104 protein-coding genes (1 of these 104 only partly in view) are annotated in these 113,801 nt (G+C 70.8%); 30 read left to right on the top strand and 74 right to left on the bottom strand.

Features of this window, described 5'->3' with window-relative positions:
* The 6 genes from AB0N82_RS14910 to dapA all read right to left on the bottom strand — a co-directional run.
* Positions 1-198 carry the start of a CinA family protein gene (locus AB0N82_RS14910; protein ID WP_315993087.1) on the bottom strand. The gene continues 330 nt to the left of window position 1, outside the view, so only the first 198 of its 528 coding nucleotides appear in the window; it begins with the start codon at positions 196-198; its stop codon lies beyond the left edge, outside the window.
* The gene (gene pgsA, locus AB0N82_RS14915) at positions 195-782 is read right to left on the bottom strand and encodes a CDP-diacylglycerol--glycerol-3-phosphate 3-phosphatidyltransferase (protein WP_363392583.1); all 588 of its coding nucleotides are present in this window, start codon (positions 780-782) and stop codon (positions 195-197) included. The genes AB0N82_RS14910 and pgsA overlap by 4 nt, the downstream gene beginning before the upstream one ends.
* Positions 782-3,496 (bottom strand): DNA translocase FtsK 4TM domain-containing protein, encoded by a 2,715-nt coding sequence (locus AB0N82_RS14920; RefSeq protein ID WP_315993089.1) that lies wholly within the window; start codon positions 3,494-3,496, stop codon positions 782-784. The genes pgsA and AB0N82_RS14920 overlap by 1 nt, the downstream gene beginning before the upstream one ends.
* A gap of 50 nt (positions 3,497-3,546) precedes the next feature.
* Positions 3,547-4,038, bottom strand: coding sequence for a GNAT family N-acetyltransferase (locus AB0N82_RS14925; protein WP_315993090.1), 492 nt, complete (start codon positions 4,036-4,038; stop codon positions 3,547-3,549).
* A 160-nt stretch (positions 4,039-4,198) separates the two neighbouring features.
* Entirely contained in the window at positions 4,199-5,875 is a 1,677-nt protein-coding gene (locus tag AB0N82_RS14930; protein WP_315993091.1) for a ribonuclease J, read from the bottom strand.
* 76 nt (positions 5,876-5,951) lie between these two features.
* A complete protein-coding gene (gene dapA, locus AB0N82_RS14935) occupies positions 5,952-6,929 on the bottom strand; it encodes a 4-hydroxy-tetrahydrodipicolinate synthase (protein ID WP_058232286.1) in 978 nt (325 codons plus the stop codon).
* Positions 6,930-7,024: 95 nt separating this feature from the next.
* Here dapA and AB0N82_RS14940 point away from each other — a divergent pair, with 95 nt between their 5' ends.
* Positions 7,025-7,561, top strand: coding sequence for an NUDIX hydrolase (locus tag AB0N82_RS14940; protein ID WP_315993093.1), 537 nt, complete (start codon positions 7,025-7,027; stop codon positions 7,559-7,561).
* Between the two features lie 13 nt (positions 7,562-7,574).
* On the opposite strand, the gene AB0N82_RS14945 is transcribed toward AB0N82_RS14940, so the two are convergent.
* The 3 genes from AB0N82_RS14945 to AB0N82_RS14955 are packed head-to-tail and all read right to left on the bottom strand — an operon-like array spanning position 7,575 to position 9,638.
* On the bottom strand, positions 7,575-8,333 hold the full coding sequence (locus AB0N82_RS14945) for an SDR family NAD(P)-dependent oxidoreductase (RefSeq protein WP_363392589.1): 759 nt from the start codon (positions 8,331-8,333) through the stop codon (positions 7,575-7,577).
* Position 8,334: 1 nt separating this feature from the next.
* Positions 8,335-8,832, bottom strand: a complete 498-nt coding sequence (locus tag AB0N82_RS14950; protein ID WP_363392592.1) for a dihydrofolate reductase — start codon at positions 8,830-8,832, stop codon at positions 8,335-8,337.
* Positions 8,829-9,638: a thymidylate synthase gene (locus AB0N82_RS14955; RefSeq protein ID WP_363392595.1), complete on the bottom strand. Its 810-nt coding sequence runs from the start codon at positions 9,636-9,638 to the stop codon at positions 8,829-8,831. Before AB0N82_RS14955 ends, AB0N82_RS14950 begins: the two co-directional genes overlap by 4 nt.
* A gap of 179 nt (positions 9,639-9,817) precedes the next feature.
* On the opposite strand from AB0N82_RS14955, the gene AB0N82_RS14960 reads away from it, so the two are divergent.
* From AB0N82_RS14960 to AB0N82_RS14975, 4 genes are all read left to right on the top strand, one after another.
* The gene (locus AB0N82_RS14960) at positions 9,818-10,255 is read left to right on the top strand and encodes a thioredoxin family protein (protein ID WP_363392598.1); all 438 of its coding nucleotides are present in this window, start codon (positions 9,818-9,820) and stop codon (positions 10,253-10,255) included.
* A complete protein-coding gene (locus tag AB0N82_RS14965; RefSeq protein ID WP_363392601.1) occupies positions 10,248-10,817 on the top strand; it encodes a DUF4395 domain-containing protein in 570 nt (189 codons plus the stop codon). The genes AB0N82_RS14960 and AB0N82_RS14965 overlap by 8 nt, the downstream gene beginning before the upstream one ends.
* Before the next feature lie 107 nt (positions 10,818-10,924).
* A complete protein-coding gene (locus AB0N82_RS14970; RefSeq protein WP_315993099.1) occupies positions 10,925-11,350 on the top strand; it encodes an OsmC family peroxiredoxin in 426 nt (141 codons plus the stop codon).
* The gene (locus tag AB0N82_RS14975) at positions 11,343-12,257 is read left to right on the top strand and encodes a TIGR01777 family oxidoreductase (protein WP_363392604.1); all 915 of its coding nucleotides are present in this window, start codon (positions 11,343-11,345) and stop codon (positions 12,255-12,257) included. Before AB0N82_RS14970 ends, AB0N82_RS14975 begins: the two co-directional genes overlap by 8 nt.
* Positions 12,258-12,288: 31 nt before the next feature.
* On the opposite strand, the gene AB0N82_RS14980 is transcribed toward AB0N82_RS14975, so the two are convergent.
* From AB0N82_RS14980 to AB0N82_RS15000, 5 genes are all read right to left on the bottom strand, one after another.
* On the bottom strand, positions 12,289-12,741 hold the full coding sequence (locus tag AB0N82_RS14980; protein WP_315993101.1) for a hypothetical protein: 453 nt from the start codon (positions 12,739-12,741) through the stop codon (positions 12,289-12,291).
* On the bottom strand, positions 12,738-13,550 hold the full coding sequence (gene dapB / locus AB0N82_RS14985; protein ID WP_363392607.1) for a 4-hydroxy-tetrahydrodipicolinate reductase: 813 nt from the start codon (positions 13,548-13,550) through the stop codon (positions 12,738-12,740). Before dapB ends, AB0N82_RS14980 begins: the two co-directional genes overlap by 4 nt.
* Positions 13,551-13,740: 190 nt before the next feature.
* Positions 13,741-14,343, bottom strand: coding sequence for a histidine phosphatase family protein (locus AB0N82_RS14990; protein WP_315993103.1), 603 nt, complete (start codon positions 14,341-14,343; stop codon positions 13,741-13,743).
* A gap of 78 nt (positions 14,344-14,421) precedes the next feature.
* Positions 14,422-15,447, bottom strand: a complete 1,026-nt coding sequence (locus AB0N82_RS14995; protein WP_315993104.1) for an aldo/keto reductase — start codon at positions 15,445-15,447, stop codon at positions 14,422-14,424.
* A 235-nt stretch (positions 15,448-15,682) separates the two neighbouring features.
* Positions 15,683-17,980 carry a polyribonucleotide nucleotidyltransferase gene (locus tag AB0N82_RS15000; protein ID WP_315993105.1) on the bottom strand — a complete coding sequence of 766 codons (2,298 nt, stop codon included), beginning with the start codon at positions 17,978-17,980 and terminating at the stop codon, positions 15,683-15,685.
* Positions 17,981-18,285: 305 nt separating this feature from the next.
* On the opposite strand from AB0N82_RS15000, the gene AB0N82_RS15005 reads away from it, so the two are divergent.
* Positions 18,286-19,608, top strand: coding sequence for a hypothetical protein (locus tag AB0N82_RS15005; RefSeq protein ID WP_363392612.1), 1,323 nt, complete (start codon positions 18,286-18,288; stop codon positions 19,606-19,608).
* A 148-nt stretch (positions 19,609-19,756) separates the two neighbouring features.
* Here AB0N82_RS15005 and AB0N82_RS15010 read toward each other — a convergent pair whose 3' ends face one another.
* Entirely contained in the window at positions 19,757-21,721 is a 1,965-nt protein-coding gene (locus AB0N82_RS15010) for a glycosyltransferase (protein WP_315993107.1), read from the bottom strand.
* A gap of 133 nt (positions 21,722-21,854) precedes the next feature.
* Between AB0N82_RS15010 and AB0N82_RS15015 the strand changes: the two genes are divergently transcribed.
* Complete coding sequence (locus AB0N82_RS15015; RefSeq protein ID WP_363392615.1) at positions 21,855-22,466, top strand: VTT domain-containing protein; 612 nt, start codon at positions 21,855-21,857, stop codon at positions 22,464-22,466.
* Between the two features lie 108 nt (positions 22,467-22,574).
* Here the strand turns inward: AB0N82_RS15015 and AB0N82_RS15020 are convergent, their stop codons facing one another.
* Positions 22,575-23,336, bottom strand: coding sequence for a fructosamine kinase family protein (locus AB0N82_RS15020; protein ID WP_363392618.1), 762 nt, complete (start codon positions 23,334-23,336; stop codon positions 22,575-22,577).
* Between the two features lie 46 nt (positions 23,337-23,382).
* Here AB0N82_RS15020 and AB0N82_RS15025 point away from each other — a divergent pair, with 46 nt between their 5' ends.
* Positions 23,383-24,165 carry a DNA/RNA non-specific endonuclease gene (locus tag AB0N82_RS15025; RefSeq protein ID WP_363392621.1) on the top strand — a complete coding sequence of 261 codons (783 nt, stop codon included), beginning with the start codon at positions 23,383-23,385 and terminating at the stop codon, positions 24,163-24,165.
* A gap of 82 nt (positions 24,166-24,247) precedes the next feature.
* Here the strand turns inward: AB0N82_RS15025 and AB0N82_RS15030 are convergent, their stop codons facing one another.
* From AB0N82_RS15030 to AB0N82_RS15040, 3 genes are all read right to left on the bottom strand, one after another.
* Positions 24,248-24,850 carry a methyltransferase domain-containing protein gene (locus tag AB0N82_RS15030; protein WP_363392624.1) on the bottom strand — a complete coding sequence of 201 codons (603 nt, stop codon included), beginning with the start codon at positions 24,848-24,850 and terminating at the stop codon, positions 24,248-24,250.
* A gap of 276 nt (positions 24,851-25,126) precedes the next feature.
* The gene (locus AB0N82_RS15035; RefSeq protein WP_363393339.1) at positions 25,127-25,771 is read right to left on the bottom strand and encodes an FMN reductase; all 645 of its coding nucleotides are present in this window, start codon (positions 25,769-25,771) and stop codon (positions 25,127-25,129) included.
* Position 25,772: 1 nt separating this feature from the next.
* Positions 25,773-27,005 carry an LLM class flavin-dependent oxidoreductase gene (locus AB0N82_RS15040; protein ID WP_315993113.1) on the bottom strand — a complete coding sequence of 411 codons (1,233 nt, stop codon included), beginning with the start codon at positions 27,003-27,005 and terminating at the stop codon, positions 25,773-25,775.
* A gap of 138 nt (positions 27,006-27,143) precedes the next feature.
* On the opposite strand from AB0N82_RS15040, the gene AB0N82_RS15045 reads away from it, so the two are divergent.
* The gene (locus AB0N82_RS15045) at positions 27,144-28,211 is read left to right on the top strand and encodes an acyltransferase family protein (protein ID WP_315993114.1); all 1,068 of its coding nucleotides are present in this window, start codon (positions 27,144-27,146) and stop codon (positions 28,209-28,211) included.
* 153 nt (positions 28,212-28,364) lie between these two features.
* On the opposite strand, the gene efeB is transcribed toward AB0N82_RS15045, so the two are convergent.
* The 3 genes from efeB to efeU form a co-directional block, all read right to left on the bottom strand.
* Complete coding sequence (efeB, locus tag AB0N82_RS15050) at positions 28,365-29,699, bottom strand: iron uptake transporter deferrochelatase/peroxidase subunit (protein WP_363393342.1); 1,335 nt, start codon at positions 29,697-29,699, stop codon at positions 28,365-28,367.
* Between the two features lie 2 nt (positions 29,700-29,701).
* Positions 29,702-30,931 (bottom strand): iron uptake system protein EfeO, encoded by a 1,230-nt coding sequence (gene efeO, locus AB0N82_RS15055; RefSeq protein ID WP_363392628.1) that lies wholly within the window; start codon positions 30,929-30,931, stop codon positions 29,702-29,704.
* A gap of 64 nt (positions 30,932-30,995) precedes the next feature.
* Entirely contained in the window at positions 30,996-31,970 is a 975-nt protein-coding gene (efeU, locus tag AB0N82_RS15060) for an iron uptake transporter permease EfeU (RefSeq protein WP_363392631.1), read from the bottom strand.
* Between the two features lie 203 nt (positions 31,971-32,173).
* On the opposite strand from efeU, the gene AB0N82_RS15065 reads away from it, so the two are divergent.
* A complete protein-coding gene (locus tag AB0N82_RS15065) occupies positions 32,174-33,190 on the top strand; it encodes a 2-oxoglutarate and iron-dependent oxygenase domain-containing protein (RefSeq protein ID WP_363392634.1) in 1,017 nt (338 codons plus the stop codon).
* Positions 33,191-33,473: 283 nt separating this feature from the next.
* On the opposite strand, the gene rpsO is transcribed toward AB0N82_RS15065, so the two are convergent.
* Positions 33,474-33,743, bottom strand: coding sequence for a 30S ribosomal protein S15 (gene rpsO, locus AB0N82_RS15070; RefSeq protein WP_013583433.1), 270 nt, complete (start codon positions 33,741-33,743; stop codon positions 33,474-33,476).
* 195 nt (positions 33,744-33,938) lie between these two features.
* On the opposite strand from rpsO, the gene AB0N82_RS15075 reads away from it, so the two are divergent.
* The 3 genes from AB0N82_RS15075 to AB0N82_RS15085 all read left to right on the top strand — a co-directional run bounded on the left by AB0N82_RS15075 (position 33,939) and on the right by AB0N82_RS15085 (position 36,543).
* A complete protein-coding gene (locus AB0N82_RS15075) occupies positions 33,939-34,160 on the top strand; it encodes a DUF167 domain-containing protein (RefSeq protein ID WP_363392637.1) in 222 nt (73 codons plus the stop codon).
* Complete coding sequence (locus tag AB0N82_RS15080) at positions 34,157-35,461, top strand: MFS transporter (protein ID WP_363392640.1); 1,305 nt, start codon at positions 34,157-34,159, stop codon at positions 35,459-35,461. The genes AB0N82_RS15075 and AB0N82_RS15080 overlap by 4 nt, the downstream gene beginning before the upstream one ends.
* Positions 35,462-35,625: 164 nt before the next feature.
* On the top strand, positions 35,626-36,543 hold the full coding sequence (locus AB0N82_RS15085; RefSeq protein ID WP_363392643.1) for a DMT family transporter: 918 nt from the start codon (positions 35,626-35,628) through the stop codon (positions 36,541-36,543).
* A 112-nt stretch (positions 36,544-36,655) separates the two neighbouring features.
* On the opposite strand, the gene AB0N82_RS15090 is transcribed toward AB0N82_RS15085, so the two are convergent.
* The 3 genes from AB0N82_RS15090 to AB0N82_RS15100 form a co-directional block, all read right to left on the bottom strand.
* Complete coding sequence (locus AB0N82_RS15090; RefSeq protein ID WP_315993121.1) at positions 36,656-37,216, bottom strand: YceI family protein; 561 nt, start codon at positions 37,214-37,216, stop codon at positions 36,656-36,658.
* Positions 37,217-37,357: 141 nt separating this feature from the next.
* On the bottom strand, positions 37,358-37,723 hold the full coding sequence (locus tag AB0N82_RS15095) for an FKBP-type peptidyl-prolyl cis-trans isomerase (protein ID WP_013583439.1): 366 nt from the start codon (positions 37,721-37,723) through the stop codon (positions 37,358-37,360).
* Between the two features lie 259 nt (positions 37,724-37,982).
* Positions 37,983-39,143, bottom strand: coding sequence for a PrsW family intramembrane metalloprotease (locus AB0N82_RS15100; RefSeq protein ID WP_363392646.1), 1,161 nt, complete (start codon positions 39,141-39,143; stop codon positions 37,983-37,985).
* 83 nt (positions 39,144-39,226) lie between these two features.
* Between AB0N82_RS15100 and AB0N82_RS15105 the strand changes: the two genes are divergently transcribed.
* The gene (locus AB0N82_RS15105) at positions 39,227-40,093 is read left to right on the top strand and encodes a fumarylacetoacetate hydrolase family protein (protein WP_363392649.1); all 867 of its coding nucleotides are present in this window, start codon (positions 39,227-39,229) and stop codon (positions 40,091-40,093) included.
* A 58-nt stretch (positions 40,094-40,151) separates the two neighbouring features.
* Here the strand turns inward: AB0N82_RS15105 and AB0N82_RS15110 are convergent, their stop codons facing one another.
* From AB0N82_RS15110 to AB0N82_RS15125, 4 genes are all read right to left on the bottom strand, one after another.
* A complete protein-coding gene (locus tag AB0N82_RS15110; RefSeq protein ID WP_315993124.1) occupies positions 40,152-41,615 on the bottom strand; it encodes an aspartate ammonia-lyase in 1,464 nt (487 codons plus the stop codon).
* A gap of 114 nt (positions 41,616-41,729) precedes the next feature.
* Positions 41,730-42,641, bottom strand: coding sequence for a phosphodiesterase (locus tag AB0N82_RS15115; protein WP_363392652.1), 912 nt, complete (start codon positions 42,639-42,641; stop codon positions 41,730-41,732).
* A gap of 166 nt (positions 42,642-42,807) precedes the next feature.
* Positions 42,808-43,137: a peptidase gene (locus AB0N82_RS15120; RefSeq protein ID WP_315993126.1), complete on the bottom strand. Its 330-nt coding sequence runs from the start codon at positions 43,135-43,137 to the stop codon at positions 42,808-42,810.
* Positions 43,137-44,354: an anion permease gene (locus AB0N82_RS15125; protein WP_315993127.1), complete on the bottom strand. Its 1,218-nt coding sequence runs from the start codon at positions 44,352-44,354 to the stop codon at positions 43,137-43,139. The genes AB0N82_RS15120 and AB0N82_RS15125 overlap by 1 nt, the downstream gene beginning before the upstream one ends.
* A gap of 209 nt (positions 44,355-44,563) precedes the next feature.
* Here AB0N82_RS15125 and AB0N82_RS15130 point away from each other — a divergent pair, with 209 nt between their 5' ends.
* Positions 44,564-46,678, top strand: coding sequence for a S9 family peptidase (locus tag AB0N82_RS15130; protein WP_315993128.1), 2,115 nt, complete (start codon positions 44,564-44,566; stop codon positions 46,676-46,678).
* Positions 46,679-46,854: 176 nt separating this feature from the next.
* On the opposite strand, the gene AB0N82_RS15135 is transcribed toward AB0N82_RS15130, so the two are convergent.
* The 4 genes from AB0N82_RS15135 to AB0N82_RS15150 form a co-directional block, all read right to left on the bottom strand.
* Positions 46,855-47,769 (bottom strand): hypothetical protein, encoded by a 915-nt coding sequence (locus AB0N82_RS15135; protein WP_363392657.1) that lies wholly within the window; start codon positions 47,767-47,769, stop codon positions 46,855-46,857.
* A 347-nt stretch (positions 47,770-48,116) separates the two neighbouring features.
* The gene (locus AB0N82_RS15140) at positions 48,117-49,145 is read right to left on the bottom strand and encodes a 6-phosphofructokinase (RefSeq protein ID WP_298875050.1); all 1,029 of its coding nucleotides are present in this window, start codon (positions 49,143-49,145) and stop codon (positions 48,117-48,119) included.
* 341 nt (positions 49,146-49,486) lie between these two features.
* The gene (locus tag AB0N82_RS15145; protein WP_363392660.1) at positions 49,487-51,646 is read right to left on the bottom strand and encodes a DEAD/DEAH box helicase; all 2,160 of its coding nucleotides are present in this window, start codon (positions 51,644-51,646) and stop codon (positions 49,487-49,489) included.
* A gap of 254 nt (positions 51,647-51,900) precedes the next feature.
* The gene (locus tag AB0N82_RS15150; protein ID WP_363392663.1) at positions 51,901-54,366 is read right to left on the bottom strand and encodes a heavy metal translocating P-type ATPase; all 2,466 of its coding nucleotides are present in this window, start codon (positions 54,364-54,366) and stop codon (positions 51,901-51,903) included.
* 180 nt (positions 54,367-54,546) lie between these two features.
* Between AB0N82_RS15150 and AB0N82_RS15155 the strand changes: the two genes are divergently transcribed.
* Positions 54,547-55,914 (top strand): MFS transporter, encoded by a 1,368-nt coding sequence (locus tag AB0N82_RS15155; protein WP_363392666.1) that lies wholly within the window; start codon positions 54,547-54,549, stop codon positions 55,912-55,914.
* 153 nt (positions 55,915-56,067) lie between these two features.
* Here the strand turns inward: AB0N82_RS15155 and AB0N82_RS15160 are convergent, their stop codons facing one another.
* The 5 genes from AB0N82_RS15160 to AB0N82_RS15180 form a co-directional block, all read right to left on the bottom strand.
* The gene (locus AB0N82_RS15160) at positions 56,068-57,012 is read right to left on the bottom strand and encodes a bifunctional riboflavin kinase/FAD synthetase (RefSeq protein ID WP_363392669.1); all 945 of its coding nucleotides are present in this window, start codon (positions 57,010-57,012) and stop codon (positions 56,068-56,070) included.
* Entirely contained in the window at positions 57,009-57,428 is a 420-nt protein-coding gene (locus AB0N82_RS15165; RefSeq protein ID WP_315993134.1) for a hypothetical protein, read from the bottom strand. Before AB0N82_RS15165 ends, AB0N82_RS15160 begins: the two co-directional genes overlap by 4 nt.
* Before the next feature lie 197 nt (positions 57,429-57,625).
* Complete coding sequence (locus tag AB0N82_RS15170; protein WP_363392673.1) at positions 57,626-57,994, bottom strand: hypothetical protein; 369 nt, start codon at positions 57,992-57,994, stop codon at positions 57,626-57,628.
* Positions 57,991-58,884: a tRNA pseudouridine(55) synthase TruB gene (truB, locus tag AB0N82_RS15175; RefSeq protein WP_363392676.1), complete on the bottom strand. Its 894-nt coding sequence runs from the start codon at positions 58,882-58,884 to the stop codon at positions 57,991-57,993. The genes AB0N82_RS15170 and truB overlap by 4 nt, the downstream gene beginning before the upstream one ends.
* Complete coding sequence (locus tag AB0N82_RS15180; RefSeq protein WP_363392680.1) at positions 58,884-59,390, bottom strand: hypothetical protein; 507 nt, start codon at positions 59,388-59,390, stop codon at positions 58,884-58,886. The genes truB and AB0N82_RS15180 overlap by 1 nt, the downstream gene beginning before the upstream one ends.
* A 148-nt stretch (positions 59,391-59,538) precedes the next feature.
* Between AB0N82_RS15180 and AB0N82_RS15185 the strand changes: the two genes are divergently transcribed.
* Positions 59,539-60,417, top strand: coding sequence for an A/G-specific adenine glycosylase (locus AB0N82_RS15185; protein WP_363392683.1), 879 nt, complete (start codon positions 59,539-59,541; stop codon positions 60,415-60,417).
* A gap of 84 nt (positions 60,418-60,501) precedes the next feature.
* Here the strand turns inward: AB0N82_RS15185 and rbfA are convergent, their stop codons facing one another.
* The 7 genes from rbfA to AB0N82_RS15220 form a co-directional block, all read right to left on the bottom strand.
* Positions 60,502-60,999 carry a 30S ribosome-binding factor RbfA gene (gene rbfA / locus AB0N82_RS15190; protein WP_363392686.1) on the bottom strand — a complete coding sequence of 166 codons (498 nt, stop codon included), beginning with the start codon at positions 60,997-60,999 and terminating at the stop codon, positions 60,502-60,504.
* Between the two features lie 217 nt (positions 61,000-61,216).
* The gene (gene infB, locus AB0N82_RS15195) at positions 61,217-64,024 is read right to left on the bottom strand and encodes a translation initiation factor IF-2 (protein WP_315993140.1); all 2,808 of its coding nucleotides are present in this window, start codon (positions 64,022-64,024) and stop codon (positions 61,217-61,219) included.
* Positions 64,025-64,117: 93 nt separating this feature from the next.
* Positions 64,118-64,369, bottom strand: a complete 252-nt coding sequence (locus tag AB0N82_RS15200; RefSeq protein ID WP_363392689.1) for a YlxR family protein — start codon at positions 64,367-64,369, stop codon at positions 64,118-64,120.
* A gap of 34 nt (positions 64,370-64,403) precedes the next feature.
* On the bottom strand, positions 64,404-65,393 hold the full coding sequence (gene nusA / locus AB0N82_RS15205) for a transcription termination factor NusA (RefSeq protein ID WP_363392692.1): 990 nt from the start codon (positions 65,391-65,393) through the stop codon (positions 64,404-64,406).
* A gap of 120 nt (positions 65,394-65,513) precedes the next feature.
* A complete protein-coding gene (locus tag AB0N82_RS15210) occupies positions 65,514-66,116 on the bottom strand; it encodes an HD domain-containing protein (protein ID WP_363392695.1) in 603 nt (200 codons plus the stop codon).
* Between the two features lie 136 nt (positions 66,117-66,252).
* Complete coding sequence (locus tag AB0N82_RS15215) at positions 66,253-68,748, bottom strand: glycogen/starch/alpha-glucan phosphorylase (protein ID WP_363392698.1); 2,496 nt, start codon at positions 68,746-68,748, stop codon at positions 66,253-66,255.
* A gap of 110 nt (positions 68,749-68,858) precedes the next feature.
* Positions 68,859-70,697, bottom strand: a complete 1,839-nt coding sequence (locus AB0N82_RS15220; RefSeq protein WP_363392701.1) for an alpha/beta fold hydrolase — start codon at positions 70,695-70,697, stop codon at positions 68,859-68,861.
* A 97-nt stretch (positions 70,698-70,794) separates the two neighbouring features.
* Here AB0N82_RS15220 and AB0N82_RS15225 point away from each other — a divergent pair, with 97 nt between their 5' ends.
* A complete protein-coding gene (locus AB0N82_RS15225) occupies positions 70,795-71,604 on the top strand; it encodes a DUF1206 domain-containing protein (protein ID WP_363392704.1) in 810 nt (269 codons plus the stop codon).
* Between the two features lie 21 nt (positions 71,605-71,625).
* On the opposite strand, the gene AB0N82_RS15230 is transcribed toward AB0N82_RS15225, so the two are convergent.
* From AB0N82_RS15230 to ispG, 4 genes are all read right to left on the bottom strand, one after another.
* Positions 71,626-72,447 carry an aldo/keto reductase gene (locus AB0N82_RS15230; protein WP_363392707.1) on the bottom strand — a complete coding sequence of 274 codons (822 nt, stop codon included), beginning with the start codon at positions 72,445-72,447 and terminating at the stop codon, positions 71,626-71,628.
* Positions 72,448-72,612: 165 nt separating this feature from the next.
* Entirely contained in the window at positions 72,613-74,409 is a 1,797-nt protein-coding gene (locus AB0N82_RS15235; RefSeq protein ID WP_363392710.1) for a proline--tRNA ligase, read from the bottom strand.
* 49 nt (positions 74,410-74,458) lie between these two features.
* Positions 74,459-75,643, bottom strand: coding sequence for a benzoate/H(+) symporter BenE family transporter (locus AB0N82_RS15240; RefSeq protein WP_363392713.1), 1,185 nt, complete (start codon positions 75,641-75,643; stop codon positions 74,459-74,461).
* Between the two features lie 153 nt (positions 75,644-75,796).
* Positions 75,797-76,948, bottom strand: coding sequence for a flavodoxin-dependent (E)-4-hydroxy-3-methylbut-2-enyl-diphosphate synthase (gene ispG, locus AB0N82_RS15245; RefSeq protein ID WP_176776587.1), 1,152 nt, complete (start codon positions 76,946-76,948; stop codon positions 75,797-75,799).
* Between the two features lie 214 nt (positions 76,949-77,162).
* Here ispG and AB0N82_RS15250 point away from each other — a divergent pair, with 214 nt between their 5' ends.
* Positions 77,163-79,124 (top strand): chorismate-binding protein, encoded by a 1,962-nt coding sequence (locus tag AB0N82_RS15250; RefSeq protein WP_363392716.1) that lies wholly within the window; start codon positions 77,163-77,165, stop codon positions 79,122-79,124.
* Between the two features lie 16 nt (positions 79,125-79,140).
* Here AB0N82_RS15250 and AB0N82_RS15255 read toward each other — a convergent pair whose 3' ends face one another.
* A complete protein-coding gene (locus AB0N82_RS15255) occupies positions 79,141-79,986 on the bottom strand; it encodes an endo alpha-1,4 polygalactosaminidase (protein ID WP_363392719.1) in 846 nt (281 codons plus the stop codon).
* Positions 79,983-81,299: a site-2 protease family protein gene (locus AB0N82_RS15260; protein ID WP_363392722.1), complete on the bottom strand. Its 1,317-nt coding sequence runs from the start codon at positions 81,297-81,299 to the stop codon at positions 79,983-79,985. Before AB0N82_RS15260 ends, AB0N82_RS15255 begins: the two co-directional genes overlap by 4 nt.
* An 88-nt stretch (positions 81,300-81,387) precedes the next feature.
* On the opposite strand from AB0N82_RS15260, the gene AB0N82_RS15265 reads away from it, so the two are divergent.
* The gene (locus AB0N82_RS15265; RefSeq protein WP_315993155.1) at positions 81,388-83,052 is read left to right on the top strand and encodes a UDP-N-acetylmuramoyl-L-alanyl-D-glutamate--2,6-diaminopimelate ligase; all 1,665 of its coding nucleotides are present in this window, start codon (positions 81,388-81,390) and stop codon (positions 83,050-83,052) included.
* A 281-nt stretch (positions 83,053-83,333) separates the two neighbouring features.
* Here the strand turns inward: AB0N82_RS15265 and dxr are convergent, their stop codons facing one another.
* On the bottom strand, positions 83,334-84,416 hold the full coding sequence (dxr, locus tag AB0N82_RS15270) for a 1-deoxy-D-xylulose-5-phosphate reductoisomerase (protein ID WP_363392725.1): 1,083 nt from the start codon (positions 84,414-84,416) through the stop codon (positions 83,334-83,336).
* Positions 84,417-84,496: 80 nt separating this feature from the next.
* Entirely contained in the window at positions 84,497-85,456 is a 960-nt protein-coding gene (locus AB0N82_RS15275; protein ID WP_363392727.1) for an FKBP-type peptidyl-prolyl cis-trans isomerase, read from the bottom strand.
* Between the two features lie 209 nt (positions 85,457-85,665).
* Between AB0N82_RS15275 and AB0N82_RS15280 the strand changes: the two genes are divergently transcribed.
* The 4 genes from AB0N82_RS15280 (at position 85,666) to dhaM (ending at position 88,851) form a co-directional block, all read left to right on the top strand.
* Positions 85,666-86,367, top strand: a complete 702-nt coding sequence (locus AB0N82_RS15280; protein ID WP_315994577.1) for a lysophospholipid acyltransferase family protein — start codon at positions 85,666-85,668, stop codon at positions 86,365-86,367.
* A gap of 89 nt (positions 86,368-86,456) precedes the next feature.
* The gene (dhaK, locus tag AB0N82_RS15285; protein ID WP_315993158.1) at positions 86,457-87,452 is read left to right on the top strand and encodes a dihydroxyacetone kinase subunit DhaK; all 996 of its coding nucleotides are present in this window, start codon (positions 86,457-86,459) and stop codon (positions 87,450-87,452) included.
* Complete coding sequence (gene dhaL, locus AB0N82_RS15290; protein WP_363392731.1) at positions 87,449-88,093, top strand: dihydroxyacetone kinase subunit DhaL; 645 nt, start codon at positions 87,449-87,451, stop codon at positions 88,091-88,093. Before dhaK ends, dhaL begins: the two co-directional genes overlap by 4 nt.
* Positions 88,090-88,851 (top strand): dihydroxyacetone kinase phosphoryl donor subunit DhaM, encoded by a 762-nt coding sequence (dhaM, locus tag AB0N82_RS15295; protein WP_363392734.1) that lies wholly within the window; start codon positions 88,090-88,092, stop codon positions 88,849-88,851. Before dhaL ends, dhaM begins: the two co-directional genes overlap by 4 nt.
* Before the next feature lie 39 nt (positions 88,852-88,890).
* Here the strand turns inward: dhaM and AB0N82_RS15300 are convergent, their stop codons facing one another.
* Complete coding sequence (locus AB0N82_RS15300; RefSeq protein ID WP_315993161.1) at positions 88,891-89,856, bottom strand: sugar-binding domain-containing protein; 966 nt, start codon at positions 89,854-89,856, stop codon at positions 88,891-88,893.
* 112 nt (positions 89,857-89,968) lie between these two features.
* Here AB0N82_RS15300 and AB0N82_RS15305 point away from each other — a divergent pair, with 112 nt between their 5' ends.
* The 3 genes from AB0N82_RS15305 to glpK all read left to right on the top strand — a co-directional run bounded on the left by AB0N82_RS15305 (position 89,969) and on the right by glpK (position 94,182).
* Entirely contained in the window at positions 89,969-91,708 is a 1,740-nt protein-coding gene (locus tag AB0N82_RS15305) for a glycerol-3-phosphate dehydrogenase/oxidase (protein WP_315993162.1), read from the top strand.
* Positions 91,709-91,829: 121 nt separating this feature from the next.
* Positions 91,830-92,585: an MIP/aquaporin family protein gene (locus AB0N82_RS15310; RefSeq protein WP_315993163.1), complete on the top strand. Its 756-nt coding sequence runs from the start codon at positions 91,830-91,832 to the stop codon at positions 92,583-92,585.
* Between the two features lie 85 nt (positions 92,586-92,670).
* Complete coding sequence (gene glpK / locus AB0N82_RS15315; RefSeq protein WP_363392738.1) at positions 92,671-94,182, top strand: glycerol kinase GlpK; 1,512 nt, start codon at positions 92,671-92,673, stop codon at positions 94,180-94,182.
* Between the two features lie 189 nt (positions 94,183-94,371).
* Here the strand turns inward: glpK and AB0N82_RS15320 are convergent, their stop codons facing one another.
* Together AB0N82_RS15320 and AB0N82_RS15325 are read right to left on the bottom strand one after the other, a co-directional pair.
* Positions 94,372-94,851 (bottom strand): hypothetical protein, encoded by a 480-nt coding sequence (locus AB0N82_RS15320; RefSeq protein ID WP_315993165.1) that lies wholly within the window; start codon positions 94,849-94,851, stop codon positions 94,372-94,374.
* Between the two features lie 46 nt (positions 94,852-94,897).
* Positions 94,898-95,368: an OsmC family protein gene (locus AB0N82_RS15325; protein ID WP_363392741.1), complete on the bottom strand. Its 471-nt coding sequence runs from the start codon at positions 95,366-95,368 to the stop codon at positions 94,898-94,900.
* 136 nt (positions 95,369-95,504) lie between these two features.
* On the opposite strand from AB0N82_RS15325, the gene AB0N82_RS15330 reads away from it, so the two are divergent.
* Positions 95,505-96,488: an asparaginase gene (locus AB0N82_RS15330; protein WP_363392744.1), complete on the top strand. Its 984-nt coding sequence runs from the start codon at positions 95,505-95,507 to the stop codon at positions 96,486-96,488.
* Between the two features lie 70 nt (positions 96,489-96,558).
* Here AB0N82_RS15330 and AB0N82_RS15335 read toward each other — a convergent pair whose 3' ends face one another.
* From AB0N82_RS15335 to prmC, 17 genes are all read right to left on the bottom strand, one after another.
* The gene (locus AB0N82_RS15335; RefSeq protein ID WP_363392747.1) at positions 96,559-98,091 is read right to left on the bottom strand and encodes an APC family permease; all 1,533 of its coding nucleotides are present in this window, start codon (positions 98,089-98,091) and stop codon (positions 96,559-96,561) included.
* A 45-nt stretch (positions 98,092-98,136) separates the two neighbouring features.
* Positions 98,137-98,910: a protein phosphatase 2C domain-containing protein gene (locus AB0N82_RS15340; RefSeq protein ID WP_315993169.1), complete on the bottom strand. Its 774-nt coding sequence runs from the start codon at positions 98,908-98,910 to the stop codon at positions 98,137-98,139.
* A 118-nt stretch (positions 98,911-99,028) separates the two neighbouring features.
* Positions 99,029-100,009 (bottom strand): aldo/keto reductase, encoded by a 981-nt coding sequence (locus AB0N82_RS15345; protein WP_363392751.1) that lies wholly within the window; start codon positions 100,007-100,009, stop codon positions 99,029-99,031.
* A gap of 77 nt (positions 100,010-100,086) precedes the next feature.
* Positions 100,087-100,776, bottom strand: coding sequence for a DUF5684 domain-containing protein (locus AB0N82_RS15350; RefSeq protein WP_363392754.1), 690 nt, complete (start codon positions 100,774-100,776; stop codon positions 100,087-100,089).
* A 110-nt stretch (positions 100,777-100,886) separates the two neighbouring features.
* Entirely contained in the window at positions 100,887-101,636 is a 750-nt protein-coding gene (locus AB0N82_RS15355; RefSeq protein ID WP_363392757.1) for a peroxide stress protein YaaA, read from the bottom strand.
* A 68-nt stretch (positions 101,637-101,704) separates the two neighbouring features.
* A complete protein-coding gene (locus AB0N82_RS15360) occupies positions 101,705-101,965 on the bottom strand; it encodes a F0F1 ATP synthase subunit epsilon (protein ID WP_315993173.1) in 261 nt (86 codons plus the stop codon).
* Position 101,966: 1 nt separating this feature from the next.
* Complete coding sequence (atpD, locus tag AB0N82_RS15365; protein WP_315993174.1) at positions 101,967-103,415, bottom strand: F0F1 ATP synthase subunit beta; 1,449 nt, start codon at positions 103,413-103,415, stop codon at positions 101,967-101,969.
* Between the two features lie 22 nt (positions 103,416-103,437).
* On the bottom strand, positions 103,438-104,340 hold the full coding sequence (locus tag AB0N82_RS15370; RefSeq protein WP_298874924.1) for a F0F1 ATP synthase subunit gamma: 903 nt from the start codon (positions 104,338-104,340) through the stop codon (positions 103,438-103,440).
* Between the two features lie 24 nt (positions 104,341-104,364).
* Positions 104,365-105,996 (bottom strand): F0F1 ATP synthase subunit alpha, encoded by a 1,632-nt coding sequence (gene atpA / locus AB0N82_RS15375; protein ID WP_315993175.1) that lies wholly within the window; start codon positions 105,994-105,996, stop codon positions 104,365-104,367.
* 62 nt (positions 105,997-106,058) lie between these two features.
* Positions 106,059-106,847, bottom strand: a complete 789-nt coding sequence (locus AB0N82_RS15380) for a F0F1 ATP synthase subunit delta (RefSeq protein WP_315993176.1) — start codon at positions 106,845-106,847, stop codon at positions 106,059-106,061.
* Positions 106,847-107,404, bottom strand: coding sequence for a F0F1 ATP synthase subunit B (locus AB0N82_RS15385; protein WP_315993177.1), 558 nt, complete (start codon positions 107,402-107,404; stop codon positions 106,847-106,849). The genes AB0N82_RS15380 and AB0N82_RS15385 overlap by 1 nt, the downstream gene beginning before the upstream one ends.
* A 34-nt stretch (positions 107,405-107,438) precedes the next feature.
* Positions 107,439-107,672: a F0F1 ATP synthase subunit C gene (gene atpE, locus AB0N82_RS15390; protein WP_043360904.1), complete on the bottom strand. Its 234-nt coding sequence runs from the start codon at positions 107,670-107,672 to the stop codon at positions 107,439-107,441.
* Positions 107,673-107,715: 43 nt separating this feature from the next.
* Positions 107,716-108,507, bottom strand: a complete 792-nt coding sequence (gene atpB / locus AB0N82_RS15395; protein ID WP_315994578.1) for a F0F1 ATP synthase subunit A — start codon at positions 108,505-108,507, stop codon at positions 107,716-107,718.
* A gap of 233 nt (positions 108,508-108,740) precedes the next feature.
* On the bottom strand, positions 108,741-109,229 hold the full coding sequence (locus tag AB0N82_RS15400) for a hypothetical protein (RefSeq protein WP_315993178.1): 489 nt from the start codon (positions 109,227-109,229) through the stop codon (positions 108,741-108,743).
* On the bottom strand, positions 109,226-110,401 hold the full coding sequence (locus tag AB0N82_RS15405) for an MraY family glycosyltransferase (protein WP_315993179.1): 1,176 nt from the start codon (positions 110,399-110,401) through the stop codon (positions 109,226-109,228). Before AB0N82_RS15405 ends, AB0N82_RS15400 begins: the two co-directional genes overlap by 4 nt.
* The gene (locus AB0N82_RS15410; protein ID WP_315993180.1) at positions 110,398-111,156 is read right to left on the bottom strand and encodes an L-threonylcarbamoyladenylate synthase; all 759 of its coding nucleotides are present in this window, start codon (positions 111,154-111,156) and stop codon (positions 110,398-110,400) included. Before AB0N82_RS15410 ends, AB0N82_RS15405 begins: the two co-directional genes overlap by 4 nt.
* Before the next feature lie 51 nt (positions 111,157-111,207).
* Complete coding sequence (gene prmC / locus AB0N82_RS15415; RefSeq protein ID WP_363392765.1) at positions 111,208-112,101, bottom strand: peptide chain release factor N(5)-glutamine methyltransferase; 894 nt, start codon at positions 112,099-112,101, stop codon at positions 111,208-111,210.
* A 162-nt stretch (positions 112,102-112,263) separates the two neighbouring features.
* Here prmC and cysK point away from each other — a divergent pair, with 162 nt between their 5' ends.
* Positions 112,264-113,202: a cysteine synthase A gene (gene cysK, locus AB0N82_RS15420; RefSeq protein WP_315993182.1), complete on the top strand. Its 939-nt coding sequence runs from the start codon at positions 112,264-112,266 to the stop codon at positions 113,200-113,202.
* 1 nt (position 113,203) lies between these two features.
* On the top strand, positions 113,204-113,773 hold the full coding sequence (epsC, locus tag AB0N82_RS15425; protein WP_315993183.1) for a serine O-acetyltransferase EpsC: 570 nt from the start codon (positions 113,204-113,206) through the stop codon (positions 113,771-113,773).
* The last annotated feature ends 28 nt before the right edge of the window (positions 113,774-113,801 follow it).

Consider the following 113,801-nt stretch of genomic DNA (forward strand, 5'->3'; position numbering starts at 1 on the left):
AGCGACCACTCCCCCGCGCACCACCCGCGAAGCGCCCGGCACATCGACGAGAGATGCGACGACGAGACCTCCGGTGAGGGATTCCGCAACGGCGATCGTCCACCCGAGCTCGGCGAGACGGTCCAGCAGCACCGCCGCGCTCTCGCGCGGGTCGCGGACGAGCGTCTCGTCGAGGTCGTCGGGAACGCCGTCGATCACCGGCGCCCTCGGCTCCGCCGTGCAGCACGGACCTCGGTCACGACGTAGTCGATGCCCGAGGCGATGGTCAGGATGACGGCGATCGTCATGGTCACGACCGAGACCCACCACACGCTGCTCTGCCATGCTCCCGCGTCGGAGAGGCCGGCGAACGGGATGAGGGCGATCGAGAGCGCGACGGCCTGGAAGACGGTCTTGAGCTTGCCCATCCACGCCGCGGCGAGCACGTGGTTGCTGACGACGATGAACCGGTAGATCGTGATGCCGATCTCACGGACGAGCACGATGATGGTCACCCACCACGGCAGCTCGCCGAGGATGGACAGCCCGACGAAGGCCACTCCGGTGAGGGCCTTGTCGGCGATCGGGTCGAGCAGCTTGCCGAGATCGCTCACGATCTCGTATCGCCGGGCGATGTACCCGTCGACCCCGTCCGTCGCGATGGCGACGATGAACAGGATGGCGGCGGCCCAGCGGAGTGCACCGCCCTCCCCCGCGTCGGCCAGAAGCAGCCAGAGGAAGACCGGTGCGCACAGGATGCGCACGATCGTGATCGCGTTGGGGAGCTGCGGGTGCACGGCCATCAGTCGCGTCCCGTCAGCTGCCAGGCGTCTTCGGAGCCCTCGTCGTCTTCCACGACAGGCAGCCCTTCGTATTGCGCCTCGATCGGGTCCTCGCCGTACCGGTCGTCGTCGCCGACGGCCGCGGGGGCCTCGGGCGCCTCATCGCCGCGCAGACGCGCGAGGACGGCAGGAAGCTGCTCGTTGGTGACGAGCACGTCGCGGGCCTTCGATCCCTCAGAGGGACCGACGATCTCGCGCGACTCGAGCAGGTCCATCAGGCGCCCCGCTTTCGCGAAACCGACGCGCAGCTTGCGCTGGAGCATCGAGGTCGACCCGAACTGCGTCGAGACCACCAGCTCCGCGGCCGCGAGCAGGAGCTCGAGATCGTCACCGATGTCGGCGTCGATCTCCTTCTTCTCGGCGGCCGCCTGCACGTCGGCGCGGTACTCGGGCCGAGCCTGCTGCGTGACGTGAGCGACGACCTTCTCGATCTCCTGCTCGCTCACCCACGCTCCCTGCACGCGGACGGCCTTGGACGCCCCCATGGGCAGGAAGAGACCGTCGCCCTGACCGATCAACCGGTCGGCACCGGGCTGATCCAGGATGACGCGGGAGTCGGTGACGCTCGTCACGGCGAAGGCGAGGCGCGAGGGCACGTTCGCCTTGATGAGGCCGGTCACGACATCGACCGACGGACGCTGCGTCGCCAGGACGAGGTGGATGCCGCTCGCGCGGGCGAGCTGGGTGATGCGGACGATCGAGTCCTCGACGTCGCGGGGGGCGACCATCATGAGGTCGGCCAGCTCGTCGACGACGACCAGAAGATACGGATAGGGCTTGAGCACCCGCTCGCTCCCGGCCGGCAGCTGGATCTCCCCCGCGACGACCGCCTTGTTGAAGTCGTCGATGTGACGGAAGCCGAACGACGCGAGGTCGTCGTACCGCATGTCCATCTCCTTCACGACCCACTGCAGCGCTTCGGCGGCCTTCTTGGGGTTCGTGATGATCGGCGTGATGAGGTGGGGCACCCCCGCGTAGGACGTCAACTCGACGCGCTTGGGGTCGATGAGCACCATGCGCACGTCGGACGGCTTGGCGCGCATCAGGAGGCTGGTGATCATCGAGTTGACGAAGCTCGACTTGCCCGAACCCGTCGATCCGGCGACCAGAAGGTGGGGCATCTTGGCCAGGTTGGCCACGACGAAGCCGCCGCCGACGTCTTTGCCCACGCCGATGGTCATGGGATGCGTCGACGAGGTCGCGGCATCCGATCGGAGGATGTCGCCGAGCGTCACGATCTCGCGGTCGGCGTTTGGGATCTCGACGCCGATCGCGCTCTTGCCGGGGATCGGGGCGAGGATGCGGACCTCGTTGGAGGCGACGGCGTAGGCGATGTTGTTGGTCAGCGCGGTGATGCGCTCGACCTTCACCCCGGGCCCGACCTCGATCTCGTACTGCGTGACGGTCGGACCGCGCGAGAACCCGGTCACCCGCGCGTCGACCTTGAACTGCTCCATCACGCTTTCGATGGCGGCGACCACCGCGTCGTTCGCCGCGGAGCGGGCCTTGGGGGGCGTCCCGGTCGCGAGCGCCGTCACGGCGGGCAGACGGTAGTTCGCGGCGGGCGGCGCACCGGCACTGTCGCCGCCGAGCCCCGAGATGCCCGGCAGATCGTCGTCGTCGCCCAGATCGATCGACGAGTCGTCGTGCAGACCGCGGCCGGATACGGCACCGGCGAGAGCGCTCGCGTCGAAGACCTCGGTGAGGGCATCGGGCGCGGGCGGGACCGGCGGCGGGGTCGGCGCCTTCGCACGGGGCGCGACGGGCTCCGGCTCGACCATCGCCGACTCGAAACCACCCTGCGTCGTTCCGGGCGAGAGCAGGGTCGTGAGGTCGTCGGAGCCGAGGGAACCGTCGGCGTCCTCTTCGCGGCCAGACCTGTTGCGTCGCCACCAGGGCAGCGACTTCTCGGCGGGCTCGTCGTCGGCGTCGTCGACGGCGAGGACCTTCGTGGTGGCATCGCTCTGCTCGGAGCGCTCGACCCCGAACATCCAGGCGTAGAGATCGCCGAGCCGACGTCCGATGCGGTTGGGGGGCGTCTTGGTGAGGATCAGCACGCTGAGCACTGCCACCAGGGAGAGCGCGATGTAGGCGCCCACGTCGGTGAGCGCGAAGGCCAGGGGCTCCCCCACGATCCAGCCCGCGATGCCGCCCGCCGGGCTGAGGGCGGGCAGTCCGCCTTCGCTCGGCACGGGACGACCACCGGCGACGTGACAGAAGCCGGCGAGCGTGACGATGAACAGCCCGAATCCGATGCCGACGCGGCCGTTGTCGTGGACGGATGCGGGATGCCGGAAGAGCCAGCCCGCCAGCAGCAGGAGCAGGACGGGGAGCACGAACGCGACGCGGCCGAAGAGCGCGCCGAAGCTGTAGGCGCTGATGAGGGCAGCGGCCTCCGTGCCGATGAAGAACCACTCGACGACCGCACCGAGGACGGCGAGCACGACCAGGAAGAACGGGAAGCCGTCGCGTCGCTGATCGCGCTCCAGGTTCTCGGGGCCGAACGCCCGGAACATCCCGCCGACGCCGTGGGCGACCGCCATCCACGCGCGGGCGGCGACGGGAGGCTTCTCGGGCTCGTCGACGTAGCGCTTCGGCGCGGGCGCCGAGGCTTTCGATCGCGACGACCCCTTCGCGGGGGCGCGACCGCCGGACGGGGACGAGGTACGAGCCATGCCTCCACGGTAGGCGCGACCCCTGACATTCGCAGGTACCGACGCGGGGTTCAGCGCAGGCGCTTGACCATGACGTCGCGGCCGATCCCCCGCCGCACGACGGCGAACGCCTCCGAGCGGTACAGCGACACGGCGAAGTTGTCGCGCTCCACGCTGAGGCTGAGGCGCGCATACCCCTCGCCGCGAGCGTGGTCCACGAGGTGCTGCAGCAGGGCTCGTCCCGTTCCGTGAGACCGCCAGACGGGCCGCACGCCGATGATCAGCTCGGGCACGCCCGTTCCGATCCAGGCGAATCCGGGCTCGTCGCGCGGGAACATCCGATACCAGGCGGCGCCGATCGGCTCCCCCGTCGGCGATTCGGCGACGAAGCCCGCGTCGCCCGGCCGCAGCCACCCGGCGATGTATCGGCGATGGTCCGGACTGCTCAGCACCTCGTGACGGGGGCGGGCACCACCGGCGCGCCAGTTGGCGGCCTCGACGGTCATATCGGCGAGGAAGGCGCCGTCGGAACGGACAGCCGCACGGATCGGGAGACCGGGCATGCCCGCATGATAGCGAGCGAGGGCATACCCGCGTGACCACGCCGACCGCCCGGGCGCCCCGAACAGGCCCGCCTCGCCTCACGGAGTGATCGCAGACGGAACCCGGGAACGACGGAGCGCCGCGGGGGGATCCCCGCGGCGCTCCGCTCTGCTCGGCTGCTCAGGCCTCGATGACCATCGGTACGATCATGGGCCGACGACGAAGCGACTGGTTGACCCAGCGTCCGATCGTGCGACGCACGACCTGGGACAACGCGTGGTTGTCGCGGACCCCCGACTTCGCCGCCTCGGCCAGTGCCGCCGCGATCTTCGGCTTCACGCTGTCGAAGACCTTGTCGTCCTCCGCGACGCCGCGGGCATGGATCTCGGGTCCCGACACGATCTTGCCGGTCGCGGAATCGACGACGACGATGACCGAGATGAAGCCCTCCTCGCCGAGGATGCGTCGGTCCTTCAGGTCGGCATCCGTGATCTCGCCCACCGATGACCCGTCGACGTACACGAAGCCGATGTCGACCTGGCCCACGACCTCGGCCACGCCGTCGCGCAGATCGACGACCGTGCCGTTCTCGCCGAGGATGGTGTTCTTCTCGGGGATGCCGGTCTCGCGAGCGAGCTTGGCGTTCGCCATCAGGTGGCGGTACTCGCCGTGCACGGGGAGGACGTTCTTGGGCTTGAGGATGTTGTAGCAGTACAGCAGCTCGCCCGCCGCGGCGTGACCCGAGACGTGCACCTTGGCATTGCCCTTGTGCACCACGGTCGCACCGAGCTTCGTCAGCCCGTCGATGACGCGGTAGATCGCGTTCTCGTTCCCGGGGATCTGGCTGGATGCCAGGATGATCGTGTCGCCCTCGCCGGGTTCGATCGCGTGATCCAGGTTGGCCATGCGGCTGAGGACGGCCATCGGCTCGCCCTGCGACCCGGTCGACATGTAGACGATCTTGTCGTCGGGCAGGTCGCGCGCCTTCTTGTAGTCGATGAGCACGCCGTCCGGCACGTTCAGGTAGCCGAGGTCGGCCGCGATCCCCATGTTGCGCACCATGCTACGCCCGAGCAGCGCCACACGGCGACCGTTCGCGTGGGCGGCGTCGAGCACCTGCTGCACCCGGTGCACGTGGCTGGAGAAGCTCGCGACGACGACACGGCGAGGCGCCTTGGCGATCACCTGGTCGAGCACGGGGCCGATGCCGCGCTCCGTGGGCGTGAACCCGGGCACGTCGGCGTTGGTGGAGTCGACGAGGAACAGGTCGACGCCCTCCTCGCCGAGACGCGCGAACGCACGGAGATCGGTGATGCGACCGTCGAGCGGCAGCTGATCCATCTTGAAGTCGCCCGTGGCGAGAACGAGACCCGCAGGGGTGCGGATCGCGACGGCGAGGGCGTCGGGGATCGAGTGGTTGACCGCGACGAACTCGAGATCGAACGGACCGACCTGCTCGCGCTGCCCCTCCGCCACCGTGAGGGTGTACGGGCGGATGCGGTGCTCTTTCAACTTCGCCTCGATGAGAGCGAGGGTGAGCCCCGAGCCGATGAGGGGGATGTCGCCCTTGAGCTTGAGCAGGTAGGGGACGGCGCCGATGTGGTCCTCGTGGCCGTGGGTCAGCACGACGCCGACGATGTCGTCGAGACGGTGCCGGATGGGCTCGAAATCGGGCAGGATCAGGTCGACGCCGGGCTGGTGCTCCTCGGGGAAGAGCACGCCGCAGTCGACGACGAGCAGCTTGCCGTCGTACTCGAAAACGGTCATGTTGCGACCGACTTCGCCGAGGCCGCCGAGCGGGATGACGCGGAGGGTGCCCGCGGCGAGCGCGGGCGGATCGAACGGGGTAGTGGGCATATGTGCCTCCTCGGATGCCGCCGTGCGGCATCCCTCTGTGTGGCGTCCCTGGCCGCGGTTCGGCGGACGCCGATGCTTATCTCGTGGTGCCGTGCACCTTCGGCAGCGCGCCGCCGGCGGCCGCGTTGCGGTCGGGGCGGAAGTTGGAGAAGTCGGCGCCGGCCACGTTCTTCACGAGGGCCAACTCGTCTTCGATGACGGCGGCTTCCCACTCCTCCGGCCCGACGAGGGGCAGGCGGACCCGGGGGCTGCCGATGCGGCCGAGGCCGTGCAGGATGTACTTCGCCGCGACCGTGCCCGGTACGTGCGTCATGACGGCGCGGACGAGCGGTTCGAGGCCTTTGTGCGCAGCGGTGGCGGACGCCAGATCGCCCGCGTTCACGGCATCCACGATCGTCCGGTAGGGCGCGGCGGCGATGTTCGCCGTGACACCGATGAGGCCGGACGCGCCGATCGAGAGGTGCGGGAGGACGTTGGCGTCGTCGCCCGAGAAGTACATCAGGTCGGTCTGGTTCAGCACCCGGCTGACCTCGCTGAAGTCGCCCTTGGCGTCTTTGATCGCGAGGATGTTGGGGTGCTTCGCGAGGCGCAGGATCGTCTCGTACTTGATGGGCACACCCGTGCGGCCGGGGATGTCGTAGAGGATGACCGGCAGGTCGGTCGCGTCGGCGACGAGACGGAAGTGCGTCAGGATGCCGGCCTGCGTGGGCTTGTTGTAGTACGGCGTGACGATCATGATGCCGTCGGCGCCGGCCTTCTCGCTGGCCTTGTAGAGCTCGATCGCGTGCGCGGTCTCGTTCGAGCCGCCGCCCGTGATGATCTTGGCGCGACCGGCCGACACGCTCTTGCCGACCTCGACCAGACGCAGCTTCTCAGGGTCGGTGAGCGTCGAGGTCTCGCCCGTGGTGCCGGTGACGACGATGCCGTCGGCCCCGGCGGTGATGACGTCGTCGATGTGCTTCTCGGTGGCGGGCCAATCGACTTCGCCGTCGGCGGTCATCGGAGTGATGAGCGCGACGAGCACCTGACCGAAGGGATTGCCGGAGTGCGTCATGATCCCAGGTTATCGGTTCGGCGGCGTCCTCCCCCGGCCTCCCCCGCAGTCGGTGTGAACAATGCGTGACGGCGAGGGCGTCCTAGGGTGAGCGCATGGCCTGGACGACCCGCGCGACGCGCACCGTGTACGAGAATCCCTGGATCAACGTCCGCGAGGATGACGTGACCGGCCCGCACGGCGACGGCATCTACGGGGTGGTGCGTATGCAGAACCCCGCGGTGTTCGTCGTCGCGCTCGATGACGACGAGCGCGTCTGCTTCGTCGAGCTCGAGAGGTACACGACGGGTCGTTCGCTCGAGATCCCCGCGGGCGGGTCCGACGGAGAGGATCCGCTCCTCGCGGCGCGACGTGAGCTGCTCGAGGAGGCCGGGGTGACGGCATCCGAGTGGCACGATCTGGGAGCGATGAACGCCCTGAACGGCATCGCCGAGGCCCCCGAGCACGTCTTCCTCGCGCGCGGCCTGTCGATGACGGATGCCACGGCCTCGCAGAGCGAGGAGGGCATCGACGCCGTGCGGTGGATCCCGTTCGCCGAGGCGCTCGCGCTGATCGCGGGCGGCGGCATCACCGACGGGGAGACGATCGCCGCCCTCGCCTTCGCCGGGATCCGGTTGGGTCGGTTCCGCTGAGACGCGAAGGGGATCAGCGCCCGCGTGACGCCGCGCGCACGACCACCGCGTCGGGCAGCAGGCGCGACCCGGCGACCAGGAGCTTGTACCGCCACGACGGCACCGACACCGAGCGCCCCCGTGCGGCGTCGCGCAGTCCCTCGCGCACCACGGTGGCCGCGTCGAGCCACATGCGATCGGGCACGCCCTCCTGCCCCGGAGGGAGGCCGAGGCGCTCGTGGAAGTTCGTGTGCACGAAGCCCGGACAGACCGCCGTCACCGTCACGCCCCGTGGACGGTAGACGACGTTCGCCCAGCGGCTGAACGAGATGAGCCACCCTTTCGCGGCGCCATAGGTTCCGCGCGGCACGAACCCGGCGACGGAGGCCACGTTGACGATGCGGCCGCTCCCCCGCGAGAGCATCGGGGGCAGCGCTGCGTGCGTGAGCCGCATGGCGGCCTCCACGTGCAGTCGCAGGTGGCGCACCTCGGCGTCGACGTCGTTCTCTTCGAAGGCGAGGTCGAGCCCGAATCCCGCGTTGTTCACGAGCACGGCCACGTCGCCGACCAGGAGGCGCTCCTCGACGCGCGAAAGAGCGTCGGGCTCGAGGAGGTCGGCGCTGAGGACCTCGACCGCGACGCCGTGACGATCGCGCACCTCGGCGGCGACGGCCTCCAGGGCGGCTGCGTCGCGGGCGACGAGAACCAGGTCGGCGCCGCGCGCGGCGAGCTGCCGGGCGAACTCGGCGCCGAGGCCCGAACTCGCCCCCGTGATCACCGCGGTGCGCGTCATCTCAGTCTCCCCGGTGGTACGTCTCGAAGCGATACCGGATGCCGCTGCGCGAGGTGTGCCATCCCTCGGCGGGGTCGGCGGCGACCCGCGACCACCCCCGCGTCGACGGAGCGCGGGTGTCGCCGTCGGCCGCGAGGTCGAGACGCGTCACCTCGAGGACGTCGGCGCGGTCGACGGCTTCGGCGTACAGCATGCCTCCGCCGATCACCCAGACCTCGGCTCCGCGGGCCGCCGCGAGGGCCTCGTCGAGCGATCCTGCTCGCTCGGCCCCCTCAGCGGTCCACGCGTCGGAGCGGGTCACCACGATGTTGCGCCGCCCCGGGAGGGGGCGGAATCGCGGCGGGAGGGACTCCCACGTGCGACGCCCCATGATCACATCGTGCGAGCCCGTGACCTCGCGGAAGTGCGCCATGTCTTCGGGGACGTGCCACGGCATCCCGCCCTCGGCGCCGATGATGCCGTCATGGGCTTCGGCCCAGACGAGACCGACCGAGGTCATACGGCGACGGCCGCGCGGATGGCGGGGTGGTGCTGATACCCCTCGACGACGATGTCGTCGTAGGAGTAGTCGAAGATCGAGTCGGGGGTGCGCGCGAAGCGCAGCGTCGGGGCGGGGTACGCCTCGCGCGTGAGCTGCTCGGCGACCTGCGCGCGGTGGTTGTCGTAGACGTGGCAGTCACCGCCGGTCCACACGAACTCGCCCGGCTCGAGGCCCGTCTGCTGCGCGATCATCAGCGTCAGCAGCGCGTAGGACGCGATGTTGAAGGGGACACCGAGGAACATGTCGGCGCTGCGCTGGTACAGCTGACACGACAGCTTGCCGTCGGCCACGTAGAACTGGAAGAGCGCGTGGCACGGCGCGAGCGCCATGTCGGGGATGTCGGCGGGGTTCCACGCCGACACGATCAGGCGACGCGAGTCGGGATCGCGACGGATCTGCTCGACGACCTGGGCGATCTGGTCGATGGTGCCGCCGTCGGCGGTCGGCCAGGAGCGCCACTGCACGCCGTAGACGGGCCCCAGCTCGCCGTCGGCGTCGGCCCACTCGTCCCAGATCGTGACGCCGTTCTCCCGCAGCCACGACACGTTCGACTCACCACGGAGGAACCACAGCAGCTCGTAGACGATCGACTTGAGATGCACGCGCTTGGTCGTCACCAGAGGGAACCCCTCGGCGAGGTCGAACCGGATCTGCCGGCCGAACACGCTCGTGGTGCCCGTACCGGTGCGATCGGACTTGTGCACGCCCTGCTCGAGGACGTCGCGGAGCAGGTCTTCGTAGGGCGTCGAGGTGTCGGCGGTCACGCGCTTCACGATACCCGCGTGCGCCCCCGTCACGCCGATCGTCCACACCCGCCCCGCGGCGGCCGGGCCTGGGGAGGAGGGGGATGCCGCAGAGTCCCGGCCGTGAGAACGCTGAGCGGGTGCGTCATGCGAGGACTCATCGGCCCGCGGCCCGTCACGGCGCACTACCGTTGTGCGTCGTGGACCTGACCATCGCCCTGATCTCTGTCGCGGCTCTCGTCGTCGTGGCGACGGCCGCGGGACTCCTCTGGCGCCGCCGCGACGGCCGCGCACGCGCCATCGACTCGGCCGAGGTCGTCGACCCGCGCCGTCTCGGCGCCGACGGCCTGGGCGAGGAGGCGACCCTCCTGCAGTTCAGCACCGAGATGTGCGCGCGCTGCCCCGGGGTCCACCGGATGCTCAGCGAGGTCGCCGATGCCCGCGACGGCGTCCGTCATCTCGACGTCGACCTCACGCACCGCCCCGACATCGCGCAGCACTTCCGGGTGCTGCAGACGCCCACGACGCTCGTGCTCGATCGTCGCGGGGTCGTGCGCACGCGCTTCGGCGGAACGCCCGGCCGGTCGGTCGTCGAGCTCGAACTCGACACCCTGAAGAAGGAGACGGCCCGTGCCTGACATCTCGCGCATCGATGCCCGCGGCCCGCGGTTCGCGGCATCCGTCACCGCCGTTCTGCTGCTGGTCGCGACGCTGCTGAGCCTCGTCGGTATCTCCACGCGCGCCGCCCCGGGGTTCACCGCGTATCAGCCCCTGACGGGAGACAGCTTCTCCCCCTCGTACCCCGCGGTTGGGCAGGCGTCGGTGCTCGAGCGTGCGTCCGACCCCGGCTTCCTGCTCCTGCTCGTGGTCGCCCTCCTGTTCGTGTGGGGCGTCGCCGCTCCGCGCACGGCGCCGTGGAGCGTGCTGTACCGCCGGGTCGTTCAGCCGCGCCTCGCTCCCCCCACCGAGTTCGAGGACCCGCGCCCGCCGCGCTTCGCGCAGGGCGTGGGACTGTTCGTGACGGCCGTGGGTCTGCTGCTGCACCTGGCCGGAGTGCCCTGGGCGCTGCCGGTCGCGGCGGCGATGGCCTTCGTCGCCGCGTTCCTGAACGCCGTCTTCGGACTGTGCCTCGGCTGTCAGCTCTACCTCGTCCTGCAGCGCGCGGGACTGCTCGGCCGCCGCGGACCCACCACTGCCTGAGCGGTCCGTGAGACGGGGCTGTCAAGTCCCGCGCAGCGTCGGAACCCCTCGTTAGGCTGGCCGCGTCGCGGTCACCCCCGATCGCGCCGGATCAACGGAGGTTCCCCATGGCCGTCACGAGCGAAGCCACCACCGCCTGGAAAGGCAGCCTGTTCGAGGGATCGGGCGAGGTCACGTTCACCTCGTCAGGCATCGGTACGTTCGACGTGAACTGGAAGGCGCGCAGCGAAGGCTCGAGCTCGGTCACCACGCCCGAGGAGCTGCTCGCGGGCGCCCACTCGGCATGCTTCAGCATGGCGTTGTCCAACGCCCTCGCCGACAACGGCACCCCGCCGACGTCGGTCGACACCACGGCATCCATCACCTTCAAGCCCGGCACCGGTATCACCGGCAGCCACCTCAACGTCAACGCCGTCGTGCCCGACCTCGACGACGCCACGTTCCAGAAGATCGCGGCCGACGCGAAGGCGAACTGCCCCGTGTCGCAGGCCCTCGCCGGTATCGACATCACCCTCGAGGCGACGCTTGCCTGAGACCCCGGCCCGACGCGTCGTCATCGCCGGCGCGTCGGGCCTCATCGGCTCGGCGCTTCTCGACTCCCTGCGAAGCGACGGCGTCGAGGTCACCTCGCTGGTGCGCCACGCCCCCTCGGCCCCGCACGAGCGGCAGTGGCTTCACGATGCCACTCCTCTCGACCCCGAGGTCATCGCCGGGGCCGACGCGGTGGTGTGTCTGAACGGTGCCTCGATCGGCCGTTTCCCGTGGACCCCGTCGTACAAGTCGACGCTGCTGTGGTCGCGGGTGACGCCGACGCGCACGCTGGCCGCCGCCGTCCGCGCTCTCGGCGATGATGCCCCGGCGCTCGTGAACGCGAGCGCGACCGGCTTCTACGGCTCGCAGCCGCGCGTCGAGCTCACCGAGGGCTCGCCCCGCGGCACGGGCCTTCTCGCCGACATCTGCGTGGAGTGGGAGTCCGCCGCCCGGGACGCGGGTGACAAGGCGCGCGTCGCCCTGCTGCGCACGGCCCCCGTCGTGCACGAGCAGGGCGTCCTGAAGCCCCTGCTGCTCCTCACCAAGCTCGGCATCTCAGGGCCCATCGGACGCGGGACCCAGGTGTGGCCGTGGATCTCGCTCGACGACGAGGTGCGCGCCATCCGTCACGTGATCGACTCCGAGATCGACGGCCCCGTCAACCTGACGGGCCCGACCCGGGCGACGGCGAACGACCTCGGCTTCGCCCTGGCGCGGCGCATGAACCGCCCGTACGTGCTGCGCGCGCCGATCTGGGGCGTCAAGCTCGCTCTCGGGACGGATGCCACCGAGGCCCTCCTCACCTCCGACGCCGACGTGAAGCCGACGGTCCTGAACGACACGGCCTTCTCTTTCACGCACCGAACGGTCGAGGACGCGGTCGCCTCCGCCGTCCCCGCGGCCGACTGAGGAGCGACGGCGGAGCGGCGACCGCGCGGACTCAGCGCCCGCGTCGCTCCGCCGCCTCGAGACGGATCGCGGTGCGCACGGCTTCGCGCGCACGCCGACGGTCGCCCGCGGCGTCGTAAGCCAGAGCGAGACGGTAGCGCGCGCGCCAGTCGGCGGGATCAGCCTCGACCTCGGCGCGATAGCGGGGAAACAGGGCGTCGCCGTCGGCGCGTTCGACGCGCCCGCTCGGCCGCACGGGCAGGTCTTCGTCGGGGAGTCCGCCCTCGGCGTCGAGCCTCTCGCCGATCTGCTGCGCGCGCACACCGAACCACAGCTCGCGCCCGATGGCCCAGAGGGCGAGCAACGGCAGGACGAGAAGGGCGATGCCCATGACCACGCCGACCGTCTCGCCGCTGGCGAGCAGGACGAGCGCCCGTTGCCCCGCCAGGACGACGTAGAGCAGGAGCAGCACCGTCATGACGGCGACGGCGATGCGGACCCTCATGCGCTCGTCGCGCTCGCGACCTGACCCGACACGTCGCCGTCCGACACCGGGGCGCCGGTCTCGACCGGCCGCGTGCGCACGCCGATGTCGATGAAGCTGTCGAGACCGATGGTCACGCCGCGCGCCTCGCGAGCCGCCGCGAGGGCGATGCGGACCCCCGGCCCGTATGCCGTGGTCGGGTCGATCGTGTCGTGCACGATGGTGAGCGACTCTCCCGCGCCCGAGAGCACAGTCTCCTGGCGGGCGATCACGCCGGGACGTCGAAGCGAGTGGATCGGAACGGATGCCACGCGCTGGCCCCGAGCACGCTGGTCGACGTGCGGTGACTCGACGGGACCGACGTCGGCGCGGGCCGCGGCGATGAGCTCGGCCGTGCGCACCGCGGTGCCGCTGGGCGAATCGACCTTCGTGTCACGGTGGGCCTCGACGATCTCGATCGACGGGAAGAACGGGGCCGCGGCGGCCGCCAGGGCACTGCCGATGACCGACCCGAGCGAGAAGTTGGGGATGAAGACGACACCCGTCCCGGCCGCCTCCGCGAGGGGGCGGACGAGGGCGATGCGCTCGTTCGACCACCCCGAGGTGCCCACGAGCACGTTGAGTCCGCGGTCGATGGCGGCGCGGACGACGTCGATGGACACCGCGGGCGTCGAAGCGTCGACCACGAGGTCGGCTCCGTCGAGCTCGGCGAGATCGGACTGGGAGCCGAGCACGGCGGCGACCTCGTATCCGTCCTCGGCCTCGACGACCTCGCGGATGACTCCGCCGAGCTTGCCGGTTCCGCCCACGATGGCAACGCGTGTGGTCATGCCACCAGCCTAGGCGTCGGCGCCGTCGCGGGTCGGGCACTGTCCACAGACGCGCCGCGCGAGCGGCATCCGGAGCGGAGTGCCGCCGGCAGCGCACCGGCGGCGGGGTGGACCGACAGCCGGATCAGACCGGCCGTCTGGTCCGCGGCAGCCCGATCCGATGGGCGGCCCGATCGGACTGGCAGCCTGGTCAGACCGGCAGCGGGTCGACCAGTCCCGTGCGCAGTTCGACCGGCAGGTGCGCCAGGTCGTTGTGCGACAGCAGCGTCCAGGGGCGGCCCTTCTTCTGCGCGATGACCGTGAGTCCGCAGTACGCCTGGTTGATCGTCATCCAACGCCAATCGGGAGCCTGCAGCACCTCGCGGACGAACCACGAGATGACGAAGTTGTGGGTGATCACCAGCTCGTGCACCTCCCCCGCCTTGCGGGCGAGGAACTCGGCGGTCGCGTCGGCCATCTGCGCGCGTCCCGCGTCGATCTCGGCCTCGGTCACCGAGCCGAAGAACGGCTCGTACGCGGCCGGGGTCTCGGGCGTCATTCCGGTGGGGACGCAGTCGAACAGCAGCGCCGACGACTCCGGCGAGACCGACGGGAGGCGGTCGGCGACGGCGCGCGCGGTCTGCGCGGCGCGCTCGAGGGGCGAGTGCCACACCGCGTCGAGGGGAAGACCCGACAGCCGATCGGCGAGCAACGCCGCCTGACGCTGGCCGCGCGGCGACAGGGGGCCGTCGGAGAGGCCATGCTCGGCATCCTGGTGCTCGCCATGGCGCACCAGGTAGATGTAGTGCGTCACGTCAGCTCACCCCGTTGTCGATCTGCCGTCCCCCGGCCGGTCCTCCCAGCCTACGTCACGCCCCGGTGGGGGCGGCCCTCACTCGGCGGCGCGCGCGATGTCCGACAGCTGGGAGCGGCTGAGCCGCACGCCCACGGCGCGCATGCATTCCACCACGTGGCGCGGAGCGAAGGCGTTGACGATGGGCGCGGTGATGATCTTCTGCGCGAGCAGCCATGCCACCGCCACCGCCGCATCCGGGATGCCGAGTTCGTTGCCGACGGTGTCGAGCGCGCGCAGGACCCGCGAGCCGCGCCGGTTCAGGTGGGCCGCGACCTGGGAGCCGCGCACCGACTGCGTCGACTGACCGCGCGTGCGCGTCTCGCCCGCGAGGAAACCGTGAGCGAGAGGATGCGACGGGGTCACCGCCATGTTCTGGGCGGACGCGATCAGACGCACATCTCCGTCGAATTCCGAGCGCCGCAGCACGTTGTACGGCACGTCGAGCACCGTGATGCGGGGATACCCCGCCGACGACAGGATGCGCGCCTCCACGAGCTGGGCGGCGGTGTATCCGTGGGCGCCGATCGCGCGCACCTTGCCGGAGTCGACCAGCCACTCGCTCGTGGCGAGGGTGTCCTCCAGCATCGCCGTGTCGCCACGGGCGGCGTCGAGCGAGAGGACGTCGATGCGATCGGTGCCCAGGCGCGTGAGCGACGCCTCGACCGCCCGCACGAGGTTCACGGAGTCGAGACCGGGGTTGTCGGGATGACCGCCCACCCGCACGGTCAGGACGGTGTCATCGCGAAGGCGGCGCGACCGCATCCACGCGCCGATGATGTACTCGCTGCGGCCGGCCGCGTAGCTGTCGGCGGTGTGCACGGCGTTGCCACCGAGCTCGACGTAGGCGTCGAGGATCTCGTGGCTGGCGCCGGCGTCGACGTTCCAGCCGAACTCCCCGCCGCCGAGGAAGAGCGGGAAGACGTCGAAGCCGGTCTCGCCGAGGGGGACGCGCACGTGGGAGCCGAGGCCCGGCCCCTGCAGGGTGATGGGGGCGGACGGGTGCGGAGCGCGATCCCGACGCAGGCGCGGCGAGGCCGTCTCGTCGACGCCCGAGCCGCTCATGGTGAGATCCCCTCTCGCGCCGGGAACCGGTGCGGATATGCCGCACGCCCTCGCCCCCCGACGTTCTTCGAGCGTATGCGTTCGCCCTGACGAGGCTGCGGTTTCACCCGGCCCGGCGATAAACATTGCGTAACGCTTGCGCGCGGCGCTGTCACATGAGCCCCGCTGACCACTTGCGTCACACGACGGATGCCCGCCCCGCATCGAGCGGGACGGGCATCCGGTGATCGCGCGATCAGCCTTCGGCGGGAGCCTCGGGGCCCTCGCTCGCGGCGGCCGAGCTCTGCGTGTCGGCGGGCTCGGGCGTGGTGGCCTCCTCGTCGAGCACGGGCTCGAGCGAGAGCTTGCCGCGGTCGTCGATCTTCGTGATGCGCACGAGGATCTTGCGGCCGACCGAGAGCACGTCTTCGACGTTCTCGACGCGCTTGCCACCGGCGAGCTTGCGGACCTCGCTGACGTGCAGCAGGCCGTCCTTGCCGGGGAGCAGCGAGACGAACGCACCGAAGGTCGCGATCTTCACGACCGTTCCGAGGAACTGCTCGCCCACCTCGGGGTTGGTCGGGTTGGCGATCGCGTTCACCTGGGCACGGGCAGCCTCGGCCGAGGGGCCGTCGGTCGCGCCGATGTAGACGGTGCCGTCCTCCTCGATGGAGATCTGCGCGCCGGTCTCATCCTGGATGGCGTTGATCGTCTTGCCCTTGGGGCCGATGAGCTCACCGATCTTGTCGACCGGGATCTGCACGCTGATGACGCGGGGCGCGGTGGGCGCCATCTCGTCGGGAGCGTCGATCGCGGCGTTCAGGACGTTGAGGATCGTCAGACGAGCCTCCTTCGCCTGGGTGAGGGCGGCGGCCAGCACCGACGACGGGATGCCGTCGAGCTTGGTGTCGAGCTGGATAGCGGTGATGAACTCGGAGGTACCTGCGACCTTGAAGTCCATGTCGCCGAGGGCGTCTTCGGCGCCGAGGATGTCGGTCAGCGCGGCGTAGCGGGTCTGTCCGTCGACCTCGTCGGTCACCAGACCCATGGCGATACCGGCGACGGGAGCGCGAAGGGGCACACCCGCGTTCAGCAGCGACAGGGTCGAGGCGCAGACAGAGCCCATCGACGTCGAACCGTTCGAGCCGAGGGCCTCGGACACCTGACGGATCGCGTAGGGGAACTCCTCGCGGCTGGGCAGCACCGGCACGAGCGCGCGCTCGGCCAGGAAGCCGTGGCCGATCTCGCGACGCTTCGGCGACCCCACGCGACCGGTCTCACCGGTCGAGTACGGCGGGAAGTTGTAGTGGTGCAGGTAGCGCTTGCTCGTGATGGGCGAGAGCGAGTCGATCTGCTGCTCCATCTTGAGCATGTTCAGCGTGGTGACGCCCAGGATCTGGGTCTCGCCGCGCTGGAAGATCGCCGAGCCGTGGACGCGCGGGATGACCTGCACCTCGGCGTCGAGCGGGCGGATGTCGGCCAGGCCACGGCCGTCCATACGGACGCCCTCGGCGAGGATGCGACCGCGGACGATCGTCTTGGTGACCGACTTGTACGCGGCGTTGAACTCCAGCGTCGCGACAGCGGGCAGCTCGCCCGACTCGACGGCGGCGAGCAGCTGCTCCTTGACCGAGGTCTTGACCTCGTCGTCGGCGTTCTGACGCTCCTGCTTGTCGGCGATCTGGTACACCGGCACCAGACGGTCGTAGGCGCGACCGGCGACGAAGTCGTAGGTCTCCTGGCTGTAGGCCGGGAAGACGGGGAACGACTGGATCTCCTTCGACGCGGTGCGAGCGACCTCGTTCTGCGCGTCGACGAGCTGGCGCAGGAACGGCTTCGCGGCCTCGAGACCCTCGGCGACGACCTGCTCGTTGGGCTTGGTCGCACCGCCCTTGATCATGTTCCAGCTGCCCTCGGTGGCCTCGGCCTCCACCATCATGATGGCGACGTCGCCGTCGTCGAGCACGCGGCCCGCGACGATGAGGTCGAACACGGCGTCCTCGAGCTGGGTGACGGTGGGGAATGCGACCCACTGGTCGGCGTGCTCGCCCTGGCCCGGGATGAGCGCCAGGCGCACACCCGCGATGGGGCCCGAGAACGGCAGACCCGAGATCTGGGTCGACATGGATGCCGCGTTGATGGCGAGGGCGTCGTAGAACTCGCCGGGTGCGATCGACAGCACGGTGACGACGATCTGGACCTCGTTGCGCAGGCCGTCGACGAACGACGGGCGCAGCGGGCGGTCGATGAGGCGGCACACGAGGATGGCCTCGGTCGAGGGGCGACCCTCGCGACGGAAGAACGAGCCGGGGATCTTTCCTGCGGCGTACGAACGCTCTTCGACGTCGACGGTCAGCGGGAAGAAGTCGAAGCCCTCACGGGGGTGCTTGCCGGCACTGGTGGCCGACAGGAGCATCGTCTCCTCGTCGAGGTAGGCGGCGACGGCGCCCTGGGCCTGCTGGGCGAGGCGTCCGGTCTCGAAACGGATGGTACGGGTGCCGAAGCGGCCGTTGTCGAGAACGGCCTCGGCGGCGGTGATTTCTGGACCTTCCAAGAGGTCCCTCCTTCTTTGTTTAGGCTCGCCGCCCCGTGTGGGCGACGAGCTGACATGCGAAGGAGCAGGAACAGGCAGAAAGGGCGCGCCGACGAATCGACCCGGAAGTCCCGGCGACTGGCCACCAGTAGACGACCACCCGGCGTTCCGACGGGGAGTCCACCACAGGGGACCAGCGTCTGCCGGCCTGCTCCGTGAGCTCATATGTAGTTGAGCGGATGCCAAGACGGCATTCGGGCTTCACCCTACCAGCGACGACCGCCCCGGGGTGGCCGCGCCACGCCTTCGTGCTCTAGCGTGACCTCATGGGTCTCACGCGTCTCACCAGTCACACGCTCGCCGCGTGCCTGGTCGTCGGCGCGACCTTCCTGCCGATTTCCGCCTCCGCCTCGGTCGCGTCGACCGCGACGAGCACACGTCCCGCCGCTGTCGACGAGTCGGCCGTGGCGGCGCTGAAGGACCAGCTGGATGCCGCGGAGGCGGCGGCAGCGTCCGCCTCCCGTCGCGCGCTGGACGCGTCCGCCGCCGCCGAGCGCACGCGCCGTCTCGCGGACACGACGTCCGCGCGCGCTCAGACCCTGACCGAGCAGAGTACGGCGGCCGATGCCGCCCTGTCGCAGGCGAGCAGCCGCGCGGGGGCCAGCGCCGCCCGCCTCTATCGGACGGTCGGCGCCGGGCCTCTGGTCGCTCAGCTGCTCACCGAGGCGGATCCCGATTCGCTGCTGCAGCGGCTCGGTCTCCTCGACCACGTCACCTCCGTCAGCGCGCGCACCGCGGGCGACGCCCGATCGGCCGCCGACGTCGCGACGTCACTCCGCACGCAGGCCGAGGCGGCGCGCACCGAAGCGGCTCGGCTCGCGGCCGAAGCGGAGACCACGGCGGCCGCGGCCCGCGGGGAAGCGGATGCCGAAGCGGCCGGTGTCGCGGCGGCGCAGTCGCGACTGGACGAGCTGTACGCGCAACTCGCCGCCCTGAAAGAGACCACCGCAGCCCAGGAGCGCGCAGCCCGTGAACGCGAGAAGGCCGCACGCGACGCCGCCGAGGCCGGCGGCGCGACCGGTGGCGGCTCCGGATCGAGCGGATCCGGCGGCTCGGGAGCGGGCGGCTCCGGCGGCAGCGGGTCCGGTGGCGGGTCGGGAGGAGCAGGCGGCGGGTCCGGCAACTCCGGCGGGGGCGGGTCGGGCGGCAGCGGCTCGGGCGGCGGGTCCGGCGGCAGCGGCGGAGGCTCGGGCGGCGGGAGCGGCTCCGGCGGAGGCGGTTCGAACGGCGGCGGGTCGGGCGGCTCCGGCGGCGGCTCGACGGCACCCGCGGGCCCGATCATGAGCCCGGGCGAGGCCCGCGACCATGCGCGCGGCGCGATCCGTTCCTACGGGTGGGGCGACGATCAGTTCTCCTGCCTCGTCTCGCTGTGGAATCGCGAGTCGGGCTGGCGCGCCGACGCCCTCAATCCGTGGAGCGGCGCGTACGGCATCCCCCAGGCGCTCCCGGGCGAGAAGATGGCATCCGCCGGTCTGGATTGGCGCACGAACGCGGCGACGCAGATCTCGTGGGGACTGTCGTACATCAGCGCGCGTTACGGCTCTCCCTGCGGAGCATGGGCGCACTCGGAGCAGACCGGCTGGTACTGAGCGCCGGCTCGGCGCGGGGCGCCGATCACGGACCCTTCGACGAGCTCAGAGTCCTCCGCGCGCGAGGTGGTTGAACCTGTCGAAGCCACCGGACCCCTCGACGAACCCAGGGTCCTTCCCGGGCAGCCGCCCCGGGCATCGGCGTGCGTCACGACGCGGGGGTGCGCTCCCGATCGCCGCGGGTGGGGAGCTCGACGTATCCCTCGTGCTTCGCGTGGATGCCGTCACCCGCGGTGCGACCGCGGACTCGGCGCCACACCCAGGGCAGCGCGTCACGGGTCAGCCATCCGCCGCGCGGGGCATCGTCGTCGGCGTGGAGCGCCTCATCGAGGCCCAGCAGGGCTCGTGCGTCGGGAACGCCGAGCGCCTCCGCCGCGCGGTAGGCGACGAGCCGGTGCCCCGACGAGCGTAGGTGCACCAGATCGTCGGCCCACAGCGGCAGCTCCCCGATCTCGGCGGCGGCCTCCAGGTCGAGCAGGATCGCGCCCTGGTCCGCGGCGATGCGGCGCAGATGCACGTTGTAGGCCGCGAAGCGGCGGGCGAAGATGCGAGCCGCCGGCCGTCGAGGGAGGAACGTCGTGACGAGCAGGACGTCGGCGCCCGTGCGACGTACCGCGCGCACCGCCGACTCGACCTCCGCCACGAGGGCGGGAATCACCGGGGCCGGCCCGACGAGGTCGTTGGCACCGATGAGGATCGACACGAGGTCGGGCTGCAGGGCCAGGGCCGCGGGGATCTGCTCGTCGATCAGGTGCCGCACGCGGCGGCTGCGCACGGCGAGGTTCGCGTAACGGAAAGGCCCCTCGTCGCTCGTGTGCGCGAGGAGCTCCGCGAGGCGGTCCGCCCACCCGCGGAACTGGCCCGAGGGCATGCGCGACGCGTCGCACAGCCCCTCGGTCAACGAGTCGCCGAGGGCGACGAAGCGGGTCCAGCGACCCCGTGTGCGCGTGGCCTCGACGGCCGCCGGGCGCGGCCCGCCGCGCAGGAGGAGGTTGTCGTCGATGCGGCGGAGGGCGATGGCATCCGCGTAGTGTCCGACGAGGTCGCCCGTCAGGGCCGCCCACGTGCGCCCCTGCACGGCGCCGCGCGCGGCGCGCGCGAAGGCGCGGCGCTTCGCCTCGTCGCCGACGAGATCGGCGACGCGCGCGCGCAGGTCGCCGAGGTCGCCGGGCTTGTAGAGCCAGCCGTCGACGCTCGAGCGCACGAGATCCAGCGGACCGCCGACTCCCGTCGCGACCACCGGGACGCCGCTGGCCAGGGCCTCCTGGATGGTCTGCCCGAAGGTCTCGCTCTCGCCCGGGTGCACGAAGACGTCGAACCCGGCCATGACCGATGACAGGGCCGTTCCGGACAGGTGGCCCGTGAAGACGGCATCCGGGAGGGCTTTCTCGAGCGCGGGGCGCGAGGGACCATCGCCGACGATCACCACGCGGGTGTCCGGCAGGCCGGCGAGGACGCGGAGGTCGTCGACCTGCTTCTCGGGCGCGAGGCGACCGACGTACCCGATGATGCGCTCGCCGTGCGGCGCCACCTCGGCGCGCCACGCGTCGTCGCGGTGCTCGGGGGCGAAGCGCACGGCATCCACTCCCCGACTCCAGCGGCGGATGCGATCCACGCCGAGCTCCTCGAGCTGACGTGTCGACGCCGACGAGGGAGCGAGGGTGAGCGTGGCCCGACGGTGCAGGCGGGCGACGTGAGCGGCGACGAGGGCCGTGGCGTGCGGCAGGCCGTACTTCTGCGAGTAGGCGACCACGTCGGTCTGGTAGACGGCGACGGAGGGGATCTTCAGGGCGTCCGCCGCGGCGAGCCCCTGCCACCCGAGGACGAACGGGGATGCCAGGTGCACGACATCGGGGTCGAAGTCGCGCAGCAGGGCGCCCAGGCGTGCCGCTCGGGCGAACACCACCCGCACCTCGGGGTAGGACGGCAGCGGCACCGAGCGCAGGAGCTCGGTGCGGGCGCCGTGCAGGTCGGCGGTGACGTCTCCCGACCTGGGGGCGATGACCAGCGTCTCGTGCCCCGCGTCGGCCAGGTGGCGCAGGACGTGGAGGACGGAACCGGTGACCCCGTTCATGTGCGGGAGGAAGGATTCGGCCAGCAGCGCGACTCTCACGACACCAGGGTGCGACCTCGGCGGCCCTCGCGGGGCGCGTGATGGGTCGACGTTCGCGATGTTCACCGGATGCTCCGCGGGGCGTCACCGCCGCGTGGGCGGGGCGTCTCGATCGGCGGCGGAGAGTGACGGGATGGACGGGGTCGACGCGTGGCTGCAGGCGATCGCGGCGAGCCCGTGGGCCCTGCCGGCGATGGCGATACTGGTGTTCGCGGACGCGTTCCTCGTCGTCGTTCCGGGCGAGGCGGCGGTCACGGCCTTCGGCGCCCTCGCCGTCGCGCACGGCACCCCGCCGCTGGGCGGTGTGATCCTCGTCGCCGGGGCCGCCGCGTTCGCCGGCGACCTGTGCTGCTACCTCGTGGGGCGCGCGGTGGGGGTCGAACGGTGGCCGTGGATGCGCGGGCCTCGCGTGTCGGCCGCGTTGGAGTGGGCACGCCGGCGCCTCGACCGAAACGCCGCACTCGTGCTGTTCACGGCGCGGTTCGTCCCGTTCGCGCGTCTCGCGGTGAACCTCGCCGCCGGGGCTGCGCGCGTGAATCCGGCGCGGTACCTGGGCGTCGCCGCTCTGGCGGCGCTGGCCTGGGCGGCGTATCAGGCGGTCATCGGCGCGGTGGTGGCCGCCGTCGTGCCCGGCGATCCGGTGGTGGCGGTGGTGGTCTCGATCCTCGTCGCGGTGGGGATCGGCGTGGGCGTCGACCTCGTCCTCGCCCGCCGGGCGAAGCGGCGGACGGCCGCGCGGGGCTGACGCGGGGCCGCGACGGCGCCCTCGCGTGGACCCGCCGATGCGCGCGCCTCGGGCTTCTCCGTCCGATCCTTTCGAGGGTCCCGAGATTCCAGATGCCGAGACCGGCGCTCAGACCAGCGCGAGCGTCTCCTCCGCCGCCTCGACCAGCGCTCGACCGTACGATGGACCGTGACCCGCGGCGTGCACCGCAAGCGGGTGCAGCTGATGGACCGGCACGCGGTCGCGCCATCCCCCGCGAAGCGGATGCGCGCGGTCGTAGGCGGCGATGATGCGGTCGAGGAACGGAGCGCCGAAGAGGGCGAGCATCGCGAGGTCGGTTTCGCGGTGGCCGCCGTGCGCCGCGGGATCGATGAGCACCACGCCGTCGGCGGCCCACAGCACGTTCCCGGCCCAGAGGTCGCCGTGCAGGCGCGCGGGCGTCTCCTCGTCGTCGAAGGCCCCCTCCGCGACGAGGGCGCACGCGCGCCGGACGGCCTCGGCTCCGGATGACGACAGAGCCCCCGCGGCGAGCGCGACCGGCAGGAAGGGCTCGACGCGCTGCGCGGCGTAGAACGCGCCCCACGTCGCCGTCGGGCGGGCGGGTTGGGAGCGGCGTCCGATGAAGATGTCGCCCTCCCACCCGGGCGGCGGCGAGCCGAAGGCCGGGGCGCCGGCGTCGTGGGTCGCGGCGAGCGCGGCACCGAAGGCTTCCGCGGCCTCGGCCGTCGCGCCCGTCTCGGCGATGCGCTCGATGCAGATGCGATCGTCGGCGACCTCGGCGACACGCGCGATGCGCGCTCCCCGCGCCTCCGCGAGCCAGCGGAGTCCGGCCGCCTCCGCGGCGAAGAAGCCCGCGGGCGCGTCGGAACGGGTCTTCACGTGCTGTTCCATCGCCTCAGTCTGTCGCGATGTCGGAAGGCCCGGGCACCATGGGCGTATGAGCGACGGCTACGACCCGGACTTCCTCGGCATCCCCCTGCCCCTCCCCTCGCCCGCACGGGCGACCACGCGGCTCGACTACCCGCGCTTCTCGGTGCTGCTCGACGAGGGGCGACGGTTCGCGGCCGTCACCGCCGTGGTGATCGACGGCGCGACGCTGCGCGACCTCCCCCGCACCGGCGAATGGCGTCTCGACCCGCGCGTCGATGCCGACGCGCAGGCGGGGGCCGAGATCTACAGCCGCAACGACCTCGACCGCGGGCACCTCGTGCGACGCCGGGACCCGGGCTGGGGCACGACCGACCAGGCGCAGGATGCCACCGAGGCCACGTTCTTCTACACGAACGCCGCACCGCAGGCGGCCGGCTTCAATCAGTCGAAGGAGCTCTGGCTCGGGCTCGAGGACCATGTGCTCGCGTACGCGGAGACGACCGATCAGCGCATGGCGGTGTTCACCGCGCCGGTGCTCGCCGACGACGATCCGCCGTACCGCGGCATCCGGGTGCCGCTTCGCTTCTGGAAGATCGCGGCGTGGCGCGAGGGCGACGCCCTGGCGGCCGCCGGTTTCGTGCTCGATCAGACCGACCTGGTCGATACGCAGCAGGGGCTGGTGGTGCCCCCGCTGGGGGCGTTCCGCACGTTCCAGGTGCCGATCGCCGAGATCGCGGCCGAGACGGGGATAGACGTGGGGCCGCTCGTCGCGGCGGATACCCTCGTCCGCCGCGGACTCCGCCCGGTCGCCGCGCGCGAGCTCCGCGGCGCGGACGACATCGTGCTCTGAGGCATCCGCTTCCCGGGCGGGTCGCTCCGTGCGCCGCTGCGGTCGCGGATCGCCGTGCGCTCACCGCCGCGGGCCGCGCGCGTCAGCGCACGCGCACCGCGTGCAGGAGCGAGTCGACCGCCGCCGCGGGGTGCCCCTCGCGGAGTTCCGCATCGGCGCTCGTTCGCACGATCCGTTCGCACCGCGCGATGCGGAACCGGTCGTCGAGCGCGCCGCGCAGCATCTCCGGGGTGTAGAGGATCGCGGGGTCGGAGGGCCCGTGACCTCCCGCGGCGATGTTCTCGACGTCGTGTCCGACGACGACGAGCGTGCCGCCGGGCGTCACCCATTGCGCGATTCTCGCGATCGCCGCCGCGCTGTCGGGAAGGTGGAGGTAGCACGACACGACGAGATCCACGGGGGCGTCGGGCTCCCATTCGTGCACGTCGGCCTGGACCCACTCGACGGCGTCACCACCGGGCCGAGCCGCGGCGAGCGCGAGTCCTGCGCTCGAGAAGTCGAGACCGGTACACGCCCAGCCCCGCTCCGCGAGCCACAGCGCGGTGCGTCCGTCGCCGGTGGCCACGTCGATCGCGGTTCCCGACGGCAGCGGGGTCACGATCTCCCGCACGACCGCGGGCGGTTGGGTGGCCCACACTCCCCCGGCCGAGGCGCGGTATCGCTCGTCCCACTGCGCGGCATCCATCCCGACTCCTTCTGCTCGCCCCCACCCTAGGCGGAGCGTTGCTTCGTCGCCCGCGCACGAGCTCTCCGTGGTGCGTACACCTTCCGCTCGGACGCCCCAGAAACGACGGAGGTCACGCGCATCACCGAGTTCGCGCCCCCGCACCCTTGAACCGGCCCGTGCACACCCTCCGCGACGCGCATACCCGCACCCCGAATCCCGCAGAGATCACGCCCATCACGCCCCACGCACGACGACGCCCCGCCACCCACGAGGGCGACGGGGCGTCGAGACGGGTCACTCCCCCGACAAGCCGCCGAGGAGGTGACCGAACGAGCGGCCCTCGCCGAGGTACGAGGAGGGGTCGAACGGGTCGGCGTCGCGCACGGGCTCGCGGGCTGCGATCGCGTCGGCGAACTCGCGGGCGCCGCGGTCGACGCGCGAGCCCAGCGGGGCGACCTCGTCGGCGTTGGAGCCCCAGTCACTGGATGCCGCGAACACCCCGGTCGGTACGGGATTCGCGTGCAGGTAGGTGAACAGCGGACGGATCGCGTAGTCGATCGCGAGCGAGTGACGGGCCGTGCCGGCGTTGGCGCCGATCAGCACGGGCGTGCCGGTGAGCGCCTGCGGGTCGAGCACGTCGATGAACGACTTGAACAGGCCCGAGTAGCTCGTCGAGAAGATCGGCGTGACCGCGATCAGGCCGTCGGCCGAGACAACCGTGTTGATCATCTGCTCGAGCGCCGGCGGGGCGAAGCCCGTCAGCAGGTTGTCGGTGAGGTCGTGCGCGTAGTCGCGCAGTTCGAAGACGTCGGCCGTGGCCGCGATCCCCCGCTCGCGCAGTTCGGCGAGCGCCGCGTGGGCGAGGCGGTCACCGAGCATCCGCGTCGACGAGGGCGTCGACAGTCCCGCGGTCACGACCGCGATACGACGGGCGGCCATCTCAGGCACCCACCTTCGTCGCCGCGGCGCCGAACGCGCTGCCCGAGCGCGGCGCGGCATCCTGGTAGGGGCTTCCCGAGACCATGTTGTCGCCGCGGTTCGCGCCGGGGACGGCCTGGCGCGGGGCGGCACCGGCGTAGATCTTCTCGACGAGGTTGGCGTGCGTGGGCGCGTCGGGCACCTCTGCCGGGCGGTTCTTCTGCAGCTCCTTGCGCAGCACCGGCACGACCTCACCGCCCAGGATGTCGAGCTGCTCGAGCACCGTCTTGGTGGGCAGCCCTGCGTGATCGATGAGGAAGAGCTGACGCTGGTAGTCGCCGAAGGTCTCGCGCATCGCGGCGTAGCGGTCGATGATCTGCTGCGGCGATCCGACGGTCAGCGGGGTCATCTCGCTGAAGTCCTCGAGGCTCGGGCCGTGGCCGTAGACGGGGGCGTTGTCGAAGTAGGGGCGGAACTCCCGCACCGCGTCCTGCGAGTTGGCGCGCATGAAGACCTGACCGCCGAGACCGACGATCGCCTGCTGGGGCGTGCCGTGGCCGTAGTGGGCGAAGCGCTCGCGGTAGAGGGTGATGAGGCGCTGGTAGTGCTCCTTGGGCCAGAAGATGTTGTTCGCGAAGAAACCGTTGCCGTAGTACGCGGCCTGCTCGGCGATCTCGGGCGTGCGGATCGAGCCGTGCCAGACGAACGGGGGCACGCCGTCGAGGGGACGCGGGGTCGAGGTGAAGCCCTGCAGGGGCGTGCGGAACTTCCCCTCCCAATCGACGACGTCCTCGCGCCACAACTTGTGCAGCAGGTCGTAGTTCTCGATCGTCAGCGGCAGGCCCTGACGGATGTCCTTCCCGAACCAGGGGTACACCGGACCGGTGTTGCCGCGGCCGAGCATGAGGTCGGCGCGGCCGCCCGACACGTGCTGCAGCATCGCGAAGTCCTCGGCGATCTTCACCGGGTCGTTCGTGGTGATCAGCGTCGTCGACGTCGTGAGGATGAGGCGCTCGGTCTGCGCGGCGATGTACGCCAGCGTCGTCGTGGGCGACGACGACCAGAACGGCGGGTTGTGGTGCTCGCCGAGGGCGAAGACGTCGAGGCCCACCTCTTCGGTGTGCTTCGCGATCGTCAGGGTGTCCGTGATGCGCTGAGCTTCGCTGGGCGTCTTGCCCGTGGTCGGGTCCTGGGTGATGTCGCTCACCGTCATGACACCGAACTGCATGCCCGGCCAGTTGTTCGTCTCACCCATGATGCGCCTCCTGTTTTGTATGCATCTGAATATACATGGTGGAACGCACCACGCCGGGGTTTATTCCGCCGTACCCCATCGGCATCCGGAATCCACCCCCGTGGCCCCCTCTCCCCGACGCGATTATCGTCGCCGGGGATGACGGATGCCTCGACCTCGCCCCCGAAGACACGCACGGCGTTCTGGGACAACGCCCGGTTCGCCGCGATCGTCCTGGTCGTGTTCGGCCACGCGATCCAGCGCTTGACCTACGACTCGGATGCCGCCGAGGCGCTGTACCTGCTCGTGTACGCGTTCCATATGCCGCTGTTCGCGCTGGTCGCGGGGTTCTTCTCATCGTCCGCCGAGCCGACGCGGCGCCGGATGGCTCGCCTGTTCACCGACCTCATCGCGCCCTACCTGATCTTCGAGACCCTGTGGACGATCACGCAGTTCCTCGTCACGGGGAGGACGAACCTCGACCCCGCGCAACCGTCATGGACGCTGTGGTTCCTGCTCGCCCTCGCGCTGTTCCGGCTCGTGCTGCCGTATCTCGCGCTGCTGCGCGCGCCCGTGGTGTGGGCCCTCGCGATCTCGATCGTGGCCGGATACCTGCCGAGCATCGACTCGACGTTCTCGCTCTCGCGCTTCCTCGGCCTGCTGCCCTTCTTCACCCTCGGATGGTGGCTGCGCGAGCACGACGTCGTCGCGCGCGCGGGGCTGCTCGCGGCGCGGCCCGTGTGGCTCCGGGCGGCCGCCGCGACCGTTCTGGTCACCGCCGCGGCGCTCGCCTTCGTCTTCGTCGACACCTGGCGCGACGTGCGGCTGGGAACCTGGTTCTTCTTCGTCGATGCCTATGCCGACCTCGACGCGCCGCAGTGGTGGGCGGGCGGGGTGCGGCTCGCGATCATCGCGCTCGCGCTCGTGCTGATGGCCGCGTTCCTGGTGCTGATCCCCCGCCGCGAAACCCGCTGGACGCACCTCGGTCGGTACACGATGTACGTCTACCTGCTGCACACGTTCGTGCTCTACCCGTTCCGCCAGTCGGGAGTGCTGCGGGGCCTCGAGCCGATGGGGCTGTGGATCCCTGTCGTCGTCGTCGCGAGCGTCGGCATCGCCGTGGCGCTGTCGAGCCGCCCGGTCCGGCGTCTGACGCGCCCGCTGGTGGAGCCCCGGATGCCGTGGCTCTTCCGCGACCGCGAGCTCGGCGCGGGTCGCGGGAGCTGACGCACCCCCGCGGCCCGCGACCCGCGACCCGCGACATCACACGATCGGCCCGAGAGCGCAGCTTCGACGACGCCGCACGTCGTGATCTCGCGCGGAACGTGTGACCTCGCGCCCGCACGGGCCCACGCCGCGCAGGCCCACACCGCCCGCTCCCTACGCGCCCAACAGCCCCGCCCCGATCGACGCGCCCGGGGCGGCAGCCGGGGGCACCGCCCACAGCCCCGAGCCGACGTGGCGGATGTACTCGCCCATGGCATCCGTCGACAGCGCCTTCTGCAGCGTGATGAAACGGTCAGGACTCTTCTGGAATGACAGGAAGAACAGCCCGGCGTTCAGCCGACCGAGGTCGGTCGTGCCGTCGACGAAGTTGTAGCCGCGTCGCAGAAGACGGATCCCCCCGTTGTTGTCGGGGTGCGCGAGGCTCACGTGGCTGCGCCGGTCGATGCGGGGCTTGCCCGTGGCATCCGTCGCCCCGAAGTCGGGCGCGGTGAACTCGTCGCCGCCCGACAGCGGCGCCCCCGCGCCCTTGTCGCGACCGACGACGCGGTCCTGCTCGGCGAGGCGGGTGCGATCCCACGTCTCGATGAGCATCGCGATGCGCCGCGCCACGAGATACGACCCTCCCGCGAGCCACGCCGGACCCTCGGATGCCGAGACCCACACGTTCTCGTCGAGCGCGGCCGTGTCGTCGGCCAGGATGTTGGCCGTTCCGTCCTTGTACCCGAAGAGGTTGCGCGGCGTCGTCTGCGCGGCGGTGGTCTTGGAGGTCCGGCCGAAACCGAGCTGCGACCAGCGGATCGTCGCACGGCCGAAGGCGATCCGGCTGAGGTTGCGGATCGCGTGGACGGCCACCTGCGGATCGTCGGCGCAGGCCTGGATGCACAGGTCGCCGTCGGAGCGCAGCGGGTCGAGGTCGTCGCCCAGGAACGCCGGCAGCCGTTCGAGGCCCGGCGGGCGCTGCCCCTCGAGCCCGAAGCGGGCGTCGAAGAGCGACGGCCCGAAGCCGAACGTGATCGTGAGGTTGCTCGCCGGAAGACCCACGGCCTCCCCCGTGTCGTCCGGCGGGGCCTCGGGCGAACCACCCAGGGCACCCGTCGCGCTGACGTCGAGGCCCTGCATCAGGCGGTTCGCGGCGTAGGTCCAGTCCGCGAGCAGCTCCGCGAGGTCGTCGCGGGTCGTCCGCGCCATCATGTCGTACGCGGCGAAATGCAGGTGCTCCTGCACCGGGGTCGTGATGCCGGGCTGATGGATGCCGGATGCCGGGGCCACGGCATCCATCACCCGTCGCGCCTGATCCTGGCCATACGCCGCTCCCCCCACGAGACCCGCGCCCGCGCCGACGACGAGGCTGGTCGCGCTCGCGCCGATGGCCAGGCCCATCAGGTCGCGGCGGGACACTCCCGCCGACGCGTCGCGGCCGGACGGCGACGCGGCTGCCGCCGAACCCGAGGGTCCGGCGGCAGCGGAGGTCTGTTCGTCGTGGCTCACGCTCACTCCAGCACCGTGACCGTCAGCTGCGACAGCGGCTCGGCGAGGGCGTTGATGAGGTCGGTCAGCTGACGCTTGTCCGCCTCGGTGAGCTGCGAGTACGGCACGAAGCCGGCGTCCGCGGAGCCGTGCGCGGCGAGGGCCGCCTCGAGGTCGGCGTAGCCCTTGTCGATGCGCGTCACCAGCTCGGCGCCCTTGTCGCCCTTCGATTCGGCGAAGTCGCGGACGAGCGAGAAGGCCATCTTGGAGCCCTCGACGTTCGCCGCGAAGTCGTACAGATCGGTCCCCGACCACCAGTCCTCTTCGCCGCTGATCTTGCCCGTGGCGACCTCGTCGAGCAGCGCGATGGCGCCGTTCGAGATGCCGGCCACGCCCTGCGCGTCGAGCGCCTGGGTGAAGGCGTCGGAGTGGACGTAGTCGTACAGCTCCTGCGTGTCGGCGATGAGCTTGTCGCCGTAGGTGGCGCGCTCGGCGGGGGTGGAGGGCGCCCAGTCCTTCCAGGCGGGCGTCTCGCCGTCCGCGTTCAGCGCGTCCTGTGCGGGGACCCAGAGGTCCTTCTCGATGCGGTGGAACCCGGTCCAGTCCAGGCCCTCGGCCACGGCGTCGACCTCGCGGTAGTCGATGCGGGGGTCGAGGTCGCCGAGCGCCTCGGCGATGGGCTCGATGCGCTCGTAGTACGCGCGGACGCGCGGGAACTGCTCGCGCGCCGTCGCGTCGTCGCCGCTCTCATAGGCGGCGGCGAGGGTCTGCACCGCGGGGATGAGCTGCCCGACCTGATCCTTCACGAAGGCCGCGTACAGATCGACGGCCTGCTGCTTCTGCTCGGCATCCGGTCCCTCGACGGCCACGGCGTCACCGGTCACCGTGAAGGCGGCTTTTCCGACGCCGTCGCCGACCATCCCCGGCTTGCACAGGGTGAAGTAGTCACCCGGCTGCGCGACGACGGTGAGATCGCGCGAGGCGCCCGGGGCGATGTTCTCGACCTCGCCCACGATGCGCAGGCCGTCGGATGCCAGCAGGTAGAACTCCGTGGTCTGGTCGCTCTTGTTGTCGACCGTGAAAGCCACGGTGCCGCTCGGGGCGCTCCCGGCCGAGACGGCGCAGCCGTCGACGGTCGAGGTCACGGTGAGGGCGCCGGAGGCCGCCGCGTCGGTCTTGGCGACGCAGCCCGAGAGGACGAGGACGGCGGCGCCGGCCGCGGCACCGGCCGCGAGGAGGCGTGTCGGATTCATGGTGCTGTGCTCCGTTCGAGGAAGGGATGCCGCGGCGTCGGGTGCGCGCGGAAGGAAAGGGGTCTCAGGGGGCGGTGGAGGTGGCGACCGTGGCCGGCGCGGCGTCGGGCCGGGACTCCGCCAGAGGAGTGAGCGGCGACGACGAAGGGCGCGGACGGCGGCCCGCACGCACCCCGCGCACGAAGAGCGGAGCGACGACGGCGACGTAGACGACCCATGCGATGACCTGGATCCAGGTCATCTGGGGCATGAAGCCCACGGTCGCCTGCAGGAGCACCGCCAGGGCGCTGTCGGGGGCGACGGTGGCCGACACGTCGAACGCCCAGCCGAAGGGGAAGCCCGCCCAGCCGGTGGCGACCAGACCGGTCGCGGCGTCGATCGGCGCGCCGGCGCCGAACGGACCGGGGAGCACGCCCGCCTCCTGCAGATCGTGGAAGGCGTAGGCCAGCACGCCCGCGGCGACGACGACGAGGAACCCGCCCGTCCAGGTGAAGAAGCGGCCGAGGTTCAGGCGCAGCATGCCGCGCGCGATGAACCAGCCGAGGACGACGGCGGTGGCGAGCCCCAGGAGCGCGCCGAGCAGCGCCACGGGCGACTCGCCGAACGACTGCACCATCGACCAGAGCAGCAGGGTCGTCTCCACACCCTCGCGGGCCACCGATACGAACCCGATCGCGACGAGCGCCCACACGCCGCCGCGCAGTGCCTTGTCGATGCCGCCCTCGAGGCCCGCCTTCAGGGTGCGGCCGGCCTTCTGCATCCAGAAGATCATCCACGTGACCATCGCGACCGCGAGCAGGGAGAGTCCCCCGCCCAGCAGTTCCTGCGCCTCGAACGTGAGCATGTAGGCCCCGAACGTGAAGATCGCCCCGACGCCGAGCGCCAGGGCCACGGCGAGCCCCACGCCGGTCCACAGCTTCGGCAGGGCGTCGCGGCGATCGAGGCGCGTGAGATAGGCGACGAGGATGCCGACGACGAGTGCGGCCTCGAGGCCTTCGCGAAGGCCGATGAGGAAGGTGGCGAAGAAGCTGGCAAGCACGGGCGGGAGTTCCGACTTTCACGAGGAGGAAGGACCGCGACGCTGCGGATCAGGTAAGGACAGCCTCACCTGACTGTGACAGATTACGCACTTTCGCCGGTTCGCGCATCCCCGATGTCGACCGGATGCGGACGCCGCGGGCATCCCCGGTAACGCTCGGCAACATTCGCCCACCAGCGCGCGCCCCGACCTAGCCTCGATCCATGTCCGAGTTGAACCTCCCGATCCTCGACCTCTCGCTCCTCGATCAGGGGCCCGAGGCCGCGTCCCGCTTCCGCGACGACCTGCGCTCCGCCACTCACGACGTCGGCTTCTTCTACCTCACCGGCACGGGCGTCACGCCCGCGCTCGAAGAGCGCCTGCTGCAGGCCGCCCACGACTTCTTCGCCCTCCCCGAGGCCGAGAAGCTCGCGATCGAGAACGTCACCAGCCCCCACTTCCGGGGCTACACCCGTGTCGGCGGCGAGCGCACGCAGGGGCGCGTGGACTGGCGCGAGCAGATCGACATCGGGCCCGAGCGCGACGCGATCCCGGATGCCGACGGCCCCGGTTACAACCGGCTCATCGGGCCGAACCTCTGGCCGGCCGCCCAGCCCGAGCTGCGCGAGGTCGTGACCGAGTGGCACGACCACCTCACCGGTGTCGCCCGGAAGCTGCTGCGCGCGTGGGCTCTCGCCCTCGGCGCCGAGGAGCAGTACTTCGACCGGCACTTCGGCGACCCGCAGACGCTCATCAAGATCGTCCGCTACCCCGGCAAAGAGGACCCGACGCCTCAACAGGGGGTCGGGGCGCACAAGGACTCCGGCGTCCTCACGCTCCTGTGGGTCGAGCCCGGCAAGGGCGGCCTGCAGGTCGAGCGCGACGGCGAGTGGGTCGATGCTCCCCCGGTGCCCGGCGCGTTCGTGGTGAACATCGGCGAGCTGCTCGAGTACGCCACTCAGGGCTACCTGACCGCGACGAACCACCGCGTGATCTCGCCGAGGTACCCCGACGAGCGCATCTCGGTGCCGTTCTTCTTCAACCCGGCGCTCGACGCGCGCCTGCCGATCATCGACCTGCCCGCCGATCTCGCCGCCGAGGCACGCGGCGTCTCGCAGGACCCGACCAACCCTATCCACGCCACCTACGGCGAGAACGCGTTGAAGTCCCGCCTGCGGGCCCACCCCGACGTCGCGGAGCGGTGGCACTCCGACCTGCTGGCCGCGCGCACGGCGTCCTGACCCGCTCGACGAACGCCCGCTGGCCGGCCGACCCGGCGGCGGGCGTTCGCCATTCGCCGCTCGCCGTTCGCACGCCGGAGGTGGCCGGTTCTCGGCGCCGAGGCGGCCGGTTCTCGGCGCCAAGGTGGCTGAGCTTGTCGAAGCCACCGGGGTGCGCGTGGGCTCCGGTCCCTTCGACAGGCTCAGGGACCTCCGACGACGATGCACGTGGGAACGCCGAAGGCCGCCCCACACCGTGGGGCGGCCTTCCAAGAATGTTTTGCGCGATAGAACGCTGGTGCGATTAGCGACGCAGACCGAGACGCTCGATGAGCGAGCGGTAACGGTTGATGTCGACGTCCTGCAGGTAACCCAGCAGGCGACGGCGCTGACCGACGAGCAGGAAGAGTCCACGGCGCGAGTGGTGGTCGTGCTTGTGGATCTTGAGGTGCTCGGTGAGGTCCTTGATGCGCTGCGTCATCATCGCGACCTGCACCTCGGGGGATCCGGTGTCACCGGGGTGCGTCGCGTACTCTTCGATGATCGCCTTCTTGACGTCTGCTTCGAGTGCCATAGATGGGATCCCCTTCCTTCTCATTGCGCGGCGCCCGTCACACGATGTGCGAGCTCTCTTTATCCGCGGCCGATCGAACGGCAACCGCATGAGTCTACCAGCATCCGGATGCCGCGAACGAACCGCTGCGCCCTGGCGCGGCCCCCGCGCGCTCCGGCGAGCGGGGGCGTCGGAGGGCTGGCGTAGCCTCGATCCGTGCAGCTCACCGTCCGCGTCAAGCCCGGCAGCCGCCGCGGCCCCCTCGTCGAAGACACCGCCGACGGCCTCGTCGTGCACGTGCGCGAACGCGCCGTCGACGGCGCAGCGAACAGCGGCGTGGTCCGCGCCCTCGCCGCGCACTTCGGCGTGGCCCCGCGCGACGTCGACATCGTCCGCGGCCACACGGCCCGCGTGAAGCGCGTGGACGTCGACGCATGAGCACACGGCAGAGCGCCCTGATCGACGTGCGCCCCCTCACCACCTCCCCCGCCTTCGCGCGCCTGTGGATCGGGTCGACCCTCGCGGGCCTCGGCGGCCAGCTCACGGTCGTGGCGGTCATGCTGCACGTCTTCGAGCTCACGCAGAGCACCTTCGCGGTGTCGATGATCGCCGTGGCGGGCCTCCTGCCGATGGTGGCTGCGGGGCTCTACGGCGGCATGCTCGCCGACGCATTCGACCGCCGCACGGTCGCCCTCCTGGCGGCGGTGGTGACCTTCGCCTCCACCGCCCTGCTCGCGACCCTCGCGTGGACGGGCCTCGAGACGGTCGGGTGGCTCTTCGTCCTCAGCGTCGTGAACTCGGCGGCGAACTCCATCGTGATGGCCACGAAGTCCGCCATCACTCCGCGCCTGCTTCCCCGCGACCTGCTCCCCGCGGCGGCCGCCCTCCAGGGGGTCACCGTCGGCATCATGGTCATGGCCGGCCCCGCCCTCGCGGGCGTGCTCGTCGCCTTCGCCGGATACGCCTGGACCTACTCGCTCGACGTGCTGCTGATGACCTCGCTGTTCCTCGGCCTGTGGTCGTTGCCGCGGCTGCGGCCCGAGGGCGAGGTCGTGCGCCCCGGCCTCGCGTCGCTGCGCGACGGCGCACGGTTCCTGCGCCGCGCCCCGAACATCCGTTTGCAGTACATCCTCGACATCATCGCGATGACCTTCGGCCAGCCGGTCGCCCTGTTCCCCGCGATCGGTGCGGTGCTCCTCGGCGGCGGCGCGATCACGACCGGCGTTCTCACGGCGGCGGTGGCGGCGGGAGCGTTCCTGTCGAGTCTGTTCTCCGGTCCGGTCGGGCGGGTGCGCCGCCAGGGGCTGGGCATCGAGCGGTCGATCCAGGTCTACGGCCTGTCCATCGGGCTCTTCGGCCTCGTGCTGCTCGCGGCCGCGGTGGGGTGGGGCCGCCCCACCGACACGGGCGAAGACCGGGGCGCCGTGCTCCTCATCGTTCTCGCAGCCCTCGTCCTGGCCGTCTCGGGCGCCGCCGACAACGTCAGCGCCATCTACCGCTCGACCATGATGCAGGCGGCGGTCCCGGATGCCATGCGCGGGCGTCTGCAGGGGATCTTCATCGTCGTGGTGGCCGGCGGCCCCCGCGTGGGGGCGCTCTACGCCGGTACCCTCGCCACCTTCGCGGCCCTGTGGGTCCCGCCCCTGCTCGGTGGCATCGTCATCCTGGCCCTGGTCGGCACCCTCGTGCGTCTGTCCCCGCGCTTCCGCGACTACGACGCACTCGACCCGCAGCCCTGAGTCCCGCGGCACCTCGCGGGGGCGCGTCGCCCCCGTCGGGCAGCACGGCAGCCCTCCCGAGCGGAACGGGCCGAACACGACCGGACTGCCGATCGTCGGCGTATTCCGGACGTCGCATTCCGGCGACACGATCGATGTCGGAACATCGCCCTATCGTCGGGAGCGTGGCATCCGCTCCCTCCCCCTCCCCCGTCTCGATCGCCGTGCAATTCGTGCTCACCGGCATCGTGTGGGGGTCGAGCTTCCTCTTCATCGCGATCGCCCTCACCGGCATGACGCCCGCGCAGGTCGCGGGCGGCCGGTTGCTGTTCGGCGCTCTCGCCCTCGGTGCCATCGTCGCGATCCGGCGGGAGCGCCTGCCCCGCGACCGGCGCGTCTGGGCCCACCTGTGCGTGCTGGCCTTCAGCTTCTGCGTCGTGCCGTTCCTGCTGTTCGCGTGGGCCGAGCAGCACGTGTCGTCGGGACTGGCGAGCATCTTCAACGCCACCACGCCGATCATGACAGCGATCATGGCGTGGGCGGTGTTCCGCGTCGAGCGCCTCGAGCTCGGTCAACTGCTCGGCGTCGCCGTGGGTATCGCCGGTGTCGTCGTGATCATCGCCCCCGGCGCCGTGTCCGAGGTCGGCGACAGCATCGTCGCCCAGCTCGCCCTGCTCGGCGCGACGGCCTGCTACGGCTTCAGCCTCGCCTACATGCGCCGCTTCCTCGGCGACACGGGCCTGTCGGGGATCGCGTTCGCGTTCGGCTACATCGGTCCGGCTGCGGCCTTCATGGTCGTGCTCTCCCCGCTGATCCTCGCGGAGCCGATGGACCTCTCGCTCCCCGTCGTCGGCAGCATCTTCGCCTTGGGCGTGCTCGGCACGGGCATCGCCTACGTCTGGAACCAGAACACCCTGCGCGCCTGGGGCCCCACCCGCGCGTCCACCGTGACGTACATCACCCCCGTCGTCGGGGTGGCCCTCGGCATCCTCGTCCTCGGCGAACGAATCTCCTGGAATGAGCCGGTGGGGGCCGCCGTCGTCTTCCTCGGCATCCTGCTCGTGCAGCAGCGCCTGCGCCTGCCGCGCCGCACGCGGGCCTGAGTCGACGCGGCGGACCCCGCGTCGCGCCCGGACGGACGAAGACCCCGCATGCCAGGGTGTGGCATCCGGGGTCTTCGTGGGGATCACGACCGCAGCGAGCGCTGCGGAGCGATCACGCCTGGTGCGCGAACTGCAGGTCGAGCTCGATGGTGACGTCCTTGCCGACGAGGACACCGCCGGTCTCGAGGGCGGCGTTCCAGGTGAGGCCGTAGTCCTCGCGGTTGATGACGGTCTTCGCGGTGGCGCCGACCTTGTAGTTGCCCCACGGGTCGGTGCCGAAGCCGCCGAAGTCGATCGAGAAGGTGGCGGGCTTGCTGACGCCGCGGATGGTCAGCTCGCCGTCGACGAGGTAGTCGCCGTCCTCGACACGGACGCCGGTCGAACGGAAGTCCATCGTGGGGTAGGTCTCGACGTCGAAGAACTCGGCCGAGCGGAGGTGCTGGTCGCGGCCCTCGTCCTTGGTGTCGACCGAGGTGACGTCGACGGACGCTTCGACGGTGGCCGCGAGGGGGTTCTCGGGCGCGACGAGCGTGGCGCTCTTCATGCCGAAGGTGCCGCGCACCTTCGAGATCATCATGTGACGGACGGTGAAGGTCACCTCGCTGTGCGAGGGGTCCAGGACCCAGGTGCCCGCCTTGTAGCCGGGGATGTCGAGGGTGGTGGTGTCGGTCATGTCACTCCTAGAGGTCTGGGGAGCCGCGTCGGCGTCCTGGGGAGGTCTAACTCCCATTCACACGAATGTATTCCAGGTTCGTGGAAAAAAACGAACCCGAGGGTGCCGCAGCCTCCTCGGGTTCGTGAACATCGGGTGTCGTCAGCCGACCTTGAGCAGATCGATGATGAAGATGAGGGTCTTGCCGCCGAGGAAGTGACCACCGGCGGGGCCGTAGGCGAGGTGCGGCGGGATCACGAGCTCGCGGCGTCCGCCGACCTTCATGCCCGGGATGCCGTCCTGCCAGCCCTGGATGAGGCCGCGCAGGGGGAACTGGATGCTCTCGCCGCGACCCCACGACGAGTCGAACTCTTCGCCCGACTCGTACTCGACACCGGCGTAGTGCACGGTGACCGTGTCGCCGGGCTTGGCCTCGTCGCCGTCGCCGACGATGATGTCGCGGATGACGAGGTCGGAGGGGGCGGGGCCGCTGGGAGCGTCGAACTCCGGCTTGGTGCGATCAGTCATGCATCCATCCAAGCACGCCCGCGCGTGCGCGGCAGCCTCTGGACACCGCCGGAGGAAAGACTCAGCGCCCGGTGCCGCGGCGATGCCTGCGTGTCTCCCGGGCGCTGAGTTGGCCTGTACCGATGGTGCTCCCACCCCACGGCGGTGTCAAGACCCCCGTCGACGAGGACCAGTGGCGCCGGCCCGTGACGAAGGGACGGCGGCGGCGCGCAGGTGCTTGCGGCGATGCGCCCGCCCGGGCACACGCAGCCGCGGTCCGTCACCGCGACAGCAGGGCCGCCCGCGCCGCCGTCGTGCGCTCGAGCAGGTAGCGCTCGGTCGCCGGAGCCTGGGGATCGCGCCCCGACAGCGTGCGCTGGCGCGCGGCGGCGAGCGCCGTGGCATCCATGATGAACGTCCTCATCACCGGCGAGCGGTCGCCCGGCAGCGTGCGCGCCCAGGCGATGGCGGACCGCCGCCCCGGCCCCGTGGCGAGCATGTCGACCTCCTGCGGGGTGAACCATCCGGCGGCGGCGTATTCGCCCAGGCGGGCGCGGGTGAGGCGCGACTCCTCACGGCGCAGGGCCAGGATGCCGAGGATGAACAGCACGAACAGCGGAACCTGCAGCGCCGCGTAGACCTCGAAGAAGTTCGCGAACGTGGCCGACCCGTTCCAGAGGCCGTGCAGCACGATCGCCCCGACGAGGCCCGGGATGCCGTAGGCGAGGGCCGCGCCCGTGCGCAGGCCGCGACGCGCGGCGAGGCCGAACGCGAACCCGGTGAGACTGGTGAACATCACGTGGGCGAAGGGCGAGAGGACGGCCCTCAGGAAGAAGGTGCTCGCCACTTGAGCCGGGCCGCCCTCGAGGTAGCTGATCGCGAAGTACTGCACGTTCTCGGTGAGCGCGAAGCCCGCTCCGATGAGCGCTCCATACACGATGCCGTCGACGGGGCCGTCGAACGCCCGGCGGGCGAAAGCGAAGATGAGCAGGACGCCGAGACCCTTCGCGATCTCCTCGACGATGGGCGCCTGGACGACGGCGCTGAACGCCTCCGGCAGTCGGCCGACCACGAGCGTGAGCAGCAGGTCGACGCCCAGGGCGATGACGACCGCGGCGATCGCCCCCCAGGCCACCGCGAACACGAGCAGGCGGCGCGGCTCCGGCTCCCACCGGTCGATGTAGCGCACGGCGAACCACACGATCACGAAGGGGATCGCGGCGAGCACGAGCCCGAGGAACGTCGCCGCCGTGCCCAGGAACCCGGTGAAGTACCGCACGAGCAGCGCCAGGAGCGGAACGAGCAGCACGGCCACCACCCACAGCGGCACGCCCCCGCCGCGCGACCGCGGCGGGGCGGCCGATGCCGTTACCTGCGGAGCCGTCGTGATGCGAGTCGGTTCCACCGAACCGGGCCGGGACAACGGCGAGGGGGAGCTCATGGGCTCAGCCTAGAGCGGGCCGGGGACGGCGCATCCGGGGCTTGCGGCCTCCGCTGCGGGGCGCGGGCCGGTAGCGTGGAGGCATGCGTTTCGCCCACGTCCGGTCTCAGGAAGGGGCGGAAGCCCCCCGTCTCGTCAGCGTCCACGGTGAGGAGTTCTCGTTCGTCGACGAGCTCTTCGACGGCGCCCCTGCCACGCTCGAGCAGCTGATCGCCGGCGGTAACGCCCTCCTCGATCGCGTGCGCGAGGCCGGTGCGACCGCCCCGCGGCAGCCCCTCGCCGGCATCCGCTTCGCCTCGGCCGTGCTCGCTCCCCCGTCGATCCTCGCGGTGGGACTGAACTACGCCGCGCACTCGGGCGAGTTGGGACTGAAGACCGACGCGGGCCCGACGGTGTTCGTCCTGTGGCCGAACTCGCTCACCGCGCACGAGGCGACCACGTCGTGGCCCCGGGCGCTCAGCGAAGCCGTCGACTACGAGGCCGAACTCGGGGTCATCATCGGCCGGCCCGGCCGCGACATCCCCGAGTCCGACGCCCTCGACCACGTGTGGGGCTACACGGTCGTCAACGACATCACCGCGCGCAACATCCAGTTCTCCGAGGCCCAGTGGTCGCGGTGCAAGTCGTTCGACGGCTTCACCCCGACCGGTCCGTTCGTGGTCACGGCCGACGAGATCCCCGACCCGCAGGACCTGCACATTTGGACCGTGGTCGATGGACACACCGTGCAGGATGCCAGCACCGGCCAGATGGTGCGCTCGGTGAAGACGCTGATCAACAAGCTGTCGGAGTCGGTGACCCTGCTGCCGGGCACCCTCATCTCCACCGGGAGCCCGGGCGGTGCCGGCTACTCCCGCGACCCGCAGATCTTCCTGCGCGACCGCTCCACGGTGACCGTCGGCATCGACGGCATCGGCGAGCTGACCACGCACTGCCGCATCCTCGACTGACGCGGCATCCGGAAGCTCCTCCGGATGCCGCGACCCGGCGCGGGCGCCGTACCCGGCCTCAGTCCTCCACGACGCTGTCGGCGGCGCGCACGATCGGGATCGCCGCGGTCACGGCCTGCAGGCCCGACAGACGGGCCGGCGAGATCTGTTTCGTGACCTCTTCGCGGGTCATCAGGCCCGCCTCCACCACGAGGTCGGCGACGTTGCGGTGCGTCAGCAGCGCGGTCTTGGCCAGAGCCGCGGCCGCCGCATACCCGATGAAGGGCGTCAGGGCGGTCACGACGCCGACCGACGAGCCGACCATCGCGCCCAGGCGTTCGCGGTTGGCCGTGATGCCGTCGACGCAGTTCACGCGCAGGGTCCACATCGCCTGGCGCATCCAGGTGATCGACTGGTAGATCGAGTGGGCGATGACCGGTTCGAAGGCGTTGAGCTGCAGCTGGCCGCCCTCCACCGCCATGGTGACCGTCATGTCGGCCCCCACGACCGAGAAGGCGACCTGGTTCACGACCTCCGGGATGACCGGGTTGACCTTGCCGGGCATGATGCTCGAGCCCGCCTGGCGCGGCGGGAGGTTGATCTCCCCGAGGCCCGCCTGCGGACCCGACGAGAGCAGGCGCAGGTCGTTGCAGATCTTCGATAGCTTCACGGCGTTGCGCTTGAGCGACGACGAGAACGACATGAAGGCGCCCGTGTCGCTCGTGGACTCCACGAGGTCGGTGGCGGTCTCGAGGTCGAGGCCGGTGATCTCCCGCAGGTGCCGCAGCACCGCCCCCGCGTAGCCGGAGTGGGCGGTGATGCCCGTGCCGATCGCGGTGGCGCCCATGTTGATCTCGAAGAGCAGGTAGGCGTTCTCGGTGAGGCGGTTGTAGTCCTCGCCGAGCGTGGTGGCGAACCCGTGGAACTCCTGCCCGAGCGTCATGGGCACGGCATCCTGCAGCTGGGTGCGGCCGACCTTGAGCACGTCGTGGAACTCCTCCGACTTCGCCAGGAACGACTGGCGCAGCAGCGCGAGCTCCTCGAGCAGGCTCTGGAGTGTGAGCGACAGGCCGATCTTGATCGCGGTCGGGTAGACGTCGTTCGTCGACTGGCTGCGGTTGGTGTCGTCGATGGGCGAGAGGAACGCGTAGTCGCCCTTCTCGCGACCGGCCATCTCGAGCGCGATGTTGGTGATGACCTCGTTCGCGTTCATGTTCGTCGACGTGCCCGCGCCGCCCTGGATGACGCCGACGGTGAACTCGTCGTGGAACTCGCCGTCGATGACGCGCTGCGCCGCGCGGTCGATGAGGTCGGCCTTCGCGTGATCGAGCACGCCGATCTCACGGTTGGCCCGGGCCGAGGCCTGCTTGACCATCGCGAGGGCCCTCACGAGGTCGGGGTAGACCGAGATCGGGCGCTTCGCGATGGGGAAGTTCTCGAGGGCCCGAGCCGTGTGGATCCCCCAATACGCGTCGGCGGGGATCTCCATCGATCCCAGGGAGTCGGTCTCGATACGGGTGCGCGTCATTGCGTCCAAAGCCATGTGGGGGTCCTCGTGGGTGTCACGGCGAGCAGGGATGCCACGAGCCTAACCACGGCGGGCGGAGCGGTCGCTGGACACGGCGGCCGGTCGTCGGATCAGTACCGTCCGCCGCGTCTATTGCCCGGTCGCACGCTTGCGCGAGAACGCCTCGAGTCGCTCCTCCGGACTGAGCGCCGCCATCTCGGCCGTCCACTCGGGCGTGAAGTACCCCGTCGCCTCCGCGTCGACCACCGGGACGACGGCGTGGGTGATCGTGTCGTCCCACACGTGGACGAGATGTAACGAACGCCCGGCATCCATCCCGTTGACGGCGTCGGCCGGTCGGGCGAGGTCCATCGTGTAGCAGGATGCCGCGGCGACGCTCACGGGCACCCCCGCGAACGTGCCCGACGTGGAGTAGTGCAGATGGCCCGCGAGGATCGCGCGCACATCGCTGCCCGCAATCGCCTCGGCCAAGCCCGCCTGATCGCGCAGCTCGAGGATGTCGAAGAAGGGGATGTGGGTGGGAAGCGGCGGATGGTGCAGCGCGAGGATCGTCCCCCGCGGGGCGGGCGTTGCCAGTTCGGCCCGCAGCCATGCGAGCTGCGCCGGGTCGAGGTCGCCGTGGTGCCAGCCGGGCACGGTGGAATCCAGCGCGATCAGCCGCAAGCCGTCGAGGTCGTGCACGCTCGTGATCGGATCCTCGGTGGCCTCGGCGTCGAGGAGCTCGGCGCGCATCGCGGGCCGCTCGTCGTGATTGCCCGCCACCCACACCACCGGCGCCCCCAAGCGCTCCGCCCAGGGCTCCACCGCCTCCCGCAGGGCACGGTACGCCTCGGGCTCGCCGAGGTCGGTGAGGTCGCCGGTGAAGACCACGGCATCCGGTCGGACCCCCGTCGCCTCGGCCGCCGCGAGCGTGCGACGGAGGTGCACGGCCGTGTCGTAACGGCCGCCGAGGAGGCGCTCCCCACCGAGCAGGTGCGTATCGCTGAGGTGGAGGATGACGCGCGCGGCGGGCGCATGCTGACCGAACTGCACGGATGCCATGCCCACAGCCTAGGAGGGGGTTCCGACATCGGCAGGCCGGGCGGGGTGTCCCGTCCGCCACCGCGCGGGACGACCGGCGACCCCGGCGTACGGGATCGCGTCCTACCGCGCCGAGGGTCCGGCATCCGGAACCGACCCCCCGCGGAGTCGGACCGGGTTGCGGGCGTCAGTGGTTGAAGAGGATCAGCAGCAGCGCACCCAGCACGGCCGCCGCGCACACGGCGAAGCACACGTAGGCGCCCACGAGCGACAGGCGCTTCTGCCCGTCGCTGAGCGGGTTCTTCTTCGCGGCCTTGGCGACGGCCTTCTCGGCGCGGCGACGCTGCTTGTCGGTGAGCACCGTGATGGCGTCGGTGAACTCCGCGGGCGCGACGAGCGGCGGTCGACCGCCGCGCACGAGCAGGCGCAGCCCGAGGGCGTAGAAGGTGACGACGACCGACGCCCCGATGAGGGCGGCGGCGAAGACCTGCAGGAAGGCTCCCCAGTTGATGAGCATCAGGCGTCCTTCCCGGCCTTCTCGCGCTCGAGGCGGCGCTGGCGGCGCGTGGGTCCGGGCTTGCGCGGCACCTTCACGGCGGCGCCGGAATCGGCGACCTCGCTCATCGCGTTCGCGGAGGTGACGGAGTCACGGCGCGAGCGCAGGAACAGGCCCAGCACGATCACGACGGCGATGACGGCGTCAACGGCGACGCCCCACCCACCGAGCCACACGACGATGAGGGCGGCGGCGGCGCCCACTGCGCCGGCCGCGGGCAGCGTCAGCACCCAGCCGATCATGATGCGGCCGACGGTGTTCCAGCGCACGGTCGAGCCGCGGCGTCCCAGGCCCGACCCGATGACCGACCCGGATGCCACCTGCGTCGTCGACAGGGCGAAACCGAGGGCGCTCGAGGCGAGGATCGTCGCCGCCGTCGAGGTCTCGGCCGAGAAGCCCTGGGCGGGCTTGACGTCGGTGAGGCCCTTGCCGAGCGTGCGGATGATGCGCCACCCGCCCATGTAGGTGCCCAGGGCGATCGTGATCGCGCAGGCGAAGACGACCCACAGCTGCGGGTCGGGGTTGGCGGTGGACTGCCACCCGACGGTGATGAGGGCGAGGGTGATGACGCCCATCGTCTTCTGCGCGTCGTTCGTGCCGTGGGCCAGGGCCACGAGCGACGACGTGAAGATCTGGCCCCAGCGGAAGCCGTCGCGGCCGTCGGCCTTCGCGTCGTAGCGACGCGTGACGCCGTAGGCGATCTTCGTCACGACGAAGGCGATCAGGCCGGCCGTGAGCGGGGCGATGAGGGCCGGGAGGATCACCTTGCTCAGCACGACCCCGGTGTCGATGGCCGAGGCGCCGACGCCGACGAGCGTCGCGCCGATCAGGCCGCCGAAGAGCGCGTGCGAGGAGCTGGAGGGGAGGCCCAGCAGCCACGTGAGCATGTTCCACGTGATCGCGCCGATGAGACCCGCGAAGATGATGGGCGGGAAGATGTCGGGACTCAGCTGATCCTCGCGGATCATGCCGCCCGAGATCGTCTTGGCGACCTCGGTCGACAGGAACGCGCCCACCAGATTGAGGCTGGCGGCGAGAAGGACGGCCACCTTCGGCTTCAGCGCACCGGTGGCGATGGGCGTGGCCATCGCGTTCGCGGTGTCGTGGAACCCGTTGGTGAAATCGAAGAACAGTGCCAGCGCGATGACCAGCACGATGATGAGGGCTGCGCTCTCCACCGTTCGCTTTCCGTGAGAAGGAGGAAGGGATGCCGACGGGATCGGCGTGACGAACGAAGAGTTCACCTGGCGTTGATCTTTCGTTCACCGAAAGACGCGACGACATCCTTTCATTCGGACCTGTGAGGGTCAAACGCGCAGCGGCGCGGGAGGTCGGCATCCGTCGGCGTCTTCGGCCGGATGCCGCGGCGGCGCACTAGCGTGGAACGGTGACCGACCTCGACCCGCAGCCCACCCCTCCCGTCGCCGACCGCCGTCCGATCGCCCGCACCCACCACGGCGACACCTTCGACGATCCCTACGAATGGCTGCGCGCGAAGGACGACGCCGAGGTCGTCGCCCACCTCGAGGCCGAGAACGCGTATACCTCCGCGCGCACCGCTCACCTCTCGCGTCTGCGCGACACGATCTTCGGCGAGATCAAGGGCCGCACGCTCGAGACCGACCTCTCGGTCCCCGCCCGCCGCGGTGACTGGTGGTACTACGGACGCACCGTCGCGGGCGCGCAGTACGGCATCCAGTGCCGCGCCCCGCTGGACTCCCCCGATGACTGGACGCCGCCCACCCTCTCCCCCGACCGCCCTGTCCCGGGCGAGCAGGTGCTGTTCGACGGCAACGTCGAGGCCGAGGGCACCGACTTCTTCTCGCTCGGGAGCTTCGAGATCTCGAACGACGGCACGCGCATGCTGTACGGCATCGACGTCGCCGGAGACGAGCGCTACACGGTCCGCGTGCGCGACCTGACGACCGGCGAGACGCTCGCCGACGAGATCCCCGGCACCTTCTCGGGCGCGACCTTCTCGCCCGACGGCCGTTTCATCGTCTACACCACCGTCGACGACGCGTGGCGCCCCGACACCGTGTGGCTGCACGAGATCGGGACGGGTGTGGATGCCGATGTGAAGCTGTTCCACGAGCCGGACGACCGCTACTGGGTCGGCGCCGACTTCACCCGCAGCGACAAATACCTCGTCATCGAGATGGGCTCCTCCATCACGAGCGAGGAGTGGCTGGTGGACGCCGACGACCTCCGTGGCGAGCCGCGCGTGGTGTGGCCGCGCACGGAAGGCGTGGAGTACTCCAGCTCGCACGCCGTGGTCGACGGCGAGGACGTGCTCTACATCCTCCACAACGACGGCGCCCTCGACTTCGAACTGGTGCGGGTGCCGGCATCCGCACCGCAGGGGCCGCGCGAGACGGTCATCGCGCACCGCACGGGGCAGCGTCTGCTGGGCGTCGACACGTTCCGCGACTGGGGTGTCGTGGCGTACCGCCGCGACGGGCTCGCGCGCCTGGGCATGCTGTCGTACGCCGACGGGGCCGTCACCGAGATCGCGTTCGACGAGCCGCTCTACAGCGTCGGCACGGGTGGCAACCCGGAGTGGGCGCCGCCGATGCTGCGCCTCGGGTACGGCTCGTTCGTGACGCCCGGGACCGTCTTCGACTACGTGATCGACACGGGCGAACTGCTCCTGCGCAAGCGCCAGCCCGTGCTCGGCGGCTTCGACCCCTCCGACTACGGACAGGCGCGCGTCTGGGCACCCGCCGAGGACGGGACGCAGGTGCCCGTGTCGCTCGTCTGGAAGCGCTCGTTCGGCGAGCCCGGTACGGCGGCGCGCCCTGTGCACCTGTACGGCTACGGCTCCTACGAGCACTCGATCGAACCCGGCTTCTCGGTTCCGCGACTGTCGCTGCTCGACCGTGGAGTCGTCTTCGCCGTGGCGCACGTGCGCGGCGGTGGCGAGATGGGTCGCCAGTGGTACGAGGACGGCAAGCTGCAGGCCAAGCGCAACACGTTCACCGACTTCGTCGCCGCCGCCCGCCACCTCGTGGCGGAGGGCTACACGACACCCGACCGCATCGTCGCCGAGGGCGGGAGCGCCGGCGGCCTGCTCATGGGCGCGGTGGCCAACCTCGCACCCGAGATGTTCGCCGGCATCCTGGCCGACGTGCCCTTCGTCGATGCGCTGACCACGATCCTCGACCCGTCGCTGCCGCTCACGGTGATCGAGTGGGACGAGTGGGGCGACCCGCTGCACGACGCCGACGTGTACGCCTACATGAAGTCGTACTCGCCGTACGAGAACGTGCGCGACGGCGTCGCCTACCCCCGCATCCTTGCGGTCACGTCCTTGAACGACACGCGCGTGCTCTACGTCGAGCCGGCCAAGTGGGTGCAGCGCCTGCGCGAGGTCGGAGCCGACGCGATGCTGAAGTGCGAGATGGTCGCCGGCCACGGCGGCGTCAGCGGCCGCTACAACGCCTGGCGCGAGCGCGCGTTCGAGCTCGCGTGGCTGCTGGATGTGCTGGGACTGGCGGAGTAGGAGCGGCGGCGCGGCCACGGTAGGCGAGCGGTCGTGGCGGCTGTGCGGTCGCGGCGGCTGCGCGGTCGCGGCGGCTGCGCGGTTGCGGCGGCTGCGGCATGTCCCACTCGTGACGGTGCTCGTCCCACTTGTGGCCGGTTGCGAGCCCCTCAACCAGCGGTGAGTGGGACAAGGGGTCACTGACCGGGCCGCCAGCCCGCTCTGAGCAGCGCGGCGCGCACGAGGGATGCCGCGGCTGCGCCGTCTCCGCGGAGGTGGTGGCTCAGGATGCGGACGTGATCCCACCCCGCGTCGCGAATTGCGGCCCAGCGATCCGCGTCGTGAGCAAACTGCCGCGGATCCTCCGCGTGCACGCGGCCGTCATACTCGACGGCGACGCGCCACGCCTCGAAGGTGAGGTCGATCTCCGCGACGAATTCTCCCCGAGTCGAGAAGATGTCCTCGTTGACGCCGGGCTCCGGAAGTCCGTGGCGCGCGAGGAGGAGCCGCAGGTGGGTCTCGCGTGGTGACCTCACGCCCGGGCGGGCGAGAGCGAGCGCCCTCCGGAGGATGCCGCCCCGGACATCCCCCATGCGGGCGATCTCGACATCCAGGTCGGCGGCGGTGGCGAGCGGCCTTCGCCCGGCGAGGAGCGCGTCGGCGCCCGCGACCAGGTCGTCGAGACGCCACAGCCGGCCGCACTGCCGCCATGCGCGAACGGCGTTTTCGATCGGCATCCCCTCGGGTCCGGTTTCGATGGCCGGTTCTCGGGTCTGCAATCGATGACCGACGACACCACGGGTGCGGGGCTCGCGCGCGGGGCGGTGCGCCGACACGTGCAGGCGCGGCGTGTAGGGCCAATCCGGTGTGCTGAGACCGCGCAGGACGAACACCGTCTCGTGACTGAAGAACTGCCCGTCGGCGAGGCGGGGCGCATAGGCCCGGCACCTCTCGAGGATGCTCTGGTCGCCGGTCGGGCGAGACCGCACGCCATGAAAGGGCGTGACGAGGTCGGATGCGCGGAGGCGGGTCCTGCTCGCACCCCGTTCCAGGGCCTCCGCTACGTGGAATCGGTCGGGCAGGTCGTCCGGCAGGGGCTGGCGGCGGGTCATGCTCCAGGATCCCGACCGCTGACCCGTGCGTCAGCCTTCTCCACAGCCCTTCCGCCTGCTCTGCACCTGTGGAGGACGCCTCTCAGCCGCCACCGCCCCGACCATGTCGCACTTATGGCCGGTTCAGCGCACCTGGACCGGCCATAAGTGGGACACGCACCGCCATATGTGGGACGAGGCCGCGGGGACACGGCGCACGCTCGCCACGCCTGCTCGCGCATCCCACGCTGCGCGTGCGTCCCTCACACTGCCCGCCTCATACGCTGCACACGCTCACCGCGCCCACTCGCCGCGCACGCGAACGCCCCGCCCCGCGCGAGGCGGGACGGGGCGTCGGAGCGACGAACTCAGCCGAACAGCGCCGCGGCCTCTTCGTAGCGGTACAGCGGAACGCTGTTCAACTCGCCGAGGGCGTCGGCGAAGGGCACGCGCACGATGTCGGTGCCGCGCATCGCGACCATCTGACCCCAGGCGCCCTCGTTCAGGGCGTCGGCGGCGTGCAGACCGAGGCGCGTCGCGAGCACGCGGTCGAACGCCGACGGCGAACCACCGCGCTGGATGTGACCGAGCACGGTGGCGCGGGTCTCGATGCCGGTGAGGCGCTCGATCTCGGGGGCGAGCAGCTCGCCGATGCCGCCGAGGCGGGGACGGTTGAAGGCGTCGAGACCCTTGTCGCTGAACGCCTCGTCCATGCCCTTGAGCTTGAAACCCTCGGAAACGACGACGAGCGGGGCACGACCGCGGTCGTGGGCGCGAGTGACCTGCTCGACGATCTCGTCGATCGACATCGGCACCTCGGGGATGCAGATGACGTGAGCGCCCGCCGCGATACCCGCGTGCAGCGCGATCCAGCCCACGTGGCGGCCCATGACCTCGGCCACCATGCAGCGCTGGTGCGAGTCGCCGGTGGTGCGGAGGCGGTCCATGGCATCCGTCGCGATGTTGACGGCGGTGTCGAAGCCGAACGAGTAATCGGTCGCGCGCAGGTCGTTGTCGATCGTCTTCGGCACGCCAAGGACGTTGATGCCGTCCTTCGACAGACGGTCGGCTGCGGCCAGGGTACCTTCGCCGCCGATGGCCAGGATGCCGTCGAGCCGGTGCCCGTACATCGTCTTGGAGATGTTCTCGGCGCCGCCGCGCACGCCCTCGTACGGGTTGGTGCGGCTCGTGCCGAGGATGGTGCCGCCGACCTTGGACAGTCCCTTCACCTCGTGACGCGTCAGGGGGAAGAAGTCGCCGTCGACGACTCCGCGCCACCCGTCGCGGATGCCGACGAACTCGATGTCGTAGTTGGTCGTGCCCTTCAGCACGACGCCACGGATGACCGCGTTGAGACCGGGGCAGTCGCCGCCGCTGGTCAGGATGCCGATCTTCATGGGCAGAGTCCTCTGGTGCTGTGATTCGGGTGGAGGGTCGGCGCCGTTGCCGTCTTCGACCCTATCGCCGCGGGCGGGAACGCTGCCACACGGTGACGGAGGGGCGAAGGATGCCGGAACCCCGACGCCGTGGTCCGCCTGACGGTCCGCCATGCCCGGCGAGACGAGCACACCGGACGCCGCGGGCCCGACCCGTTCCGCGGAGCCGGCGTCACGGAAGCAGGGCGTGCGACGGGAACAGGCTGCTACAGCCGGTGACGGCCTGTTCTCGTCGAACTGCCTGTTCTCGTGACGACACGCGAACGCCCCGGCACAGGGCCGGGGCGTTCGAGGGCGACGGATCAGGCCGTGCCGAGCGCCTGACGCAGCAGGTGCATGAGCGCCGAGAGCTGCACGGAGTCGCTCGAACCCGGCTCGACCGACTGTCCGTCGAGGGCGCGCTGGGCGAGGCCCTCCTTGGAGTCGATGAGCTCCGCGATCTTCGTGTCGATCGTGTGCGCGGCGATGATGCGCCACGCGGTCACTGGCTCCTCCTGGCCGATGCGGTGCACGCGGTCGATCGCCTGCGTCTGCTCGGCCGCGGTCCACGACAGCTCGGCGAGCACGACGTTGGAGGCGGCCTGCATGTTGAGGCCGACACCGGCGGCGGTGAGCGAACACACCGCGATGCCGACGTCGGGGTCGCTGTTGAAGGCGTCGATGGCCGCCTGACGGGCGGTCGAGGTCTGCTCCCCGCGCACCGAGACGGCCTTGAGACCGGAGGCCTTGAAGTGGGCCTCGGCGGCATCCATCACGTCGATGTGCTTGGCGAAGAACACGACCTTGCCCACCGAGCGCTGCAGCTGAACGGCGTAGTCGGCGGCGAGGTGGGCCTTGGCCTGACCGATGCGGCGCACCATCGTGAAGACGTTCTCGCTGCCCGATCCCGCGGCCTTCGACTCCTCGAGCTCGCCGTGCGCGACCAGACGTACGATGTCGTCGTCGATCTCGCCGGCGGCGAGGCCGCGGTCGCCGCGCGCCTCGATGATGCGGCGGTACTTCGCGGCCAGTCGGGCGCCGAGCTCGCGCTCGGCCTGACGGATCGACCGGCCGTACTCGTCGTCCAGCTCGACGGGCAGGTCGGCGACCAGCTTGTCGGGCAGATCGGCGGCGACGTCCTTCTTCTTGCGTCGCACGATGCCCATCGAGATGACGGCCTCGCGCGCCTCGGGGTAGAACGCCTTGTCGGCGGGCGTCAGGCCCGTGGCATCCAGCTTCTCCATCAGCTCGGGGCCGGGCTTCTCGCCGTTGGTCCAGCCGAGGAACCGCCAGATCGCGTCGAAGTCCTCGACGTCGTTGATCAGCGGGGTCCCGGTCAGGGCGAGCATGAGCGGGTCGCGCGTCTGCTCGCGCACCCGGGATGCCAGGGCCAGCACGTTCTGCGAACGCTGCGACGTGAGGTTCTTGATGAAGTGCGCCTCGTCGACGACGACGCCCTTGAGACCGATCGACGACAGCCACGAGAGGTGGCGGTCGAGGATCTCGTAGTTGACGATGAATACGTCGGCGAAAGCGTCGATGTCGGCGCCGCCGCCGGAGATGACGGTCGCGCGGCGCTGCGGGGTCCACCGCTGCACCTCGCGCGCCCAGTTCATCTTCACGACGTTGGGGACGACGACCAGCAGGGGGTAGGCGTCGGCGACGGATGCCGCCAGCACCGACTCCGCGGTCTTGCCCAGGCCGGGCTCGTCGGCGAGGAGGAACTCGCGGTGGCCGAGGCGCACGGCCTCGAGGAAGCGCGACTGATGCGGCATGACCTCGAGCCCGCGCGGCGAGAGCCGGTCGAACTCGGGCACGGGCGGCAGCTCCATGCTCGCGGCCGACCCGCCGGCGCCGGTCTCGAACGCCTTGTAGAGCGGGCCCATGAGCTCCCACCCGTCGAGGCGGCGGCGCGGGGCGTCTCCGCTGGGGCGCGGCGTGAGGTCGGGGGCGCGGAACGGGTTCGCCATCTGGCGCGCTTCGATGGATGCCGGCACGACCTGCTTGTCGGCGAGAGCCGCGGAGACGACCGGGGTGATCTTCGGCGTGTTGTCGGTGATGATCAGCTCGTCGGGCGGCAGCTCGGCGCCGGACTCCAGCAGCCAGTCGCGACGCATGCGGCGGGCGACCGGCGAGGTGGCCGCGTCGACCTCGAGCAGCTGGATCAGCGAGGTGTCGCGCGCGGCGGTCTTCGCGAGGATCGTCGCCACGCCGTCGAGGCGCTTGAGCAGCTCGGCGCGCGCGGCGTCGGTGATCTCGGTGTCGGCCTTCACCCGCGCACGCTCCTCGCGCACGAGGAACGCGATCACCTGGAACTTGACGCGGTTGGTGGGCCCGAGCTTGCCGCGCTGCGCCTTCGCCTCGACCTCGCGCACCTTGCGCGCGAGGATCGGGATGACGGGTGCTTCGTCGTCGCGTCGGGATGACGTGGTCTTCCTGCGCCGCTGGCTCGAGCTACGGGCGGCGGTTGCCGTGGTCGGCATGCTCCTCCTGAGCGTGTCGTCCGGAAGTAGTCCGGAACGTTCCGGCGCGAGGCCGGTGGATCAGTGACCCCGGGGAACATCACCCGGCACGCCGCCAAAGCGGCGGTGCCTGTGGCCCGAGAGCGCGTCGACCGGAACGGTTCACGACTGGGGCGGATGGCGGGATCGAGATCATTCTAGCGGCTTTCGCCCCCGGACCGACGGCGAAGACGCGCGGTCGTGGACGATCCGCGCACTTCCCCGGTCGGCGCCGCTCAGGCCGCGTGCCGCAACCGCAGACTGTTGAGCACGACGAAGACGCTCGAGAACGCCATCGCGGCTCCGGCGAGCATCGGGTTCAGCAGCCCCAGGGCCGCCAGCGGCAGAGCCGCCACGTTGTACGCGAAGGCCCAGAAGAGGTTGCCGCGGATCACGCGCATCGTGCGCCTGCTCAGGGCCACCGCGGTGACGATGCCGCGCGGGTCGTCGCGCATGAGGGCGACGTCGCTCGCGTGGAGCGCGGCATCCGTCCCCCCTCCCATGGCGATGCCCAGATCGGCGGATGCCAGGGCGGCGGCGTCGTTGACCCCGTCGCCGACCATTGCGACGGTGCGCCCCGCGGCCCGGAGCGCGGCGATCTCGTCGACTTTGCCCTCGGGCAGGACGCCCGCGCGCACCGTCTCGATGCCGAGCTCGTCGGCGACGGCGCGCGCGATGTGCGGATTGTCGCCGGTGAGCAGGACCGGCTCGAGTCCCATCTCGCGCAGGCGGGCGACGGTGGAGGCGCTCTCGGGGCGCACCGTGTCGGCCACCTCGACCACGACGCGTGCACGCATCGCGCCGTCGGCGTCGGCCCATCCCGCCACCACGACGGTTCCGCGCTGCTCCCCCTCCTCGACGGCCGCGGCGAGCGCCACCGGCAGCGGCGCCGCCAGGTCGGCGGCGAGGGCGGGACGCCCTGCGAACACGCGGATGCCGTCGACGAGACCGACGATCCCGCGGCCGGGCAGCGCCTCCACGTCACGGGCCACCGGTCCATCGGCCGCCGCCGCCACGATCGCGTGCGCCACGGGATGCTCCGACGCCCGCTCGAGCGCGGCCAGCCGACGCAGGGCCTCCTCGGCGTCCTGATCGTCGGCGGCGGTGATGTTCACGACGCTCATGCGTCCGGCGGTCAGAGTGCCGGTCTTGTCGAGGACGATCGTGTCGATGCGCTCCGCGGATTCCAGGGCCGAGGGTCCCGTCACCAGGATGCCGAGCTGGGCCGCGCGGCCGGTACCGACGAGGATCGCGATCGGGGTGGCCAGGCCCAGCGCGCACGGGCAGGCGATGATGAGCACCGCGACAGCGGCGGTGAAGCCGGCCGACAGCGGCTGCCCGGCGAGGAGCCAGCCGAGGAGGGTCAGCACGGCCAGCACGATCACGACCGGGACGAAGACGCCCGAGATGCGGTCGGCGAGGCGCTGCACGCGGCTCTTGCCGAGCTGCGCGTCCTCGACGAGACGGGCGATGCGCGCGAGACGCGTCTGCTCACCCACCCCCGTCGCACGCACGACGAGCCGTCCGCCCGAGGCGATGGTGCCGCCGGTCACCGTCGATCCGGGACCCACGTCGACCGGGACCGACTCCCCGGTCAGCATGCTCTCGTCCACCGAGGCGCTCCCCTCGAGCACCTCTCCGTCCGTGGCGACGGTGGACCCGGGGCGCACGACGAACTCGTCACCGACGGCGAGCTGCGCGATGTCGATGCGACGCCCGTCGACGAGCTCCGCCTCCCGCGCGCCGAGGTCGAGCAGTGACCGCAGCGCCGCCCCGGCTCGGCGGGTGGAGCGCTGCTCGATGACGCGTCCGAGCAGCAGGAAGACGGTGACCGCGGCGGCGACCTCGAAGTAGACCACGGAGGTCGCGTCGTGCACCGGCCCGAAGAGCATCACCTCGTGACGGATGCCGATCCGCCCGGCCGATCCGAAGACGAGCGCCCAGACGCTCCAGAGGTAGGCGGCGAAGGTGCCCAGCGTGATGAGCGTGTCCATCGTGGCGGCGCCGTGCCGCGCGTTGCGCAGCGTGGCGCGGTGGAAGGGCCACCCGCCCCACAGGACGATCGGAGTCGCGAGCACCAGCGACACCCACTGCCACGCGGGGAACTGCCAGGCCGGGACCATGCCGAGCGCCACCACGGGAACCGCCAGGCCGAGCGACACCCAGAGGCGGACGCGCAGGGGGGTCGCGCCGGGCGCATCGGTCGTGTCGTGCACGTGCCCGGAGGGCGCGTTCGCGGAGTCGGCGTGCGCGTCGGGGGCTGGCGCGTCGGGGGCGTGCGCATCGGCAGCCTGCGCGGCGGAGGCGTGCGCGGGAGTACCCGCCGGCGCGGGCGCGGAGGCGCCCGGCGCGTTCGAGGCGGCACCGTCGGGCTGCGCGGCGGTCGCGGCGAGATCGCGCCCGGTCACGGCATCCACCGCTCCCCCGGGGGCGGGCACGGGCGCCGGGGGCGGCGGGGTGGAGGTGCGGGTGCGGACGCGGGCGTCGTAGCCGGCGGCGCGCACGGCATCCACCAGGGCCGTCGTGTCGAGGTCGGCGGGGTAGCGCACCCGCGCGGTCTCCGTCGCGAGGTTGACCGCCGCTTCCACGCCCTCGACCCGCCCCAGGCGCTTCTCGACGCGCGCGACGCAACTCGCGCACGTCATCCCGTCGATGTCGAGCACCGCCTCGGCGGTCGGTGCGGCATCCGTCTGGTCGCTCATGGCTCCTCCTCCGGTCACCCCGTCCTCAACAGGATACCCCCAGGGGGTATTCCTGCACCACGTCCGGGGCCGTGATCGCCTCCCCGGGTCGATGTCCCGCGGACGCGCCCGCAGGGTCGCGGCGCAAGCGGCTCCTCGCAAGCCGCCCCGCCCCCGAGCGACCGACCCTACGCTGGGGGAATGGCCGAGACGATGACGCGCGAGCAGCGCACGGTGCTCGCGGTCGCGGTCCTCGCCTCGTTCGTGTCGTTCCTCGACGGCACGGTGGTGAACGTGGCCCTCCCGGCCATCGCCGCCGACCTGGGCGGCGGGCTGAGCACGCAGCAGTGGGTCGTCGACGCCTACCTCGTCACGCTGGGGGCGTTCATCCTGGTCGCCGGTTCGCTCAGCGACGTCCTGGGGCGGGTCGTCGTCCTGCGCATCGGCCTCATCGGCTTCGGCGTCACCTCCCTCGCGATCGCCGCCGCGCCCACCGCGGAGTTCCTCATCGTGGCCCGCGCGCTCCAGGGCGTGGCCGGCGCCCTCCTCGTGCCCAGCTCGCTCGCCCTTATCACCTCGACTTTCCGCGGTGCCGCGCAGGCGCGCGCAATCGGCATCTGGACCGGCGCGACCACCGTCGCCATGCTCGCGGGCCCCCTGATCGGCGGGGTCTTCGTCGACACCCTGTCGTGGCGGCTCGTCTTCCTCGTCAACGTCCTCCCCATCGGAGTCACGATGTGGCTGCTGACCCGGCTCGGCCATCGCGACCACCGCCGCCCCGGCGCTCGCGTGGACATCCTCGGCGCCGTCCTGTGCGCGGCAGGCCTCGGCGGCATCGTGTTCGCCCTCATCGAGCAGCCCAACCTCGGGTGGGCCTCCCCCGTCATCTGGCTCCCGGGGATCATCGGCATCCTGGCCTTCTCGGGTTTCCTCGTGCGTCAGAAGACGGCGCGCGAACCGATGATGCCGTTGGACCTCTTCCGGGCGCGCAACTTCTGGGCGGGCAATCTCGCCACCGTGTTCGTCTATGCGGCGCTGTCGCTCAACGGCTTCGTGCTCAGCGTGTACCTGCAGCAGGGGGCCGGGCTGCCGGCGACCCTCGCGGGGCTCGCATCGCTGCCGAGCACCGTCCTCATGATCGTCCTGAGCTCTCGCATGGGGGCGTTGTCGGGGCGTCTCGGGCCGCGACTCTTCATGACGGTCGGCCCCCTCGTGATGGCCGCCGGCGCGCTGCTCCTGTTGCTCGTCGGCGACGACTTCGACTACTGGACGCAGGTGCTCCCCGGCGTCATCGTGTTCGGCCTGGGCCTGACCGCCACGGTCTCCCCTCTGACCGCCGCGGTGCTCGGCGCGATCGACTCCGAGCGCTCCGGCATCGCCTCCGCGGTCAACAACGCCGTCTCGCGCGTCGCCGGTCTTCTCGCGATCGCCGCCGTCTCCGCCGTGGTCGGCGGATCGCTGGATCTCGACGGATTCCACCGGGCCGCGATCTTTACCGCCGCGTTGATGGCGCTCGGGGCGGCGGCGTCGTTCCTCGGCATCCGCAACCGCCTGTCGCGGCAGGACTGACCTCCACGGCGGTCGGGGCGCCGCGGCGCGGGGGCGGGTCGCCTCGGCGCCGCGATCACCGCCCCGCGATGGCCCGCGACGCGTGGCGACGTCAGTGCCGCGTGGCGACGCCTACCCCCACGTGGCGACGCATGTGCCTTGCGCCCCTGCTGCTCAGCGCAGGATCGCGCGCGAGCGCTCGACGTCGTCGGCCATCTGGACGATGAGCGCGTCGATGCCGTCGAACGCCGTCATCCCGCGCACGCGTTCGACGAAGCGCACCTCGACGTGATGGCCGTAGAGGTCGAGCCCGGTCTCGTCGATGACGTACGCCTCGACCTGCCGCGCGTTCACGTCGTCGAAGGTCGGATTGGTGCCGACGCTGATCGCGGCGGGATAGCTCGTGCGCCGCGCCCCGTCGACGTCGACCAGCCACCCGGCGTAGACGCCGTCGGCGGGCACGAAGCCCTCGAGGTCGGACGACAGGTTCGCGGTGGGATACCCCAGCTCGCGCCCGCGCTTGAGTCCGTGCACGACCTCGCCCCACACCGAGGGGGCACGACCCAGCAGGCGCGCGGCCGTCGAGATGTCGCCCGCCGACAGCGCCTCGCGGATCCACGTGGACGACACGCGCCGGTCGGCGTGCACGGCGCGGACGTCGTCGACGACGTCGACGCGGAAACCGTGCTCCGCTCCCATGCGCTCGAGAAGCGCGGGATCTCCCACTCCCCCGGCGCCGAAGCGGAAGTCTCGCCCGACCAGCACGGTGCGGGCGTCGAGGGCGTCGACGAGGATGCCGCGCACGAAGTCCTCCGCCGGGATCGCCGCCAGGGCGTCGTCGAAGGTCAGCAGCAGCGTGGCATCCACTCCGGCCCGCTCCAGCAGGTCGAGCTTCTGGTGCGGGCCGATGACGTCGGCGGGGCACTTCTCCGGACGCAGCACGCTCAGGGGGTTGCGGTCGAAGGTCACGGCGACCACGCGCGCACCGTCGGACGCGTCGACCCGCGCGCGGTCGATCACCGCGCGGTGGCCGGTGTGCACGCCGTCGAACTTGCCGATCGCCACCACGGTCGGACCGAAGCCGGCGGGGACCTCAGCGGGGTCGCGGAAGACGATCACGACGTGGTCCGGCGGTGCCGCACGAGCCACCACAGTCCGAGGAAGGGCAGCACGAGCGGGATGAAGAGGTAGCCGTATCCGTACACCGACCACACGGTCGGGTGCTGGAACAGCGCCGGCAGCACCAGGCTCAGCGTGCCGACCACCAGCACGCCGACCAACTCGAAGCCGATCGCGATCCAGGCGACGCGGTACCAGGCGGGGCGCGCGGAGAAGACCAACGCGAGGGTCGCGAGGATATAGACGACCGCGGCGAGGGCGGACAGCGAATACGCCAGCGGGGCATCGTCGAACTCGCGCACGATCTGCACGAAGGAGCGACCCGTGGCGGCGAGCGCCATGATGCCGTAGACGACGACGAGGACACGGCCGATGCCGGTCATCCCCCGGGAACGGGTAGGAGTGGTGGATGCCATGACCCCTCGATTCTAGTTCGCCCCGGCCGCGACCGAGCGGCGCGGCGGCGACCGTGGGCGCCGGATCCGGCCGGTGGCTTCAACAGGCTTAGCCCCCTCCCGCCCAGGTGCGTGAGTCCCTGCCCGCTCAGGTCCCTGAGCCTGTCGAAGGGACCGGGACCACCGCGCCGCCTCGAGCCGCGGCATCCCCTGACCCCTCAGGCCAGCTGCACCGTCCAGATGACGTGCATGCGCCACACCATCACGGCGACCGCGAGGGCGGCGACACCCATCACCACGGTGCTCCACCGGCTGCGTTCGAGCAGCGCCCACGCGACGCCCGCGATCGGCACGAGCGCCGCCGACACGAGGTAGGTCCAGAACTCCAGCAGGCTCCCCGAGGGCGGGTTGCCCGCGAACGGCGCGATGATCGCCACGACGATCTGCACGATCAGCAGCAGCTCGATGAGGGCGAGCGATCCGACCGTGACGTCTCCCGGCCGCCGGCCGATCAGACCGGCACCGACGGCAACGACGCCCGCGAGCACCGCGATCCCCACCTGCGCGAGCGTGAACCACAGGATCATCGGACGCTCTCCTCGGGCATGTTCATGACGCTCTTCAGCTGCGTACCGCGCTTCTCGACCACGCCGATGAGGCGCCCGTCGGGGTCGATCGCGGCGGCGACGGCGCCGGTCAGCCGCCCCCCGCCGTCGATGCGCTTGCCGTGGCGCAGGTCGCGCGCCTCGTCGGGGCCGACCGCGATCGCTCCCATGACGACCGCGGCGGCGGTGGCGGGCTCGATCAGGGCGTCTTCGGCGAGGTCGTCGACCGACGCCGCGCCGACGACGTCGAACGCCCCGATGCGCGTGCGACGCAGGGCGGTCAGGTGGCCGCCCACGCCCAGGGCCCGGCCGAGGTCGCGCGCGAGGGCGCGGATGTACGTGCCGCTCGTGCAGTCCACGACCACGTCGAGCTCGATGGACCCCTGCCCGCGGCGCGTGGCGTGTACGTCGAAGCGCGAGACGGTGACCCGGCGCGACTTCAGCTCCACCTGCTCCCCCGCGCGCGCGAGGTCGTACGCGCGGCGCCCGTCGACCTTGATCGCCGACACGGTGCTGGGCACCTGGTCGATCTCGCCGGTAAGAGCGGCGATACCCTCGTGGATCGCGGAATCCGTCACGGCCGCGACCGCGTCGGCATCCGCCCGTTCGGTCTCGACCCCGTCGGCGTCGTCGCTGTCGGTCGACACCCCGAGGAGGATCGTCGCCTCGTAGGTCTTGTCGGCGCCCACGATGTAGGTGAGCAGACGGGTCGCGCCCTCGACGCCGAGCACGAGCAACCCCGTCGCCATCGGGTCGAGCGTGCCGGCGTGACCGATCTTGCGCGTGCCCAGCGCGCGTCGCGCGCGCGACACGACGTCATGACTGGTGATGCCTCCCGGCTTCTCGACCAGGAGGATGCCGGGGCGCACCATCAGCAGAAATCTCCGAAGACCTGGACGGGGTGGGCGGGGTCGGAGTTCTCGACGATGACCGAGGCCGCCGCCTTCGGCCGGACCGTGCGCAGGTAGTGCTTCTCGGCATCGGGCAGCTCCGGTCGCGGGGCGCCGATCGGCGGGTTGCTCTCGAGCCAGATCGAGAAGTTCCACAGCCCGCGCACCTCGGAAGCGTGCAGGAAGCGCCCGGAGACGACGAGCACCGCGTCGGCCGGTGCCCCCGCGGAGTCGCCGACCGGCTCACCGGCGCGGAAGGGCGCGACGACACTCTCGCGGACGTCGTCGGCGTGGTCGGCGAGCGACGCGCGGACCACCGCGGTGCCGTCCTCACCGACGGCCGCGGCGAAGGCGTCGGCGAACGATCCGGCCGCGTCGGCGTCGAGTGCGTCGACCGCCACCACCACTCGACCCGCGCGGCTGTTCTGCCGCATCAGGTCGCGGAGGCTCCGCTGCAGTTCGGGGACGGTGTTCTCGGTCGAGGCCATGCCTCCAGCCTACTTTCGCCCACCGACACCCGCCCTCCTCGCCGCCGCCCGCCCCGCGAGATCGCCGTCCGCGCCGCGTCCCTGTCCCGCCCGCGGCCGAGGTTGGCATCGGGGCACCGCGGCGTTCCCGCGACCGTAGGCTGGAGGGATGCCAGGACTCGCCCCGCCGCTCATCGACTGGTACCGCGACGCGGCGCGCGACCTGCCGTGGAGACGCGCGGGCTTCGGCGCCTGGGGAACCCTCGTGAGCGAGTTCATGCTCCAGCAGACCCCCGTGGCGCGCGTCATCCCGCACCTCGAGGCCTGGCTGACCCGCTGGCCCACCCCGGCCGATCTCGCCGCCTCTCCCCCGGGCGACGCGGTGACCCAGTGGGCGAACCTCGGCTACCCGCGCCGCGCGCTGTGGCTGCACCGCGCCGCGGTGGAGATCCGCGACCGTCACGACGGGGTCGTCCCCCGCGACGTCGAGGCTCTGCTCGCCCTCACCGGCATCGGCGACTACACCGCGCGCGCGGTCGCGGTCTTCGCGTACGGGGACCGGCATCCGGTCGTCGACACGAACACGCGTCGCGTGCTGGCCCGCGCGGTCGAGGGACGCGCGCAACCCGGCCCGCCGCACCGTCGCGACCTGGAGCGGATGGATGCCGAACTCCCGGACGACATCGCGGAGGCCGCGATCGTGAACGCCGCCGCCATGGAGCTCGGTGCGATCGTGTGCACGGCGCGATCACCGCGGTGCGACGCGTGCCCCCTGGCCGCGCGGTGCGCGTGGCGGGCGGAGGGATACCCCGAGTCCGAGGACCGCCGCCGCAGACAGGCGACCTACGAGGGCAGCGACCGACAGGCGCGCGGTGCCGTGCTCAAGACCCTTCGCGAGGCCGCGCCGGCGTCGGTGCCGCTGTTCGCCGTGCTTCCGACGTGGCCGGACGCCGCACAGCGCGACCGCGCGATCGATTCGCTCATCGCCGACGGCCTGGCCGAAGCGATCGACGAACACCTGCGCCTGCCGGGGCACCAGACATCCTGATCGGGGGCTCGCGGCCCACCCGGAATGACGAAGAGGCCGGATGCGACCCGCTCGGGGTGGCATCCGGCCTCTTCACACGCGGCATCAGATCCGCGCGGCTTCTCCGTCCTCGCCGAGGTCGCCCTCGTCGGGGTCGTCGTCCTCGTCGAGATCGTCGTCGTCGAGGTCGCGCGGCTTGACGTACGGGTCGGCCTCGCCGGCGTAGGCGGCCGACGCGGCGAGACCCGCCACCGACTCGTCGCGCTCGCGCGCCTCGCGCAGCAGCGCCGAGATGTGGTCGGCGTTCTCGGGGATGCCGTCGAGGATGAACTCCAACGACGGGGTGAGCCGCGTGTTGAGGTGCTTGCCGACCTCGCTGCGCAGCATGCCGGTCGCGGACTTCAGCGCCGCGGCGGTGTCGGCGCGGTGCGCCTCGTCGCCCATGACCGTGTAGAACACCGAGGCGCGCTGGAGGTCACCTGTGACCCGCACGTCGGTGATAGTGACGAATCCGAGCCGCGGGTCGCGCAGCCCCTTCTCGAGGCGTTCGGCGAGCACCACGCGGATGCGGTCCGCCACTCGAGCCTGTCGTTCCCCTGCCACTGCCTTCTCCTTCTTTCACATACCGCCGCGAGTACGAGTGCCCCCGTGGCTCATCGCCGGGCGGGAGTCCCGTCACGGGCAGCCGCACCAGCGTAGGCCGGAGGGGGTGTGCATCTCCCCGAGCATCGGGGTAAGGGCCCCGCTCTGCTCGGGGAGATGCACACCCCCGCAGGCCGAAGCGGGAGCCGCGCCACATGGCGCGACCCCCGCACGACGATCAGCCTCGCGGCTTCTCGACCATTTCCGTGGTTTCGATTTCGTCACCGATCTGGATGTCGTTGAACTTGCCCAGGCCGATACCGCACTCGAAGTCCGTGCGGACCTCGGTGACGTCGTCCTTGAAGCGGCGCAGCGACTCGATGGCCAGGCCGTCGGCCAGCACGACACCGTCGCGGATGACGCGGGCCTTGGCGTTGCGCGTGATCGTTCCCGACCGCACGATGACACCGGCGATGTTGCCGAACTTCGAGGAGCGGAACACCTCGCGGATCTCGGCGACACCCGACTGCACCTCTTCGAACTCCGGCTTGAGCAGGCCCTTGAGCGACTGCTCGACGTCGTCGATCGCGTTGTAGATGACCGAGTAGAACCGCACGTCGACACCCTCGCGGGCGGCACGCTCGCGGGCCTTCGTGTCGGGACGCACGTTGAAGCCGATCACGATCGCGTTGTCGATCGTGGCCAGGTTGATGTCCGACTCGGTGATCGCACCCACACCGCGGTGGATGATGCGCAGCTGGACGCTGTCGTCGACCTCGATCTTGAGCAGCGATTCCTCGAGCGCCTCGACGGCACCCGACACGTCACCCTTGATGATGAGGTTGAGCGACTCGACCTTGCCCTCTTCGAGAGCGCGGGTGAAGTCCTCGAGCGAGATGCGCTTGCGGGCCTTGGCCAGCTGGGCGTTGCGCTCGGCGGCCTCGCGCTTCTCGGCGATCTGACGCGCGGTGCGGTCTTCCTCGGTGACGATGAAGACGTCGCCGGCGCGGGGAACCGAGTTGAGACCCTGCACCTGCACGGGACGCGACGGGTAGGCCTCTTCGACCGCTTCGCCGTTCTCGTCCATCATCGCGCGGACGCGGCCGTAGGCCGTGCCGGCGACGATCGCGTCACCGACGCGCAGCGTTCCGGACTGGATGAGCACCGTGGCGACCGAACCGCGACCCTTGTCGAGCTTCGCTTCGATCGCGACACCGCGGGCCGCCTTGTTCGGGTTGGCCGTGAGATCGAGACCGGCGTCGGCGGTGAGCAGGACCGCATCCAGGAGGGCCTGGATGTTGAGGTTCTGTCGGGCCGAGACGTCGACGAACATGACGTCTCCGCCGTACTCCTCGGCGACCAGACCGTACTCGGTGAGCTGCTGGCGCACCTTGGCCGGGTTGGCGTCGGGCTTGTCGACCTTGTTGACCGCGACCACGATCGGCACGTTCGCCGCCTGGGCGTGGTTCAGCGCCTCGACCGTCTGGGGCATGATGCCGTCGTCGGCCGCGACCACGAGGATCGCGATGTCGGTCACCTGCGCACCGCGGGCACGCATGGCGGTGAACGCCTCGTGACCCGGGGTGTCGATGAAGGTGATCGCGCGCTCGATGCCCTCGTGCTCGGTCCAGATCTGGTACGCACCGATGTGCTGCGTGATGCCGCCGGCCTCGCCCGCGACCACGTTGGTCTGGCGGATGGCGTCGAGCAGTCGCGTCTTACCGTGGTCGACGTGGCCCATGACGGTGACCACGGGAGGACGGATCTCGAGATCGTCCTCGCTCTCGGCCTCGAGCTCGGCGTCGAGGTCGAGACCGAAGCCCTCGAGGAGCTCCTTGTCCTCGTCCTCGGGCGAGACCATCTGGATCTTGTAGCCGAGCTCGGCGCCGAGGACCTCGAAGGTCGCCTCGTCGAGCGACTCGGTCGCAGTGGCCATCTCACCCAGGTTGAACAGGATGGTCACGAGCGTGCCGGGCTGCACGGTGTAGCCGCGCAGGGCCTCGAGCTTGTCCGCGAAGTCGGCGATGGAGGCACCGCGGCGCAGGCGGATGATCTCGCCGTTGCCCTTCGAGACGTTGACGCCGCCGACGACCGGCGCCGACCGCATCTCGAATTCCTGCCGCTTCGCCCGACGCGACTTACGCTGCTTGGACTTGCCGCCGCCCTTACCGAAGGCACCCGCGGTACCACCGCCGGGACCACGGCCACGGCCACCGCCGCCACCGGGACGACCGGCGAAACCGCCACCGGGAGCACCGCCACCGGGGCGCTGGAAGCCGCCACCGGCGCCGCCGGGACGACCGGGACCGCCGGGACGCTGCTGGAACGGAGCGCCGGGACGACCGGCACCACCGGGACGACCGGCACCGCCGGGGCGCGGGGCACCGGGACGCGGGGCGCCGGGGCGCGGAGCCTGCGGACGCGGGATGTTACCCGGGGTCGGGCGCTGGCCCATGCCCTGCGCCGACGCGAACGGGTTGTTGCCCGGGCGGGGACCGGCGGGACGCTGGCCCATGCCCTGCGAGGAGGCGAACGGGTTGTTGCCCGGACGCGCACCACCGGGACGCGGAGGCGAGCTGGGACCGGGCTTGGGCGCACCGGCACCGGGGGTGGGGGCCGACGACGGAGCCGCGGGCTTCGCACCGGGCTTGGCCGGGGCGGAGGGGGCGGGCGTCGACGCTGCGGGAGCCGGAGCGGCCGGGGCGGATGCCGCGGGAGCCGGGGCGGCAGCGGGAGCCGCCGGAGCGGCGGGCTTGGCCGGTCCGGGGGTGGGGCCCGAGGGACGGGCACCGGGGGTGGCCGCCGGACGAGCGGGGCCCGGGCGGGCGCCGGCGCCGGGGCGCGCCGCGGGGGCGGCCGACGTGGCGCTCGACGAACCGGACGAGCCCTCGGCCGCGAGGGCGGCGCGGAGCTTACGAGCCACGGGGGGCTCGATGGTGGATGAGGGGCTCTTGACGAACTCGCCGAGCTCCTTCAGCTTCGCAAGCGCGACCTTGCTGTCGACGCCGAGCTCGGAAGCGATCTCGTGCACGCGTGGTTTTGCCACAATTCTCCTGTCTGAGGGCCTACCCCGGACAGGGCAGACCGCTAGTTGCGGACGGGTCTCATTTCGAGCCGTTCACTTCGTGTCCATAGCCGTTCAGCCTTTTCGCTGGAGGGTTGATTCGAAGGTCTGCGTGTCAAGCGGGCCTGACACACGCAATGCTCGTACGAAGGCGCGACGCGTGAGGGCTTTGCTCACGCACGCGTCCGTCTCGTGCACCCACGCTCCCCGGCCCGGCAGAACCGCTCGCTCGTCTGCGACGAGGACCGATCCGTCGGCGACCACACGCAGAAGCGATGATCGGGGGGCGCGTGCGCGGCATCCGACGCACGTTCGTACGGGTTCCATCTTACACCTCGCGGTCGCCCGGACGATCTGACCCTCAGTTGTCTTCGAGGATGCTGTCCGGCTGGATGTCGATCTTGGCGCCGGTGAGCTTCGCGGCGAGGCGGGCGTTCTGGCCCTCCTTGCCGATCGCGAGCGAGAGCTGGTAGTCGGGGACGAGGGCGCGGACGGCCTTGGTCGAGGCGTCGAGCACGAACGACGAGGTGACCTTCGCCGGCGACAGCGCGTTCGCGACGAAGCGCGGCAGCTCGGCGTCGTAGTCGATGATGTCGATCTTCTCGCCGGCGAGCTCCTCGGTCACCGCGCGCACGCGGCGTCCGAGCTCGCCGATGCAGGCGCCCTTGGCGTTCACCGTCGGATCGTTCGCCTTGACGGCGATCTTGGACCGGTGCCCGGCTTCGCGAGCGAGCGAGACGATCTCGACCAGGCCCGCGGCGATCTCGGGCACCTCGAGGGCGAAGAGCTTGCGCACCAGACCAGGGTGCGTGCGTGAGACGGTGATCTGCGGGCCCTTGTTGCCCTTGGCGACACTGGTCACGTACACGCGCAGACGCGAGCCGTGCGGGTAGGTCTCGCCCGGGACCTGCTCCTCGGGCGGGAGGATCGCCTCGACCGTGCCGAGATCGACGTGCACCATGCGGGGGTTCGGGCCCTGCTGCACGACGCCGGCGACGATGTCGCCCTCCTTGCCGCGGAACTCCCCCAGCACGGCGTCGTCGGCGATGTCGCGCAGACGCTGGCTGATGACCTGCTTCGCGGCGAAGGCGGCGATGCGGCCGAAGTCGTCGGGCGCCTGCTCCTCTTCGCCGATGACGGCACCCTCGTCGTCGGTGACCGGGGTGAAGATGCCCACGTGACCGGTCTTGCGGTCGAGCGAGGCCCGCGCACCGGCCGGGATCTCGCCGGAGGGCGAGATGTGCTTGGCGTAGGCGGTGAGGATCGCCTGCTCGATGATGCGCGCGAGTTCGTCGAAGGGGATCTCCTTCTCGCGTTCGATCGTCTTCAGAAGTGCGAGATCGATGTCCACAAGGCCCTCCGTTATTCAGCTCTCGTCGACGCGACCGGCGCCGACAACCCTCCTACGATACCCGGGATGCCATCCGCCTCGCGACTCGGGACCGATGACGGAGGCCGATGCACAGTCGTTTCAGAGACGCTCGAGCGGGTTGGCCGCGAGCTTCGCGACCACTCCCCCATCGACGAGCCGCCGAGCGGCGGTGTCGGGCTTGCGCGCGGCCTGGTCGCGGACGCAGGCGCCGAACTCGGCGGCCAGGTCGCCGCGGGGATGCGCCGCCAGGACCTCGCGGAGGAATCCCTCCGGCAGCACGTCGGCGCGCGCGCCCGAGATGTCGAGGCCCGTGGCGATCTCGAGCAGATGGCCCTCGGCATCCATCGTCGGGTCGACGCTCGTCCAGTTGTGCCGCACGATGACCTCGAGCGCGCGCCGACGACGCTCCCGCGCCCAGCCCGCTCCCGCGGTGACGGCGATGGCGACGTGTCCCCCGGCGTCCTCGTACGACAGCGTGTGGTTGTCGAACTCGGCCACCGTGCCGATGTCGTGCAGCACAGCCGACACGTACAGCAGCTCGTGGTCGATGCCGTCGAATCCGCCGGCGCGCGCGAAGCCCTCCGCCCACAGCCACGACCTCAGGCCGTGGGCGGTGATCGCCGCCGACTGGTACTCCCGCGCGAGCGTCAGGGCCGCACGCGCGGCGGCGGTGTCGGGCACGGGGAAATCGGCGGGTCGCACGGAGCCTCCAGGATCGGGTCCCCCCAGCATCGCGCGCGACGCCCCGCTCCGCCGTGTCGCGACGGCCAGCCGCCGTCGTCTTCCTGCCAGAGCGTTCCGGATGCCGTGACGGCGGGGCCGCGGCATCCGGAACGGCTCAGCCGATCGGGGTGGCGTGCCAGATGCGGTCGAGGTAGTCGCGCATCGCCCGGTCGGAGGAGAAGTACCCGCTGCGCGCGACGTTGAGGATCGCCGAGCGCACCCATCCGTCCTGGTCGGCGTACGCGGCGTCGACGCGCTCCTGCGCGTCGAGGTACGACGAGAAGTCGGCGAGCGCCATGAAGCGGTCTTCGTAGAGGAGGTTCGAGACGAGGGGCTCGAAGACCGTGCGGTCGCCGTCGGAGAACGCACCCGAGGCGATCAGGTCGATGGCGCTGCGCAGCCGCTCGTCGCGCTGGTAGAAGTCGGCGGGACGGTAGCCGTCGGCCCAGAGCGCCTCGACCTCGGGCTCGCTCATGCCGAAGAGGAAGAAGTTGTCGTCGCCGACCAGCTGCCGGATCTCGACGTTCGCGCCGTCGTCGGTGCCGATGGTCAGCGCACCGTTCAGGGCCAGCTTCATGTTGCCCGTGCCCGAGGCCTCCTTGCCGGCGAGCGAGATCTGCTCCGACAGGTCGGCGGCGGGGATGATGCTCTCCGCCAGCGTCACGTTGTAGTTCGCCGGGTAGAGCACCTTGAGCTTGCCCTGGACGCGCTCGTCGGCGCTGACGACGTCTCCGACCGCGTTGATCAGGTGGATGATGCGCTTGGCCATGCCGTAGCCGGGGGCGGCCTTCGCGCCGAAGAGGAACGTGCGCGGTTGCACGGCATCCACATCGAGGCGCCCGGAGACGATGCCCTCGTACGTGCTGACGATGTGCAGGACCTTGAGCGTCTGCCGCTTGTACTCGTGCAGGCGCTTGATCATGACGTCGATGAGGTGGTCGTCCGACAGCGCCGGCTCCCCGCGGGCGTCGAGCACGCGGCTGAGCCGGCGCTTGTTCGACGCCTTCACCGCGGCGAACCGCTCGCGGAAGTCGGAGTCGTCGGCGAGCGCCTCGAGTCCCCGGAGGCGTTCGAGATCGACGGTCCATCCCGCGCCGAGCGCCTCGGTGATCAGCGCCGACAGCTCGGGGTTGGCCAGGCGCAGGAAGCGGCGGGGCGTGACGCCGTTGGTGACGTTGGTGAACTTGTCGGGCCACATCGTGGCGAAGTCCTTCAGCACGTTGTCGCGCAGCAGCTGCGAGTGCAGTTCGGCGACGCCGTTGACCTTGGATCCCGCGACCGTGGCGAGATAGGCCATGCGCACCGAACGGAACGGGTGCTCGCCGATGATCGACATGTTGCGGATGAGCAGTTCGTCGTCGCCGAAGCGCTCGCGAACCTCGAGCAGGAAGGCGTCGTTGATCTTGTAGATGATCTCGAGGTGGCGCGGCAGCAGACGACCGAGCAGATCGACCGACCACACCTCGAGCGCCTCGGGCAGCAGCGTGTGGCACGTGTACGCGAAGCACTTCTGCGTGATCGCCCACGCGGCATCCCACTCGATCTTCTTCTCGTCGACGAGCACGCGCATGAGCTCGGGGACGCCGATGACGGGGTGCGTGTCGTTGAGCTGGAAGATCACGCGCTCGGGGAGCTTCTCGAGGTCGAAGTCGTCGGGGAGGACGTTCTCGATGAAGTCCGCGATGGAAGCCGCGACGAAGAAGTACTGCTGCTGCAGGCGCAGCTCCTTGCCCTGGGGCGTGGAGTCCTCGGGGTAGAGCACCTTGGAGATGTTCTCGGCGAAGGTCTGTGCGCGGACCGACTGCACGTAGTCGCCGGAGTTGAAGGTGTGCAGGTCGAAGGCGTTCGTCGCGACCGCGCGCCACAGGCGCAGGGTGTTGACCCGGCCGTTGTGGTAGCCGGGAACCATCATGTTGTACGGCACCGCGAGCACGTTCCACTCCGGCACCCAGCGCGTGCGCTCGACGCCCTCGTCGTCGTAGGTCTCGGTGGTGCCGGCGAACGAGATCGTCTGCGCGGCCTCGGGGTGGGCGAAGTCCCACGGCGAGCCCATGCGCAGCCAGGCGTCGGGCTGCTCCACCTGCTGGCCGTCAACGAAGGCCTGGCGGAAGATGCCGTACTCGTAGCGGATGCCGTAGCCGATGGCCGGGACGCTCATGGTCGCCAGCGAGTCGACGAAGCACGCGGCCAGGCGGCCGAGGCCGCCGTTGCCGAGCCCCGGCTCGATCTCGACCGCGCGGAGATCGTCGATGTCGATGCCGCACTGCGCGAGCGCCTCGGTGGCGATGTCGGTCAGGCGCGCGGCGAGCAGATTGTTGTCGAGCTGGCGACCGAGCAGGTACTCGGCCGAGAGGTAGCAGACGGTCTTGTTCTGCTGCGCCTTCTGCTGCGCGCGGTCGTCGAACCACCGCGCCATGAGGTAGTCGCGCACCGTGTACGCGAGCGCGAGGTACTGGTCGTTGACGTCGGAGTTCGACAGCGTCACGCCCTGGTCGAAGTTCAGGTTCTGCAGGAACTGTTTCGCGAAGCCGTCGACGGATGCCGCCGGGGCGACGACGGGCGCGAGGGCCAGGGGGTGGGTCGGGCGCAGCTCAGGAGTGTTCTCGGGCACCCTCCGACCGTAATCAGAACCGTCATCACTGCCAAGACGGCATCCGCCACGACACACGATCTTCACCCGTTCGCCGCACGGGCGGAACCGCCCGGGTGCACCGGAGCGGTTCAGCGCAGGCCGCACCCGTCGACGACCTGGTCGCGGCCCTCGATGAGGTTCTTCGTCCAGCTGTAGAGCACGGGGAGGAAGCGCGATTTCGGCAGGATCGGTCGCAGATGGTCGTAGCCGGCGTAGGTCGCCCACCGCACCGGCTGGCCCTCGGCGCACAGCTCCTGCACGTAGTCGCGCTGCAGCTGCGGCGGGATGACCTCGTCATCGGCGCCCCACGCGACCAGCATCGGGGTGCCGAGCGGCGCGGTCATCGCGTTCTCGGCGAGGCGGCGTCCGAGTGCGCCGTCGGTGAGGTCGGCGTTGTAGAGCGGGCGGTCCTCGCTCACCCCGAGGGCCGTGAGCACCGACACGACCACACCCGGCTCGCTGGGGCACCGCTGGGTCATCTCGAGCACGATCGACCGGGAGCCCTCGGCGATGTAGTCGTCGAGGTGCACGTCGGCATAGGTCTCGGAGTACGGCACGAGCACCCACGACGTGATCACCGACAGCATGGCGTTCGGAGGGCCCGACAGCAGCTCGCGCGCCAGCGCGGGCGGATCGGCGACGGGGGCCACCACGGCGGTGCCCAGCACGTCGATGCCCGGGGCGTAGTCCTTCGCGATCGCGGTGGTCCACAGCGCCGCATGGCCGCCCTGCGAGTGCCCCCACACCACCGTGTCGGGCGAGAGCGTGAGGTCGGTGCGCAGCTCGCTCGCGGCTAGCACGGCGTCGAGGGACGACCGGGCCTCCCCCGCGCCGATCAGGTATGGATAGGCGCCGGGAGCGCCCTGGCCCGAGAAGTCGGAGGCGACGACGACCCACCCGGCCTTGAGCGCCTGTTCGAGAGCGGGGATCGACCACTTCGTCGCCGACGCGTCGCGCAGGCTCGGTGCGCACCCCTGGGCCACGCCCGTCGTTCCGTGGTTCCAGACGATGACGGGACGCGGGCCCGGCGGCAGATCCGTGGGCACGATGACCAGGGCGCTGGCCACGGCGGGCCGGTTCGCGGCATCCCGGGTCGTGTAGAGCATCCGCGTGACCGCGCCGTTCTCGGGGAGGCGGCCGAGGTAGGCGTCGGAGCGGATGAGCCGGCCGTGGCCGCTCGGCACCTGCGCGGGCGGGTCGTAGAACGCATCCACCACCGGGGCTCCGGCGTCGAGCCAGTCGTTCAGCCACCACCCGCCCGCGGCCGTCGCGACGAGCACGAGCGACAGGGCGTACCGACCCGCGGCGGCCCATCCGGCGCGGATGCGCCGGCGTCGCAGCGCACGCTGCGCGTCGAACGGCGTCTTCCGCACGCGAGGACGACGGATGCCGGCCACCCCGCGCGCGAGGACTCCCAGGCCGAACACGATCGTGCGCACACCGAAGACGACGGCGAGCACGAGCACCGTCACGTCGGGCCAGGTGAAGGACAGCACCCCGAAGGCGATCTGCGCGACGCCCCACGACAGCGAGAGGATGCGCGCGCTCGCGCCGCCACGGCTCACGGCCCGGCCGATCGAGGCCAGTCCACCGATCACCAGCAGCACGGCGAGCACCGGCGGCAGCAGTTCGAGACTGCGGCCGAGCCAGACGAGGACGGCGAGGCCCGCGACGATCCAGGCGGCCGACACCGATCGCGCCCACCAGTTCGCCGGTCGTCCGACGAGCTCGACGATCCCCATGACCACCGCGCTCGCACCGACGTAGATGCCCAGCAGCACGAGAGAGGTCAGCGGACGCGAGACGATCAGCACGCCGAGCGCCACCACCACCGCACCGATCACGAGCAGCACCCGCGGCGGGGCGTTGCGCACGAGTGCGGGAAGGGCGTTCCACCGGCTCGGGCGCGATCGGCGGGTGGCGGGCATCAGGCCATGATAGGCACCGTCATCCGGCGCGACGGTCCGGTGGACGCCCCCGCGCAAGCGAGTGGCGGCGACGGCCCGAACGGCATACGGTGCCGGAATGCCCTCGACCGCTCGTACCGCAGCCCGGGAGGCCGAGGCGAACCCCGCCTTCCGGCTCGCCGCCCGCGCGGGCTACGCCGCCAACGGCGCGCTGCACCTGCTGATCGGCGCGCTCGTGATCGCCGTGGGCCTGGGAGCGACGGAGGACAGCGACCAGACGGGCGCCTTCCGCGCCCTCGCGGCGGTGCCGCTCGGCGCCGTCGCGCTGTGGGCCCTGGCGGTGGGGCTCGTCACCCTCGGCGCATGGCATCTGCTGCAGGCCTTCGCTCCACGGCACCTCACCGTGTGGCGCCGTCTCGCGCGCATCGCGGCGGAAGCACCGCAGGGCCTGGTCTTCGTCTTCATCGGTCTCGTCGCGGCATCCGTCGCCCTCGGCGCCCGTCCCCGAGCCGAACAGACCACCGAGGACCTCAGCCGCGGCGTCCTGATGTGGCCGATCGGCGGCTTCCTGCTGGGTGTCGTCGGTCTCGCCGTGGCGGGCGTGGGCATCGGCTTCGTGTGGATGGGGATCCGACGCTCGTTCCACTCCAAGGTCCGCGTGCCCCGGGGTGGACGCGGCCTCGCCCTCACGGCACTCGGGATGATCGGATTCCTCGCCAAGGGCGTCGCCCTGGTGATCGTCGGAGTCCTTCTGACGGTCGCCGCCATCACGGTCGAACCTGACACCGCGGGCGGACTCGATGGCGCGGTCGCGGCCGTCATCGCCCTGCCCGCGGGGCCGTTCCTCGCGTGCCTCGTCGGCCTCGGATTCCTCTCCTACGGGGTGTTCACGATCTTCCGCGCGCGCTACGCCCGTCTCGACGCGTGAGAGGTTCCGCCCGAGCGGCGCTCAGTCCAGGCTGGGGTCCCGACCGGTGCGCTCCCCCGTCTCCAACGTCGCGATCCGCGCGTGGTCGTCGGCGTCGAGGGTGAAGTCGAACACGTCGCCGTTCTCGCGGATGCGATCGAGGGAGACCGACTTGGGGAACACCACGAGGGTGCGATCGAGGTGCCAGCGGATGACGACCTGAGCGGGAGTCTTGCCGTACTTGTCGGCGATCTGCGCCAACACGGGTTCGTCGAGCAAGCCACCGCGGGCGAGCGGCGCCCACGACTCGGTGACGATGCCGTTCGCGGCATCCCAGTCGACCAGCTCGTTCTGCGGGAACCGGGGGTGCAACTCGACCTGGTTGATCGACGGCAGCACGCCGGTCTCGTCGCGCAGGCGCGCGAGGTGAGGGATCGCGAAGTTGCTCACGCCGATCGAGGTCGCACGTCCCTCCTGTTGCAGGCGCACCAGCGCCTTCCACGTCTCGACGTAGCGGTCGGCGCTGGGAATGGGCCAGTGGATGAGGTACAGGTCGACCCGGTCGAGACCGAGCTTCGCGGCGCTCGCGTCGAACGCGCGCAGCGTCTGGTCGAACCCCTGGTCGTCGTTCCACACCTTGGTGGTGACGAAGACCTCGTCGCGGTCGAGCCCCGAGGCGCGCAGTCCCTCGCCGACCTCGGTCTCGTTGCCGTACAGGGCGGCCGTGTCCACGTGGCGATACCCCGCGGCGAGCGCCCCCGCCACGAGACCGGCGGTGACGTCGGCGGGCACCTTGTAGGTGCCGATGCCGAGCTGCGGGATCGTGGAGCCGTCGGACAGAGACAGGCGGGGTGCCGAGATCATGGCATCCACGCTACCGAGTCCTCCTCGTCCGTCGGGGTCTCTTGACCGCCCGCCGCGGCCGGTAGCCCGAGAGACCGCGAGACGACATCCCGCTGATGATCCGGCTGCACTCTGCAACCGCGTGGTCAGCGAGATGCCGTCTCGCGAGGAGAGGCGGGACGAGCGTCAGCGGGTCAGCGCCGCAACGGCGTCGGCGACGGCGAGCGTCTCGCGCTCGCCCGTGCGGCGGTCCCACAGCTCGACCTGCCCCTCGGCGGCGCCGCGGCCCACGATGAGGATGCGCGGGATGCCGACGAGCTCGGCGTCGCCGAACTTCACACCGGGCGAGACCTTGGGGCGGTCGTCGTACAGGACGTCGAGGCCGGCCGCCTCGAGCTGGTCGGAGACGGATGCAGCGAGCTCGAACGCGGCGGCGTCGCGGCCGGTGGCCACCACGTGCACGTCGAACGGGGCGACCGACTCCGGCCAGATCAGGCCCTTGTCGTCGTTGTTCAGCTCGGCGATGATCGCGAGGATGCGGGTCACGCCGATGCCGTAGGAGCCCATCGTGACGGTCGCGAGCTTGCCGTTCTCGTCGAGCACCTTGAGCCCCAGCGCCTCGGCGTACTTGCGGCCGAGCTGGAAGACGTGGCCGATCTCCATGCCGCGGGCCAGCTCCACGGGGCCCGAGCCGTCGGGCGCAGGGTCGCCGGCGCGCACGGTCGAGACCTCGACGAAGCCGTCGCCGACGAAGTCGCGGCCGGCAACGAGGGAGTGCACGTGCTTCTGGTCGATGTTCGCGCCGGTGATCCACGCGGTGCCGTCGACCACGCGGGGGTCGAGCACGTAGCGGATCTTCGTCGCCGACTCCTCGCCGAGCACGGGACCGGTGGGCGACCAGGGGCCGATGTAGCCCTTGACCAGCAGCGGGTTCTTCGCGAAGTCGTCTTCGGTGGCCGCTTCGACCTCGGCGGGGGCGAAGGCGACCTCGACGCGCTTGTCATCGACGTCGCGGTCACCGGGAAGCCCCACGACGACGAGCTCGCGCGTGCCGTCGAGGTGGGTCAGTGCCAGCACGACGTTCTTCAGCGTGTGCGCCGCGGTCCACGCGGTGGCCCCGTCCGTCGCGGGGCCGGCGATGCCGGGCGCGGGAGCGTCGAGGTGCGCGTTCGCATGGTCGACGAGGGTCGCGATCGTGGGGGTGTCCGGGGAGTCGAAGACCACCGCATCCGGCTGTCCCTCGATCGGGAGCGCCTCGGGCGCGACCGTCGTGAAGGCCTCGACGTTGGCGGCGTACCCGCCGGCGGAGCGCACGAAGGTGTCTTCGCCGATCGGGGTCGGGTGCAGGAACTCCTCCGACTTCGAGCCACCCATCGCCCCCGCGTCGGCGGCGACGATGACGTACTCCAGCCCGAGGCGGGTGAAGATGCGCTCGTAGGCGTCGCGCTGGGCCTGGTACGACGCGTCGAGCCCGGCATCCGTCGCGTCGAACGAGTACGCGTCCTTCATCGTGAACTCCCGGCCGCGCAGGAGACCGGCGCGGGGACGCGCCTCGTCGCGGTACTTGTCCTGGATCTGGTAGATCGTCAGCGGAAGGTCCTTGTACGAGGAGTAGAGGTCCTTCACCAGGAGCGTGAACATCTCCTCGTGCGTGGGAGCGAGGAGGTAGTCGGCGCCCTTGCGGTCCTGCAGGCGGAACAGCGCGTCGCCGTACTCCTCCCAGCGGCCGGTGACCTCGTACGGCTCGCGCGGCAGCAGCGCCGGGAAGTGCACCTCGAAGGCTCCGGCGTTCGCCATCTCTTCGCGCACGACCGTCTCGATCTTGGCCTTGACCTTCAGACCGAGAGGGAGCCAGGCGAAGATGCCCGGGGCGTTGCGACGGATGTATCCGGCGCGCACGAGCAGGCGGTGGCTCGTGACCTCGGCATCCGAGGGGTCTTCGCGAAGCGTGCGGAGGAAGTAGTTCGACAGACGGGTGACCACGATCATCGAGTCTAGAGCGGTGGATGCCGCACCCCGACCGGAAGCCGGTTCAGCCGGCCCGCCGGCCGAGATGCAGCGCCGTGCGCACCACGAGACCGGCCAGCAGCGCCCAGAACGCCGCACTGACCCCGAACACGGCGATCCCGGATGCCGCGACGAGGAACGTCACGACCGCCGGCAACCGCTCGCCCGGGTCGTCGATGGCCTGCTGCACCGCGGATCCGAACGCGCCGAAGAGAGCGACGCCCGCGACGGCGGGGATGACGCCCGCCGGGGCCAGGAGGACGATCGCCGCGAAGGCCGCCGACAGGGCGCCCAGCACGAGATAGGTGCCGCCGGCCGACACGCCCGCCACCCACCGGCGTCGCGGGTCGGGGTGCGCGTCCGGTCCCGCGGCGATGGCCGCGCTGATCGCCCCGAGGTTCATCGCGTGCCCGCCGAAGCCGGCCGCGGCCGCCGACCCCAGGCCGGTGACGAGCATCGCCGGCCGCCACGGGATCGTGTAGCCGAGGCTCTTCATGACCGCGACGCCGGGCACGTTCTGCGACGCCATCGTCACCACGAAGAGCGGCAGGGCGATGCCCACCACCGCGCCGACCGTGAGCGTCGGGGCGGTGACCTCCAGGCGGGGCAGCAGGGATGCGGCATCCGTGTCGACCCCGGTGCGCGCGAGCTCGACCGCGACCACGACGATCGCCGCCACGAACGCGAGCGGCACCGCCCAGCGGGGCAGCAGGCGGGATGCCACGAGCCAGACGATCAGCACCGGGGCGACGCCCCACGGGTCGTCGACGAGGCCGACGAACGGCGCCACGCACAGCGGCAGCAGGACGCCGGCGAGCATGGCCTGCGCGATGGAGGGAGGGATGCGGGCGATCAGGGCGCCCAGGGGAGGGAAGAGCGCGGTGCAGAGGATGAGCGCGGCGCACACGAGGAACCCGCCGACGACCGCGGGCCACCCGCCGTCGACGGCGCCCGTCGCCGCGAGCAGCGCGACGCCCGGTGTGGACCACGCCACGGTGATCGGGATGCGGTACCGCGCCGCGAGGACGATGCAGCCGACGCCCACGACCAGCGTGATGGCGAGCAGCCCGCTCGCCGCCTGCGCGGGAGACGCGCCCACGGCGCCGAGACCCGTCAGCACGACGGCGAAGGTGCTGGTGAAGCCGACGAGAGCGGTCACGACCCCCGCGACGAGCGGACGGGCGAGCGAGGGCGCGGGAGTCTCGGTCATGGGACTCCCGACGCTATCGGACGTCGGCCCGCGGGTCGGTGCGGCGCGGGTGAACCGTGCCGGATCGAGCGGCGTGCGATTCTCCGCGGCAGCTCATGCGTCGCCGGTCACGCCCATCGGTCGGGGCGCACCGCGCGTGGGAGGGCGGTCGGCTCAGGCCGTGATGACCTGCGCCGTTCCGGTCGCGGCATCCGGACCCATCTCGTCGGCGAGGCGGTTGGCCTCTTCGATGAGGGTCTGCACGATCTCGGCCTCGGGCACGGTCTTGATGACCTGGCCCTTCACGAAGATCTGGCCCTTGCCGTTGCCCGACGCCACGCCGAGGTCGGCGTCGCGCGCCTCACCGGGTCCGTTCACGACACAGCCCATGACGGCCACGCGCAGCGGAACGGTCATGTCCTTCAAACCCTCGGTCACGTCGTCGGCGAGCGTGTACACGTCGACCTGCGCGCGACCGCACGAGGGGCACGAGACGATCTCGAGCTTGCGCTCGCGCAGATTCAGCGACTGCAGGATCTGGTGCCCGACCTTGACTTCTTCGGCCGGAGGCGCCGACAGCGAGACGCGGATCGTGTCGCCGATCCCCTCCGAGAGCAGGATGCCGAACGCCGTGGCGCTCTTGATCGTGCCCTGGAACGCGGGGCCGGCCTCGGTCACGCCGAGGTGCAGCGGCCAGTCGCCCCGCTCGGCGAGCAGGCGGTAGGCCTTGACCATGACGATCGGGTCATTGTGCTTGACCGAGATCTTGAAGTCGTGGAAGTCGTGCTCCTCGAACAGCGAGGCCTCCCACACGGCGCTCTCGACGAGCGCCTCGGGGGTGGCCTTGCCGTACTTCTCGAGCAGGCGGCGGTCGAGCGACCCGGCGTTGACGCCGATGCGCAGGGAGACGCCGGCATCCTTGGCGGCCTTGGCGATGGCGCCGACCTGGTCGTCGAACTTGCGGATGTTGCCGGGGTTCACGCGCACGGCGCCGCACCCGGCGTCGATCGCCTGGAAGACGTACTTCGGCTGGAAGTGGATGTCGGCGATGACGGGGATCTGGCTCTTCTTCGCGATGATGTGCAGCACATCGGCATCGTCCTGCGACGGCACGGCGACGCGCACGATCTCGCAACCGGATGCCGTGAGCTCGGCGATCTGCTGGAGGGTGGCGTTGATGTTGGTCGTCGGCGTCGTGGTCATCGACTGGACGCTCACGGGGGCGTCGCCGCCGACGAGCACCTTCCCGACCCGGATCTGACGGGTCTTGCGACGGGGAGCGAGGGTCTCCGGCACGCGGGGCATTCCGAGATTCACAGCAGGCACGCGCTCAGCCTACGCCGCCGTCGCTGGACGGAGCCGGAACAGGCTGCGAATGCTCCCTGTGGTAGGTTCGGCGCCATGCGCGCGCAACTCAGCTGGTGGCCCACCGTCTAGGCGGTGAGCACGCGTGCGACAGACCGCCCTCCCTCGGGATCCGGGCGGTCTTCGTGTTTTCGGCGGCCGCGTAGGACCCTCGCTCACAGACGGAAGTACTTCGATGACCGGGCCCGACCCCTCCTCTCTGATCCACGATCTGCTCGCAGGTTCCGCGCCGTTCGCGCTCATCGCGCGCGGCCCCGCCGCGGGTGACGACGCCACCGTCGAGGTGCTCACCGGCGACGTCGTCGACGTGGACCTCCTCGCCGACATCCCGCTGACCGACGCCGACGGCGTCGCCCGCGAGGTACTGGCGCTCGTGCCGTTCCGTCAGGTGCGCGAGCGCGGGTTCGTCTGTCACGACGACGGCGCTCCGCTTCGCTGCCTCGTCATCGGCGAGCGCGTCGTCCTCCCCCGTGCCGGGGTCATGGCATCCCTCCCCTCCGCCCCCGTGGACCTCGCGGACGCCGGGTTCGACATCGCCGACGAGGAGTACGCCGACATCGTGCGGCGCGTGATCGCCGAGGAGATCGGTCGCGGCGAGGGGGCGAACTTCGTCATCCGGCGGGACTTCGTCGCGGGCGTCGACGCCGATCCCCGCGCCGCGGCGCTGACCTGGTTCCGCGCGCTGCTCGAGCACGAGAAGGGCGCGTACTGGACCTTCGCGATCGTCACCGAGGGGCACGTCGCCGTCGGGGCGAGCCCGGAGGCGCACGTGAGCGCCCAGGACGGCATCGTCACGATGAACCCCATCTCGGGCACGTTCCGCCACCCCGCGGGCGGCGCCACCGCCGACACGCTCGCGGAGTTCCTGCGCTCGACGAAGGAGACCGAGGAGCTCTTCATGGTCGTCGACGAGGAGCTCAAGATGATGAGCGCCGTGTGCAGCGACGGGGGGCGCATCACGGGCCCGCACCTGAAGGAGATGTCGCGCCTCACCCACACCGAGTACATGCTGCGCGGGCGCAGCGACCTCGACCCCCGCGACATCCTGCGCGAGACGATGTTCGCCCCCACGGTCACCGGCTCCCCCATGCAGAACGCCTGCACCGTGATCGCCCGCCACGAGACGACCCCGCGCGGGTACTACTCGGGCGTCGCGGCACTGTTCACACCCAACGGCAACGCCGCAGGACCCACGCACGACCTCGACGCGCCCATCCTGATCCGCACGGCGTACCTCGTCGACGGACGCCTGCGCGTACCCGTGGGTGCGACGCTCGTGCGCCACTCCGACCCCTACGGCGAGGTCGGCGAGACGCACGGCAAGGCCGCGGGCGTCCTCGGGGCGATCGGCGCGATCCCCCGTGACGTCCCCGTCGTCCCCGCCGATGCGGATCCCGACGCCCCGGTGGCCGAGCGCCGACCGCTCGCGGAGGATCCCGCGATCGCCGAGCTCCTGGCATCCCGCAACGACCGTCTCGCACCGTTCTGGATGAACCCGCAGGACCCCGACGGATCGGGCCCGTTCGCGGGCCGCACGGCCCTGGTCGTGGATGCCGAGGACCGCTTCACCACGATGCTCGCCCACCAGCTGCGCCACCTCGGGCTCGACACCCGCATCGTGCACTGGGCGGACGTCTCGGACACCGAGGTGGATGCCGCGGACCTCGTGGTGTCGGGACCCGGACCCGGCGACCCGCGCGACGACACCCCGCGCATGGAGGCCATGCGCGGCGTCGTCGGACGCCGGACCGCTCGGCGCGACCCCCTTCTCGCCGTGTGCCTGAGCCACCAGATCCTGGCCGACTCCCTCGGTATCGAGCTCACGCCGCTCGATCGCCCGCATCAGGGACTGCAGAAGAGCGTCGACGTGTTCGGCGAGGACGCCTCGATCGGCTTCTACAACACCTTCACCGCGCGCGTGCACCCCGGCGACAGTCGAAGCATCACGTACGACCGGGGCGAGGTCGTGGCCCCCCTCGACGTCGACGTCGCCGCCGACCCCCTGACCGGAGACGTCTACGCCCTGCAGGGTCCCGGTTTCGCGAGCGTGCAGGGGCACCTGGAGTCGATCCTGTCGCGCGACGGCATGCGGACGCTCGAGCGGCTCATCGCGCATGCGCTGACCGACGCGTCCTGACGCCGGGGCGGCGCGCTCAGGAGGCGCAGGCCTCGAAGACGTGGCCGGATGCCGGCGGCGCGACCAGCTGCAGGTCGCGCCGGATCATCGACACGCGCGGATCGGCGTCGCCGCAGGCCGCGAGGAAGTCGTCGCGCGACGTCTCGTCGACGTACTCGACGTCGAGCACCGCCGGATAGACGGCGCTGTAGTCGTCGCACTCCGCGACGGCTGCGCACGACTCCGCGACGGCGAAATCGAACCCTGCGGCCGCCAGCTCCTCGGCGTGCTCCGCGGTGTTCTTCTGGGCGACGGCGAGCCCTGCGTCGTGGGCGATGCGCACGTACGCCTCGGCGAGGGACCGGTTGTCGGCCCAGGTGAGTGCGCCATCGCTGCGCGTGTACGAGTCGAGGTTGTCGATCTCGTCGGCCGCGTAGCCGTCGGCGGCGCAGCCGCGGATCTGCTCCCCCACGAGGTCGACCAGCTGTGATCGGCTTGCCTCGCTCGACGTGTCGAAGAGGTACTCGTCGGGCCATCCGGCATCCACGAGGGGGCCGTCGACTCCGGCGACGAGCAGCTCGGGCCGATCCCGGGCGACAGCCGCCGAATCCTCGGGCTGCGTCTGGAACCCGTTGACGTAGCAGACGTCGTATCCGGCGCCCGCGGGTGGGGCCGTGCGATCGCGGACGACGATGTCGACCCCGTCCGACGGCGGGTAGGCACCGCCGAGCTGGTAGTCGAAGCCCGCCCCCTGCGGGGGGAGGCGCACCGCGCCCCCGGTCGACGGCGGGCCGGATGCCGGGGCGCAGCCGGTCGACACGGCGAGGGCCGCCACGACGACGACGCCGAGAGCCCCCGCCCGTGCGAACCGGCCCCGCGTCACAGCAGCTGTATCGGATTGAACACGTCGGCGAGGAACAGCACGCCGCCCATGCCCACCAGCAGCACGACGACGACGAAGGTCACGGGCACGAGCTTCGTGGCATCCACCGGGCGTGCGACCGTGCCGCGCAGACGCGCGATCCGTCGCTTGAGGCCGTCCCACAGGGCGACGACGACGTGCCCGCCGTCCAGGGGCAGCAGCGGGATGAGGTTGAAGACGAACAGGGCGATGTTCAGGGCGGCGAGCAGGCCGATGATCGACTGCACGCGCGCGGCGATCGGCGCGTCCACGGCGGCGTACTCGCCCGCGAGGCGTCCGGCGCCGACGACGCTCAGGGGGCCGTTCGGGTCGCGGGGCTGACCGGTGACGAGGTCGACCGCGGTGTCGTAGACGCGGACCGGCAGCTGCGTCATGATCTGCGCGACCGCCCCGACCTGCTGGATCGTCGCCTCGGGCCCTGCCCAGAGGGGCTGCGGCACGAGCGCGGACTGCGGGGTGAGTCCCGCGAAACCCACGCTCTGGTACTCGGGCTTCCCGGCCGCATCGAGCACAGGTCGTCCGTCGGCGCCGGTGACCGCCCGGTCGGTCTGCACGGGCGTGATCGTGAGCGTCTGCTCGGAGCCGTCGCGCTCGATCACGACGGGCAGGGCCCGACCCGGCGAGCGCTGGATGACGGCGGCGGCCTCGTCGAAGGTGGACACCGCGGTGCCGTCGATCGAGACGATGGTGTCGCCCGGCAGCAGTCCGGCGGCGGCCGCGGGGGCGACGGGGTCGCTCGCCTCGCAGGCCGAGCGATCGGCGGTGGCCGGGATGACGCACTGCGACACCGAGGCGACCGTCGTCGTCCCCTGCGCGATGCCGATGCCGCTCACGGCGACGGCCGACAGCACGAACGCCAGCAGGAGGTTCATGATCGGTCCGCCGAGCATGACGATGATGCGCTTGTACACGGGCAGTTTGTAGAAGACGCGGTCGTCGGCGGCGATGAGGGTCTCGGCGTTGGCGTCGCGGGCGTCCTGCACCATGGTGGCGAAGAAGCGCGAGCGCTTGGTGCTGGGCTCGGCGTCGTCGGGCGCCGGCGGATACATGCCGGCCATCGAGATGAACCCGCCGAGCGGCAGCAGTTTGAAGCCGTACTCGGTCTCGCCGATCCGCTTGGACCACAGTGTCGGTCCGAACCCGATCATGTACTGCCCGACGCGTACGCCGAAGAGCTTGGCGGGCAGCAGATGCCCGATCTCGTGCAGGGCGATCGAGATCGCGAGGCCGATCACGAGCACGAGCACGCCGATGAGGAAGGCGATCGCGGTCACCTTCGTGACGATACCGCCGGGAGGCTTTGAACGGCCCGTGCGGCCGCGATGCGGTGTCTGTGCGGCACCGGATGCGACAATGGACGCGATGCCCAGCGACGCCCCCTCGAACCTGCCCCCCGTCCTCCGTCCGGAGCGTCCGCCCCGCCGCGACCTCGCGGAACTGGCCCGCCGCTGGGGCGTGCGCACGGTCGGAGACGTCGACGGAACCGTCCTGACCGGCATCACGCTGGCCACCGCCGACCTGCGCGCGGGAGAGGCCTTCGTCGCGATCCGCGGAGTGAACCGGCACGGCGCCGAATTCGCGGCCACCGCGGCCGAGCGCGGCGCGGTCGCGGTCATCACCGACGACGCGGGCGCCGACATCGCCGCCCCCACCGGGTTGCCGATCGTCGTGGTCGACGACCCCCGCGCCCTGTTGGGCGACCTCTCGGCATGGGTCTACGGCACCGGCCCCGACGACGACCTCCCCCGCCTGCTGGCGACCACGGGGACCAACGGCAAGACGAGCGTCTCGCACCTGCTCGAGGGCATCCTCGGTCAGCTCGGCGTGGTGACGGGCCTGTCCTCCACCGCCGAGCGCCACATCGCGGGAGACGTGATCGTCTCGCGCCTGACCACCCCCGAGGCCTCGGAGTTCCACGCCCTGCTCGCGCTCATGCGCGAGCGCGGGGTCGAGGCGGTCGCCGTCGAGGTGAGCGCGCAGGCCCTCACCCGACACCGCGTCGACGGGCTGGTGTTCGACGTCGCCGGGTTCACCAACCTCACGCACGACCACCTCGACGACTACGCCGACATGCGCGAGTACTTCGAGGCCAAGCTGCCGCTGTTCCGCCCCGACCGCGCGCGACGCGGCGTGGTGTGCCTCGACTCCCCCGCGGGTGCGGAGATCGCGGCGCGCGCCGAGATCCCGGTCGTGACCATCGCGACGCCCGCGATCGCGCACGACCCCGCGGCGGTGGCATCCGCCGACTGGACGGTCGACATCGTCGACGAGCGCCAGGAGGGCACCGAGTTCACACTGTCCGACGGCAAGGGACGCTCGCTCACCACGGTCGTGCCCGTGATCGGTCGCCACATGGCCGCCAACGCCGGACTCGCGATCGTCATGCTGCTCGAGACCGGCTACACGTGGGAGCACCTGTTCAGCACCCTCGACGGCGAGCACATCGACGCCGCCCTCCCGGGCCGCACGCAGCTGGTCTCGGGGGCGGAGGGTCCCGCCGTCTACGTCGACTTCGGTCACTCCCCCGACGCGTTCGAGAAGACGCTCGCCGCGGTGCGACGCGTCACGCCGGGAAAGGTCGTCATGCTCTTCGGCGCCGACGGCGACCGCGACGCGACCAAGCGCCACGACATGGGACGCACGGCCGTCGAAGGCAGCGACATCCTCGTCGTCACCGACCACCACCCCCGACACGAGAACCCGGATGCCATCCGCGCGGTGCTCGTCGAGGGCGCGCGGCGCGCGCGGCCCGACGCCGAGATCCACGAGTTCACCCCTCCGGAGCGGGCGATCCTCGAGGCCGTGAAGCTCGTCGGCGAGGGCGACGCGATCCTGTGGGCAGGGCCCGGACACCAGGACTACCGCGACGTCCGCGGCGTCCGCACGCCCTATTCGGCCCGCGAGCTGTCACGACGCGCCCTGCGCGCGGCCGGCTGGGCCGTGCCCGACCCGCAGTGGCCTGTCCCCTACCCGGCCGACAGCACGCCGTCGTCCGACCCCGAGCGCCCGGTCGACTTCCCCGCCTGACCGGGCGACGGCAGCTCATCGCCTCCCACCCGCCCCGAGGGGGCCGAGCCCGCCGAAGCCACCGCAACCCGCGCAACACCCTGCACCCGAGGTGGCTGAGCTCATCGAAGCCACCGGCGCCCGCGCGCGCACGCCCGGTCCCCTCGACAGGCTCAGGGACCCCCGACCATCGCTGCACCCAAACCCCGACGCCAGGTGGCTGAGCCCGCCGAAGCCACCGCAACCCGCGTCACCCCGGTCCCTTCGACAGGCTCAGGGACCTCCGCATCCGGCGAGGGACGTCAGCGCGACGCGATGACCTCGTCGGCCGTACGGCGCGCCCACGTCTCCGCCTCGGCGAGGCTCTCGCGGGTGAGGGTCGCCGGGGGCTCGTGCCGATCGACCACGCGCTCGATGAGATCGACGATGCCGAGGAAGCTCAGCCGGCCCTCATGGAAGGCGTCGACGGCCTGCTCGTTCGCCGCGTTGAAGACCGCCGGGAACGTCGCCCCCGCGCGCCCCACGCGCTTGGCCAGAGCGACGGAGCCGAAGGCCTTCTCGTCGAGCGGTTCGAACGTCCACTGCGACGCCGTGGTCCAATCCAGCGGCGCCCCGACGCCGCCCACACGGTGCGGCCAGTCGAGGCCGAGCGAGATCGGCAGCCGCATGTCGGGCGGAGACGCCTGGGCGATCGTCGAGCCGTCCACGAACTCGACCATCGAGTGCACGATCGACTGCGGGTGCACGGTCACCGCGATGCGGTCGTAGGCGACGTCGAAGAGCAGGTGCGCCTCGATGACCTCCAGGCCCTTGTTGACGAGCGTCGCCGAGTTGGTGGTCACCACCCGGCCCATGTCCCAGGTGGGGTGGGCGAGCGCTTCGGCCGGGGTGACGGCGCCGAGCTCGTCGCGCGAACGCCCGCGGAACGGACCCCCGGATGCCGTGAGCACGAGACGGCGCACCTCGTTCGACGCTCCCGCGCGCAGCGCCTGGGCGATGGCGGAGTGCTCCGAGTCGACGGGGACGATCTGGCCCGGCGCGGCGAGCGCGGTGACGAGTTCACCGCCGACGATCAGCGATTCCTTGTTCGCCAGCGCCAGGGTGCGGCCCTCCTCGAGGGCCGCGAGGGTGGGCCCGAGACCCACCGATCCGGTGATGCCGTTCAGCACGACATCGGCGTCGACGTCGCGGACGAGCTGCTCCGCTTCGACGGCACCGAGAGCGGTGTGCTCGACGCCGAAGGCCTCGGCCTGCGCCTCCACGCCGGCGCGGTCGGTACCGGCCGCGAGACCGACGATCTCGAAGCGGTCGGCGTTGGCGCGGATGACGTCGAGCGCCTGGGTGCCGATCGAACCGGTGGAACCGAGGATGAGGACGCGGCGCATCCCGTCAGCCTACTGAGCCGCCACCCCGGGGCGTCGCGCGCCGCACGCCTTCGTGCGAGGCGCGACGCCCCGGACGGCGCTCACTGCGCGGCGGGAGCGTGCTGCACGCCGAGGATGTCGACGACAAACACGAGCGTCGAGTTCGCCGGGATCGAGCCCTGCTCCTGGTCGCCGTACCCGTCGGCGGGCGGGATGACGGCGACGACCTGCGAACCGACCGTCTGTCCCTCGAGCGCCTTCTTGAAGCCCGGGACGACCGCGGTGGTCGCGAACTGGGTCGGCGCGCCCTTGTCCCAGCTCGAGTCGAAGACGGTGCCGCCGTCGTAGAGCACACCCGTGTACTGCACGATGACGGTGTCGCCGGGGTTGACCACGTCGCCCGAGCCCTGGCGCAGGTTCTCGATGCGCGTCTCGGTGGGCGCGGGGGTGCTCGGGACGGTGACCGTGGGGGCACCGTTGTCGGCGAAGGTCACGGTCGGCATGCCGTCGGCCGGGGCGACCTCGGTGCCGTCCGCGCGCGTCGGGAGCTCCGCGATCGCGTCCGCCACCAGAACGTAGGCGGGAGAGCCTTCGCCGAGGATGCCGGCGGGGAAGGTCGAGACGGTGCGCGAGCCGACCGGCACGCACGACACGGCCGCGCCGAAGATCTGCTGGGAGTTGACGATCATGTCCATCCCGGACGGATCGGACGACAGCGAGTCCAGGACGACGTCACCCGTGCTGGCGTCGATCACCGTGTAATTGGCCTTGACGATGTCGCCGGCCTGGATCTCCTCGCCGCTGCCCTCGATCAAGGTGCTGCGCTGGATGTCGCTGGGGGCGAAGCCATCGGGGCGCGTCACGGTGACAGGGCCCTGGAAGTCGCCCGACACCTCGAGCCCCGCGGGGACGTCGCCGGTGAACGGCGTCTGGCAGGCTCCGGCATCCGGGGTCGCCGTGGCATCGGGCGTCTGCGCGTCGGTGGACGAGCCGGAGCATCCGGCCAGCAGCAGCACTGCGACGGCGGCGACGGACAGGGAAGCGATCGGGCGAAAACGCACGGGAGACCTCTCGGAAGAAGACGGGAAGCTCCCATCCTCGCGCATCCGGCTTTGGCGCGGCTGGGAGAGCACAGCGGAAGGAGGCCGGCAGAGAGGCCGTCCGCGACGCACGCCGCCCCATGCACGCCCCGGCATGCGGCGGCTAGTAGCCTCGTCGAGTGAGTTCCGACCTGCCCGCCGAGCCCCCCGCCGCCGCTCCGCCGCAGCAGATGGGCGCGGCCTACGGACTCGGACGATTCCTCATCGCGCCCCTCGCCCGCGCCGTCTACCGGCCGCACGTCGAGGGGCGAGAGAACGTCCCGCGCACGGGTCCGGTGATCTTCGCCAGCAACCACCTGTCGTTCATCGACTCGATCGCCATCCCGGTCGCCGCTCCCCGCCCCGTGCACTTCATGGCGAAGTCGGCGTACTTCGAGAAGTGGGCCTCGCGGCAGTTCTTCACCGCCATCGGGGCGATCGCGGTCGAGCGCGGGGCCGGGCAGAAGGCCCTCGACGCCCTCGACCAGCAGCGCGTGCTCCTCGAAGACGGTCGCGCCGTCGCGCTCTACCCCGAGGGCACGCGCTCCCTCGACGGCCGGCTCTACAAGGGCCGCACGGGAGTGGCGTTCCTGGCGTTGCAGACCGGTGCACCGGTGGTCCCGGTCGGCCTCATCGGCACCGACAAGGCGATGCCGGTCGGGGCGAAGTTCCCCAGCACGAGCGAGCGCATCACGGTGCGTTTCGGCGAGCCCCTCGACCTCTCGCCGCACGGTCCCGCGACCTCGGGGCGCGCGCGACGCGGCGCCACCGACGAGATCATGGCCGCCATCCACGCCCTGAGCGGCCAGGAGCTCGCGAACGCCTACAACGAGGCCCCGGCGCAGAACCCCATCGAACGCATCAAGCAGGTCCTGCCGCACGAACGCCTCTGACGCGCCTCCTCGCCCTTGACGCGACGCCCCCCGACGACCAGGGTCGAAACCGACGGCCCGAACCGTCGGAGCCACAACGAGGAGGCATCGTGAAGAAGTTCGTCAACGACCCGGCCGATGTGCTGGCCGAGGCCCTGCGCGGTATTCAGGCGGCTCATCCCGATCTTCGCGTGGATGCCGAGAACCGCGTCATCCTGCGCGCGGAACCGACCCGCGCGGGCAAGGTGGCCCTCGTCTCGGGCGGGGGCTCCGGGCACGAGCCGATGCACGGCGGGTTCGTCGGACGCGGCATGCTCGACGCCGCCGCCGCGGGCGAGGTGTTCACCTCCCCCACCCCCGACCAGGTTCTCGCAGCCACGCAGGCCGCCGACTCGGGCGCGGGCGTCCTGCACATCGTGAAGAACTACACCGGCGACGTGCTCAACTTCGAGATGGCCGCCGAGCTCGCCGCCGCCGAGGGCGTGCAGGTCGAGTCCGTCGTCGTCGCCGACGACGTCGCCGTGCAGGACTCGACGTGGACCGCCGGCCGCCGCGGCACGGGAACCACCGTCGTCCTCGAGAAGATCGTCGGCGCCCTCGCCGAGGAAGGCGCCGATCTCGCCGCCGTCGCCGCGCTCGCGCGCCGCGTCTCGTCCGCCGGGCGCTCGATGGGCGTCGCGCTGACCAGCTGCACCGTGCCGGCGGCCGGTCGCCCCACCTTCGACCTCCCCGACGACGAGATGGAGGTCGGTGTCGGCATCCACGGCGAACCCGGCCGCTCGCGCGTGAAGCTGGCATCCGCTCACGAGGTCGCGAAGCTCATGGTCGAGCCGATCGTGCACGACTTCGGCGACGCGGTGGGGCCGGCGATCGTGCTGCTGTCGGGATTGGGCGGAACGCCGCTCATCGAGCAGTACCTCTTGTACGGCGAGATCGCGCCGCTCCTCGCCGAGGCGGGGGTCGACGTGCAGCGCGTGCTCATCGGCGACTACATCACCAGCCTCGACATGGCGGGCGCCTCGCTGACGGTCGTCAAGGCCGACGACGAGATGCTGCGCCTGTGGGACGCCCCCGTCGTCACCCCCGGCCTGCGGTGGGGCGCATGAGCGCCGCCTCCGTCACGACCGGCGACCTCGTCGCCTGGATCCGCGCCTTCCGCGACGCGGTGCAGCAGCACAAGGACGAACTGACGCGCCTCGACTCCGAGATCGGAGACGCCGACCACGGCTCGAACATGGCCCGCGGTCTCGACGCGGTCGTCGCCAAGCTCGACCCCGAGCCGTCCACTCCGACCGATCTGTTCAAGACGGTGGGCATGACCCTCGTCTCCACGGTCGGCGGGGCCAGCGGCCCGCTCTACGGCACCCTCTTCCTGCGCATGGGACCCGCCCTGGCCGAGGCCGACCCCGTGGATGCCGCAGCCCTCGGTGCGGCGCTCCGGGCCGGTGTCGAGGGCGTCATCGCCCGCGGCAAGGCCGAGGTCGGCGACAAGACCATGATCGACGCCCTCTCCCCCGCCCTCGAGGCCTGGGACTCCGCTGCGCGGGACGACGCGTCACCTGCCGCCGCCTCGCGCGCCGCCGCCGAAGCCGCCGCGCGCGGACGTGATGCGACAGAGCCGCTCGTGGCCCGCAAGGGCCGCGCGAGCTACCTCGGCGAGCGCAGTGCCGGACACCTCGACCCGGGCGCCGCCTCGGCGACGCTCCTGCTCGAGGCCCTGAGCGGCACCCTGGCGGCCGCCGAGTGATCGGCATCGTCGCGGTCTCGCACAGTCGCGCCCTGGCGGAGGCCGCCGTCGAGCTCGCGCTGCAGATGGGCGGGACCGAACCCCCCGTCGTGCGCGTGGCCGCGGGCGGACCCGACGGCGACCTCGGGACGGATGCCGTGGCCATCGCCGCCGCGATCGACGAGGCGGATTCGAGCGACGGCGTGCTCGTGCTGATGGACCTGGGCTCGGCCCTCCTGAGCGCCGAGACGGCGCTCGAGTTCGTCTCCGCCCCCGACCGTGTGCGGCTCAGCCCCGCTCCGTTCGTCGAGGGTCTGGTGGCGGCGGTGGTCACGGCCGCCGGTGGGGCCGGTCTGGACGCGGTGGCCGCCGAAGTGCGCGGGGCGGGCGACGCGAAGCGGCACCAGCTCGGCGACGACGACGCCTCGGCATCCCCTCCGACCCCGGGGAGTTCCGCGCCGTCGACCGATGCGGGGACTGTCGAGGATGACGCTCCCCCCGACACCGCGTCGTTCGAGGCGCAGATCGTCAACCCGTCGGGACTGCACGCCCGGCCGGCCGCGACCTTCGTGAAGGCGGCGTCGCGCTACGACGCCGACGTGCGCATCGTCGATCTCGACACCGGCGGCGACGAGGTCTCGGGGCGCAGTCTGCTCGCCCTCATGGCGCTGGGCGTGCGGCAGGGGGCGCGCGTGCGCGTGAGCGCCTCCGGGCCGCAGGCGCAGCAGGCCCTCGATGAGCTGCGCGCTCTCATCGACGACGGCTTCGGCGAGCGCTGAGGCTCCCTCCGCGCCGGGGTGGCCTGGCATTCCGACCGGTCAGCGCGTGACGCTGAGCAGGCGTCGCGCGAGCGACTCCTCCACGACGAGCTCCGTCACCAGGCCCGCAGCGAGCGCCCCGCGCAGCCCGTCGAGCTTCGACAGGCTCGACACGACGCAGAAGCGCCGGGGGATGCGACGGACCGTGTCGAGATCGGGCCCGCTGGAGCGCGCGTTGAGCTCGGGGATGTCGCTCGAGCCGTCGGCACGGTAGAACACCGTCGCGCAGTCGCCGACGACGCCCTCGCGCTCGATCACCGCGCGGTCGCGCTCGTCGAAGTAGTCACCGCTGTAAACGTGCGAGGGCACGTCGGCGTGGGGCGAGCCGAGTCCGAAGACGAACAGACCGACGCGCTGCTGGATCTCCAGGACCGAGCGCACGGAGCGCTCGCGCCACATGGCCTGCTTCGTGCGCGGATCGTCGAAGAGCGCCGGCACCGGGAATTGGTGCACCGACGACGACCACGCCGCACCGAACTTCGACAGGATCTCCCCCGCATAGGGGATGCCGGAGGTGCGCACGTTCGCGGCGCCGTTCATCTGCACGATGTGGGTGTCGTGCACGTCCTTCTGCGGCACGTGGCGCGCCATGGCGGAGAGGGTGGATCCCCAGGCCACCCCGACCGTCATCGACGACTCGACCCGCTCGGCGAGGATGCGTGCCGCGGTGAGGGCGGTCCGTTCCAGACGCTCGGCCTCGGACGTGCGCGGGGGTGTGGGGACGATGTGCGCGGTGATGCCGAAGCGGTCCGCGATGCGCTGAGCCATCTGGCCGCGCGCGTCGTCGGGCGGACTGATCGAGATCGTGACGAGCCCCACGTCGCGGGCGTGCTGCAGCAACCGCGATACCGAGGACCGCGAGACGCGCATCTCGTGCGCGATGGCATCCATCGTGAGGTCCTGCATGTAGTACAGCTGAGCCGCGCGCAGCGCGTCTCGGGAGCGCTCCTCCGCCTGCGTCGTCACTGTCTCGACACCTTCATGAACACCATTCTGCACGTTTGTTCAAGGGGCTTGCAACAACGTGCAGACGAGCGCATCCTGATCGTCGTACCAACAACGAAAGGTCGCAGTCGACATGTCGTCCCCCACTTCTTCGCCCCGCGCGGATGTCCCGGCGCTCCGCCCCGACGTCCAGGCGCTCCGCGACGCCGAAGACCTCGACGTCCTGATCATCGGTGGAGGCATCAACGGCCTCGCCACCCTGCGCGACCTGGCCCTGCAGGGCGTCAGCGTCGCCCTCGTCGAGCGCGGCGACTTCGTATCGGGTGCGTCCTCCGCCTCCAGCCACATGGTGCACGGTGGCATCCGGTACCTCGAGAACGGCGAGTTCCGTCTCGTCAAGGAAGCCGTCACCGAGCGCAACGACCTGCTCAAGACGGCCCCCCACTACGTCAAGCCGCTCGAGACGACGATCCCGATCTACAAGACGTTCTCCGGCATCCTGTCCGCCCCGTTCCGCCTGCTGGTGACGCACGGACGCGGCAAGCCCAACGAGCGCGGCGCCCTGCTGATCAAGGTCGGCCTCATCATGTACGACACCTTCTCGCGCGACGGCGGATCGGTCCCCCGGCACAAGTTCCTCGGCAAGAAGAAGTCGCTCGCTGAGCTGCCCAAGCTCAACAACGATCTCGCCTACACGGCCACCTACTTCGACGCCTCGATGCACGACCCCGAGCGCATCGCCCTCGACGTGCTGCGCGACGGCATCGAGGCGGGCGCCGGGCGCACGCAGGCGGTCAACTACGTCTCGGCCGTCGGCGCCGACGCGAACGGCGTGCGCGTGCGCGACGAGGTGTCCGGCGAGGAGTTCACCGTGAAGTCCAAGGTGATCCTGAACACCGCGGGCCCCTGGACCGACCTGGCCAACGAGGCCATGGGACTGAAGACCCAGTTCATGGGTGGCACCAAGGGCTCGCACATCGTGCTCGACAACCCCGAACTGCTCGCCGCGACCGGGGGACGCGAGATCTTCTTCGAGCACTCCGACGGCCGCATCGTCCTCATCTACCCGCTCAAGGACCGCGTCCTCGTCGGCACCACCGACATCGACGCCGACCCGTCGAAGCCCGTCGTGTGCACCGACGACGAGATCGAGTACTTCTTCGACCTCATCGGCCACGTCTTCCCGACCGTCGGCGTCGACCGCTCGCAGATCGTCTACACGTTCTCCGGCATCCGTCCGCTCCCCCGCCACGACGACACCGCACCCGGCTTCGTCTCGCGCGACTACCGCATCGTCGAGGACGAGATCGCCGGAACCCCCGCGATGAGCCTCGTGGGCGGCAAGTGGACCACCTTCCGCGCCCTCGCCGAGCACCTCAGCATGAAGACGCTGCAGAAGCTCCGTCGCCCGCACCGCGTGAGCACGCAGGGCCTGTCGATCGGCGGCGGCGCCGGCTTCCCCGCGACGCCCGAGCAGCGTCGCCGGTGGATCTCGGCGCGCACGAATGCTCACTCGGCGGAACTCGTGGATGCCATGCTCGAGCGCTACGGCACGCGGGCCGACGCGATCCTCGACGTGCTGCCGGCCGATCCGACCCCGGTCGAAGACGCCCCCGGGTACTACCGCGAAGAGCTCGAGTGGATCGCGGCGAACGAGCAGGTCGTGCACCTGATCGACGTCCTGCTGCGCCGTACCCACCTGGCCTTCGTCGGCGGCATGACCGAGCGCACGCTCCGCGAGGTCGCCGAGGCCGTGGCGGGTCCCCTCGGCTGGGACGCCGATCGCGTCGACGACGAGATCAGCCGCACCACCGAGATCCTGCGCTCCGCGCACCGGGTCGACCTGGCGCAGGCCGGGGTCGCGCGAATCTGAGAGAACGTGCGGGCGCGCCACCTGTCGCGCGCCCGCACGACGCGCATAGGTTCGGAACACCGAGCCGCATCACCACCCGAGCCGAAGGTGTCCGGGTGAGAAAAGAAAGGTCGATGACGACATGCAAGAAGTGAACCTGGGGCTGTACTTCCTCTCGGAGGTGGTCGGCACCGCGATGCTCATCCTCTTGGGCTGCGGCGTGGTCGCCAACGTGGCCCTCGCCAAGACCAAGGGCAACGCCGGTGGCTTCCTGATGGTGAACTGGGGGTGGGGCCTCGCCGTGTTCGCCGGTGTGATCGTCTCCGCCTACTCCGGCGCGCAGTTGAACCCCGCCGTCTCGATCGGTCTGCTCGTCGCGGGCAAGATCGCTTTCGTCCAGTTCCTCGTGGCCGTGGCGGCCCAGATGGTCGGTGCGATCATCGGCGCCGTGCTCGCATGGGCGTCGTACAAGCAGCACTTCGACGACGAGCCCGACCCGGCCAACAAGTTGGGCGTGTTCTCGACCGGCCCCGCGATCCGCTCCTACGGCTTCAACTTCCTCACCGAGGTCATCGCGACCTTCGTGCTGGTCTTCGTGATCTTCGGCTTCAGCGACTACGGCGTGGCCGACATCGGCGTCCCCGGTGGTATCGGCGGACTCGCCGCTGTCCCGGTCGCCCTGCTCGTCGTCGGTATCGGCGCCTCGCTCGGTGGCCCCACCGGCTACGCGATCAACCCGGCACGTGACCTCGGCCCCCGTATCGCCCACGCCATCCTCCCCATCAAGGGCAAGGGTTCCAGCGACTGGGGCTACGCGTGGGTTCCGGTTGCCGGCCCCCTCGTGGGTGGCCTGCTCGCGGGTCTGCTGGCCCCCGTGCTCCTCAGCCTCGGCAAGTAACACCGTCGCGGGGGCGTCGCCCGGCGCCCCCGCCTCCCCTTTCCTCTCTTCACCCGTTCACTGAACAAGACAAAGGAGTCCATCCATGGCCGACTACGTCCTCGCCATCGACCAGGGCACGACCTCGACGCGCGCGATGATCTTCGACAAGTCCGGGAGCGTCGTCTCCGTCGGACAGAAGGAGCACGAGCAGATCTTCCCGCGCGCGGGCTGGGTCGAGCACGACCCCCTCGAGATCTGGCGCAACACCCAGGAGGTGATCGGCCTCGCCCTGAGCCGCGCCGACATCACCCGCCACGACATCGCCGCCGTCGGCATCACGAACCAGCGCGAGACCGCGGTGGTCTGGGACAAGAACACCGGCAAGCCCGTCTACAACGCGATCGTGTGGCAGGACACCCGCACGCAGTCGATCGTCGACCGCCTGGCCGACGGTGACCCCGAGCGCTACAAGAGCATCGTCGGTCTTCCGCTGGCGACCTACTTCTCGGGCACCAAGATCGTCTGGATCCTCGAGAACGTCGACGGAGCCCGCGAGAAGGCGGAAGCCGGAGACCTCGTCTTCGGCACCACCGACACCTGGGTGCTGTGGAACCTCACCGGCGGCATCGACGGCGGCGTGCACGCCACCGACGTCACCAACGCCAGCCGCACCCTGTTCATGGACCTCGAGACGCTCGAGTGGCGCGACGACATCCTGTCGGACTTCGGCGTGCCCCGCTCGATGATGCCCGAGATCCGCTCCTCCTCGGAGGTCTACGGCACCGTCGAGTCGTCGTCGTTGCTGCGCGAGACCCCGATCGCCGGCATCCTGGGCGACCAGCAGGCCGCGACCTTCGGTCAGGCCGCCTTCGACCCGGGCGAGAGCAAGAACACCTACGGCACCGGCAACTTCCTCATCTTCCAGACGGGCGAGGAGATCGTCCACTCGAAGAACGGTCTGCTGACGACCCTCGGCTACAAGCTCGGCGACCAGCCCGCCCGCTACGCGCTCGAGGGATCGATCGCCGTGACCGGCTCGCTCATCCAGTGGCTGCGCGACCAGCTCGGCATCATCTCCTCGGCCCCCGAGGTCGAGAAGCTCGCCGAGAGCGTCGACGACAACGGCGGCGTGTACTTCGTGCCGGCGTTCTCGGGCCTGTTCGCCCCGTACTGGCGTCCCGACGCCCGCGGCGCGATCGTCGGCATGACCCGCTACGTCAACCGGGGCCACATCGCCCGCGCGGCGCTGGAGGCCACCGCCTTCCAGTCGCGCGAGGTGCTGGATGCCGTCAACGCGGATTCGGGCGTCGACCTCGCCGAGCTCAAGGTCGACGGCGGCATGACCGCCAACGACGCGCTCATGCAGTTCCAGGCCGACATCCTCGGTGTTCCGGTCGTGCGTCCGGTCGTGGCCGAGACCACCGCCCTCGGTGCCGCGTACGCCGCGGGTCTGGCCGTGGGCTTCTGGAACAACCTCGACGACCTGCGCGCCAACTGGCAGGAAGACAAGCGCTGGGAGCCGAGCATGGACGACGCGGAGCGCGAGCGCGAGCTGCGCCTGTGGAAGAAGGCCGTCACCAAGTCGATGGACTGGATCGACGACGACGTGCGCTGATCCCGCCCCCACGAACGGAACCCCGTCGGCCCCGTGCCGGCGGGGTTCCGTCGTTCCCGCCCGCCTCCCGCACGGCCCTCAGCCCACCCCCCGAAGTCCCTGAGCCCGCACCCCGAGGTCCCTGAGTCCGTCGAAGGGACCGGTCCCCTTCCCGCACGCCGGCTCCCACGGCATCCGCACGCCGAGACCTCAGCGCCGAGGCTTGGGATAGGCCGCGCGCATCGCGTCGGACTGCAGGTAATCCGACACCCCGATGAGCAGGAGGGCGAAAAGGATCTGCTCCGTCACCACCCAGAACGGGTACAGCCCGGGGATGGCCGCCAGCACGAGCGCCACCACCGGGAAGATGCGACTGAACAGCTGCAGGCGCCGGAAGGCCCAGTACCACCCCGCGTGTGCACGCCAGAGGAAGTAGAACAGCGTCGTCGTGATGCCCAGCACCACCAAACAGCGCATCCACACCGCGAATCCGACGTCCTGACCGCTCAGGCTCATCCACAGCGCCACGACGACCGTCGCGACCCCGAGGACGAACCCCGCGGCGAGCAGCACCGTCATCGCGCGGAAGGCCCGGCGCACTTTCGGATCGTCGGACGCCGCGACACGATGATCGGCCTGCCGGCCCCCGGCGATCCGATCGAGACGGCGCAGGGCGGGTTCGAGCTGCATGCGCTCACTGTACGACGAGTCGCCCCGCCGCCGTCCACGGCGCCGCTCAGCCGACGGTGACCACCGGTTCGTGACGCACCGGGAAGTTGACAGAGTTCGCGATGAAACACCACTCACGGGCCTGACGGTGGGCGGCGGTGGCCGCCTCGACCATCGACTCCTCGGCGACCGTGACGTGCGGGCGCAGCACGACGTCGGTGAACGCTCCCCCGCTGTTGCCGTCCTCCTTCATCGTCCCTTCGGCGTCGTCCTCGTAGGACGTGACGACCACGCCGGTCGTGACGCACGCGTGCAGGTACGACAGCAGATGGCATTCGCTCAGCGCGGCCAGCAGCAGCTCCTCCGGGTTCCACTTCGCCGGATCGCCTCGGAAGGGCGTGTCCGCGGATGCCGCGATCGCGGGCTTGCCGTCGACCTGCACGGTCACGGACCGGTCGTAGTCGCGGTATCCGCTCGTCCCGGTCCCTCGGTCGCCGGTCCAGGTCGCGCGCAGGCGGTAGTGATGCTCTCCGTACATGCCCCCAGTCTGCCCCGTACCCGCGCGCGAGTCGCCGGAATCCGTCGCCGGAAACGTGTCGGAGGCGACATATCCTGGCGACTCGCACGGGCGGCTCGACCGGGGCGGAAGGGGGTCGGCGGGATACGATCAAGGGATGCCCACCACGCCCCCCGCCTCCGTCGAACTCGCCGTCGTCGACCGCAACGGCTTCGTCGAATCACGCCACGTCGGCGTCGCCGTCGTGCTCGCTCCCGACGGCACCGAGAAGCTCGCCCTGGGCGACGTGACGGCGGCATTCCTGCCGCGCTCGAGCATGAAGCCCCTGCAGGCCCTCGCGTGCCTGTCCGCGGGAGCCGATCTCGCCGACGAGCGCCTCGCGATCTCCATGGCCAGCCACTGCGGCACCGACCGCCACGCCCAGCTGGCGCGCGACATCCTGCAGTCGGCCGGGCTCACCGAAGACGACCTGGGCTGCCCCGCGGCCTGGCCCACCGACACGGCGTCGCGTGATGAGCTCGTCCGCGATCACGGCGCCCCCTCCCCGCTGCGCATGAACTGCTCGGGAAAGCACGCCGCGATGCTGCTGACGTGCGTGGCCAACGGGTGGTCGACGGCCGACTACCTCGACCCGCAGCACCCTCTGCAGGTGCACATCCGCGAGGTGCTCGAGCGCCTCGTCGGCGAGCGCATGACCACGACGGCGATCGACGGCTGCGGCGCCCCCGTCTACGCGATGAGCCTGGTGGGTCTCGCGCGCGCCATCCAGCGCATCGCCACCTCCTCGGAGCGCTCGCCCTTCGCCCTGCACCGCAGCGCGGGAGCGCTCGTCCGCGCCGTCAAGGAGCACCCCTGGACCGTCGACGGCCCGGGTCGTCCCGACACCATCGTGATCGAACGACTCGGCGTGTTCTCCAAGATGGGCGCCGAAGGCGTCCAGGTCATGACGGCGCCCGATGGAACGACCGTCGCCCTGAAGATGCTCGACGGCTCCAACCGTGCGGGCTGGGCGGTGGCCCTGCGCCTGCTGGAGCGGGCCGGGGCCCTGTCCACCGAGGCCGTCGATGAGACGCTGGCGCTCCTGCCCCTCACGGTGTCGGGCGGCGCGGGTGTCGTCGGCTCGATCCGCGCCGTGGTCTGATCCATCGGCGCGCCGGGCGGGCATGCCCTTCGCCGCCCGACCGACCGCGTGAGCGGCCCGGCTGCGCGCCTCAGATCCCGCCGTCGACCGACCGCGGATAGGCGATCGGCTCGTCCGGGACGAGCACCTCGGTCTCTCGGTTGAGACTCTCGCCACGGAAGAACGGCTTCGAGCCGGGGAACGCGAACCACACCACCATGAGCACCACGCCGACGACGAGGGCCCCGATGCCGACGACGAAGGTGCCCCCGACGCCGAACAGCACCGTGTAGCCGTACTCGGGGTCGTACATGTCGATGGCCGACTGGACGAATGCGTATGTCAGCATCAGGGCCCCGAGCAGCGGCAAGATGCCGCGATAGACGAGGTTCTTGCCCGACGAGAACAGTTCACGACGGTAGTACCAGACGCAGGCGTACCCGGTCATGGCGTAGTAGAACGCGATCGCGAGTCCGAGCGACAGGATCGAGTCCTGCAGGATGTTGTCACTGATGAGCGTCATCCCCACGTAATAGACGCTCGCCACGATCCCCATGACCAGGGTCGAGAACGACGGCGTCTTGTAGCGCGGGTGCACCGACCGGAACCGCGCCGGCAGCGCCTTGTAGGCCGCCATCGCGAGCGTCCCGCGAGCGGTGGGGAGGATGGTCGTCTGCGTCGATGACACCGCCGAGATGAGCACGGCGACGATGAGCACCCACCCGAACGGTCCGAACAGCCCGTCCTTCAGCGCCAGGAACACGTCGTCCGCGTTCTCGGGGTTCGCAAGCCCCGAGCCGTCCTCCCCCACTCCGGCGTACATCATCGCGGCGACGGTCACGGTGACGTAGGTCCCGAGCAGGATGACGGTGGTCAGCAGCGCCGCGCGGCCCGGAATGCGCTTCGGGTCCTTCGTCTCCTCGTTCAGCGCGAGGCAGGTGTCCCACCCCCAGTAGATGAACAGCGCCAGCAGCACCGCCTCGGTGAAGCCGCTCCAGTCGGTGAAGCCCAGCGGGTTGAACCACGCGATGTCGAAGGGGGTGGGGTTCGGCGCCGTGCCGTCGAAGAACTTCCACAGCGCGAGCACGACGAACAGGGCGAGCACGAGGTACTGCACGCCGAGCAGGATGTTCTGGATCCGTTCGCCGATCTCGACGCCCCGGTAGCTGATGTAGGTCATCGCGGCGATGAACGCGACACCGGTCGCGGTCACGAGCGGCACGTTCTCGGCGAGCGAGCCGTCGCCGATGAGCGACCAGAGGTAGATGCCGGCGATCTGCGAGAGATTGGCGAGCACGACCATGCCGGCCACGGCCACTCCCCAGCCGCCCATCCACCCGATCCACGGGCCGAAGGCCTTGGTCCCCCAGGTGAAGGTCGTTCCGCAATCCGGGATCTCGTTGTTCAGCTCACGGTAGGCGAAGGCGATGAACAGCATCGGCACGAATGCGATGACGAAGGCGATGGGCGCCTGCGCACCGACGGCCAGGACGACGAAACCGAGGGTGGCGACGAGGGAATAGACGGGGGCGGTGGATGCCAGACCGATCACGGTCGAGCCCCACAGGCCCAGCGTTCCGGAGGCGAGGCCCTTACCGGCCGTCCGTTCGGGTGCGGAGGTCATATGCCGAACGTAGAATCCGCGCCCAGGCGCGGTCAAGAGCGGATCTCAGGCGGAGCGGCGCGCGACGTCGAGGACGACGATGGTCACGTTGTCTCGGCCGCCGTTCTCGAGCGCGGCGGCCATCATGGCGTCGACCGCTGCCGCGGGGTCGGCGTTGGCCGCGAGGAAGTGACGGATGCCGAAATCGGTGAGCTCCTTCGTCAGACCGTCGGAGCAGACCACGAATCGGTCGCCGTCGAGCACGTCGAGACGCAGGTAGTCGGGCTTGACGCTGTCGCTCGGTCCGACGGCGCGCGTGATGACGTTGCCGTAGGGGTGGTTCTCGGCCTCTTCGGGGCTGAGTCGGCCGGCCGCGATGAGCTCCTGCACCACCGAGTGGTCGGTGGTCACCTGGACGATCTCCTCATCTCGCACCAGGTACACGCGGGAGTCCCCGATGTTGAGGGTCACCCAGTGCGGTTCCTCGGTGTGCGTCTCGAGATAGAGGCCCGTGAGGGTCGTCCCCGTCCCCTCGTCCGTCGTCTCGGGATGCGCCACGATGTCCTTCACGGCGCGGGAAAGGGCCTTCTCGATGTTCTTCGTCGAGACCGCACCCGACTCGACGACGGCGCGCAGACGGTCGACGGTACTGGCACTGGCGATCTCGCCGCCGAGGTGGCCGCCCATTCCGTCGGCGACGATGAAGAGAGGGTATTCCGCGAGGAACGCGTCTTGATTGACTTCGCGGCGACGCCCCGTGTCGGTGCTCGCCGCCCAGCGCAGTTCGAGAGAGCCGTCGCCGAGAGGGACGGTACGCGTGTGGGTGGTCACCTCGGGCACGAATGATCCTCCGGTTGGCCGACAGCTGCGCCGGCGGAACCGCGCGGCCCTGTCATCCTAGTCGACACGCGAGCATCGCCAGCGGACGCGCCGGAGCGCCCCCTCCCCCGTGCCGCGTTCATCCCGCGGCGGGATCGGCCGGCAGCCCCAGGATGCCGTCGAGCTCGGCGAGATCATCGACGCTCGGCGACCACGCCGTGGCGGCGGCGGCGTTCGAGCGCACCTGCGCCGCGCTGGTGGCTCCGGCGATGACGCTGGAGACGAGCGGGTTCGCGAGGAACCACCCGAACGTCGCCTCGAGCATCGAGATCCCCCGCGCGTCGCAGTATGCCTGGTACCGCTCGAGGGCGTCCCACGGCGCGTCGCGCCAGAGGTGCGGGCGCTGGCGCATGATGCGGCTGTCGTCCGGACCGCCCTCGCGCGTGAACTTCCCGGTGAGCAGGCCGTTGTGCAGCGGGAAGAAGGGGAGGAAGCCGAGGCCGAAGCGGCGGGCGGCGGGGAGCACCTCGCGCTCGGCCGCTCGCGCGAGGAGGCTGTACTGGTTCTGCGCCGACACGAACCGGACGCCCGCCGCCGCGGCATCCGCCTCGGCGATCTGCCAACCCGAGAAGTTCGAATGACCGATGTATCGGATCTTGCCTTCGCGGACGAGATCCGCGAGCGCGTCCAGCGTCTCGTCGACGGGCGTCTCGGGATCGGGCGTGTGCAACTGATAGAGGTCGATCCAGTCGGTGCGCAGGCGCCGCAGCGAATCCTCGACGGCGCGCCGGATGTGCGCCCGTGAGCCCTTCGCGCCGCCGACGATCGCCGGCGCGAAGTCCGCGTGGCCGAATTTGGTCGCGAGGACGACCCGGTCGCGGCGCCCCTCCAGCGCCTCGCCCATGAGCGTCTCGGACAGGCCGAAGGAGCGGCCGTAGATGTCGGCCGTGTCGAGGAACGTGACGCCCGCATCGAGGGCGGCGTCGAGGACGTTCCGCGTCCCCTCGAGCGTTTCGGTGGGCGTACCCACACGACCGAAGTTGTTGCACCCGAGGCCGACGGCGGACACCCGAAGTCCTGAGCGGCCGACGGGGCGAAGGGGCAGATCGGTGGGGGTCATGACTCCACGCTATCCCCGTGACGACACGAGGGGCTCCCCGCACACGGCGGAGAGCCCCTCGACGATCCGGTCGGAGATCAGACCTGCGGACCGGCCGGGGGTGCCGGCGGCGGCGGCGTGCTGCCCGAGGCGGGCGGCGTCTGCGGCGGCGCGTACCCGGGGGCCGCCGGCGGGGCGTAGCCCTGCGCGGGAGGAGCGACCGGCGCCCCGTATCCGCCGTCGTTCTGACCCTGGACGTTCTGCGCGGGCTGCGCGGGGATGCCGTTCCAGAACGTCTTGTCAGCGAGGAACGACGAGCCCCACGGCGACGGCGAGGCGGCGGCGGGGTTCCACCGGTTGCTGCTGAAGCCCAGGATGCCGAGGAAGATCCACTGACCGAGAGGGCCGAGCAGGAACAGCAGCAGAATGGGCCAGTCGCGTCCGAACTTGGCGGCCACCCGGTACGAGATCATGATCAGCGCGACGACGATCGCGAGACCGGCGAGGAAGTTCAGGATCGGAATGGCGGAGGCCACGGCGAGACCCAGAAGGATCCACGGCGAGAAGTCACCCAGCTTGGCGTAGACGAGGGCGTTGTAGACGGGGACCCAGGCGCGCCACTTGCCCTGGACACCAGCCTTCTCGAAGACCTTCATGAGCAGGAACGAGCTGATGAGGTAGCCCAAGATGCTGAACAGGAAGATGAAGAGGTACACCACGGCCAGAACCGCCGCCTCGCCGGCACTGGTCGTCCCGTAGTCGGAGTAAGCGAGATTTGAGATGTTCACGTCGATCCTCTCGAGCGGCCCCCGCGGTCACGAGAGCCGGCGGGCGTCTCCCGCGCGTGTCATGCTAGCGAACCTGAGTGTTCGCTGACATCCCCTCGTCGACATCCGTCTCAGACTGCTAGGAGCAACTCCCGTTCACCGGACGGCCCCACCGTCCACCCGTTCTTCCTCGCCCACCCGAGGAAGTCCTCGCGGCTGGACAGCTCCGCCCCGCTCGACGCCAACGCGCGGACGAGCTCGCCTTTCGCGTGCTTGTTGAAGTGGTTCAGAGCGCGGACGGCGCCTCCCTCCCCCTCCGTGACCACGCGTACGTACGCCGACGACATGCCCTCGGGTACAGGCCCCAGCGCCACGTACGCCTCCGAACGAAGGTCGAGGACGAACGACGCACCGGCGTCGGCGAGAGCCTCGCCGACGGCGCCGGCCCAAACACGGCGCAGTGCCGGCAGAGCGGGAATCGAGGTCCCCGCCGCGAGGCGATAGGCGGGGATGCCGTCGAGAGCACCCACCGGACCGAAGGGCGCGGAATGGATGACGACGTGCTCCGCGAGCCAGCCGCGGGCGTCGTCGTCGAGACTCCCGGCATCCAGGGCGTCGAAGAGCACCCCGGTGTAGCGGGCGACGGCGGGCAGGGTGGGCGCCGACCGAAGCGCGGCGTTGTCGGCGATCTCGTGCCGACGCTTCGGGCTGAGCTTCAGCACGCGCGCCGCCGTGTCTTCGTCGGCGCTCAGAGCGACGAGGGCGTCGAGCACGCTCTCGCGCTGCGGCAGGAGCGACGGCGCCCACAACGACGCGAGCGACAACGGAGCACCGTCGCCGCCCGGTTTCTTGGTCTCGGACGGCGGCAGCAGGACGAGCATGGATCCTCCCGGAAAAGGCGACGCGCGCCGCCCGATATCGGGCGACGCGCGTCAGCGATGAAGCGGTGTCAGGAGACGAGGGCTGCGTTCCCGGCGACGATCGTCACTTCGTCGTTCGCCATCGAGAGGAAGCCGTCCTCGGCGTTGGCCAGGATCTTCGTGCCGTCGGCGCGGGTGATGCGCACCTCGCCCTGGGCGAGGATCGCGAGCACCGGCTCATGCCCCTGCATGAAGCCGATCTCACCCTCGACGGTCTTGGCCACGACGAGCGTGGCCTCCCCCGTCCACACCTCGGCGTCTGCCGACACCAGGCTCACGCGCAACGACATGTCAGCCGTTCTCCTTCTGGATCTGCGCCCACTTGGCCTCGACGTCGGAGATGCCACCGACGTTGAAGAACGCCTGCTCGGCGACGTGGTCGAAGTCGCCCTTGACGATCGCGTCGAACGACTCGATGGTCTCCTTGATCGGGACCGTGGAGCCCTCGACGCCGGTGAACTTCTTCGCCATGTAGGTGTTCTGCGAGAGGAACTGCTGGATACGACGTGCACGCGACACGACGATCTTGTCTTCCTCGGAGAGCTCATCGACACCGAGGATGGCGATGATCTCCTGCAGTTCCTTGTTCTTCTGAAGGATCTGCTTCACGGCGGTGGCCACGCGGTAGTGGTCGGCACCGATGTAGCGCGGGTCGAGGATGCGGCTCGTCGACGTCAGGGGGTCGATGGCCGGGTACAGACCCTTCGACGCGATCTCACGCGAAAGCTCGGTGGTGGCGTCGAGGTGGGCGAACGTGGTCGCCGGAGCCGGGTCGGTGTAGTCGTCGGCGGGGACGTAGATCGCCTGCAGCGAGGTGATCGAGTGACCGCGCGTCGAGGTGATGCGCTCCTGGAGCACACCCATCTCGTCAGCCAGGTTCGGCTGGTATCCCACGGCCGAAGGCATGCGACCCAGCAGGGTCGAGACCTCGGAACCGGCCTGCGTGAAGCGGAAGATGTTGTCGATGAAGAGCAGCACGTCCTGCTTCTGCACGTCGCGGAAGTACTCCGCCATCGTCAGCGCCGACAGGGCGACGCGCAGACGCGTCCCCGGCGGCTCGTCCATCTGGCCGAACACGAGGGCGGTCTTGTCGAAGACGCCCGCCTCTTCCATTTCGCCGATCAGGTCGTTGCCCTCACGGGTGCGCTCGCCGACACCGGCGAACACCGAGACACCACCGTGGTCCTGCGCGACGCGCTGGATCATCTCCTGGATGAGGACCGTCTTGCCGACGCCCGCACCACCGAAGAGACCGATCTTTCCACCCTGCACGTAGGGGGTCAGGAGGTCGATCGACTTGATGCCGGTCTCGAACATCTCGGTCTTGGACTCGAGCTGGTCGAAGCTCGGCGCCTTGCGGTGGATGCCCCAGCGCTCGGTGACCTCGATGGTCTCGCCCGGAGCGGCGTTCAGCACCTGACCGGTGACGTCGAACACCTTGCCCTTGGTCACGTCTCCGACGGGCACCGAGATGGGGCCGCCGGTGTCGCGGACGTCCTGACCGCGGACCATGCCGTCGGTGGGCTTGAGCGAGATGGCGCGGACGAGGTCGTCGCCGAGGTGCTGAGCGACCTCGAGGGTGATCTCGGTCGACTCGTCACCGATGGTGATCGTGGTCTTCAACGCGTTGTAGATCTCGGGGATCGCGTCATGCGGGAACTCGATGTCGACGACCGGGCCGGTGACGCGCGCGACGCGTCCGACGACGGCCGCGTCGGTCTTCTCGGCGGTGAGGCTCATGGCTTCTTCTCTCCTTGGGAACTTACTTGCCGGATGCCAGGGCATCGGCGCCGCCGACGATCTCGGCGATCTGCTGCGTGATCTCCGCCTGGCGCGCGTTGTTGCGCAGGCGGGTGTAGTCGGTGATGAGCTTGTCGGCGTTGTCACTGGCCGACTTCATGGCCTTCTGGGTCGCGGCGTGCTTGGCGGCCGACGACTGCAGCAGGGCGTTGAAGATACGGCTCTGGACGTACGTCGGCAGGAGCGCGTCGAGAACGGTCTCGGCGTCCGGCTCGAACTCGTAGAGCGGGTAGACCTCGGACTGCGCGGGAGCCTCATCGGCCTCGAGCACCTCGAGCGGGAGCAGGCGCACGGACTCCGGCGACTGCGTCATCATGCTGACGAAGCGGTTGTAGACGAGGTGGATCTCGTCGACGCCGCCCTCGTTCTCCCCGCCTGCGCGGTACGCCTCGATCACGGCATCCGAGATCTCTTCGGCGGTCGAGAACTGCGGGGTGTCGGTGTCGCCGACCCACTGGGCGACGCTCGGCATGCGACGGAACTGGAAGTATCCGACGGCCTTGCGTCCGACCAGGTAGTAGACGACCTCTTTGCCCTGCGAGCGGAGCAGCTCGGCCAGCTCGAGACCCTCACGGAGGATCTGCGAGTTGAACGCGCCGGCGAGGCCGCGGTCGGACGTGAAGATGACGACGGCCGACCGACGGATGTTCTCGCGCTCGGTCGTCAGCGGGTGATCGACGGAGGAGTGCGTGGCGACCGCCGAGACGGCGCTCGTGACGGCCCGCGCGAAGGGCGATGCCGCGCGCACACGCGCCATCGCCTTCTGGATGCGCGAAGCCGCGATGAGCTCCATCGCCTTGGTGATCTTCTTGGTCGTCTGAGCAGAACTGATCTTCTGCTTATAGACCCGCAGTTGTGCGCCCATGATTCCGTTCTCGTGTCGTCGCTATCAGCGACGGCCCTTGACGATCCGCTCCTGGTTGACGTCCTCCGCCTCGGCGGCGTCGACCTTCTCGGCGCCGACGACGCTCTGGTCCTTGCCGGGCTGGAATTCCTTGGAGAACGCGTCGATCTTCTGCTCCAGCTCCGCGAGCGTGTCGTCACCGAGCACGTTGGTCTCGCGCAGAGTGTCGAGCACGGTCGAGTTGCGGCGCAGGTAGTCGAGCAGTTCGCGCTCGAAGCGCAGCACGTCGGAGACCTCGACCGCGTCGAGCTTGCCGTTGGTGCCGGCCCAGATCGAGACGACCTGCTCCTCGACGGGGTACGGCGAGTACTGCGGCTGCTTGAGCAGCTCGGTGAGGCGGGCACCGCGGGCGAGCTGACGACGCGAGGCCGCGTCGAGGTCGCTCGCGAACATCGCGAAAGCCTCGAGCGAGCGGTACTGCGCGAGTTCCAGCTTCAGCGTTCCGGAGACCTTCTTGATCGACTTGACCTGAGCGTCACCGCCGACGCGCGAGACCGAGATACCCACGTCGACCGCGGGGCGCTGGTTGGCGTTGAAGAGGTCGGACTGCAGGAAGATCTGGCCGTCGGTGATCGAGATCACGTTGGTCGGGATGTACGCCGAGACGTCGTTGGCCTTGGTCTCGATGATGGGCAGACCCGTCATCGAGCCGGCGCCGAGCTCGTCGGAGAGCTTCGCGCAACGCTCGAGCAGACGCGAGTGCAGGTAGAAGACGTCGCCGGGGTACGCCTCGCGGCCCGGCGGGCGACGCAGCAGGAGCGACACGGCGCGGTAGGCCTCGGCCTGCTTCGACAGGTCGTCGAAGATGATCAGGACGTGCTTGCCCTCGTACATCCAGTGCTGGCCGATGGCCGAACCGGTGTAGGGCGCGAGGTACTTGAAGCCGGCGGGGTCGGACGCGGGGGCCGCGACGATGGTGGTGTAGTCCATCGCACCGGCGTCCTCGAGCGCGCCCTTCACCGAAGCGATGGTCGAGCCCTTCTGGCCGATGGCGACGTAGATGCAGCGAACCTGCTTATTGACGTCGCCCGACTCCCAGTTGGCCTTCTGGTTGATGATCGTGTCGATCGCGATGGCCGTCTTGCCGGTCTGACGGTCGCCGATGATGAGCTGACGCTGGCCGCGGCCGACGGGGATCATGGCGTCGATGGCCTTGATGCCGGTCTGCAGGGGCTCGTGCACGCTCTTGCGCTGCATCACGCCGGGAGCCTGGAGCTCGAGCGCGCGACGACCCGAGGTCGCGATCTCACCGAGACCGTCGATCGGGTTGCCGAGCGGGTCGACCACGCGACCGAGGTAGCCCTCGCCCACGCCGACCGAGAGCACCTCACCCGTGCGGGTGACGCTCTGGCCCTCTTCGATGCCGGAGAACTCGCCGAGCACGACGACACCGACCTCGTTCTCGTCGAGGTTCTGGGCGAGGCCGAGCGTGCCGTCCGCGAAGCGGATGAGCTCGTTGGCCATGACACCGGGGAGTCCCTCGACGTGGGCGATGCCGTCGGCCGCGTCGACGACGGCGCCGACCTCGGTCGCCGCGGCGCCGGTGGGCTCGTAGGCGTTGACGAAGTCCTTCAGCGCGTCACGAATGACGTCGGGGCTGATAGAGAGATCTGCCATTGTCTTCCTTCGTTCGTGGGGCCCTCGGCCCCCAAGATCACGCCCGCTCGGGCGGAAAGTCTTCAGCCGGCGATCCGCTGGCGGAGGTCGGCGAGACGTGCGGACACGCTCGCGTCGATGACGTCGTCGGCGACCTGCACGCGCAGACCACCCAGCACGGTCGGGTCGATCACGGTGTTCAGCGTGACAGCCGAGCCGTAACGTGCGCTGAGAGCGTTCTGCAGACGGGTCTGCTGGTCGGCGCTCAGCGGTGCGGCGGCGGACACGGTGGCCACGATGCGCGATCGCTGATCGGCCACGATGCGCTCCGCGCGGCGGAGCAGGGCACGGACCCGACGACCGCGCGCGTGCTCGACGAGCGACGACACGATCAGGGCGGTGCCGGCGCTCGCGCGCCCACCGAGGAGGGTCGAGACGAGCGTGCCCTTCGCCGACGCGTCGCCGAGACGACCGCCGAGCGCGAGCTCCAGTTCGCCGTTGGAGGCGACGGTGCGCGAGAACGAGAAGAGCTCGGCCTCGATGTCACCGGTCTCGGCGACCGAGGTGGCCCGCACAGCGAGCTCCTCGAGTCCCTCCACGAACTCCGCGGCGCTGGACCAGCGCTGCTGAGCGGCGCGCGAGAGCAGCTCCACCGTGGCAGGCCGGTACGACGGACCGAACACGGCGGAGACGAGCCCCGCCCGGGCTTCCGCCGGCACCGACGAGTCGGACAGCGCGCCGCTCAGCTGCGCCGATCCGCTCACGGCGGCCACGGCAGCGAACAGCTCGCGTGCGACGTCGAGATCGACACCCGACGCGGAGGCCAGGGCCTCCGACGTCGCGGTCCGGGCCTGAGTGGTCGCGCTGCCCATTACTTGGCCGCCTTCTCGGAGGCCTCGAGCTCGGCGAGGAAGCGGTCGACCACGGCGTTGGCGCGCGCGTCGTCCGACAGGGTCTCACCGATCACGTTGCCGGCGAGGTCGACCGCGAGGGTACCGACCTCGGAGCGCAGCTGCACGAGGGCCGTCTGACGCTCGGCCTCGATCTGCGCGTGCGCGCTGGCGGTGATGCGGGCTGCCTCGGACGCAGCGGTCTCCTTGGCCTCGGCGACGATCTTACGACCGTCCTGGGTTGCGGACTCGCGGATCTCACCGGCTTCGCGGCGCGCCTCGGCGAGCTGCGCGGTGTACTCCTCGAGTGCGGCCTCGGCCTGTCGCTGAGCCTCGTCGGCCTTGGCGATGTTGCCCTCGATGGCAGCACTGCGCTCGTCGAGCAGCTTCGCCATCCGCGGCAGGGCCACACGCCACACCACGAAGATGATGACGACGAAGCACACGGCCGACCAGATGATGTCGTACCACGCCGGGATCAGCGGGTTGTGCGCCTCTCCCGCGGGCTCCGCGGCGAGTGTGACAAGAGCGTTCAGCATCCTGTCTCCTTACAGTGAGTCGAGAGCGGCCGGTTCAGGTGAAGATGAAGCCGGTCGCGATACCGATGAAGGCGAGCGCCTCGGTGAAGGCGATACCGATGAACATCAGGACCTGCAGGCGGCCCGCGAGCTCGGGCTGACGGGCGACGCCCTCGATCGTCTTGCCGACGACGATGCCCACGCCGATGGCGGGGCCGATGGCGGCGAGGCCGTAGCCGATCGTGGCGACGTTACCGGTGACCTGGGCGAGAACCGTAGTTGCGTCCACGGGTTTTTCCTTTCGTTGGGTGGCTCGGCGTGCGCCGGGCCGCTCAGTGCTCTTCTGCGACCGCGAGCTGGATGTAGACCGCGGTGAGGATCGCGAAGACGTACGCCTGGAGGAAGGCGACGAAGATTTCGAACAGGGTGAAGGCGAAGCCGAAGGCGAGGGAGCCGGCGCCGAGCGCCGTCCACCAGCCGCTGAGCCCGACCACGAAGAACTGGGTGGCCGAGAAGAACAGCACCAGCATGAGGTGGCCGACGACCATGTTCATCAGAAGACGCAGCGTCAGGGTGACGGGGCGGATGATGAAGGTCGAGAGGAACTCGAGCGGGACGATGATGATGTACAGCGGCCACGGCACGCCCGAGGGCAGCAGCGCGTTCTTGAAGAAGCCGCCGGGGCTCTTCTTGATGCCGGCGTAGATGAAGGTGACGTACGCGACGATCGCGAGCAGCAGCGGCACGGCGATGACGCTCGTACCGGCGATGTTCAGGAACGGGATGACACCCGTGATGTTCATGAACAGCACCATGAAGAAGATCGTGGTGAGGATCGGCAGGAACCGCTTGCCGTCCTTGCGACCCAGGATGTCTTCGGCGATGTTGACGCGGACGAAGTCGAGGCCCATCTCGGCGATGCTCTGGAAGCGGCCGGGGACGACCTTCATGCGGCGGGTGCCCAGCACGAGGAAGAGGACCAGCGCGAGCGTCGCCAGCATCTGCGTGAGGTTGATGCGGGTGATCGCGAAGATCGTGCCCTCGAACAGGACCGCGTCGGGGAAGAACTCGGAGATGGAGGGCGGGTGGAACTCCGCACCCGCAGACGCGAAGTTCGTGATCAGGGTCGCAGCTTGAGTGGACAGCGCTGGCTCCAGCTTCGGGGCATCGGTGTGAACCGTTGCGACGATGGTCGGTGATGGTACCCGAAGTGCGAACCTGGAGAAGATTTCCCATCGCGGGCGGGTACTTATGCCACCCTATCAAACTCCCGGCGAATCCATGAGTCCGCGGGAGGTGATCGTCTCGCCGCCGGACTAACGTGCGCGACGGGGCGTGCGGGTGGGTTATGGGCCGGTCAGGCGCGCCGGTCGCCCGCTTCGGGGTCGGTGGGGAGCGTGATGTCGCTGACGCTGGGGATCCGCATGCGCAGGAGGACCACCACGTCGACGGCGAGGGACGCGATCACGCTGACGACCAGCGCGACGTAGAACACCACCGGATCGACCCAGTCCTGTCCGCGCAGCACGACGATCGCCACGATGAACAGGATGAGCTTCAGCAGCCACCCCCCGAGCACGATGCCGAAGAAGATGGGCACGTAGAGCGGGTCGCCGAACCACCGGTTCGCGACGAGGATGCTCGTCGCGGTGACGGCGAGGAAGATCGCGCTCACGGCCACCCCCGCGAGGGCGCTGCCGAGGCCGCCCGCTCCCCCGACGAGGAAGCCGACGACGCCGCCCACGACCAGGAGCACCGCGGTGACGACACCGCCCCACACCAGCGCGGTGCGCAGCACGGGCGTACTGGAGAGAGGTCGACGGGGGGCGGGAGAGACGCTGCTCATGAAGGGGACTCCGGTCGGGTGGGTCGGACGCGACGGGAGAGCCGCCGCAGACGGTGCGATGAAGGAAGGAGGGTCAGGACGGCGCAGGCGAGCACCCCGGTGACGCCGAAGGCGATCCCGATGGCGTAGTCGCCCGGCCAGCTCTGCTGGGTGCCGATGTACATCAGCAGGAACGCGAGGCTGACCACCGCCGTCCAGCTGTAGAAGATCAGGACGGCGTCGCGGTCGGAGTGCCCCATGTCGAGCATCCGATGATGAAGGTGCTTGCGGTCGGGCGAGAACGGGGACTTCCCCGCCCACTGCCGCCGGGCGACGGCGAGACCGAAGTCGAGCAGGGGCAGCAGCACGATGACCACCGGCAGCAGGATGGGGATGAAGGCACCCAGAAGCTGCGAGCGACCGATCTTCTCGGGGTCGAGCACCGCCGGGTCGAGCTGACCGGTGATGGCGACCGCCGAGCTGGCCATCAGCAGGCCGAGCATGAGGGCACCGGCGTCGCCCATGAAGAGCTTCGCGGGCGTCCAGTTCATCGGCAGGAAGCCGAGGCAGGCGCCGACCAGGACCGCCGCGATGAACGAGGCGAGGTTGAAGTACGTGCTCGCGCCGGTGTCGCGTACCAGCAGGTAGGAGTAGGCGAAGAAGACGCCGTTGGCGATGAGGCAGACACCGGCGACGAGGCCGTTGAGTCCGTCGATGAAGTTGACGGCGTTCATGACGACGACGAGCGCGAAGACGGTGAGCAGGAAGCTCACCCAGCTCGATCCGACCGTGAGGGCGCCGATGGGCAGCGAGAGGATCTGCAGCTGCCCGAACCACGCGATGATCCCGGCGGCGACGAACTGCGCACCGAGCTTGATCATCCAGTCGAGGTCCCACAGATCGTCGGCCACTCCGACCAGGACGATGAGCAGCACCGCGCCCAGGAGCGAGAGCACCGGGACGGGATCGGTCCAGAAGATCGAGAAGTAGGGGTTCCGGCTCGACAGGGCGAAGGCGGCGACCACGCCGAGGAACATGGCGACCCCGCCCAAGCGGGGCGTGGGTGTCTTGTGCACATCCCGATCCCGGATGCCGGGATACAGCTTGAAGCGCAGGGCGAGCTTCCACACCACCCACGACAGCGCGAGCGTGACCGCCGCCGTGAAGAGGATGGTGAGGAGGTACTGGGTCACGGACCCGGAGCCTCGTCATCCGGGGCTGCGTCGTCCGGGGAGACGTCGGAGGGCGCGCCCGCCGGGGTCGGGGCGTCGCGGTCGTCGACCGGGTCGGGCTCGAGCAGATCGCCGAGCACCTCGCGGAGGCGTTCGCGGGAGACGGCGCCCTCGCGGAGGACGCGCACCACCGGCTCGGAGCCGCCGACGAGCAGCGTGGCGTCGACGATGGTCGACGCCACCCCCGTCTCGCTCACACCGGCGTCGAGGTAGGCCGAGACGCTGTCGCCGAGCATGTCGCGCGCGGCGTCGATGTCGACGGCGGCGGGCATGCCGGTCAGGTTGGCGCTCGACACCGCGAGGGGGCCGGTCTCTTCGAGCAGTTCGAGGGTGAGCTTCTGCGCCGGCATGCGCACCGCGACCGTGCCGTGCGTGTCGCCCAGGTCCCACGACAGCGACGGCTGCGCGGGGAGCACGATCGTGAGGCCGCCGGGCCAGAACTCGCGGACGAGGTCGTCGACCGCGGGAGGGATCTCCGCGACCAGGGCGCGCAGCGTGCTCACGCCCGCGACCAGGACGGGCGGCGGTTGCTGACGTCCGCGCCCCTTCGCTTCGAGGAGCCCCGCGACGGCGCGCGTGTTGAACGCGTCGGCGGCGATTCCGTAGACGGTGTCGGTGGGGAGCACGACGAGTTCGCCTCGGCCGATCGCCTGACGCGCGTGGCGCATCCCGGACAGCAGCTGCGACTCGTCACGGCAGTCGTAGACGGGTGACATGTCGCGCGCCAGTCTAGTCGCGCCGTGCGCGGCGCGTCGTCACCCGGTGCGTCAGGGGCGGATCGCGGTCGTCGCGCGGTCGCGCGTGGTCAGGTCGGGATGAGTGGATGCCGAGCGCCACCCATCGGCGGTGAGGAGGGCGCGGATCGCCTCCCCCTGCCATTCCCCGTGCTCGATGACGATCGTGCCGCCGGGGTGGGCGAGTCGGAGACCCACCCGGCTGAGCTCGCGAACGGCGTCCAGGCCGTCGGGGCCGCCGTAGAGGGCGGCGGGCGGGTCGAACAGACGCACCTCGGGATCGCGAGGGATGGCGTCGTCGGGCACGTACGGCGGGTTGGACGCGACCACCGACACCGTCCCGTCGAGTTCGGGGAACGCGTGAGCGAGGTCGACGAACGCGAGCGAAAGGTTGTCGGCGCCGATGAGGGCGTGGTTCTGCTTCGTCCAGATGAAGGCATCGACGCTGTTCTCCGCCGCGTAGACGCGCGCGTGCGGCACCTCGGTCGCCATCGCGAGCGCGATCGCGCCGCTGCCGGTGCCGAGGTCGACGGCGACGGGGGCGTCGGAGGCCGCCGCTCGCAGGGCGTCGATCGCGAGCTGGGCCACCATCTCGGTCTCGGGGCGCGGGACGAACACGCCGGGGCCGACGGCGAGCTCCATCGACCGGAAGGGGGCGCGTCCGGTGAGGTGCTGGAGGGGCTCGCGCGCGCAGCGGCGGTCGACGAGGGGCGCGAGGGCGGTGGCCGCCCAGTCGGGCATGCGGTCGCCGCGGATCGCCGCGGCCTGCACACCGCCTCGCGAGGACTCCAGCACATGGGCGACGAGCAGTTCGGCATCCACGTGGGGGTCGGGGACGCCCGCTGTGCGGAGGCGGGCTGCCGTGTCGCGGACGACGTCGGCGACCGATGCGGCCGTGGGGGCGGGGAGAGGGGCGGTCTCAGGCATGACGGGAGCCCAGCCTAGTCGGGCGGTGTGCGCGGTCCGGGCTCGCGTGGGGCCGACGGGTGGACGGGGGCGGGTCGTGTCGTCAAGCGGCGTCACACGAGCCGGCCCGTCGGAAGGCTCGCCTAAAATGATCGCGTCCCGACCGACGGCGAAAGGCGAGCCATGCCCGGCATCCACTCCGACATCACCTCTGCATTCGGCGACACGCCGCTCGTGCGGCTGAACCGCGTGGCGGAGGGCGCCGGGGGGCAGATCCTCGCGAAGCTCGAGTTCTACAATCCCGCTTCCAGCGTCAAGGACCGCCTCGGCATCGCGATCGTCGACGCGGCGGAGGCCTCGGGCGAGCTCAAGCCCGGCGGGACGCTCGTGGAGTCCACCAGCGGCAACACCGGCATCGCTCTGGCCATGGTCGGTGCCGCGCGCGGCTACAAGGTCATCCTGACCATGCCCGCCTCGATGTCGAAGGAGCGTCGCATCCTGCTCAAGGCGTTCGGCGCCGAACTCGTGCTGACCGACCCCACCAAGGGCATGTCGCACGCGGTCGACGAGGCCAAGCGCATCGTCGCCGAGACCCCGGGCGCCGTGTGGGCCCGCCAGTTCGAGAACGAGGCCAACCCCGCCATCCACCGCAAGACCACCGCCGAGGAGATCCTGCGCGACACCGAGGGCGAGGTCGACTACTTCGTGGCCGGCATCGGCACGGGCGGCACCATCACCGGCGTCGGCCAGGTGCTCAAGGAGCGCAACCCCGACGTGAAGATCGTCGCCGTCGAGCCCGCCGACTCCCCCGTGCTCACCAAGGGGCACCCGGGGCCCCACAAGATCCAGGGCATCGGCCCGAACTTCGTGCCCGCCATCCTCGATCGCGACATCATCGACGAGGTGATCGACGTCGAGTTCGACGACGCGATCCGCCTGGCACGGGAGACGGCCGCGAAGGACGGCATCCTGGTCGGGATGTCGTCGGGTGCCGCCATCTGGGCGGCTCTCGAGGTGGCGCGCCGTCCCGAAGCGGCGGGCAAGAACATCGTCGTCATCATCCCCTCGTACGGCGAGCGGTACCTCTCGACCGCTCTGTACGAGCACCTGCGCGAAGACTGACGTGGGGGTCCTCTCCCGCATCCGAGAAGACATCGCCTCCGCCAAGCTCCGCGACCCCGCGGCGCGCGGCGGTCTCGAGATCGCGTTGCTGTACCCCGGGTTGCACGCCGTCTGGGCGCACCGCGTCGCGCATCGCCTGTGGTCGCGTGGGCTGCGCTTCCCCGCGCGCGCTCTCTCACAGGTCACCCGCTGGCTCACCGGCATCGAGATCCACCCGGGAGCGACGATCGGTCGACGCTTCTTCATCGACCACGGCATGGGTGTCGTCGTGGGCGAGACGGCGGAGGTGGGCGACGACGTCATGCTGTATCACGGCGTGACGCTCGGGGGTCGGCAGCGCGAGGGCGGCAAGCGTCATCCCACGCTGCACGACGGCGTCGCGATCGGCGCGGGAGCGAAGATCCTGGGGCCGATCACCCTCGGCGCGCGCACCGTCGTGGGCGCGAACGCGGTCGTGACCCGAGACGCCCCGGCCGATAGCGTGCTGGTGGGCGTGCCCGCGAAAGCGCGCACGCGGCGCAGCGGCGAAGACACCCGCGCTCTGCTCACGACCCCGGAGTACTGGATCTGAGCCGCATCCTCGAGCGCGGCGCGAGACC

Origin of the sequence: Microbacterium sp. NPDC089186 (assembly GCF_040685115.1) — a bacterium.
GTDB classification, from domain to species: Bacteria; Actinomycetota; Actinomycetes; order Actinomycetales; family Microbacteriaceae; genus Microbacterium; species Microbacterium galbum.

What these genes read in the sequence shown, in the direction of transcription:
- AB0N82_RS15360 (WP_315993173.1), bottom strand. Translation starts at nt 101,965, where the DNA reads ATGTCGTTGCGCGTGAGCCTGGTGTCGGCAGACGCCGAGGTGTGGACG.
- AB0N82_RS15180 (WP_363392680.1), bottom strand. Translation starts at nt 59,390, where the DNA reads ATGGCCTCGACCGAGAACACCGTCCCCGAACTGCAGCGGAGCCTCCGC.
- efeO (WP_363392628.1), bottom strand. Translation starts at nt 30,931, where the DNA reads ATGAATCCGACACGCCTCCTCGCGGCCGGTGCCGCGGCCGGCGCCGCC.
- AB0N82_RS14995 (WP_315993104.1), bottom strand. Translation starts at nt 15,447, where the DNA reads ATGAGCGGCTCGGGCGTCGACGAGACGGCCTCGCCGCGCCTGCGTCGG.
- AB0N82_RS15310 (WP_315993163.1), top strand. Translation starts at nt 91,830, where the DNA reads ATGCAAGAAGTGAACCTGGGGCTGTACTTCCTCTCGGAGGTGGTCGGC.
- AB0N82_RS15165 (WP_315993134.1), bottom strand. Translation starts at nt 57,428, where the DNA reads ATGGCATCCACCACTCCTACCCGTTCCCGGGGGATGACCGGCATCGGC.
- cysK (WP_315993182.1), top strand. Translation starts at nt 112,264, where the DNA reads ATGCCCGGCATCCACTCCGACATCACCTCTGCATTCGGCGACACGCCG.
- prmC (WP_363392765.1), bottom strand. Translation starts at nt 112,101, where the DNA reads ATGCCTGAGACCGCCCCTCTCCCCGCCCCCACGGCCGCATCGGTCGCC.
- AB0N82_RS15030 (WP_363392624.1), bottom strand. Translation starts at nt 24,850, where the DNA reads ATGGATGCCGCGCAGTGGGACGAGCGATACCGCGCCTCGGCCGGGGGA.
- AB0N82_RS15100 (WP_363392646.1), bottom strand. Translation starts at nt 39,143, where the DNA reads ATGAGCTCCCCCTCGCCGTTGTCCCGGCCCGGTTCGGTGGAACCGACT.
- AB0N82_RS15095 (WP_013583439.1), bottom strand. Translation starts at nt 37,723, where the DNA reads ATGACTGATCGCACCAAGCCGGAGTTCGACGCTCCCAGCGGCCCCGCC.
- AB0N82_RS15265 (WP_315993155.1), top strand. Translation starts at nt 81,388, where the DNA reads ATGCCCAGCGACGCCCCCTCGAACCTGCCCCCCGTCCTCCGTCCGGAG.
- AB0N82_RS15225 (WP_363392704.1), top strand. Translation starts at nt 70,795, where the DNA reads ATGCCCTCGACCGCTCGTACCGCAGCCCGGGAGGCCGAGGCGAACCCC.
- AB0N82_RS15170 (WP_363392673.1), bottom strand. Translation starts at nt 57,994, where the DNA reads ATGATCCTGTGGTTCACGCTCGCGCAGGTGGGGATCGCGGTGCTCGCG.
- dapA (WP_058232286.1), bottom strand. Translation starts at nt 6,929, where the DNA reads ATGACGCACTCCGGCAATCCCTTCGGTCAGGTGCTCGTCGCGCTCATC.
- AB0N82_RS15005 (WP_363392612.1), top strand. Translation starts at nt 18,286, where the DNA reads ATGGGTCTCACGCGTCTCACCAGTCACACGCTCGCCGCGTGCCTGGTC.
- AB0N82_RS15380 (WP_315993176.1), bottom strand. Translation starts at nt 106,847, where the DNA reads ATGGGCAGCGCGACCACTCAGGCCCGGACCGCGACGTCGGAGGCCCTG.
- AB0N82_RS15110 (WP_315993124.1), bottom strand. Translation starts at nt 41,615, where the DNA reads ATGGCTTTGGACGCAATGACGCGCACCCGTATCGAGACCGACTCCCTG.
- AB0N82_RS15020 (WP_363392618.1), bottom strand. Translation starts at nt 23,336, where the DNA reads ATGGAACAGCACGTGAAGACCCGTTCCGACGCGCCCGCGGGCTTCTTC.
- AB0N82_RS15090 (WP_315993121.1), bottom strand. Translation starts at nt 37,216, where the DNA reads ATGACCGACACCACCACCCTCGACATCCCCGGCTACAAGGCGGGCACC.
- AB0N82_RS15230 (WP_363392707.1), bottom strand. Translation starts at nt 72,447, where the DNA reads ATGATCTCGGCACCCCGCCTGTCTCTGTCCGACGGCTCCACGATCCCG.
- AB0N82_RS15385 (WP_315993177.1), bottom strand. Translation starts at nt 107,404, where the DNA reads ATGCTGAACGCTCTTGTCACACTCGCCGCGGAGCCCGCGGGAGAGGCG.
- glpK (WP_363392738.1), top strand. Translation starts at nt 92,671, where the DNA reads ATGGCCGACTACGTCCTCGCCATCGACCAGGGCACGACCTCGACGCGC.
- AB0N82_RS14925 (WP_315993090.1), bottom strand. Translation starts at nt 4,038, where the DNA reads ATGCCCGGTCTCCCGATCCGTGCGGCTGTCCGTTCCGACGGCGCCTTC.
- rpsO (WP_013583433.1), bottom strand. Translation starts at nt 33,743, where the DNA reads ATGGCACTCGAAGCAGACGTCAAGAAGGCGATCATCGAAGAGTACGCG.
- AB0N82_RS15320 (WP_315993165.1), bottom strand. Translation starts at nt 94,851, where the DNA reads ATGCAGCTCGAACCCGCCCTGCGCCGTCTCGATCGGATCGCCGGGGGC.
- AB0N82_RS15040 (WP_315993113.1), bottom strand. Translation starts at nt 27,005, where the DNA reads ATGGGTGAGACGAACAACTGGCCGGGCATGCAGTTCGGTGTCATGACG.
- AB0N82_RS15305 (WP_315993162.1), top strand. Translation starts at nt 89,969, where the DNA reads ATGTCGTCCCCCACTTCTTCGCCCCGCGCGGATGTCCCGGCGCTCCGC.
- AB0N82_RS14930 (WP_315993091.1), bottom strand. Translation starts at nt 5,875, where the DNA reads ATGCCCACTACCCCGTTCGATCCGCCCGCGCTCGCCGCGGGCACCCTC.
- AB0N82_RS15355 (WP_363392757.1), bottom strand. Translation starts at nt 101,636, where the DNA reads ATGCTCGTCCTGCTGCCGCCGTCCGAGACCAAGAAACCGGGCGGCGAC.
- AB0N82_RS15410 (WP_315993180.1), bottom strand. Translation starts at nt 111,156, where the DNA reads ATGTCACCCGTCTACGACTGCCGTGACGAGTCGCAGCTGCTGTCCGGG.
- AB0N82_RS15035 (WP_363393339.1), bottom strand. Translation starts at nt 25,771, where the DNA reads ATGGCCGCCCGTCGTATCGCGGTCGTGACCGCGGGACTGTCGACGCCC.
- AB0N82_RS15105 (WP_363392649.1), top strand. Translation starts at nt 39,227, where the DNA reads ATGCGTTTCGCCCACGTCCGGTCTCAGGAAGGGGCGGAAGCCCCCCGT.
- AB0N82_RS15200 (WP_363392689.1), bottom strand. Translation starts at nt 64,369, where the DNA reads ATGGAACCCGTACGAACGTGCGTCGGATGCCGCGCACGCGCCCCCCGA.
- AB0N82_RS15045 (WP_315993114.1), top strand. Translation starts at nt 27,144, where the DNA reads ATGACGGATGCCTCGACCTCGCCCCCGAAGACACGCACGGCGTTCTGG.
- AB0N82_RS15115 (WP_363392652.1), bottom strand. Translation starts at nt 42,641, where the DNA reads ATGGCATCCGTGCAGTTCGGTCAGCATGCGCCCGCCGCGCGCGTCATC.
- AB0N82_RS15080 (WP_363392640.1), top strand. Translation starts at nt 34,157, where the DNA reads ATGAGCACACGGCAGAGCGCCCTGATCGACGTGCGCCCCCTCACCACC.
- atpD (WP_315993174.1), bottom strand. Translation starts at nt 103,415, where the DNA reads ATGAGCCTCACCGCCGAGAAGACCGACGCGGCCGTCGTCGGACGCGTC.
- AB0N82_RS15155 (WP_363392666.1), top strand. Translation starts at nt 54,547, where the DNA reads ATGGCCGAGACGATGACGCGCGAGCAGCGCACGGTGCTCGCGGTCGCG.
- AB0N82_RS15140 (WP_298875050.1), bottom strand. Translation starts at nt 49,145, where the DNA reads ATGAAGATCGGCATCCTGACCAGCGGCGGCGACTGCCCCGGTCTCAAC.
- AB0N82_RS15325 (WP_363392741.1), bottom strand. Translation starts at nt 95,368, where the DNA reads ATGTACGGAGAGCATCACTACCGCCTGCGCGCGACCTGGACCGGCGAC.
- AB0N82_RS15015 (WP_363392615.1), top strand. Translation starts at nt 21,855, where the DNA reads ATGGACGGGGTCGACGCGTGGCTGCAGGCGATCGCGGCGAGCCCGTGG.
- AB0N82_RS15025 (WP_363392621.1), top strand. Translation starts at nt 23,383, where the DNA reads ATGAGCGACGGCTACGACCCGGACTTCCTCGGCATCCCCCTGCCCCTC.
- AB0N82_RS15185 (WP_363392683.1), top strand. Translation starts at nt 59,539, where the DNA reads ATGCCAGGACTCGCCCCGCCGCTCATCGACTGGTACCGCGACGCGGCG.
- AB0N82_RS14980 (WP_315993101.1), bottom strand. Translation starts at nt 12,741, where the DNA reads ATGAGGGTCCGCATCGCCGTCGCCGTCATGACGGTGCTGCTCCTGCTC.
- AB0N82_RS14940 (WP_315993093.1), top strand. Translation starts at nt 7,025, where the DNA reads ATGGCCTGGACGACCCGCGCGACGCGCACCGTGTACGAGAATCCCTGG.
- AB0N82_RS15280 (WP_315994577.1), top strand. Translation starts at nt 85,666, where the DNA reads ATGGGCGCGGCCTACGGACTCGGACGATTCCTCATCGCGCCCCTCGCC.
- AB0N82_RS15220 (WP_363392701.1), bottom strand. Translation starts at nt 70,697, where the DNA reads ATGCCCGCCACCCGCCGATCGCGCCCGAGCCGGTGGAACGCCCTTCCC.
- AB0N82_RS15150 (WP_363392663.1), bottom strand. Translation starts at nt 54,366, where the DNA reads ATGAGCGACCAGACGGATGCCGCACCGACCGCCGAGGCGGTGCTCGAC.
- dxr (WP_363392725.1), bottom strand. Translation starts at nt 84,416, where the DNA reads ATGCGCCGCGTCCTCATCCTCGGTTCCACCGGTTCGATCGGCACCCAG.
- AB0N82_RS15335 (WP_363392747.1), bottom strand. Translation starts at nt 98,091, where the DNA reads ATGACCTCCGCACCCGAACGGACGGCCGGTAAGGGCCTCGCCTCCGGA.
- AB0N82_RS15400 (WP_315993178.1), bottom strand. Translation starts at nt 109,229, where the DNA reads ATGAGCAGCGTCTCTCCCGCCCCCCGTCGACCTCTCTCCAGTACGCCC.
- AB0N82_RS15135 (WP_363392657.1), bottom strand. Translation starts at nt 47,769, where the DNA reads ATGACCCGCCGCCAGCCCCTGCCGGACGACCTGCCCGACCGATTCCAC.
- AB0N82_RS15330 (WP_363392744.1), top strand. Translation starts at nt 95,505, where the DNA reads ATGCCCACCACGCCCCCCGCCTCCGTCGAACTCGCCGTCGTCGACCGC.
- AB0N82_RS15240 (WP_363392713.1), bottom strand. Translation starts at nt 75,643, where the DNA reads ATGACCGAGACTCCCGCGCCCTCGCTCGCCCGTCCGCTCGTCGCGGGG.
- dhaL (WP_363392731.1), top strand. Translation starts at nt 87,449, where the DNA reads ATGAGCGCCGCCTCCGTCACGACCGGCGACCTCGTCGCCTGGATCCGC.
- AB0N82_RS14970 (WP_315993099.1), top strand. Translation starts at nt 10,925, where the DNA reads ATGGCCGTCACGAGCGAAGCCACCACCGCCTGGAAAGGCAGCCTGTTC.
- AB0N82_RS15065 (WP_363392634.1), top strand. Translation starts at nt 32,174, where the DNA reads ATGTCCGAGTTGAACCTCCCGATCCTCGACCTCTCGCTCCTCGATCAG.
- AB0N82_RS15345 (WP_363392751.1), bottom strand. Translation starts at nt 100,009, where the DNA reads ATGACCCCCACCGATCTGCCCCTTCGCCCCGTCGGCCGCTCAGGACTT.
- AB0N82_RS14920 (WP_315993089.1), bottom strand. Translation starts at nt 3,496, where the DNA reads ATGGCTCGTACCTCGTCCCCGTCCGGCGGTCGCGCCCCCGCGAAGGGG.
- AB0N82_RS15145 (WP_363392660.1), bottom strand. Translation starts at nt 51,646, where the DNA reads ATGCCGACCACGGCAACCGCCGCCCGTAGCTCGAGCCAGCGGCGCAGG.
- AB0N82_RS15120 (WP_315993126.1), bottom strand. Translation starts at nt 43,137, where the DNA reads ATGCTCATCAACTGGGGAGCCTTCCTGCAGGTCTTCGCCGCCGCCCTC.
- atpA (WP_315993175.1), bottom strand. Translation starts at nt 105,996, where the DNA reads ATGGCAGATCTCTCTATCAGCCCCGACGTCATTCGTGACGCGCTGAAG.
- AB0N82_RS15250 (WP_363392716.1), top strand. Translation starts at nt 77,163, where the DNA reads ATGACCGGGCCCGACCCCTCCTCTCTGATCCACGATCTGCTCGCAGGT.
- truB (WP_363392676.1), bottom strand. Translation starts at nt 58,884, where the DNA reads ATGGTGCGCCCCGGCATCCTCCTGGTCGAGAAGCCGGGAGGCATCACC.
- AB0N82_RS15370 (WP_298874924.1), bottom strand. Translation starts at nt 104,340, where the DNA reads ATGGGCGCACAACTGCGGGTCTATAAGCAGAAGATCAGTTCTGCTCAG.
- pgsA (WP_363392583.1), bottom strand. Translation starts at nt 782, where the DNA reads ATGGCCGTGCACCCGCAGCTCCCCAACGCGATCACGATCGTGCGCATC.
- dapB (WP_363392607.1), bottom strand. Translation starts at nt 13,550, where the DNA reads ATGACCACACGCGTTGCCATCGTGGGCGGAACCGGCAAGCTCGGCGGA.
- AB0N82_RS14950 (WP_363392592.1), bottom strand. Translation starts at nt 8,832, where the DNA reads ATGACCTCGGTCGGTCTCGTCTGGGCCGAAGCCCATGACGGCATCATC.
- AB0N82_RS14945 (WP_363392589.1), bottom strand. Translation starts at nt 8,333, where the DNA reads ATGACGCGCACCGCGGTGATCACGGGGGCGAGTTCGGGCCTCGGCGCC.